105 protein-coding genes, 2 tRNA genes and 3 pseudogenes (2 of these 110 cut by a window edge) are annotated in these 114,759 nt (G+C 63.6%); 67 read left to right on the top strand and 43 right to left on the bottom strand.

Features of this window, described 5'->3' with window-relative positions; genetic code table 11:
* The 7 genes from H0194_RS03200 to clpX form a co-directional block, all read left to right on the top strand.
* Positions 1–567 carry the 3' portion of an ATP-dependent Clp protease proteolytic subunit gene (locus H0194_RS03200; protein ID WP_185176416.1) on the top strand. Its footprint begins 33 nt before the window's first position, so 567 of the gene's 600 nt are visible here — the last part of the coding sequence; the start codon falls outside the window, past its left edge; its stop codon occupies positions 565–567.
* 50 nt (positions 568–617) lie between these two features.
* Positions 618–1,238, top strand: coding sequence for an ATP-dependent Clp protease proteolytic subunit (locus H0194_RS03195; protein ID WP_185176851.1), 621 nt, complete (start codon positions 618–620; stop codon positions 1,236–1,238).
* A gap of 133 nt (positions 1,239–1,371) precedes the next feature.
* Positions 1,372–2,307: a carbohydrate ABC transporter permease gene (locus H0194_RS03190; protein ID WP_185176415.1), complete on the top strand. Its 936-nt coding sequence runs from the start codon at positions 1,372–1,374 to the stop codon at positions 2,305–2,307.
* 4 nt (positions 2,308–2,311) lie between these two features.
* A complete protein-coding gene (locus tag H0194_RS03185; RefSeq protein WP_185176414.1) occupies positions 2,312–3,157 on the top strand; it encodes a carbohydrate ABC transporter permease in 846 nt (281 codons plus the stop codon).
* Between the two features lie 55 nt (positions 3,158–3,212).
* Positions 3,213–4,526 carry an ABC transporter substrate-binding protein gene (locus tag H0194_RS03180; protein WP_185176413.1) on the top strand — a complete coding sequence of 438 codons (1,314 nt, stop codon included), beginning with the start codon at positions 3,213–3,215 and terminating at the stop codon, positions 4,524–4,526.
* Between the two features lie 46 nt (positions 4,527–4,572).
* Positions 4,573–5,667, top strand: a complete 1,095-nt coding sequence (locus H0194_RS03175; RefSeq protein ID WP_185176412.1) for an ABC transporter ATP-binding protein — start codon at positions 4,573–4,575, stop codon at positions 5,665–5,667.
* Between the two features lie 123 nt (positions 5,668–5,790).
* Entirely contained in the window at positions 5,791–7,092 is a 1,302-nt protein-coding gene (gene clpX / locus H0194_RS03170) for an ATP-dependent Clp protease ATP-binding subunit ClpX (protein ID WP_185176411.1), read from the top strand.
* Here clpX and H0194_RS03165 read toward each other — a convergent pair.
* Entirely contained in the window at positions 7,089–7,826 is a 738-nt protein-coding gene (locus H0194_RS03165; RefSeq protein ID WP_185176410.1) for a TetR/AcrR family transcriptional regulator, read from the bottom strand. The genes clpX and H0194_RS03165 overlap by 4 nt on opposite strands.
* Before the next feature lie 209 nt (positions 7,827–8,035).
* Between H0194_RS03165 and H0194_RS03160 the strand changes: the two genes are divergently transcribed.
* The 3 genes from H0194_RS03160 to H0194_RS03150 are packed head-to-tail and all read left to right on the top strand — an operon-like array spanning position 8,036 to position 12,755.
* Positions 8,036–10,738 carry a valine--tRNA ligase gene (locus H0194_RS03160; protein WP_185176409.1) on the top strand — a complete coding sequence of 901 codons (2,703 nt, stop codon included), beginning with the start codon at positions 8,036–8,038 and terminating at the stop codon, positions 10,736–10,738.
* Positions 10,738–12,288 (top strand): bifunctional tetrahydrofolate synthase/dihydrofolate synthase, encoded by a 1,551-nt coding sequence (gene folC, locus H0194_RS03155; protein ID WP_185176408.1) that lies wholly within the window; start codon positions 10,738–10,740, stop codon positions 12,286–12,288. The genes H0194_RS03160 and folC overlap by 1 nt, the downstream gene beginning before the upstream one ends.
* Positions 12,285–12,755 carry a DUF4233 domain-containing protein gene (locus tag H0194_RS03150; RefSeq protein WP_185176407.1) on the top strand — a complete coding sequence of 157 codons (471 nt, stop codon included), beginning with the start codon at positions 12,285–12,287 and terminating at the stop codon, positions 12,753–12,755. The genes folC and H0194_RS03150 overlap by 4 nt, the downstream gene beginning before the upstream one ends.
* Here H0194_RS03150 and H0194_RS03145 read toward each other — a convergent pair.
* Entirely contained in the window at positions 12,752–13,663 is a 912-nt protein-coding gene (locus H0194_RS03145; protein ID WP_185176406.1) for a cation diffusion facilitator family transporter, read from the bottom strand. The genes H0194_RS03150 and H0194_RS03145 overlap by 4 nt on opposite strands.
* Before the next feature lie 83 nt (positions 13,664–13,746).
* Between H0194_RS03145 and H0194_RS03140 the strand changes: the two genes are divergently transcribed.
* Together H0194_RS03140 and ndk (H0194_RS03135) are read left to right on the top strand one after the other, a co-directional pair.
* Positions 13,747–14,061 (top strand): hypothetical protein, encoded by a 315-nt coding sequence (locus tag H0194_RS03140; protein ID WP_185176405.1) that lies wholly within the window; start codon positions 13,747–13,749, stop codon positions 14,059–14,061.
* 14 nt (positions 14,062–14,075) lie between these two features.
* Positions 14,076–14,441: a nucleoside-diphosphate kinase gene (gene ndk / locus H0194_RS03135; RefSeq protein WP_185176404.1), complete on the top strand. Its 366-nt coding sequence runs from the start codon at positions 14,076–14,078 to the stop codon at positions 14,439–14,441.
* A 134-nt stretch (positions 14,442–14,575) separates the two neighbouring features.
* Here ndk (H0194_RS03135) and H0194_RS03130 read toward each other — a convergent pair whose 3' ends face one another.
* Both H0194_RS03130 and H0194_RS03125 read right to left on the bottom strand, forming a co-directional pair.
* The gene (locus H0194_RS03130) at positions 14,576–14,851 is read right to left on the bottom strand and encodes a hypothetical protein (RefSeq protein WP_185176403.1); all 276 of its coding nucleotides are present in this window, start codon (positions 14,849–14,851) and stop codon (positions 14,576–14,578) included.
* A gap of 55 nt (positions 14,852–14,906) precedes the next feature.
* Entirely contained in the window at positions 14,907–16,526 is a 1,620-nt protein-coding gene (locus H0194_RS03125; RefSeq protein ID WP_185176402.1) for a purple acid phosphatase family protein, read from the bottom strand.
* A 195-nt stretch (positions 16,527–16,721) separates the two neighbouring features.
* On the opposite strand from H0194_RS03125, the gene H0194_RS03120 reads away from it, so the two are divergent.
* Together H0194_RS03120 and ndk (H0194_RS03115) are read left to right on the top strand one after the other, a co-directional pair.
* The gene (locus H0194_RS03120) at positions 16,722–17,036 is read left to right on the top strand and encodes a hypothetical protein (protein WP_185176401.1); all 315 of its coding nucleotides are present in this window, start codon (positions 16,722–16,724) and stop codon (positions 17,034–17,036) included.
* Between the two features lie 14 nt (positions 17,037–17,050).
* On the top strand, positions 17,051–17,461 hold the full coding sequence (ndk, locus tag H0194_RS03115; RefSeq protein WP_185176400.1) for a nucleoside-diphosphate kinase: 411 nt from the start codon (positions 17,051–17,053) through the stop codon (positions 17,459–17,461).
* A 185-nt stretch (positions 17,462–17,646) separates the two neighbouring features.
* On the opposite strand, the gene H0194_RS03110 is transcribed toward ndk (H0194_RS03115), so the two are convergent.
* Positions 17,647–18,447, bottom strand: coding sequence for an MFS transporter (locus H0194_RS03110; RefSeq protein ID WP_185176399.1), 801 nt, complete (start codon positions 18,445–18,447; stop codon positions 17,647–17,649).
* 246 nt (positions 18,448–18,693) lie between these two features.
* Here H0194_RS03110 and H0194_RS03105 point away from each other — a divergent pair, with 246 nt between their 5' ends.
* From H0194_RS03105 to H0194_RS03025, 18 genes are all read left to right on the top strand, one after another.
* Positions 18,694–22,155, top strand: a complete 3,462-nt coding sequence (locus H0194_RS03105) for an Rne/Rng family ribonuclease (protein WP_185176398.1) — start codon at positions 18,694–18,696, stop codon at positions 22,153–22,155.
* A gap of 241 nt (positions 22,156–22,396) precedes the next feature.
* Positions 22,397–22,702 (top strand): 50S ribosomal protein L21, encoded by a 306-nt coding sequence (rplU, locus tag H0194_RS03100; protein ID WP_185176397.1) that lies wholly within the window; start codon positions 22,397–22,399, stop codon positions 22,700–22,702.
* Between the two features lie 44 nt (positions 22,703–22,746).
* Positions 22,747–23,040, top strand: a complete 294-nt coding sequence (rpmA, locus tag H0194_RS03095; protein WP_185176396.1) for a 50S ribosomal protein L27 — start codon at positions 22,747–22,749, stop codon at positions 23,038–23,040.
* 168 nt (positions 23,041–23,208) lie between these two features.
* Positions 23,209–24,741: a GTPase ObgE gene (gene obgE / locus H0194_RS03090; protein ID WP_185176395.1), complete on the top strand. Its 1,533-nt coding sequence runs from the start codon at positions 23,209–23,211 to the stop codon at positions 24,739–24,741.
* A gap of 2 nt (positions 24,742–24,743) precedes the next feature.
* Positions 24,744–25,871: a glutamate 5-kinase gene (gene proB, locus H0194_RS03085; protein WP_185176394.1), complete on the top strand. Its 1,128-nt coding sequence runs from the start codon at positions 24,744–24,746 to the stop codon at positions 25,869–25,871.
* A 23-nt stretch (positions 25,872–25,894) separates the two neighbouring features.
* Complete coding sequence (locus H0194_RS03080; protein WP_185176393.1) at positions 25,895–26,944, top strand: D-isomer specific 2-hydroxyacid dehydrogenase family protein; 1,050 nt, start codon at positions 25,895–25,897, stop codon at positions 26,942–26,944.
* Positions 26,945–27,016: 72 nt separating this feature from the next.
* The gene (locus H0194_RS03075) at positions 27,017–28,342 is read left to right on the top strand and encodes a glutamate-5-semialdehyde dehydrogenase (protein ID WP_185176392.1); all 1,326 of its coding nucleotides are present in this window, start codon (positions 27,017–27,019) and stop codon (positions 28,340–28,342) included.
* Positions 28,343–28,490: 148 nt separating this feature from the next.
* Complete coding sequence (locus H0194_RS03070) at positions 28,491–29,426, top strand: cutinase family protein (protein WP_185176391.1); 936 nt, start codon at positions 28,491–28,493, stop codon at positions 29,424–29,426.
* Positions 29,427–29,567: 141 nt separating this feature from the next.
* On the top strand, positions 29,568–30,188 hold the full coding sequence (gene nadD / locus H0194_RS03065) for a nicotinate-nucleotide adenylyltransferase (protein ID WP_185176850.1): 621 nt from the start codon (positions 29,568–29,570) through the stop codon (positions 30,186–30,188).
* A 102-nt stretch (positions 30,189–30,290) separates the two neighbouring features.
* The gene (gene rsfS, locus H0194_RS03060; RefSeq protein ID WP_185176849.1) at positions 30,291–30,740 is read left to right on the top strand and encodes a ribosome silencing factor; all 450 of its coding nucleotides are present in this window, start codon (positions 30,291–30,293) and stop codon (positions 30,738–30,740) included.
* Between the two features lie 8 nt (positions 30,741–30,748).
* A complete protein-coding gene (locus H0194_RS03055; RefSeq protein ID WP_185176390.1) occupies positions 30,749–31,456 on the top strand; it encodes a histidine phosphatase family protein in 708 nt (235 codons plus the stop codon).
* Positions 31,457–31,471: 15 nt separating this feature from the next.
* Positions 31,472–32,293, top strand: coding sequence for a DegV family protein (locus H0194_RS03050; protein ID WP_185176389.1), 822 nt, complete (start codon positions 31,472–31,474; stop codon positions 32,291–32,293).
* A gap of 184 nt (positions 32,294–32,477) precedes the next feature.
* The gene (locus H0194_RS10955) at positions 32,478–32,783 is read left to right on the top strand and encodes a hypothetical protein (protein ID WP_246389036.1); all 306 of its coding nucleotides are present in this window, start codon (positions 32,478–32,480) and stop codon (positions 32,781–32,783) included.
* Positions 32,784–32,811: 28 nt separating this feature from the next.
* Positions 32,812–33,228, top strand: coding sequence for a ComEA family DNA-binding protein (locus H0194_RS10950; protein ID WP_246389035.1), 417 nt, complete (start codon positions 32,812–32,814; stop codon positions 33,226–33,228).
* Positions 33,225–34,730 (top strand): ComEC/Rec2 family competence protein, encoded by a 1,506-nt coding sequence (locus H0194_RS03040; protein WP_185176388.1) that lies wholly within the window; start codon positions 33,225–33,227, stop codon positions 34,728–34,730. Before H0194_RS10950 ends, H0194_RS03040 begins: the two co-directional genes overlap by 4 nt.
* Positions 34,731–34,932: 202 nt before the next feature.
* Complete coding sequence (gene holA, locus H0194_RS03035) at positions 34,933–35,901, top strand: DNA polymerase III subunit delta (RefSeq protein WP_185176387.1); 969 nt, start codon at positions 34,933–34,935, stop codon at positions 35,899–35,901.
* A gap of 56 nt (positions 35,902–35,957) precedes the next feature.
* Positions 35,958–36,359 carry an ankyrin repeat domain-containing protein gene (locus tag H0194_RS03030; protein WP_185176386.1) on the top strand — a complete coding sequence of 134 codons (402 nt, stop codon included), beginning with the start codon at positions 35,958–35,960 and terminating at the stop codon, positions 36,357–36,359.
* Entirely contained in the window at positions 36,356–37,006 is a 651-nt protein-coding gene (locus H0194_RS03025; protein ID WP_185176385.1) for a LysE family translocator, read from the top strand. The genes H0194_RS03030 and H0194_RS03025 overlap by 4 nt, the downstream gene beginning before the upstream one ends.
* A gap of 6 nt (positions 37,007–37,012) precedes the next feature.
* Here H0194_RS03025 and H0194_RS03020 read toward each other — a convergent pair whose 3' ends face one another.
* The 9 genes and pseudogenes from H0194_RS03020 to H0194_RS02980 form a co-directional block, all read right to left on the bottom strand.
* Positions 37,013–38,419: a type II restriction enzyme gene (locus tag H0194_RS03020; RefSeq protein WP_246389034.1), complete on the bottom strand. Its 1,407-nt coding sequence runs from the start codon at positions 38,417–38,419 to the stop codon at positions 37,013–37,015.
* Between the two features lie 10 nt (positions 38,420–38,429).
* Positions 38,430–39,263, bottom strand: a complete 834-nt coding sequence (locus tag H0194_RS03015; protein WP_185176384.1) for a DNA adenine methylase — start codon at positions 39,261–39,263, stop codon at positions 38,430–38,432.
* Between the two features lie 79 nt (positions 39,264–39,342).
* Positions 39,343–42,210, bottom strand: a pseudogene (locus H0194_RS11145) (class I SAM-dependent DNA methyltransferase).
* Between the two features lie 137 nt (positions 42,211–42,347).
* Entirely contained in the window at positions 42,348–42,611 is a 264-nt protein-coding gene (rpsT, locus tag H0194_RS03005) for a 30S ribosomal protein S20 (RefSeq protein ID WP_185176383.1), read from the bottom strand.
* Positions 42,612–42,852: 241 nt separating this feature from the next.
* Positions 42,853–43,863, bottom strand: a complete 1,011-nt coding sequence (locus H0194_RS03000) for a poly-gamma-glutamate biosynthesis protein PgsC/CapC (protein WP_185176382.1) — start codon at positions 43,861–43,863, stop codon at positions 42,853–42,855.
* A 2-nt stretch (positions 43,864–43,865) separates the two neighbouring features.
* Positions 43,866–45,158 (bottom strand): poly-gamma-glutamate synthase PgsB, encoded by a 1,293-nt coding sequence (gene pgsB, locus H0194_RS02995; protein WP_185176381.1) that lies wholly within the window; start codon positions 45,156–45,158, stop codon positions 43,866–43,868.
* A 97-nt stretch (positions 45,159–45,255) separates the two neighbouring features.
* Positions 45,256–46,881, bottom strand: a complete 1,626-nt coding sequence (locus tag H0194_RS02990; protein WP_185176380.1) for a gamma-glutamyltransferase — start codon at positions 46,879–46,881, stop codon at positions 45,256–45,258.
* A 426-nt stretch (positions 46,882–47,307) separates the two neighbouring features.
* Entirely contained in the window at positions 47,308–47,817 is a 510-nt protein-coding gene (locus H0194_RS02985; protein ID WP_185176379.1) for a type II toxin-antitoxin system PemK/MazF family toxin, read from the bottom strand.
* Positions 47,818–47,938: 121 nt separating this feature from the next.
* Positions 47,939–49,654: an FUSC family protein gene (locus H0194_RS02980; protein WP_246389033.1), complete on the bottom strand. Its 1,716-nt coding sequence runs from the start codon at positions 49,652–49,654 to the stop codon at positions 47,939–47,941.
* 223 nt (positions 49,655–49,877) lie between these two features.
* On the opposite strand from H0194_RS02980, the gene lepA reads away from it, so the two are divergent.
* Together lepA and H0194_RS02970 are read left to right on the top strand one after the other, a co-directional pair.
* Positions 49,878–51,725 carry a translation elongation factor 4 gene (lepA, locus tag H0194_RS02975; RefSeq protein WP_185176378.1) on the top strand — a complete coding sequence of 616 codons (1,848 nt, stop codon included), beginning with the start codon at positions 49,878–49,880 and terminating at the stop codon, positions 51,723–51,725.
* A gap of 34 nt (positions 51,726–51,759) precedes the next feature.
* A complete protein-coding gene (locus tag H0194_RS02970) occupies positions 51,760–53,205 on the top strand; it encodes a M20 metallopeptidase family protein (protein ID WP_185176377.1) in 1,446 nt (481 codons plus the stop codon).
* A gap of 85 nt (positions 53,206–53,290) precedes the next feature.
* Here the strand turns inward: H0194_RS02970 and H0194_RS02965 are convergent, their stop codons facing one another.
* Positions 53,291–54,166, bottom strand: a complete 876-nt coding sequence (locus H0194_RS02965) for a CPBP family intramembrane glutamic endopeptidase (protein WP_185176376.1) — start codon at positions 54,164–54,166, stop codon at positions 53,291–53,293.
* Positions 54,167–54,300: 134 nt separating this feature from the next.
* On the opposite strand from H0194_RS02965, the gene H0194_RS11055 reads away from it, so the two are divergent.
* Entirely contained in the window at positions 54,301–55,515 is a 1,215-nt protein-coding gene (locus H0194_RS11055; protein WP_185176375.1) for a sensor histidine kinase, read from the top strand.
* Positions 55,515–56,222, top strand: coding sequence for a response regulator (locus H0194_RS02955; protein ID WP_185176374.1), 708 nt, complete (start codon positions 55,515–55,517; stop codon positions 56,220–56,222). The genes H0194_RS11055 and H0194_RS02955 overlap by 1 nt, the downstream gene beginning before the upstream one ends.
* A 4-nt stretch (positions 56,223–56,226) precedes the next feature.
* Here H0194_RS02955 and H0194_RS02950 read toward each other — a convergent pair whose 3' ends face one another.
* On the bottom strand, positions 56,227–58,086 hold the full coding sequence (locus H0194_RS02950; RefSeq protein WP_246389120.1) for a BCCT family transporter: 1,860 nt from the start codon (positions 58,084–58,086) through the stop codon (positions 56,227–56,229).
* A 133-nt stretch (positions 58,087–58,219) separates the two neighbouring features.
* Between H0194_RS02950 and H0194_RS02945 the strand changes: the two are divergent.
* Both H0194_RS02945 and H0194_RS11050 read left to right on the top strand, forming a co-directional pair.
* Positions 58,220–58,503: pseudogene (locus H0194_RS02945) on the top strand (sulfurtransferase TusA family protein); the annotation flags it as partial.
* A gap of 147 nt (positions 58,504–58,650) precedes the next feature.
* Positions 58,651–58,773, top strand: a complete 123-nt coding sequence (locus H0194_RS11050) for a hypothetical protein (protein ID WP_281382556.1) — start codon at positions 58,651–58,653, stop codon at positions 58,771–58,773.
* Here the strand turns inward: H0194_RS11050 and H0194_RS02940 are convergent.
* From H0194_RS02940 to H0194_RS02900, 9 genes are all read right to left on the bottom strand, one after another.
* Positions 58,761–60,272, bottom strand: coding sequence for an ATP-binding cassette domain-containing protein (locus H0194_RS02940; RefSeq protein WP_425486454.1), 1,512 nt, complete (start codon positions 60,270–60,272; stop codon positions 58,761–58,763). The genes H0194_RS11050 and H0194_RS02940 overlap by 13 nt on opposite strands.
* On the bottom strand, positions 60,269–61,102 hold the full coding sequence (locus H0194_RS02935) for an ABC transporter permease (RefSeq protein ID WP_185176371.1): 834 nt from the start codon (positions 61,100–61,102) through the stop codon (positions 60,269–60,271). The genes H0194_RS02940 and H0194_RS02935 overlap by 4 nt, the downstream gene beginning before the upstream one ends.
* Positions 61,103–61,105: 3 nt before the next feature.
* Entirely contained in the window at positions 61,106–62,086 is a 981-nt protein-coding gene (locus H0194_RS02930; protein ID WP_185176370.1) for an ABC transporter permease, read from the bottom strand.
* Complete coding sequence (locus H0194_RS02925) at positions 62,079–63,614, bottom strand: ABC transporter substrate-binding protein (protein ID WP_185176369.1); 1,536 nt, start codon at positions 63,612–63,614, stop codon at positions 62,079–62,081. The genes H0194_RS02930 and H0194_RS02925 overlap by 8 nt, the downstream gene beginning before the upstream one ends.
* Before the next feature lie 109 nt (positions 63,615–63,723).
* Positions 63,724–64,521, bottom strand: a complete 798-nt coding sequence (locus H0194_RS02920; RefSeq protein ID WP_246389032.1) for a GntR family transcriptional regulator — start codon at positions 64,519–64,521, stop codon at positions 63,724–63,726.
* A 412-nt stretch (positions 64,522–64,933) separates the two neighbouring features.
* Positions 64,934–65,971, bottom strand: a complete 1,038-nt coding sequence (locus H0194_RS02915; RefSeq protein ID WP_185176368.1) for an LLM class flavin-dependent oxidoreductase — start codon at positions 65,969–65,971, stop codon at positions 64,934–64,936.
* Between the two features lie 93 nt (positions 65,972–66,064).
* Positions 66,065–67,519 (bottom strand): branched-chain amino acid transport system II carrier protein, encoded by a 1,455-nt coding sequence (brnQ, locus tag H0194_RS02910; RefSeq protein ID WP_185176367.1) that lies wholly within the window; start codon positions 67,517–67,519, stop codon positions 66,065–66,067.
* Between the two features lie 133 nt (positions 67,520–67,652).
* The gene (locus H0194_RS02905) at positions 67,653–68,792 is read right to left on the bottom strand and encodes a MalY/PatB family protein (protein WP_185176366.1); all 1,140 of its coding nucleotides are present in this window, start codon (positions 68,790–68,792) and stop codon (positions 67,653–67,655) included.
* Between the two features lie 39 nt (positions 68,793–68,831).
* Positions 68,832–70,757 carry an ABC transporter ATP-binding protein gene (locus H0194_RS02900; protein WP_185176365.1) on the bottom strand — a complete coding sequence of 642 codons (1,926 nt, stop codon included), beginning with the start codon at positions 70,755–70,757 and terminating at the stop codon, positions 68,832–68,834.
* A gap of 144 nt (positions 70,758–70,901) precedes the next feature.
* Here H0194_RS02900 and H0194_RS02895 point away from each other — a divergent pair, with 144 nt between their 5' ends.
* Together H0194_RS02895 and idi are read left to right on the top strand one after the other, a co-directional pair.
* Positions 70,902–71,495 carry a hypothetical protein gene (locus tag H0194_RS02895; protein WP_246389031.1) on the top strand — a complete coding sequence of 198 codons (594 nt, stop codon included), beginning with the start codon at positions 70,902–70,904 and terminating at the stop codon, positions 71,493–71,495.
* Entirely contained in the window at positions 71,488–72,099 is a 612-nt protein-coding gene (idi, locus tag H0194_RS02890) for an isopentenyl-diphosphate Delta-isomerase (protein WP_185176843.1), read from the top strand. Before H0194_RS02895 ends, idi begins: the two co-directional genes overlap by 8 nt.
* 15 nt (positions 72,100–72,114) lie before the next feature.
* Here idi and H0194_RS02885 read toward each other — a convergent pair whose 3' ends face one another.
* Positions 72,115–73,455 (bottom strand): carboxylesterase family protein, encoded by a 1,341-nt coding sequence (locus H0194_RS02885; RefSeq protein ID WP_185176364.1) that lies wholly within the window; start codon positions 73,453–73,455, stop codon positions 72,115–72,117.
* Between the two features lie 34 nt (positions 73,456–73,489).
* On the opposite strand from H0194_RS02885, the gene H0194_RS02880 reads away from it, so the two are divergent.
* Positions 73,490–73,723: a hypothetical protein gene (locus H0194_RS02880; protein ID WP_185176363.1), complete on the top strand. Its 234-nt coding sequence runs from the start codon at positions 73,490–73,492 to the stop codon at positions 73,721–73,723.
* On the top strand, positions 73,716–73,919 hold the full coding sequence (locus H0194_RS02875) for a hypothetical protein (protein ID WP_185176362.1): 204 nt from the start codon (positions 73,716–73,718) through the stop codon (positions 73,917–73,919). The genes H0194_RS02880 and H0194_RS02875 overlap by 8 nt, the downstream gene beginning before the upstream one ends.
* A 23-nt stretch (positions 73,920–73,942) precedes the next feature.
* Here H0194_RS02875 and malQ read toward each other — a convergent pair whose 3' ends face one another.
* Positions 73,943–76,054 (bottom strand): 4-alpha-glucanotransferase, encoded by a 2,112-nt coding sequence (gene malQ / locus H0194_RS02870; protein WP_185176361.1) that lies wholly within the window; start codon positions 76,052–76,054, stop codon positions 73,943–73,945.
* Positions 76,055–76,178: 124 nt separating this feature from the next.
* Between malQ and H0194_RS02865 the strand changes: the two genes are divergently transcribed.
* Positions 76,179–78,017, top strand: coding sequence for an AMP-dependent synthetase/ligase (locus H0194_RS02865; protein ID WP_246389116.1), 1,839 nt, complete (start codon positions 76,179–76,181; stop codon positions 78,015–78,017).
* A 196-nt stretch (positions 78,018–78,213) separates the two neighbouring features.
* The gene (locus H0194_RS02860) at positions 78,214–78,906 is read left to right on the top strand and encodes a hypothetical protein (protein WP_185176360.1); all 693 of its coding nucleotides are present in this window, start codon (positions 78,214–78,216) and stop codon (positions 78,904–78,906) included.
* Positions 78,907–79,069: 163 nt separating this feature from the next.
* On the opposite strand, the gene H0194_RS02855 is transcribed toward H0194_RS02860, so the two are convergent.
* Positions 79,070–80,110: a CNNM domain-containing protein gene (locus H0194_RS02855; protein ID WP_185176359.1), complete on the bottom strand. Its 1,041-nt coding sequence runs from the start codon at positions 80,108–80,110 to the stop codon at positions 79,070–79,072.
* A gap of 2 nt (positions 80,111–80,112) precedes the next feature.
* Positions 80,113–81,492, bottom strand: a complete 1,380-nt coding sequence (locus tag H0194_RS02850) for a hemolysin family protein (RefSeq protein ID WP_185176358.1) — start codon at positions 81,490–81,492, stop codon at positions 80,113–80,115.
* A 181-nt stretch (positions 81,493–81,673) separates the two neighbouring features.
* Here H0194_RS02850 and hemW point away from each other — a divergent pair, with 181 nt between their 5' ends.
* From hemW to H0194_RS02795, 11 genes are all read left to right on the top strand, one after another.
* The gene (gene hemW, locus H0194_RS02845) at positions 81,674–82,915 is read left to right on the top strand and encodes a radical SAM family heme chaperone HemW (protein WP_185176357.1); all 1,242 of its coding nucleotides are present in this window, start codon (positions 81,674–81,676) and stop codon (positions 82,913–82,915) included.
* Between the two features lie 74 nt (positions 82,916–82,989).
* On the top strand, positions 82,990–84,012 hold the full coding sequence (gene hrcA, locus H0194_RS02840) for a heat-inducible transcriptional repressor HrcA (RefSeq protein ID WP_185176356.1): 1,023 nt from the start codon (positions 82,990–82,992) through the stop codon (positions 84,010–84,012).
* Between the two features lie 66 nt (positions 84,013–84,078).
* The gene (dnaJ, locus tag H0194_RS02835) at positions 84,079–85,224 is read left to right on the top strand and encodes a molecular chaperone DnaJ (protein ID WP_185176355.1); all 1,146 of its coding nucleotides are present in this window, start codon (positions 84,079–84,081) and stop codon (positions 85,222–85,224) included.
* Positions 85,225–85,272: 48 nt separating this feature from the next.
* Positions 85,273–86,013 (top strand): 16S rRNA (uracil(1498)-N(3))-methyltransferase, encoded by a 741-nt coding sequence (locus tag H0194_RS02830; RefSeq protein WP_185176354.1) that lies wholly within the window; start codon positions 85,273–85,275, stop codon positions 86,011–86,013.
* 9 nt (positions 86,014–86,022) lie between these two features.
* Entirely contained in the window at positions 86,023–87,018 is a 996-nt protein-coding gene (locus H0194_RS02825) for a PhoH family protein (RefSeq protein WP_185176353.1), read from the top strand.
* Positions 87,019–87,022: 4 nt separating this feature from the next.
* Entirely contained in the window at positions 87,023–87,631 is a 609-nt protein-coding gene (gene ybeY, locus H0194_RS02820) for an rRNA maturation RNase YbeY (protein WP_185176352.1), read from the top strand.
* 51 nt (positions 87,632–87,682) lie between these two features.
* Positions 87,683–88,534, top strand: a complete 852-nt coding sequence (gene pdxY, locus H0194_RS02815; RefSeq protein ID WP_185176351.1) for a pyridoxal kinase PdxY — start codon at positions 87,683–87,685, stop codon at positions 88,532–88,534.
* Between the two features lies 1 nt (position 88,535).
* Positions 88,536–89,468, top strand: coding sequence for a GTPase Era (gene era / locus H0194_RS02810; RefSeq protein WP_246389028.1), 933 nt, complete (start codon positions 88,536–88,538; stop codon positions 89,466–89,468).
* A 53-nt stretch (positions 89,469–89,521) separates the two neighbouring features.
* Entirely contained in the window at positions 89,522–90,310 is a 789-nt protein-coding gene (gene recO / locus H0194_RS02805; RefSeq protein ID WP_185176349.1) for a DNA repair protein RecO, read from the top strand.
* A 49-nt stretch (positions 90,311–90,359) separates the two neighbouring features.
* Positions 90,360–91,178 (top strand): isoprenyl transferase, encoded by an 819-nt coding sequence (locus tag H0194_RS02800; RefSeq protein WP_185176840.1) that lies wholly within the window; start codon positions 90,360–90,362, stop codon positions 91,176–91,178.
* A 17-nt stretch (positions 91,179–91,195) separates the two neighbouring features.
* Complete coding sequence (locus tag H0194_RS02795; RefSeq protein WP_185176841.1) at positions 91,196–92,296, top strand: VIT1/CCC1 transporter family protein; 1,101 nt, start codon at positions 91,196–91,198, stop codon at positions 92,294–92,296.
* Here H0194_RS02795 and H0194_RS02790 read toward each other — a convergent pair.
* Together H0194_RS02790 and H0194_RS02785 are read right to left on the bottom strand one after the other, a co-directional pair.
* A complete protein-coding gene (locus H0194_RS02790; protein ID WP_185176348.1) occupies positions 92,293–92,718 on the bottom strand; it encodes a Fur family transcriptional regulator in 426 nt (141 codons plus the stop codon). The genes H0194_RS02795 and H0194_RS02790 overlap by 4 nt on opposite strands.
* A gap of 48 nt (positions 92,719–92,766) precedes the next feature.
* On the bottom strand, positions 92,767–93,090 hold the full coding sequence (locus H0194_RS02785) for an ArsR/SmtB family transcription factor (RefSeq protein ID WP_185176347.1): 324 nt from the start codon (positions 93,088–93,090) through the stop codon (positions 92,767–92,769).
* A gap of 431 nt (positions 93,091–93,521) precedes the next feature.
* Here H0194_RS02785 and H0194_RS02780 point away from each other — a divergent pair, with 431 nt between their 5' ends.
* The 3 genes from H0194_RS02780 to H0194_RS02770 are packed head-to-tail and all read left to right on the top strand — an operon-like array spanning position 93,522 to position 95,907.
* Complete coding sequence (locus H0194_RS02780) at positions 93,522–94,901, top strand: glycine--tRNA ligase (RefSeq protein WP_185176346.1); 1,380 nt, start codon at positions 93,522–93,524, stop codon at positions 94,899–94,901.
* On the top strand, positions 94,901–95,413 hold the full coding sequence (locus H0194_RS02775) for a hypothetical protein (protein ID WP_185176345.1): 513 nt from the start codon (positions 94,901–94,903) through the stop codon (positions 95,411–95,413). Before H0194_RS02780 ends, H0194_RS02775 begins: the two co-directional genes overlap by 1 nt.
* A gap of 11 nt (positions 95,414–95,424) precedes the next feature.
* Entirely contained in the window at positions 95,425–95,907 is a 483-nt protein-coding gene (locus tag H0194_RS02770; RefSeq protein ID WP_185176344.1) for a hypothetical protein, read from the top strand.
* Positions 95,908–95,935: 28 nt separating this feature from the next.
* Here H0194_RS02770 and H0194_RS02765 read toward each other — a convergent pair whose 3' ends face one another.
* Positions 95,936–98,017 carry a TPM domain-containing protein gene (locus H0194_RS02765; RefSeq protein ID WP_185176343.1) on the bottom strand — a complete coding sequence of 694 codons (2,082 nt, stop codon included), beginning with the start codon at positions 98,015–98,017 and terminating at the stop codon, positions 95,936–95,938.
* A gap of 40 nt (positions 98,018–98,057) precedes the next feature.
* Between H0194_RS02765 and H0194_RS02760 the strand changes: the two genes are divergently transcribed.
* Together H0194_RS02760 and H0194_RS02755 are read left to right on the top strand one after the other, a co-directional pair.
* The gene (locus H0194_RS02760; protein ID WP_246389024.1) at positions 98,058–98,678 is read left to right on the top strand and encodes a YdcF family protein; all 621 of its coding nucleotides are present in this window, start codon (positions 98,058–98,060) and stop codon (positions 98,676–98,678) included.
* Between the two features lie 18 nt (positions 98,679–98,696).
* A complete protein-coding gene (locus tag H0194_RS02755) occupies positions 98,697–100,004 on the top strand; it encodes a deoxyguanosinetriphosphate triphosphohydrolase (RefSeq protein ID WP_185176342.1) in 1,308 nt (435 codons plus the stop codon).
* 132 nt (positions 100,005–100,136) lie between these two features.
* On the opposite strand, the gene H0194_RS02750 is transcribed toward H0194_RS02755, so the two are convergent.
* From H0194_RS02750 to H0194_RS02740, 3 genes are read right to left on the bottom strand one after another with little or no spacing between them, the layout of a single operon-like run.
* On the bottom strand, positions 100,137–100,346 hold the full coding sequence (locus H0194_RS02750; RefSeq protein WP_185176341.1) for a hypothetical protein: 210 nt from the start codon (positions 100,344–100,346) through the stop codon (positions 100,137–100,139).
* Between the two features lie 4 nt (positions 100,347–100,350).
* On the bottom strand, positions 100,351–100,848 hold the full coding sequence (locus H0194_RS02745) for a guanyl-specific ribonuclease (protein WP_185176340.1): 498 nt from the start codon (positions 100,846–100,848) through the stop codon (positions 100,351–100,353).
* Positions 100,849–100,886: 38 nt separating this feature from the next.
* A complete protein-coding gene (locus tag H0194_RS02740; protein WP_185176339.1) occupies positions 100,887–102,053 on the bottom strand; it encodes a hypothetical protein in 1,167 nt (388 codons plus the stop codon).
* An 89-nt stretch (positions 102,054–102,142) separates the two neighbouring features.
* On the opposite strand from H0194_RS02740, the gene dnaG reads away from it, so the two are divergent.
* On the top strand, positions 102,143–104,089 hold the full coding sequence (gene dnaG, locus H0194_RS02735) for a DNA primase (protein ID WP_185176338.1): 1,947 nt from the start codon (positions 102,143–102,145) through the stop codon (positions 104,087–104,089).
* Here dnaG and H0194_RS02730 read toward each other — a convergent pair.
* Entirely contained in the window at positions 104,086–104,370 is a 285-nt protein-coding gene (locus H0194_RS02730; RefSeq protein WP_185176337.1) for a hypothetical protein, read from the bottom strand. The genes dnaG and H0194_RS02730 overlap by 4 nt on opposite strands.
* A 181-nt stretch (positions 104,371–104,551) precedes the next feature.
* Here H0194_RS02730 and wecB point away from each other — a divergent pair, with 181 nt between their 5' ends.
* Positions 104,552–105,712 (top strand): non-hydrolyzing UDP-N-acetylglucosamine 2-epimerase, encoded by a 1,161-nt coding sequence (gene wecB, locus H0194_RS02725; protein ID WP_185176336.1) that lies wholly within the window; start codon positions 104,552–104,554, stop codon positions 105,710–105,712.
* 48 nt (positions 105,713–105,760) lie between these two features.
* Here the strand turns inward: wecB and H0194_RS11140 are convergent, their stop codons facing one another.
* From H0194_RS11140 to H0194_RS02715, 5 genes and pseudogenes are all read right to left on the bottom strand, one after another.
* Entirely contained in the window at positions 105,761–105,973 is a 213-nt protein-coding gene (locus H0194_RS11140) for an IS3 family transposase (protein WP_425486453.1), read from the bottom strand.
* A pseudogene (locus H0194_RS11135) lies at positions 105,971–106,183 on the bottom strand (DDE-type integrase/transposase/recombinase); the annotation flags it as partial. The gene H0194_RS11140 and the pseudogene H0194_RS11135, both read right to left, overlap by 3 nt.
* A gap of 110 nt (positions 106,184–106,293) precedes the next feature.
* Positions 106,294–106,776: an IS3 family transposase gene (locus tag H0194_RS10935; RefSeq protein WP_246389022.1), complete on the bottom strand. Its 483-nt coding sequence runs from the start codon at positions 106,774–106,776 to the stop codon at positions 106,294–106,296.
* Positions 106,682–107,140: a terminase gpP N-terminus-related DNA-binding protein gene (locus H0194_RS11130; RefSeq protein ID WP_425486444.1), complete on the bottom strand. Its 459-nt coding sequence runs from the start codon at positions 107,138–107,140 to the stop codon at positions 106,682–106,684. Before H0194_RS11130 ends, H0194_RS10935 begins: the two co-directional genes overlap by 95 nt.
* Positions 107,141–107,247: 107 nt before the next feature.
* Positions 107,248–107,320 (bottom strand) — tRNA-Asn (locus tag H0194_RS02715).
* Between the two features lie 215 nt (positions 107,321–107,535).
* On the opposite strand from H0194_RS02715, the gene wecC reads away from it, so the two are divergent.
* The 4 genes from wecC (at position 107,536) to H0194_RS02695 (ending at position 111,794) form a co-directional block, all read left to right on the top strand.
* Positions 107,536–108,801 (top strand): UDP-N-acetyl-D-mannosamine dehydrogenase, encoded by a 1,266-nt coding sequence (gene wecC, locus H0194_RS02710; RefSeq protein ID WP_425486443.1) that lies wholly within the window; start codon positions 107,536–107,538, stop codon positions 108,799–108,801.
* A gap of 76 nt (positions 108,802–108,877) precedes the next feature.
* Positions 108,878–108,954, top strand: a tRNA-Ile gene (locus H0194_RS02705).
* A gap of 48 nt (positions 108,955–109,002) precedes the next feature.
* Complete coding sequence (locus H0194_RS02700; protein WP_185176334.1) at positions 109,003–110,295, top strand: glycosyltransferase family 4 protein; 1,293 nt, start codon at positions 109,003–109,005, stop codon at positions 110,293–110,295.
* A 65-nt stretch (positions 110,296–110,360) separates the two neighbouring features.
* Positions 110,361–111,794 (top strand): glycosyltransferase family 4 protein, encoded by a 1,434-nt coding sequence (locus H0194_RS02695; RefSeq protein ID WP_185176333.1) that lies wholly within the window; start codon positions 110,361–110,363, stop codon positions 111,792–111,794.
* Positions 111,795–111,821: 27 nt separating this feature from the next.
* Here the strand turns inward: H0194_RS02695 and H0194_RS02690 are convergent, their stop codons facing one another.
* Complete coding sequence (locus tag H0194_RS02690; RefSeq protein WP_185176332.1) at positions 111,822–112,652, bottom strand: ABC transporter ATP-binding protein; 831 nt, start codon at positions 112,650–112,652, stop codon at positions 111,822–111,824.
* On the bottom strand, positions 112,642–113,367 hold the full coding sequence (locus H0194_RS02685; protein WP_281382555.1) for an ABC transporter permease: 726 nt from the start codon (positions 113,365–113,367) through the stop codon (positions 112,642–112,644). The genes H0194_RS02690 and H0194_RS02685 overlap by 11 nt, the downstream gene beginning before the upstream one ends.
* 390 nt (positions 113,368–113,757) lie before the next feature.
* Here H0194_RS02685 and H0194_RS02680 point away from each other — a divergent pair, with 390 nt between their 5' ends.
* Positions 113,758–114,759, top strand: the 5' portion of a protein-coding gene (locus H0194_RS02680; RefSeq protein ID WP_185176330.1) for a glycosyltransferase family 4 protein. Its footprint extends 180 nt past the window's final position; 1,002 of the gene's 1,182 nt are visible here — the first part of the coding sequence; the start codon lies at positions 113,758–113,760; its stop codon lies beyond the right edge, outside the window.

Genomic DNA, 114,759 nt, shown 5'->3' with positions numbered 1-114,759 from the left:
GCCGGCATGAACTTGGGCGACTCGGTGTACGAGCGCCTGCTGCGCGAGCGCATTATTTTCCTGGGCACCCAGGTGGACGATGAGATCGCGAACAAGCTGTGCGCGCAGATCCTCCTCCTGTCCGCTGAGGATCCCACCCGCGACATCTCGCTGTACATTAACTCGCCGGGTGGCTCCGTCACCGCGGGTATGGCTATCTACGACACCATGAAGTACTCGCCGTGCGACATCGCTACCTACGGCATGGGCCTGGCGGCGTCGATGGGCCAGTTCCTGCTCTCCGGCGGCACCAAGGGCAAGCGCTACGCCCTGCCGCACGCGCGCATCATGATGCACCAGCCTTCCGCTGGCGTGGGCGGTACCGCCGCGGACATCGCTATCCAGGCTGAGCAGTTCGCGCAGACTAAGCGCGAGATGGCGCAGCTCATCGCCGAGCACACCGGCCAGACCTTCGAGCAGATTACCAAGGACTCCGACCGTGACCGCTGGTTCACCGCGGAGCAGGCCAAGGAATACGGCCTAGTTGACCACGTCATTACCCTGGCTGAAGGCCCGCTGAGCAACTAAGACTTCCAAGGAGAACACGAATTATGTTTAACGCTTCGAACAACGCTCAGATGGCCGCACAGATGCCGCAGTCCCGCTACGTGTTGCCGTCCTTTATTGAGCAGTCCGCACAGGGCACCAAGGAAACCAACCCTTATTCCAAGCTCTTCGAGGAGCGCATCATCTTCCTGGGCACCCAGGTGGATGACACCTCCGCGAATGACGTGATGGCGCAGTTGCTGGTCCTCGAGGCGCAGGATCCGGACCGCGACATCACGATGTACATCAACTCCCCGGGCGGTTCCTTCACCGCGCTGATGGCTATCTATGACACGATGCGCTACGTCCGCCCGGACGTGCAGACCGTATGCCTGGGCCAGGCGGCCTCCGCCGCGGCGGTGCTGCTGGCTGCCGGTGCTCCGGGCAAGCGTGCGGCGTTGCCGAACGCCCGCGTGCTCATCCACCAGCCGGCCACCCAGGGCACCCAGGGCCAGGTTTCTGATTTGGAGATCCAGGCCGCTGAGATTGAGCGCATGCGTACCTTGATGGAGAACACGCTCGCCGAGCACACCGGTCGTTCCGCCGAGCAGATCCGCATCGACACCGACCGCGACAAGATTCTCACTGCCGAACAGGCGAAAGAGTACGGCATCATCGACCAGGTCTTTGATTACCGTAAGCTCAACGGCTAAAGCTTAGCTTTTAAACATAACGAGGGAAGCCCTGAACTGGGGCTTCCCTCGTTAGTTTTATGTCACCAAAATGTAACTCATTGTTTCATTTCCGTAATAACGCGGTTAAGATTGAACCTATATGTTCTCTTGAGTGGTTGTTCAAGAGCAAGTAAGTGCAACGGCGGAAAGTCCCGGCCGTCTGCGGAAAAGGGCCCAGGCGAAGCGTCGCCAAGAGTGGCTGCTGGCAGCGGCCCTGCTGGCGCCTAACCTCATCCTGCTGGGAGTGTTTACCTACCGGCCACTTCTGGATAACATCCGGTTGTCGTTTTTCCGGTGGAACATCTCGAGCCCGACGTCAACTTTCGTGGGCTTGGACAACTACATCGAGTGGTTTACCCGTGACGATACGAAGACCATCATCTTCAACACCGTGGTATTCAGCTTCTTTGCCGTGGTGGGCTCGATGGTTTTAGGCCTGGCCTTGGCGCTGTTGCTGAACCAGAAGCTGGTGGGCAAGAACTTCGCGCGCTCGGTAGTCTTTGCGCCGTTCGCTATTTCCGGCGCGGCAATTGGTGTGGCCTTCCAGTTCATTTTCGATCCCCGCTTCGGCCTCGTTCCGGAGATGCTGAGCTGGTTCGGCAACTCCTCCCCGGACTTCTACAACGTGCCGGGCTGGGCGCTGTTCATGGTGACGTTTACCTTCGTCTGGAAGAACCTGGGTTATACCTTCGTCATCTACTTGGGCGCACTGCAAGGCCTGTCCAAGGATCTCGACGAAGCCGCGGCCATCGATGGGGCCGGGTGGTGGACCCGCTTTAGCAAAGTGGTCATGCCGCAGCTGCGGCCGACCACCTTCTTCCTCTCCATTACCGTCACGCTCAACTCGGTGCAGGTCTTCGACATCATCAACGTCATGACTGCTGGCGGCCCGCAGGGCAACGGCACGACCACGCTGGTCTTCCAGATTTACCAGGAAACCTTCGTGAATTACCGGGCCGGCTACGGCGCCACCGCCGCCACCATCTTGTTCCTCTTCCTGCTCATCGTCACGATTGTGCAGGTCCGCGTCATGGATAAGCAGAGGTAGGACAATGAACCGATACGAAAAACCTGCCTCGAAGGCTGTGCGCCTGGGACTCGGCTACGTTGGCATTTTCCTTGTTTTGCTGTTCATTGGGCTCCCGTTGTTTTGGATCCTGATGACGTCGTTTAAGGCCAAGGGCGATATCTATACCGTTCCTGTCCACTGGCTCCCGCCCACGTGGGAGACCGCCAACTACGAGGATGCGACGTCGCGTGTCCCGTTCTGGAAGTATCTCCGAAACTCCATCATCATCACCTCCATCCTGTCCGCAGTGGAGATCGTGTTGGGGGTTATCTCGGCCTACGCGTTGGCCATCTTGCGCTTCCCGGGCAAAAACCTCGTGTTTTTGCTCATCATCTCTGCGCTCATGGTGCCCAGCGAGATCACCGTGATTTCCAACTACGCCCTGGTTAATTCCCTGGGGTGGCGCAACACGTTCGTGGGTATCATCGTGCCTTTGGCGGGCGTTGCGTTTGGCACATTCCTCATGCGCAACCACTTCCTTTCGCTCCCGTACGAGCTCATCGAAGCCGCCCGGATGGACGGCGCGGGGCCGGTCCGGTTGCTCACCAAGGTACTGCTTCCGATTTCGCTTCCCACCTTGGCGGCGTTCTCGGTCATCACCGTGGTCAACGAGTGGAACTCCTACCTGTGGCCGTTCCTCATCTCGGACACCGACAAGGTGGCTCCGCTGCAGGTGGGTCTCACCATGCTGCAGAACAACGACGGCGTCACCAACTGGGGACCCGTCATGGCGGCCACCATCCTCACCATCCTGCCCATGCTCATCATCTTCCTGGCTCTCCAGAAATGGATGATTCAGGGACTCACGTCGGGTGCCGTCAAGGGCTAACCCGCCAGTCAACTACAACTTCATCTCTCTACTTGTACTCATTTAAGGAGTTATCATGAAGCGTCGCGCTTTCCTGGCCATGCTTGGCCTGTCCGTTGCTACCACCACCCTGTCCGCTTGCGCCGGTACCGGCACCACCGCGAAGAAATCCGAAGGGGAGGGCGGCAAGGTCACCGAGCTTAACTGGTGGTCCAACCACCCAGGCTCGTCCAAAGACGTGGAGAAGGAACTCATCTCCCGCTTTGAGAAGGAGAACCCGGAGATCAAGATCAACCTCATCGATGCCGGTAAGGACTACGGCGAGGTTGCCCAGAAGTTCAACGCCGCGTTGACTGGATCCGATCTTCCCGACGTCGTGGTTATCGCCGACGTGACGTGGTACAACTTCGCCATCAACGGCCAGCTGGCCAACGTGGACGAGCTGGCCAAGGAGGCCGGCGTGGACCTGTCCAGCTACATCAAGCCGCTGTACGAGGACTACGCCTACGACGGCGGCCACTACGGCATGCCGTTCGCGCGTTCCACCCCGCTGTTCTACTACAACAAGGATGCCTGGAAGAAGGCTGGCCTGCCGGACCGTGGCCCGAAGGACTGGGAGGAGATGGAGGACTGGGCAGAGAAGCTTAAGAAGTCCGACTCCACGATGAAGCCTTTTGCGTGGGCTAATGGCGAGGGCTACCTGTCCTGGTACTTCCAGTCCGTCACCTGGTCCATGGGCGGCGCGTTCTCCGACGGCTGGGACTTCAAGTTCACCGATGACAAGACCGTTAAGGCCGTCGAATGGCTCAAGGAATTCACCGCGAAGGAGAAGGGCCTGTCCTACATGACCAAGGACCTGGCCATGGACTTCTCCTCCGGTTCCGTAGCGTCCATCGTGGAGTCCACCGGTTCGCTGGGTGGCGTGACCGAGAACGCCAAGTTCGAGGTGGGCACCGCGTTCCTGCCGAACCCGACGGGTGAGGGCGCCTGCCCGACCGGCGGCGCAGGCCTGGGCATCCCGGCGGGTATCCCGAAGGAACGCCAGCTGGCGGCAGTGAAGTTCATCGACTTCATCACCAACACCAAGAACACCGGCTACTGGTCCCGCAACGTTGGTTACATGCCGGTGCGTTCGGATGCTACCGAGGACGCGGAGCAGAAGAAGTTCATGGAGGAGAACCCGAACTTCGCCACCGCTATCGAGCAGCTGCCGGATACCCGTCCGCAGGACAACGCCCGCATCTTCCTGCCTAACGGCGACCAGGAGATCGGCGGCGCCTTGGAGACCATCGTGACCTCCCGCGCGGACGTGAAGAAGACCCTCGAGGATCTGCAGAAGAAGCTCGAGGGCGTGTACAACAACCAGGTTAAGCCGGTCGTTAAGGGCTAGTCCACGACTTTCGGCACGACACACAGTAGGGAAGTAAGGCATAACCATGGCAACTGTTCAATTCGACGCGGTATCTCGCATCTACACCAAGGGCGAAAAGCCGGCCGTCGATAAGCTCACCCTGGACATCGCGGACGGTGAGTTCCTGGTCCTCGTCGGCCCGTCCGGCTGCGGCAAATCCACCAGCTTGCGCATGCTGGCGGGGCTGGAGCCCACCGACGACGGCGCGATCCGCATCGGCGGCAAGGACGTCACCGGAGTGAACCCTTCGGATCGCGACGTTGCCATGGTCTTCCAGAACTACGCCCTGTACCCGAATATGACGGTGGCGGAGAACATGGGCTTCGCGCTGCGCAACCGCGGCGAGAAGAAGGATGTCATTGCGGCCAAGGTCCAGGAGGCGGCTGAGATTCTGCAGCTGGAAGATCTCCTGGACCGGAAACCCGCAAACCTCTCCGGCGGCCAGCGCCAGCGCGTGGCCATGGGGCGCGCGATCGTGCGTAACCCGGCCGTGTTCTGTATGGACGAGCCCTTGTCCAACCTGGACGCCAAGCTCCGCGTGTCCACGCGTGCGCAGATTTCCAACCTGCAGCGCCGTCTGGGAACCACCACGGTCTACGTCACCCACGACCAGACCGAGGCGATGACCATGGGTGACCGGGTCGCCGTCCTCAATGGTGGCGTGCTGCAGCAGGTTGCTACTCCGCGCGAGATCTACTCGCGCCCGGCCAACCTGTTCGTCGCGGGCTTTATTGGTTCTCCGGCCATGAATATCTACACCGTGCCGGTCCGTGACGGCGCCGTCGTCTTCGGCAACGTCACCGTTCCTGTCGCGGGCGTCGACCTGGCGGGGGCGGAGAAGGTCACCGTGGGCGTGCGGCCTGAGGATCTGCACCGCGCCACGGATGGCAAGGGCCTCGACGTCGTGGTGAGCCACGTGGAGGAACTCGGCTACGAGTCTTTCGCTTACTGCGAGCCGGTGGGCAACGCTGATATGACATCGAGCACCCACCTCACCGGTCTCACCGGAATCCGCCTCACGGATCGCGGTGGTGTGGACGTCGAGCAGCAGCTCACCGTGGCGCCAGACCCAGCGAAGCTGCATCTTTTCGACGCTGACACCGGAGATCGCTTGGTCTAAACAACTCCGCATCGCACCCCGCCACGCCAAGGAACAATTGGCCGGCGGGGTGCGTTGCGTTTACTAAGCTAGGCTGTAACTCCCAATATCTATCTGTGAAGAAAAGCGAGACTCGACACTTCTATGGCACACATGCAAGAAAGCGCCGACCTGCTCAAGTGTTCCTTCTGCGGGAAGAGCCAGAAGCAGGTGAAGAAGCTCATCGCCGGCGGCGGTGTTTATATCTGCGATGAATGCATTGAGCTGTGCAACGAAATCATCGAAGAGGAGCTCCTCAACACCAAGAACGAGGAGGAGGCCAAGCAGGAAACCCGCCTGCCGCGCCCCAAGGAAATCTCCGCGTTCCTCGACAAGTACGTCATCGGCCAAGACGACGCCAAGCGCATCCTGTCCGTGGCGGTATACAACCACTACAAGCGCATCAAGGCGGAAAGCCAGGCGTCGGTGAGCGATCGTCGCAAGGCGAAGGACCCGGACGACGCCGTGGAGATCGCTAAGTCCAACATCCTCATGCTGGGCCCCACTGGTTCAGGTAAGACCTACCTGGCGCAGACGCTGGCCCGCATGCTGGACGTGCCTTTCGCTATTGCCGACGCCACGAGCCTTACCGAGGCCGGCTACGTGGGCGAGGACGTGGAAAACATCCTGCTCAAGTTGCTGCAGGCCGCCGACTTCGATGTGGAGCGCGCGCAGCGCGGCATCATCTACGTGGACGAGGTGGACAAGATCACCCGCAAATCGGAGAACCCGTCGATTACCCGCGACGTCTCCGGCGAGGGCGTGCAGCAGGCGCTGTTGAAGATCCTGGAGGGCACCGTGGCGTCTATCCCGCCCCAGGGCGGGCGCAAGCACCCGAACCAGGAGTTCATCCAGCTGGACACCTCCAACGTGCTGTTCATCGTGGCCGGCGCCTTCGCGGGCTTGGAGAAGGTCATCTCTGAGCGCGTGGGCAAGAAGGGCCTGGGCTTCGGCGCGCAGCTGGAGTCCAAGAAGGAGCAGGAAGCCGAGAAGGATCTCTTCGCCGAGGTGCGCCCGGAGGACCTGGTGAAGTTCGGGCTCATCCCGGAGTTCATCGGCCGCCTCCCGGTGGTGGCCACTGTGGAGAACCTGGACCAGGAGTCCCTCGTGCGCGTGCTCACGGAACCACGCAACTCACTGGTGCGCCAGTATCAGGCGCTGTTTGAGATGGATGACGCGGATTTGCAGTTTGCCGACGGCGCGTTGGAGGCCATCGCGGACAAGGCCCTGGAGCGCAAGACGGGCGCCCGCGGTCTGCGCGCCATCATGGAAGAGGTGCTGGTGCCGGTCATGTACGACATCCCGGACGCCGAGACCCGCGCCACCGTGACCATCACCCCGGAGGTCATCACTGACGGCGCCGAGCCGGTCATCGAGTTCGCGGTCGCCGAGGAGCAGTCGGCTTAGGCGTAAGCGTCGTCGCTGTAGGCGTCGGTGGCGTAGATGTCCGCGGTCGCGTCCTCGTGGTCTGCCTCCGAGAGGTAGGACGAGTGCCCCGTGGCGGGCAGGTTTGAAGTGAGGAACGCGATGACCGCGTCGGTGGCCAGGCGATGGGCGCCGGCGCGATTGTCGTTGCTGTCCAGGGCGACGTCCCACACCCGGTCCATCATGCCGCGGTGCGAGATGTGCGCCATGGATAGCGTGGTCATGAGGTAGAAGATGTCCGCGGCGGAGATGCCGGGGCGGAAGGCACCCGCGTCCTGGCCGCGGATGAGCAATTTGTTCAGATACTTGGACAGCTCGGAGATCTGTTCCGCGGAGTCCTGCAGGGCCTCGCGGCCCGGCTTGTCGTGTTCCAGGCGCGCGAGCAGCTGGACCTCGGTGGGGTGTGCGGCCATGTGCTCGAAAGCGACGTCGATAAGCGCCCGCATGTCATCCACGGCGACGGGGGAGTGGGACTCCAAGGACGCGATGTCCGGGAGCACACGCTGCAGTGCCGTATCCACCGCGCGGTGGTAGAGCCCCGCTTTGTCCGTGAAGTGATAGTGGATCATACGCTTGGACATGCCGGACAGCGTGGAGAGCTTGTCCATCTTCGTCGCCGAGAAGCCCCGCTCGGCGAATTCGGCGATGGCAACACCGACCACCCGCTCCAAGGCGGCCTGGCCCTGGCGGGAGGAGCGGTGGGTCTGTGGCGTCATAGCGAAAGCCCCCTTTGTGATTGAGTCGCCGGTTATTACTGGTATTAGAGACGGGTCTACCTAGCAATCGTGCCCCAAAAGTGATTGCCGTGTTTGAATGTCTGCATTGTGTGGGTGAAAATGCCTGTTAGCGCGCCCAAATGGGGGTGAATCAGGCAAGGTGGCTGGTCGTGGGCGGGTGGTTTGCCTAAGCCGCTAAACTAGGACGGGTGACTGAGCAAAAAGTAGGCATCGACCGTTCCAACGAACTCCCCAAGTCCTGGAATCCGCAGGACCACGAGGAGGCGCTGTACGAAGGCTGGGTGAAGGCAGGTTATTTCACCCCTGACGCGGAGAGCGAGAAGCCCGCGTACTCCATTGTCCTGCCGCCGCCGAACGTGACCGGCCAGCTGCACATGGGCCACGCGTTAGACCACACGCTCATTGACTCCATTATCCGCCGCAAGCGCATGCAGGGCTTTGCTACCTTGTGGCTGCCGGGCGCGGACCACGCGGGCATCGCCACCCAGACCAAGGTGGAGGCCAAGCTCAAGGAGACCGAGGGCAAGTCCCGTTGGGACTACGAGCGCGAGGAATTCATCTCCAAAGTGTGGGAATGGAAGGAAGAATACGGCGGCACCATCCAGTCGCAGATGCGCGCCATTGGTGACTCCGTGGACTGGTCCCGCGAGCGCTTCACTTTGGACGAGGGTCTGTCGCGTGCGGTGCAGACCATCTTCAAGCAACTTTTTGATGCCGGGCTCATCTACCAGGCCAACCGTCTGGTCAACTGGTCCCCGGTGCTGGAGACGGCCGTCTCCGACATCGAGGTCGTCTACAAGGACGTCGAGGGCGAGCTCGTGTCCTTCCGCTACGGCTCCATGAACGACGACGAGCCGCACTTGGTGGTGGCCACCACGCGTGTGGAGACCATGCTTGGCGATGTCGCGATTGCCGTCCATCCCGAGGACGAGCGCTACCAGCACCTCGTGGGCACCGAGCTGCCGCACCCGTTCCGCGACGACCTCACGCTGAAAATCATCGCCGACGATTACGTGGATCCGGAATTCGGCACCGGCGCCGTGAAGATCACCCCGGCGCACGACCCCAACGACTACGCCATGGGCCTGCGCCATGACCTGGACATGCCGACGGTCATGGACACCACCGGGCACATCGCGGACACCGGCACCCGCTTCGACGGCATGACCCGCGAGGAAGCCCGCGTGGCCATCCGCGAGGCGCTGGCGGAGCAGGGGCGCATCGTCAAGGAAGTCCGACCCTACGTGCACTCGGTGGGCCACTCGGAGCGCTCGGGCGAAGCCATTGAGCCGCGCCTGTCGCTGCAGTGGTTCGTCAAGGTGGACGAGCTGGCGAAGATGTCCGGCGACGCCATCCGCGAGGGCGACACCACCGTCCACCCGCAGGCCCTGGAGCCGCGCTACTTCGAGTGGGTGGACGACATGCACGACTGGTGCATCTCGCGCCAGCTGTGGTGGGGCCACCGCATCCCGATCTGGTACGGGCCGGACGGCGACATCGTGTGCGTGGGCCCGGACGAGGAGCCCCCGGCGGGCTACGTCCAAGACGAGGACGTGCTGGATACCTGGTTCTCGTCCGCGCTGTGGCCGTTTTCCACGATGGGCTGGCCGGACAAGACCCCGGACCTGGAGAAGTTTTATCCCACTAACGTGCTGGTCACCGCCTACGACATCCTGTTCTTCTGGGTGGCGCGCATGATGATGTTCGGCACCTTCGCCGCCAAGCAGACCCCGGAGCTGCTCGGCGCGGGCAGTAACGGCCGCCCGCAGGTGCCGTTCACCGACCTGTACCTCCACGGCCTGGTGCGCGACGAACAGGGACGCAAGATGTCCAAGTCCCTGGGCAACGGCATCGATCCCATGGACTGGGTGCGCGACTACGGTGCGGATGCCTTGCGCTTTACCCTGGCGCGCGGCGCGAACCCGGGCGTGGATCTTCCAGTGGGCGACGACGCCGCCGCGGCCTCGCGCAACTTTGCCACCAAGCTGTTCAACGCCACCAAGTTCGCGCTCATGAACGGCGCAGGCCTGGCGGAGCTTCCCGCCCGCGAGGAACTCACGGACGCCGACCGCTGGATCCTGGACCGCGCGGAGGAAGTCCGCGTGAAGGTGGACGCCTACCTGGACGACTTCCAGTTCGCCAAGGCCAACGAGCTGCTCTACCACTTCGCGTGGGACGAGCTGTGCGACTGGTACGTGGAGATCGCCAAGACGCAGATCCCGCGCGACGAGGTCACGCTGCGCGGCACCAACACCCAGATCGTGCTGGGCCGCGTGCTCGACGTCGTGCTGCGCCTGCTGCACCCGACCATGCCGTTTATCACCGAGGTGCTGTGGAAGGCCCTGACCGGCGGCGAGTCCATCGTGGTCGCGCCGTGGCCGACGGCCGAGGACACCAACGGTGGCGTGGCGAAGGACGAGGCGGCCGCGCGCCGCATCGCGGATGCCGACAAGCTCATCACCGAGCTGCGCCGCTTCCGCGCAGATCAGGGCGTGAAGCCCTCACAGAAGGTGCCGGGCCGCCTGGACTTCGCTGCCGCGGATCTGGCCGGGCAGGAAGAGATGATCCGCAACCTGGCCAACACCACCGCGCCGGACGATGACTTCACTGCGTCCGCGACCATCGAGGTGCGCCTGTCGCAGGCCACCATCGAGGTCGCGCTGGATACCTCCGGGGCCGTGGACGTCGACGCCGAGCGTAAGCGCCTGGAGAAGGACCTGGCCAAGGCCAACAAGGAACTCGAGCAGACCGGCAAGAAGTTGGGCAACGAGGCCTTCCTGGCCAAGGCGCCGGACGAGGTGGTGGAGAAGATCCGCGAGCGTCGCCGCATCGCCGAGGAAGAGGTCACCCGCATCACTGCGCGACTCGACGGTCTGGGGGCGGCTCAGTAGTGGCTGACAACCAGCCGGACAATAATGGCGAGGAGCTCGAGATCGTCGACGCGCTCGCCGAAGGTACCGCCGACAGCCCGGTAGAGATCACCGAATCCGGACTCACGCTCAACCTCGGCGGCGGGCCGGAGGAGTACTCCGCGCCCGCGCCGCAGGAGGTCAGTGCGGAGGAGCTGCGCGCGCTCGCGGACGTCGACAAGCAACTCGATGCCCGCTGGCCCGAGACGCAGATCGAGCCCTCCCTGGACCGTATCCGGATGCTGATGGACTTGTTGGGCAACCCCCAGCACTCGTTCCAGACCATCCACGTGGCCGGGACCAACGGCAAGTCCTCGACGTCGCGGATGATCGAGTCCCTGCTGCGTTCTTTCCACCGCCGCACCGGGTTGTTCACCTCCCCGCACCTGCAGCGCGTGACCGAGCGCATCGGCATCGACGGCCAGCCCATCCACCCGCGCGATTACGTGCGCATCTGGGAGGAAATCAAGCCCTACGTGGAGATGGTGGACGCCCACTCGCAGGCCGAAGGCGGCCCCGCGATGAGCAAGTTCGAGGTGCTCGTGGCCATGGGTTACGCCGCGTTTGCCGACGCCCCCGTGGACGTCGCCGTCATCGAGGTCGGCCTCGGCGGCACATGGGACGCCACCAACGTCATTGACCCGGAGGTCGCGGTCATCACCCCAATCGGCCTCGACCACGTGGAGCTGCTCGGCGACACGTTGGAGGAGATCGCGGGCGAGAAGGCCGGCATCATCAAACCGCGCGCCGACCGCGACGAGGTGCTGACCCCGAACGAGAACATCGTGGTCATCTCCGAGCAGGAGCCTGCGGCCATGCAGGTGTTGCTCAACAAGGCGGTGGCCACGGATAACGCGGTGGCGCGCGCGGGCAGCGAGTTCGCCGCGCTGGAATCGCGCATCGCGGTCGGCGGCCAGCAGCTGACCATCCAGGGGCTCGGCGGCGAGTACGCCGACATCTTCCTGCCGCTGTCCGGTGAACACCAGGCGAAGAATGCCGCCGTGGCCTTGGCTGCCGTGGAGGCTTTCTTCGGCGCGAGCACCGGGCGCCCGCTGGACGTGGAGACGGTGCGTACCGGTTTCGCGGAGGCGGTCTCCCCGGGCCGGTTGGAGCGCGTGCGCACCAGCCCCACCACGTTCATCGACGCCGCCCACAACCCGCACGGCGCGAAGGCACTGGGCGCGGCGCTGGAGCGCGATTTCAACTTTGCGCGGCTCATCGGCGTCGTCGCTGTGCTGGGGGACAAGGACGCCGCGGGCATCCTCACCGCGCTGGAACCCTATCTTCACGAGGTGGTGATCACCCAGAACACCTCGCCGCGCGCCTTGGACGCCTACGAGCTGGCCGACGCCGCGCGCGACATCTTCGGCGAGGAGCGCGTCCACGTGACCGACACCCTGCCGGGCGCGTACGCCTTGGCGGTGGAGCTGGCCGAGGATGCGGAGATTCAGTCCGGCTCCGGTATCGTCATCACCGGTTCTGTGGTTACCGCGGGCGAGGCCCGCACGATGTTTGGAAAGGACCCCGCATGACCGACAACCTTCGCAAGGGTGCCCCGGGCTCCCACCCCGGTGCACCAAGGAACAACGAGTACGGCCCGCTCGGCCCCGGCAAGGACCCGGTCAAGGACCCGATGAAGGGGCTGCGCGGCATGCTCAACGGCGTGCTGATCATGGAGGGCATCTCCATCCTCTTGGCGCTGCTGGTGGTCCTGAAGGTGGAAGAAGGCGCGTACTGGACCACGTTTAACTGGGTCTTCATCACGGTCTTGGGCCTGGCGCACTTTGTGATGTGTGGTTTCCAGACCAAGCCCTGGGCGATGGCGGTTAACGTGGCTTTGCAAGTCATCGGTCTGTTCGGCTTCGCCATCCACTGGTCCGTGGGCGCGGTGGTGCTGATCTTCGCGCTGGTGTGGGCGTTCATGTTTCACCTGCGTTCTTCGCTGGTGGCCCGCATGGAGCGCGGTCTGCTCACCACGCAGCACCTGGGAACCGACTAGTCCCGGCAGTAGTCCTCGTGCGCCTGGTGCGTGGTCTCCTCGATTTGGATGGTGGAGTGCTCGATGCCGAAGTCGCGCAGTCGGGCCTGCGCGGCGTCGAGAAGCACCCCATTGTGCGACGCCGGGCAGGCGGAGACCAGGTGGCAGGTGGCCAGGGGAGTGCTACCGTCGATGCTCCACAGGTGCAGGTCGTGCACCGAATCCACGTGTTCTAAACCGTTGAGGGCGTCCTCGACCTCGCGGGCATCGATGCCCGCCGGGGAATTATTCAGCAGGACGCGCAGGGAATCGCGCACCAGCGCGAGCGCCCGCGGCAGCACGAGCCCCGCGATGATGAGCGACGCGATGGTGTCGGCCGGAACCCAGCCGGTGAAACGGATGATGAGGCCGGCGACAATGACCGCGACCGAGCCCAGCAAATCCGACAGCACGTGCAGGTACGCCCCGCGGAGGTTGAGGCTGTCGTGCTGGTGGCGGGTTAGGATGAGCGCGGAGACCGCGTTGGCCACCAAGCCCACTGTGGCGACCACGAGCATGATGCCGGTATCGATGTGCGGGGCGTCGCCACCCAGTCTGGTGAGCGCACGGACCGCGATCCACACCGCGATGCCGGTGACCACCACGCCGTTGACGGTGGCGGCGATGACCTCCACGCGTCGATAGCCAAACGTGGCCTTGTGGTCGGCGCGCCGCCGCCCCACTAACACCGCGATGAGCGCCAGCAGCAAGCCCGTGGAATCCGAGAGCATATGCATCGCGTCGGAGACCAGCGCGAGTGATCCGGACACCAGGCCGCCGATGACCTGCGCGATGAAGATGACCGCCGTGACTCCCAGGACCAGGAACAGCGCCCGCGTCGCGGACGGCGCGTGGCTGTGTGTACCGGGCTGGTGAGAGTGATCGTGCATACCCTCAGTGTAGGCCAGCGTCCACCTTATTGAAAACAAAATGAAAATCTGTGGCACGCTGCAGGGCCGCTACTATGGCAGGCATGCGCTCCGTTTCATTCGGAGTCTCCGCCCTCTTCTGCATCCTCGCCATCGTCCTCGTCCTCACCGGCCAGCCCCGCTGGATGGGGCTGATCGTCATCCTCTTGGCCGGCGTCTGCCTGTTCTACGGCCTATACCTGACCTATCAGAGCAAGGAAACCGGCCCTATTGAGCTTGACGATGACCAGCGCCGCACCATCCAGGATCTCCTCGCCGAAGGTAAGTTTGGTACGGCGGTTAACCAGGTGAAACTCTGGCACCGGCACGCAAGTACGGAGGAAGCGCAACGCATAGTGCGCGCACTTGATCAGCGTTAGGCACGATTGCGTACATGACTGAACGTACTCTCATCCTTATTAAGCCAGACGGCGTCAAGAACGGCCACGTGGGCGAGATCATTGCCCGCATCGAACGCAAGGGCCTCAAGCTCGTTGAGATGGATCTGCGCACCGCAGACCGCGAGACCGCTGAGAAACACTACGAGGAGCACAAGGACAAGCCTGTCTTCGGCGAGCTGGTGGACTTCATCACCTCCGCACCGCTGGTTGCAGGCATTGTCGAGGGCGAGCGCGCCATCGAGGCATGGCGTCAGCTGGCCGGCGGCACTGACCCAGTCTCCAAGGCCACCCCGGGCACTATCCGCGGTGACTTCGCACTGACCGTTGGCGAGAACGTCGTTCACGGCTCCGACTCCTAAGAGTCCGCCGAGCGCGAGATCGCTATCTGGTTTCCGAACCTCTAAACCGGCGCCACCAAAAAGTTCCTAGTCCGCACCCGAAGTTTGATGGGGTGGGACGAGGAACTTTTTGGTTTTTAGACGGGGTGCGGGGCTTAGAACGGGAGCTTGATGCCGTACTTCTTGGCCAGCTTCTTCAGATCGCCTACCGGCATGCCCTTGCCGAGCACCGCCATGCCGCCAGCCAGCGCGGCGATGATCGCCACCACGGCTGCGATGGCACCGCCTGCCGACGACCCGTTGGAGCTTCTGGCAGCGCTACCGTTGTTGCTGCCACCGTTCTTCTCGCCCTTGGACAGGGTGAATTCTTGGGCGTTCATGTTCCACCTGCGCTCGTCGCTGGTGGCGCGCATGGAGCGTGGCCTGCTCACTACCCAGCACCTCGGCACCGAGTAGTGAGCGCCGCCCCTGGCGGGGCGTGCCGGCTTAGAACTTGATGCCGTGCTGCTGGGCCAGCTTCTTCAAGTCCACGCCGGGGATCTTGAAGTTAGCGAACTGGCTAAGCGCCGCGCCGCCCAGGAAGGCAACCAGCATGAGCACCGGGGTCAGCCAGCCCGCGGAGCCGGTGGAGGATCCGCCCGAGGAGCCATCGGAAGAACCGTCCGAGGAACCACCGTCGGAGGCGCCCTTGGCCAGGGTGAACTCATCCACCAGGTCGCCGTTGAAGTCCTTGGTGGTCACCTTCAGCTCGTCGCCGGAGACCTCAATGTTGGTGTAGTCCGGCGAGAAGTTCTGATCCCACAGCGCGGTCCAGTAGCGCATGGAGCCGTCAGCCTTGGACTGCTCGTAGGTGTAGTCCTCCGGGCGGTCGCCCACGGCTGGGTCGTAGAAGTTGTAGAACTTCGAGCCGGACGCCGAGTTGAGGGTCAGGTACTGCACCTGGCCCTCCTCCGGGTGCAGGACCTCGCCGACCTTGTTCTCTGCCTCGGAGACAACCGGGCGGTTGCCGTCCATGAGGTGGGAACGGGTGTGGATGTGATCGTGGCCCGAGATGACCAGGTCCACGCCCATCTCCGAGTAGAAGCGGGTCATTTCGTCGCGCATCGCCATGACGTTGGTGTCCTCCTGGTGGTACGCCTGGGAGAACAGGGCGTGATGGAAGGTGACGATGATCCAGTCCTTGTCAGAACCAGCCTTCTCAATGGCGTCGCGCACGAACTGCTTGTCGTTTTCGTAGTCCCACCAGTGGTTGGAATCGAGGGAGACCACGAGAGAGTTGTTGTACTCATAGAAGTAATTGTGGCCATCAGCGCTCAGGTTCGGGCGGTTGTAGAAGGCGTTGTAGGAGGCCAAGTCGACGTCGTCGTGGTTACCGTTGTTCGGCGCTAAGCGGTACTGCTGCAGCTGCTCCGCGGAGGTGAATCCGTTGTGCTCCTGCTTGTTGGACTTGTTGGTCTGGTCGCCACCGGACAGGATGTAGGAAGTGTCCGGGAGTTCGGCGAACACCTGGTCCAGGTTGTTCGCCCACGCGGTGGCATCCGCCTCGGTACGCTCGTCTGGGGTGCCCTCGTAGCCAATGTTGCCGCCGGAGCCCAGCTGCGGGTCTCCGACAGCGAGGAAGTTCCACTCGTCACCGAAGGACTTGGTGGAGAACTCCTGCAACTCAGACCAGCCCGTGGCGTCCGAACCTACGCGGTAGACATAGGAGGTGTTTTCCTCCAGCCCGGTGATGACTGCCTTGTGCGAAGAGAACTTGCCGGTTTCGGTGCCGTCGTAGTCGTAGCTCACGGAAATGTCCGCGTTGGTGGAATCGGTCGCAACGGTGGTGCCCGCGGTGGCGATGTTGTCCGCTGTCACTTCGCCCGCAACGCCGAACTGCACGGACTGACCGGTGACATCCTTCTCGGTCAACCAGGACAGGTTGGCCTCGGTCTCGTCCGCGCCCACGCCGAAGACGATGTTCTGGATGCCGGTCTCATCGGTCACTCCGGGGATGTCCACGTAGGACACCGGATCCGATTCCTGCGCGAGGGCGGGAACGGAGGTGAAGGTGAGGGATACAGCCGTGATGCTGGCCGTGAGCGCGGTGACAAAGCGCTTCTGCATATGCTCTTGCTCCTTAGAGAGATGGATGGAGTTGTGGGGGGCCTTGTCCTAGGCAAGGCAGGCCGAAACTGATAATAAACTCAACACAGCCTTTTTGCAGTGCGTGCATAAATAGTGCTGTCTTCCGGGGAAAGTAGACTGCGTTGACTAGCAAGAGGCTAGGAAGCGTGCGGTGGGGTGGCTATTATCGAGCCCATGCGTCAAGGAATTTTTGTTCTCTCCGCCCTCTTCTGCATCCTCGCCATCGTCCTCGTCCTCACCGGCCAGCCCCGCTGGATGGGGCTCATCGTCTTGCTTCTCGCCGGAGCCTGCCTCGCGGCGGGCCTCTACCTGCAGTATCGGCAGGGGGCGAGCGAGTCGCCGGAACTCGATGAACGGCAGCGCGCGGTCATCTCGGACCTGTTGGCGGAAGGGAAGTACGGCACGGCGGTTAACCAGGTGAAACTGTGGAAGCGCAACGTTTCCCGAGAACAAGCGGAATCTATAGTGCGCGCACTTGATCAGCGTTAGGTACGATTGCGTACATGACTGAACGTACTCTCATCCTTATCAAGCCAGACGGCGTCAAGAACGGCCACGTGGGCGAGATTATCGCCCGCATCGAGCGCAAGGGCCTCAAGCTCGTTGAGATGGATCTGCGCACCGCAGACCGCGAGACCGCTGAGAAGCACTACGAGGAGCACAAGGACAAGCCTTTCTTCGGCGAGCTGGTGGACTTCATCACCTCCGCACCGCTGGTTGCAGGCATTGTCGAGGGCGAGCGCGCCATCGAGGCATGGCGTCAGCTGGCCGGCGGCACTGACCCAGTCTCCAAGGCCACCCCGGGCACCATCCGCGGTGACTTCGCACTGACCGTTGGCGAGAACGTCGTTCACGGCTCCGACTCCCCAGAGTCCGCCGAGCGCGAGATTGCTATCTGGTTCCCGAACCTCTAAAGCGGCGCTGAGCTAAGCGCAGCCCACCAGTTCCTAGTCCGCACCCGAAGTTTGATGGGGGCGGGGCTAGGAACTTTTGGTTTTCGCGTGCGGCGGGCACTTTTCTTCCAGGTTAGGGTGAAAAACGCGATCGATACCCCCGGAGTGGGAAGATTGTGGCTGTCTCGGCGGCTCGCGGAGCTCTTCTAGCGCCGATCCACGTGGTTGAGCACCCGCAGGCCAAACGGGGAGACCGACAGTTTCCACTTCTTGAGGGGTTTTTCTAGTGCGCTGCGGCGCACGTCAAGCAGTGATCGCTCATCCAGTTCCTCAATAGGTGCCTCGAGTTTGTCAAGGCTCGTGTCGAGGTGGCGCGCCAGTTGCTTGATATGCAGCCACTGGCCGTCTACCGCGCCCAGGGCTACTAGCGTCGCCAGTAGCTCCTTATTCGCAGCAGCCAGATCAAGGGCGTCGGCGGTGATGTCATCGATGCGGTGATCAGCATCCAAGAGCTGACGGGTGCGCCGCTTGCCGATGCGATAAGAAAAGGTCTCCAGTGACCGCCACGTCAAGCTCACACCCACAATCATGAGCAGCCACAAGGCTACAAACCCTAACGATCTAGTCACCGCCTCGGGAAGGTGGAAAAATGTCCCGTTGGCGTCGTCGAAAAGCCCTACTAAGGCGGGGCTTAGCGCGCTGCCGATCGTAGGGGCGAACATGGAAACGTAGTACAGCTGCGAATAGTCGCCTTCACGGTAGTCCTCTTTCCTCACCCAGTACTTGAGGCTGTTCCATGGCCGCAGCACCAGCAGCGCCAGTATCGTCGCGGGCAACGCCACCCAGGCGATGGGGAACAATTCCAGCGACAGCGCGGCGTACGCGGCCGTTCCCGGCACAGTGACCCCGAGGATGCGCTTGATGCCCGCCTCGTGGTGCGCACGTTTGTCCGCCACCACGAGCGGGAATCGCTTCCTGGGTTCGAGCTCTTTGCCGGGGTCTGCCATCGCCCTCATGGTAGCGCATTCGGGTGCCGCCACGCGCCGGACAGGCACTAGCTGTGACACAATGGGGAAGGCCTGTGAATGGCCCAGAATTAACAACTTCATATCACACCCGCGGGGATGGTCCCTGGGGAGATTTCATTTAACGTATGCCCGCCCGTGCGGCGGCGACGCGCCAGGTTTCCGTATCTTCATTGGCGCGTTTGCGCCCGGGACGTGGCCTTATAAGGCAAGTAGGAGTCGTGCACCATGGCTAAGGAACCACGCGCAGCGAAGTCGACCAAGAAGGCGGCGCGCAAAACCACCCGCAAAACCACCCGTAAAACCACGCGCAAAGCGCCCGCAGCAAAGAAAACAACCACGCCGAACGCGGCCGTGCCCGGCGTGAGCGACGACGATCTTCGCGCCGCGGCGTCGCTGGCGCAGCGCCTGGATCGCGATGCCGTGGGGGAGAAGACTCGCGTGCACGCCCTGGCGAAGCAGGTGGGACTGAAGTCCCGCGACGTCGTGGCCGTGTTCGGGGAGATGGGCAAGTCCAAGGTCGCGCAGTCGTCCCTGAGTCGCGACGAGGTGTTTGCTTTCCTCGAGCGCATCGCGCCTAGCGAAACTACCGACACCGAGCAGTCGGTACAGCAGCCGACCAAGAAATCCACCAAGCGCGCCGTGAAGAAGGCCGCGCCAGTCGAGGAGCCGACCCCGAGCGCGGTAGACGTCGCCGAGGAGCCAGTGAAGGCGCAGCTCGACGAGGAGGCCGCCGCGGTACCGGAGGCCGAGGATGAGAAGTTGCGCTACCGCGTACGCAAGAACGTGGACAACGAGATCCACCAGATCGTGGAGAAGGTGGACAAGGAGCTTGCCGACGCCGCGCCCGAGGAAGACGCCCCAGAGGCCGAGGAACCTGAAGCCACCGATCCGGAGAGCCCGGAGGTTGAGGAAGCCGTCGGGGATGAATCAGACGACGACTTCGGCGACTACGTCCCGGAGATCACCCCGAAACCGGAGAACCCGACCCTGACCATGCAGTACGCGCCGGTGTTTATCGCGCCGGGCGTGGGGGAGCACGCTGACGACGAGGACGGCTTCGACGTCGAGGAGCTCAGCAGCGAGGACGACAGCGAGAGCGACGCGGACCGCAAGGGCGACAAGGATGAGGGCCGAGGGGCGTCGCGCCGCCGCCGAGGCCGCCGCGGCGCATCCCGCGGCAAGGGCAAGCAACGTGAGGACTCCACCGAGGAGGCGGGCGCCGATTCCACCGACGAGGACTTCGCGCAGGTCGAGGAGCCGAAGGCCCTGCGCGGTTCGGCGCGCCTGGAGGCCCAGCGACGCCGCCGCGCGGAGATCCGTGAGGAGGGCCGCAAGCGTCGTCCCATCGTCAGCCAGGAGGAGTTTCTGGCCCGTCGCGAGTCCGTGGAGCGCACCATGGTGGTCCGCGAACGCGCGCGCCACGATGACCTGGGCAGCATCACGCAGGTGGGCGTGCTGGAGGACGACCTGCTGGTCGAGCACTTCGTCACCTCCGACGCACAGGCGTCAATCATCGGCAACATCTACCTCGGCCGTGTGCAAAACGTCCTGCCGTCCATGGAGGCCGCGTTCATTGACATCGGAACCGGCCGCAACGGTGTGCTGTACGCCGGCGAGGTGAACTGGAAGGCCGCAGGTCTGGGCGGGCGTGGTCGCCGCATCGAGAATGCGCTGCGTTCCGGGGACCAGGTGTTGGTCCAGGTGTCCAAGGACCCGGTGGGCCACAAGGGTGCGCGCCTGACCACCCAGATTTCCCTGGCAGGCCGCTACCTCGTGTACGTCCCTGGCGGCCGCAGCGCGGGCATTTCCCGCAAGCTGCCCGCCCCGGAGCGCAAGCGCCTCAAGCAGGTTCTCACCAACGTGGTGCCGGGCGACGGCGGCGCCATCATCCGCACCGCGGCGGAGAATGTGTCCGAGGAGGCCATCGGCCTTGACGTGCGCCGCCTGCATGACGCGTGGGAGGACATCCAGGCCCGCGCCGAGGAGGCCAAGGCGTCCAAGGGCGCCAAGCCGCAGACCCTGTACGAGGAGCCGCCACTGCTGGTCAAGGTGGTGCGCGATCTGTTCAACGAGGACTTCGATCAGCTCATCATTGACGGCGATAAGGCGTACAACATCATCGCCAATTACGTGCAGTCGGTGGCGCCGGATCTGTTCGGTCGCATCCTCAAGTACGACCGCGAGGGCCACGGCGGGCAAGACGCGTTCGAGCGTTACCGCGTGGACGAGCAGATTCAGAAGGCCCTGGCGCGCAAGGTGTGGCTGCCATCTGGTGGCACCTTGGTTATCGATCGCACTGAGGCGATGACCGTCGTCGATGTCAATACCGGCAAATTCACTGGCTCCGGCGGCAACCTGGAAGAGACCGTGACTAAGAACAACCTCGAGGCTGCCGAGGAGATTGTGCGCCAGATGCGTCTGCGCGATCTGGGCGGCATGATCGTGGTGGACTTCATCGACATGGTTCTGCCGGAAAACCGCGACCTGGTGCTGCGCCGCCTCAAGGAGGCGCTGGGTCGGGATCGCACCCGCCACCAGGTCTCCGAGGTGACGTCGCTGGGCCTGGTACAGATGACCCGCAAGCGTTTGGGTACTGGCCTTCTGGAAACCTTCTCCACGCCGTGTGAATGCTGTGGCGGCCGCGGCCTGATCCTGCACGACGATCCGGTGGAGGAGTCTCCGGAGGAGGAGCGCGATTCCAAGCAGAACCGCCGCGGGCGCGGCGGGCGTTCCGACGCCCCGGCGAAGGCTTCCGGCCGTGGCAACGTCGGCAATGCGCAGCGTGACGACGCCGCAGAGAAGGGTGCCGCGGAGAAGGACGGCGCGGAGGTGCGTTCCGAGGACAAAGACAAGGACAAGGGCAAGGGCCGCGGTCGTCGTTCGGGGGGTTCGCGCCGTCGCCGCCGGGAGACCCCGGACTACGAGGGCTTGGCGGCCAGCGTGGTGGTCACCGACGACACCGACAACACCGCGGATCGTGGGACGCAGTCCATTGAGGACATCGCCTACGCCGCGGTGAAGAAGGCGGAAGCGACCGACGACGTCGGGGAGTGGCCGTCGCCGCTGTCCCACGAGGAAGAGGAGCGCCTAGCGGCCAAGCAGGATGAGCCGGGCGCGGCCCCCGCGCAGCCGAGCTACGAGGAGGCCGTGGCGGAGTTTGAAGCCTCGCCGCGTCGCAAGCGTCGCACCCGCGGCAACTCCCGTTCGGATCACCGCCCGCGCCGCGAAGACTTCGCGGATGCTGCTGCTGAGCCGCAACAGGAGCCGCAACAGGAGCCGAAGCAGGAGCCGCAGCGCGGGGAACGCAACGAGAGCGCGAGCGCGCGCCGTCGCCGCCGTCGCGTGCGCAGGTCCAACGCGAAGGCTGCGGCGCCGCAGGCGGCTAAGCGGACAAAGACGCAGCCCGCGAAGCAGGATGCGCCAGCCGCAGAGTCTGCCGCCGAGGCGGGCGTGGAGAAGAAGGTCGTGGTCACCGGCCGCGGTCGTCGCCGTGCCGTGCGCCGCCGCGTGGCCGGGGGCGCTGCCTCCGAGCACGTGGCACAGGTCAAGCGTTCCGAACAGTCCGGCCGTGGCGGAGAGAGCAGCGGAGGCAACGCCGCGGATAAGGCGGACGGTGCGGGCCACGGGGCATCGTCAAGCGCGAAGCGCGGCCGGGGCCGTCGCCGGAGCACTCGCCGTCGGGGCTAACTGGAGAAGCGGACGGGTGCTGCTAAGCGGCGCCCACCCACGCGTTTTGCCTTTTGCAGGCCAAACGGGGTAGTCTTTGACAGTCGCTGTTTAGGGATCATTGCGCGCGCCGCGACGCTGCCTTAGCGGGCGCAGGTAACGCGCAACCTAAACGCAATAAATTTTGAAGTAACAGTCCATGTATCAGGGCTTCAGCTCACCCGCTGGCCCTGAGCCGAGTATAGATAAGGGGTAACCCTCTATGTACGCGATCGTCAAGACCGGCGGCAAGCAGTACAAGGTTGCCGAAGGCGACCTCGTCAAGGTCGAGAAGATCGAGGGTGAGCCAGGCAGCGCCGTGGCTCTCACCCCGGTTCTGCTCGTCGATGGTTCCAACATCAAGTCCAAGGCCGATGACCTGGCTAACGTCAAGGTCGACGCCGAGATCGTCGAGCACGGCAAGGGCCCGAAGATCGACATCCTGAAGTACAAGAACAAGACCGGCTACAAGAAGCGTATGGGCCACCGTCAGCCAGTCACTGTCCTGAAAATCAACGGCATCAAGTAAGCATTACGCTTCGCCTTTACACCCCTTAAAAGGAGGGAAATCCAATGGCACACAAGAAGGGTGCATCCAGCTCCAGCAACGGTCGTGACTCCGAGTCCAAGCGCCTCGGTGTGAAGCGCTTCGGTGGTCAGAAGGTCAACGCCGGCGAGATTCTGGTCCGTCAGCGTGGCACCAAGTTCCACCCAGGTGAGAACGTTGGCCGTGGCGGCGACGATACTCTGTTCGCTCTCGAGTCCGGCTCCGTGCAGTTCTCCATCAAGCGCGGTCGTCGCATGGTGAACATCGAGCCTATCGCTGAGTCCGCAGCTCCGGCTGAGGCCGCTGAGGCTACCGCCTAGAAACTTTCGTTTCCACATCCACCCTGTCTGCCAGTGTGCAGGCAGGGTTTTGTGTTCCCTGCGTCCCCCGTGCTTAGTACCGCGGGCAGCGAAGCCACTACAATCGCTAGAAATACCTATTCATCAACTTCGAGCACACCTCGACAACAGTGAAGGAAACAACGTTTCATGGCACGTTTTGTTGACCGCGTAGTACTGCACCTGCAGGCGGGCGATGGCGGGCACGGCTGCGTTTCCGTGCACCGCGAAAAATTCAAGCCCCTCGGCGGGCCGGATGGCGGCAACGGCGGCCACGGCGGTGACATCATCCTCGAGGTGTCCAACCAGGTCCATACGCTGATGGACTTCCACTTCCGCCCGCACATCAAGTCCGAGCGCGGCGGCAACGGCGCCGGTGATCACCGCAACGGCGCGCGCGGCAAGGACCTCATCCTGGAGGTGCCGGTGGGCACGGTCGTCCATACCGCGAAGGGGGAGACCCTGGCGGATCTGACGGTGCCAGGCACCCGGTTTATTGCGGCGCAGGGCGGCTTCGGCGGCCTGGGCAATGCGGCGCTCGCGTCCGCGCAGCGCAAGGCGCCGGGCTTCGCGCTGCAGGGCGAGCCGGGCGAGCAGAAAGAGCTCGTGCTCGAGCTGAAGTCCATGGCGGACGTCGGACTCGTGGGCTTCCCGTCCGCGGGCAAGTCCTCCTTGATCTCGGTGCTCTCGGCCGCAAAGCCGAAGATTGGTGACTACCCGTTTACCACGCTCGCCCCGAACCTCGGCGTCGTGAACATGGGGGACAAGTCCTTCACCATCGCCGACGTCCCGGGGCTTATCCCGGGCGCCGCCGAGGGCAAGGGCTTAGGCCTGGACTTCCTGCGCCACATCGAGCGCACCTCGGTGCTCGTGCACGTGGTGGACACCGCCAGCATTGAGCCGGGGCGCGATCCCATGTCGGATATCGACGCCCTAGAAGCTGAGCTGGCCAATTATCAGTCTGCGTTGGACGAGGACACTGGTCTGGGGGATCTGCGCGAGCGCCCGCGCGTTATCGTGCTCAACAAGTCTGATGTCCCGGAGGCGGAGGAACTCGCGGAATTCGTCAAGGCCGACCTGGAAGAAAAGTACGGCTGGCCCATCTTTATCATCTCCGCCGTGGCCCGCAAGGGGCTGGACCCGCTGAAGTACAAGCTGCTGGAGTTGGTGGAGAAGGGCCGCAAGGAGCGCCCGCGCGCCAAGGTGGACAAGGAGCACACCATCATCCGCCCGCGTTCGGTGGGCACCAAGGCACAGCCGAAGAAGGGCGCGGACTTCACCGTCGCGCCGGACCCGGAGGTTCCTGGCGGTTTCATCGTGACCGGCGAGAAGATCGAGCGCTGGATCGTGCAGACGGACTTCGAGAACGACGAGGCCGTGGGCTACCTCGCGGACCGACTGGCCAAGGCGGGTGTGGAGGATCAGTTGCGCCGCCAGGGCGCCCAGGAGGGCTGCCCGGTGACGATCGGCGACATCACCTTCGAGTGGGAGCCGATGACCGCCGGTGATCCGACCCTGGCAGGCCGCGGCAACGACGCCCGCCTGCTGGGCAGCGACCGTGTCTCCGCCGCCGAGCGCAAGCGTGCCTCCCAGGCCCGCCGCGGCTTGGTGGATGAGTTTGACTTTGGCCAGGATGAGGACGTCTCCCGCGAGGGTGCGAATAAGGAACGCTGGCAGGGTTAAACATGTCCACGCAGCAGACCCCGGACATGCGGGCCCGCATTGCCACTGCGAAGAAAATCGTGGTGAAGATTGGTTCCTCGTCCTTGACCGGTGAGGATCTGGCGGTGGCGCCGGAGAAGATCGATGCCATCGTGGACGCCGTGCAGGCCCGCATGGCCACCTCAGACGTCATTGTGGTGTCTTCCGGCGCGGTGGCGGCCGCGCTCAAGCCGCTGGGTCTGTCCAGCCGGCCGCAGGATCTGGCCACGAAGCAGGCCGCCGCGGCCGTCGGCCAGGTGCACCTGGCCCAGGAGTGGGCGCGTTCTTTCGCGCGTTACGGCCGCGCCACCGCGCAGGTGTTGCTCACCGCCGCGGACGCGGGGCACCGCGACCGTACACGCAATATCCAGCGCACCGTGGACCGGCTGCGCCAGCTGGGCGTGGTGCCGATTGTTAACGAGAACGACACCGTGGCCACCTCGGAGATGCACTTTGGTGACAATGATCGCCTCTCAGCCATCGTGGCCACTCTCACCAGCGCGGACGCACTCGTGCTGCTCTCCGACGTCGACGGGCTCTACGACCGCAACCCGGTCGACCCGGGTGCGCAGTTCATCCCGGAGGTCGTCACGGGCAAGGATTTAGACGGCGTTGCGGCGGGCGGCGGCGGCCGCGTGGGCACCGGCGGCATGGCGTCGAAGGTCTCCGCGGCGCGTTTGGCGGCGCGCTCGGGCGTCCCGGTGCTGCTGACCTCGGCCGCCAAGGTCGATGCCGCGCTTGCCGACGCCGCCGTGGGCACCGTCTTCCACCCGCGCCCAGACAAGCGCCTGTCCGCCTGGAAGTTTTGGGCACTCTACGCCGCGGATTCCGGCGGCACCCTGCACCTCGACGCCGGCGCCGTGGAGGCGGTGACCCAGCGTGGCAAGTCCCTGCTGGCTGTGGGCATCGTGGACGTGACCGGCGAGTTCCGCGCGGGCGAGATCGTGGACATTGTCGGCCCGGATTCCCACATCGTGGGCCGCGGCGAGGTGAAGTTCGATTCCTCCACCTTGCGCACCATCATCGGCCGCTCCACCGCGGAGCTGGACGAGCAACACCGCCGCCCGGTGGTGCACGCGGATTACTTGTCCAACTACGCCTCGCGCCTGTAGCGCTCTGGATACACTGGGGTGCCATGAAGTACTTCATGGGACCTTTTGAGTGGGAAGAGACCATCGCCGACATCACCGAGCTCGCCGAGCGTCACAAAGACAGCGGCCTGGAACTCGAGCGGGTCGATGCCCTCGAGGACGCCGAGGCCTTCGTCTACACCGGCGGCAATGCGGAGAATTTCCCCGCCGAGCTGCCCAGTTCCGTGAAGTGGGTGCAGCACTGCTTCACCGGCGTCGAAGCGCTCATCGAGGCTGGGGTGATGCCGGGCTACGCGGCGTCGGATAGCGCCGGCACCGCGCCTGCAGACGCCACACATACTCCCGCGCCTTCCGACGCCCCCGCGGTGCGGTGGGCCAACACCGCCGGGGCTTTCGCTCAACCAGTGGCGGAGATGGCGCTGGGCTTTATCTTGTCACAGGGGCATCGCCACGTGGAGATCGCGCGTACCCGGAAATTCTCAGAGCGCTGGGAGCAGGACGCCAAGCAGTTTTGGCTGTACCAGAACCGCCGCATCCTTATCCTCGGCGCTGGCGGCATCGGCCAGGAGCTCATGCGCATGCTCGACCCTTTCGGCGCCGAGGTCGTGGCCGTCAATAGGTCCGGTCGCCCGGTGCCTGGCGCGCTCGAGACCGTGACCATCGACGAGGCCATGGACTTCAGCTCAGCCGACGCCCGTGGCCGACAGCTGTGGTCGGAGGCTGATGTGGTGGTCAACGTCTTGCCCATTACCCCGGAGACTGAGAAGCTCATTGGCGCGGAGCAGTTTGCCGCCATGCCGGAGACGTCGCTGTTCGTCAACGTCGGACGCGGGCGGACCGTGGACACCGACGCTCTCGTCGAGGCGCTGCGTTCCGGTGCCATCGCGGGCGCCGGGCTGGAGGTCATGGACCCGGAGCCGCTGCCGGACGACCACCCGCTGTGGGACCTGGACAATTGCACCATGACGCCGCATATTGGCGCTTCGCACCGCGTGGCGCGCTTCCATGTGGGGCAGGTCTTCGTGGACAACGCAGTAGCCTATCTGCGCGGGGAGACCATGCCCACCGAGATCGCGCCGGGTGAGGGCTACTAGCGCACACCACCGGTGGGTGACCATACGTAAAACGCCCGCGGCTGCACGGCGCTCGCAGTAGTATGTCCTTTCATGACAGCCACTCACACCACCACCGACCAACCCGAGGCGAGCGCGGTCCGCGCTCAGGATCGCGCGCAGGAGCGCGAAGAGGTGTTGGCCAAGGCTCGCGCCGCCAAGGAGGCTGCGCCGACCTTCGCGCGGCTGCGCACCGATGCAAAGAACGCCATCCTGCGTGCCGCCGCCGACGCGGTGGAGGCCGCCGCGGACGATATCCTCGCCGCCAACGCGCGGGACATCGCCGCCGGGGAAGAGGCCGGGATGCAGGAGCATCTGGTCGACCGCCTGCGCTTGGACGCATCCCGCATCGCCGGCATCGCTGGTGGCTTGCGTCAGGTCGCTGGGCTGCAGGATCCCGTGGGGGAGGTGCTTACCGGTTCCACCATGCCCAACGGCATTGAGATGAAGCAGGTGCGCGTCCCGCTGGGTGTTATGGGCATGGTGTACGAGGCGCGCCCCAACGTCACGGTGGACGCCTTTGGGCTGGCTCTCAAAGCCGGTAACGTTGCGCTGTTGCGCGGTTCGAAGTCGGCGAAGCATTCCAACGCCGCGCTCGTGAAGGTCCTGCAGGGCGTGCTCGCGGAGCATGATCTGCCCCGCGAGGGCGTGCAGTTGCTGCCGTGTGCCACCCACGATTCGGTCACCGACCTCATCACCGCCCGCGGGCTGGTGGACGTGGTCATTCCGCGCGGCGGCGCGCGGCTCATTGCGGCCGTGGTGACGGGCGCGACGGTGCCCGCCATTGAGACCGGGACCGGCAACTGCCACCTCTACATCGACGCCAGCGCTGACCTGGACGCGGCCATCGCCATGACTATCAACGGCAAGACGCGGCGGCCGTCGGTGTGTAATGCCACCGAGTGCGTGCTTCTCGACGCCGCGTTGGACACGGCCGCCAAGGCTCGCGTCCTCCGGGCGTTGCAGGACGCTGGGGTGCGGGTGCACGGGGACGTCGACAAGCTTGTGCACCTCGGGGTGGACGGCATTGCGCACGCCACGCCGGAGTCCTGGGGTGAGGAGTTTTTGACCATGGACATCCGCGCCGCGGAGGTCGACGGCGTGGACGGGGCGATTGCGCACATTGCGCGCTGGAGCACCGGGCACACGGAGGCGATCGCGGCCCAGGACATCGCGGTGGCGCAGCGCTTTACCCAGGAGGTGGACGCGGCCGCGGTGATGGTGAACGCGTCGACGGCGTTTACGGACGGTGAGGTGTACGGCATGGGCGCGGAGATCGGCATCTCCACGCAGAAGCTCCATGCGCGCGGACCGATGGCGCTGCCGGAGCTGACCACCACCAAGTGGATCCTCCAGGGCAACGGGCACCTGCGGCCGTAAGGGGAGTGGGGTACACCCGAAATATGCCCCACTGAAAACAATAGTCACAGTAGTTTACAAAAATGCCGTTTGTGCTGCGGCGATGGCGGGAACGGGATAGATTGACTGGCGGCTTATAGAACACTCTCCGGGAAGGCCGTTGACCCTCATGCAGTTCCTGTCTTATCGCATTCGCCGCTCCGCCCTCGCGTTCGTCGCCGCCATCGTCGCAGCACTGACCGTAGCCACCATGCTCGTCGCCCCGCCGAAGGCCGCTGCCCAGCCCGGGCACTGCCCCGCGGTGGTGGCCGTCGTGGCCCGCGGCTCCGGCCAGAATTTTGGAATCTACCCCACCTGGTACTCCAATCAGGGCGGCCGGGCTTCCAACGGCTGGGAGTCCGTCACCTTCCGCGCCTTCTTCCGCCACGCGGAAAACCGCTACCAGGCCACCCACGGTGGCCGCTCGCTCATGAAGGACGTCTACGTCATGGGCCTGGCCCCGGAGTACTACCCGGCCTCCTTCCCGGAATACGACACCCCGCAGATTTCCGGCACCGTGGCCAAGCAGCAGGTCTCCGCGCTTATCTCTAAGGTCGTGGCCCCGCTCGCGCGCTCCGGTATCTCCGCCGCGCAGCAGTTCAACCGCAGCGTCCAGGCCGGCCGCTCCGGCACCATGCGCGCCATCGAGAACTACGAGCGTCGCACCGGCTGCAAGCCGGACTACATCCTCATGGGCTACTCCCAGGGCGCGATGGTCACCGCGGAACACGAGCAGGAGCTGGCCAACCGCGGTCAGCTGGCCGGTGCCGTGTACTTCGGCAACCCCATGACCCACCGCGACGACCCGGCTAACGTGGGCGCCCGCCGCACCGCTGGCGGCGGCGTGATTGGCATGCTGCCGAACAACTCCAAGTCCCTGGCCGCGACCCGCAACCGCGTCAACTACTGCCTGCCGCACGACTCCATCTGCAACATGACCGGCCAGACGGTAGAAAACGCCATCGAGACCCGCGGCGGCACCCACGGCCGCTACTTCATGCAGTCCTCCCCGTGGGACAACCACGTCTCCGACGCCTTCGGCCGCTTCGTCGACCGCTCCCGGTAATTCCCTCAAGGGAATTACCGTTTCCAAATCGAATTACCGCTTCCGCAAGGAATTACCGTTTCCAAATCGGATTACCGCTTCCGCAAGGAATTACCGTTTCCGTGAAGGCCCGGTGCCTTATACTGGCCGTTTGTGAGTGCAATGCGAATCGGAATTATGGGTGGCACGTTTGACCCCATCCACCACGGCCACTTGGTGGCGGCCAGCGAGGTCGCGGACAGGTTCAACCTGGACCAGGTCATCTTCGTGCCCACAGGACAGCCCTGGCAAAAGGCGGACCGTCAGGTCACTCCGGCCGAACACCGTTACCTCATGACCGTCATTGCCACCGCGTCCAACCCGCGGTTTACCACCTCCCGCGTGGATATTGACCGCGGCGGCCCCACCTACACCATCGACACCCTCAAAGACCTCCGCGCGCTCTACCCGGGCGCCGAGCTGTTCTTCATCACCGGCGCCGACGCCCTGGGCTCCATCCTGAGCTGGCACCAGTGGGAAGAAATGTTTGAGATGGCCAACTTCATCGGTGTCACCCGCCCCGGCTACGTGCTCACCGAAGACATGCTTCCCGAGGTGCATCAGGATAAAGTCGAGCTTCTCGACGTCCCGGCCATGGCCATCTCGTCCACCGACTGCCGCGAGCGCGCCCAGGAAGGTCGCCCGGTTTGGTACCTCGTCCCCGACGGCGTGGTCCAGTACATCACCAAGAATTCCCTGTACGCGCGCGAGAGCGTCGCCGATAACGAAACGGCTGCAAAGTAGCTAAAATAGGGGCGTTCGTGGAAGACTAGGGGAGTTAACTAGGAAAGTTACCCCGCAAAACAGGAAGAGACGATATTGTCCTACGCTGAACTCTCCGCCACCATGGCCACCACCGCGGCGCATGCCGCTGACGAAAAGGGCGCGACCAACATCGCGGTCTTCGACGTCTCTGATGTTTTGGCGATCTCCGAGCTCTTCGTCGTCGCCTCCGCGGATAACGAGCGTCAGGTGCGCGCCATCGTGGAAGAGATTGAAGACGAGCTCACCCAGGCAGGCCACGAACCCAAACGCCGCGAGGGTAACCGCGAAAACCGCTGGGTGCTGCTTGATTACGGCAACATTGTCATCCACGTCCAGCGCGACGACGAGCGCGAGTTCTACGGGCTGGACCGCCTGTACCGCGACTGCCCGCTCGTAGACATCGAGGGCATCGAGCCGCCCACCCGCCCGGGCAAGTGGGGCACCGACGCGGACGTGGACACCCACTCCGTGGAGTCCATCGACGACATCCCGCTGGCCGATGAGGCCCCCGGCGACGAGGACGAGATCTAATACCGCGCATGGCACGTCGGCTATTTCTGATCCGCCACGGGCAGACCACCTATAACGCGACTGGGCGCATGCAGGGTCACCTGGACACCGAGCTGTCCGCCGAGGGCCGCGCACAGGCAGCGGCCGTGGGCGAGCGCCTGGAGGACAAGGGCATCCGCAAGATCCTTTCCTCCGACCTCATCCGCGCCGTCGACACCGCTGAACTGGTCGGCCAGCACCTGGGCCTGGACGTCACCGTGGATGCTCGCCTGCGGGAGACCGATCTGGGGCAGTGGCAGGGCATGAGCAGCGCGGAAGTGGATGAGCAGTTCCCCGGGCTGCGCGCCATTTGGCGGCATGATCCCACCTGGGCGCCCCCGGCGGGCGAGTCCCGCGTGGACGTCGCCCAGCGCGCCCGGCCTGTCGTCGACGAGGCGATGCAGGATTTCGCTGAGTGGGAGGACGGTGCCGTGCTCATCGTCGCCCACGGCGGCGCCATCGCGGCGTTGACCTGCCACCTCCTGGGCCTGGAGTACTCGCAGTACGGGCTGCTGTCCGGGCTGAAGAACACCCACTGGGCGCAGCTGACCGCCCGGCCTTCCTTCAACCCTGACAAACCTGTGGCATCATTGGCCTTCGACGCCACCGACGCCGAGCAGATCGCTGCCGCGCAGTGGTACCTGGACGGCTGGAACATGGGCGCCAAGGTCACCGGCGGCGCCGGCGCTGACGTGTAAGGAAAGGGGGCAGAAATGAGCGTTAGGATCGTCACCGATTCCACGGCGGGCCTGCCCCGCAACATCATCGACGAGCTGGGTATCACCGTGGTGGACCTGCACGTCATGGAGGCGGACGCGAAGGGCAAGACCACCTCGGGCGTGACCGCTTTGGAGCTAGCCGCGGAATACGGCCGTCAATTGGAGCGCTCCAGCATTGACAGCAACACCGGCGGTGATGACGGCGTGCTGGCGCTGCACCTTTCCCGCGAACTGTCCTCCACCTGGTCCGCTGCCGTGAGTGCCTCCGGCGTGTTCCCCGGCACCGTGCGGGTCATTGACTCGGGCACGGTGGGCATGAACTTAGGCGCCGCCGCGATGGCGGCCGCGCGCCTGGCGCTCGACGGCGCGGATCTGGACGAGTGCTACGACACCGCAAAGGACACCCTGGAACGCGCGCTGACCTGGGTCTACCTGGACCACACGGACGCCATCCGCAAGTCGGGGCGCATGTCCTCGCCCTCGGACATGCTCTCCACCGCGCTGCTGGCCACCAAACCCATCATGCGCGTGGCCGGGGGCAAGCTGGAGCTGGTGGGCAAGACCCGCACCCAGACCAAGGCCTTTACCAAGCTGGTGGAGTTCATCGCCGAGCGTTGCGACGGCCAGCCGGTCTTCGTCGCGCTCCAGCACTGCGGCGCCGAGGCTGACGCCGTGCGCCTGCAGAAGCTGCTGAAGGGCGCACTGCCTCCCGGTTCGTCATTCATGATGGTGGAGATGGTGGACGTGCTCGCCGTCCACGCCGGCACCGGCGCCATTGGCGTGTCCGTAGTGTTCAGCTCCCTCGACGAGTCCTAGACCCCGCGCTCAAGGGCGCTAGGTCACCGCCACACAACGCCCTAGACCACTGCGGCGGGGGAGTCAAGGGCCATCCTGGAGTTTTCCACAGGCGTGCTACAAACCGGAGCCTGAACCCCGACTTCTCCACAGGCGCCTCACTTTGACCTCGGCTTTAACGCGGCCTGCTCCTAGTGTCAACGCCATGGGAGACAAAGTGATCGGTGTCGCGCGTGACCGCCTCCGCGCGCTGGCACAACCCACGGGTGAGGAGGAGCTGCTGGCCGTGCGCTACCCACGCCCGCGTCTGCACATCCCGATCCCGCAGGCGATCGCCGTGGCGGTCTGCGTGGCCGTCGCCCTCGGTGCCTGGGGATGGTGGGGCGCGCGTGACGACGCCGCGGGTGCCGGCCACCCCGCCGCCATCACGGCCCTCGGCAGCACGGACCAAGCCCTCCCACCCTGCGGCCGCGCCGGGCGATGCCAATACCGGTGCCCCCGAGCTCACTAGCGCCACCGCGGAAGTCGTCGTCGCGGTCGTGGGTGAGGTCCACCGCCCCGGGGTCTACACCCTGGCACCCAACTCGCGTGTGGCCGACGCCTTGGACATGGCCCAGCCGACCAAGAAGGCCGACACGCTCAGCCTCAACCTCGCCCAGAAGCTCAACGACGGTGAACAAATCCGCGTCTACGCCCGCGGCGAGGCGCCCGCGCCACCGCCGCGGGCGCCCAACGGCAGCGCCGCCAGCAGTGGCAGCACAGACGGCAAGGTCAACCTGAACAGCGCGACGCGTGAGGAACTCATGGCGCTGCCCGGCGTGGGGGAGGTGACCGCGGACGCCATCGTCGCCCACCGGGAGGAGAAAGGCGGGTTTAGTGCGGCCGACGAGTTGTTGGATATCTCTGGCATTGGCCCCGCAAAGTTCAAGAAACTCGAGGGCGAGGTCACCGTATGAGCGAGGCGCGACTGGTGGTTCCGGCGCTGGCAACGTGGGCGCTCGCGTGGTGCGCGCGTACCGGTCACCCGCTTGCCGGCATGGTCCTGCTCGTTGTCACCGTCCTGGCGCTCGCGGGCTTGCGTCACGGCGGGCAGGCGATCGTCGCGGCCGCGTGTGGGGTGGCCGGGCTTGTCAGCGCGGCAGCCCGCGCCCGGAGAGCCGAGGCGTTCGCCGACATTCGGCCGCCCGGCGGCGTGACCAGCCTCGTGGTCGCCGAAGCACCAACTGAGACGGTCACTGGCGGCTGGTTCCTCCGCGCCCGCGCGCCCGGCAATCCGGACACCCTCGGAGTGTTCATACGCGATGTGCCCGAGCCCTGCCCACCGGGCACCCGCCTCGCGGTGCGTCTCCACGAGCCTGCTGGCGCGGAGAGCGCCAGTAGCGCCAGCCCCATGAGCGGTGACGTAGTCGGTGCCTCGGGTCCGGAGGGGCTCGCCGCGTTCGCGGCGTGGGTAAGTCAGACCTTCAGCGAGCATGTGGCCGCCGCCACCGGGCCCGGCGCGGAGGGGCTTATTCCCGCGATGGTGCTGGGGGAAACCTCGCTCCAGACCCCGGCGGACAAACACATGTACGTGGACACGGGCCTGGCGCATCTGTCGGCTGTTTCCGGGGCTAACGTTTCCACGGTGACGGTGACCGTGGTGGTCATCTGCCGTCTGTGTGGGATGGGGCCGCGCATCACCTTTGCTGCCGCGCTCAGTGCGCTGGCAATCTACGTGTTCCTCGTAGGCCTGGAGCCGTCAGTAGCCCGCGCCGGCGTGATGGGCGCCGTGGGGTTGGTGGCGGTGGTCGGCTCACGCCGGGTACCACCATTGCATGCCCTCAGCCTGGCGATTATCGCGCTGGTGTTGTGGCGCAGTGAGCTGGCCACTGACTTTGCCTTCGCCCTCTCTGTCGTGGCGACGGCTGGGATTGTGGTCCTGTTCCCGCTGCTGCACCAGGCGCTGGGGCGGCTCGCCGCGCACGCCCCAACTCTGTGTGGTACTGCGAACGTACACATTCCGGACGTGATAGTCCGCGCGGCGGCGGTCACCATCGCGGCCGACATGGCCACGATGCCCATCGTGGCGTTGATGAGCGGAAAGGTTTCTCTCGTGGGCGTGGTGGCCAACCTTGCCGTGGCGCCGGTGGTTGCACCGATGACGGTGCTGGGCCTGGTCGCGGTGGTGTGTTGCGTCGTCGGGGCTGGGCTGCCCATCCCACTGCTCGCCCCAGCCGCCACGCTGGCGGCCAACGCGCTGCTGGCCGTCGTGGAGCCGCTCGCGCAATGGATCCACACCGTGGCCACCGTTTTGTCCAGCCTGCCGCTTGCCAGCGTTCCAGCGCACCCCATTACCGCGCTCCTCGCATATGCCTGGATGGTCGGCATTCTCTTTGCACTCACGCCGCATCCGCTTACTTTTGCGGTGAGGGCAACTGAATGTCAAACGCGTTCACAATCAACGAGGAAGTGGTACTAATTTTAGTACCACTGGTGCCGTGCGGAGTGACTGGCTGCGCGAGCAGAGGGGGTCTTGCTGAACGCCTACATCAACCAGAAGCTGGCTTCCGCATAGCGGTAGAGGATGCGTGGCCGTCCGCGGCACCGGCCCCGGCGGCTGGGAGCGCAGGTGCGCAAGGCCCGGGTGCGTGGGGGCGGGGTGAGGTTCTAAGATGAACAGCATGTCCGTACCTCCTGTGCACCTGATTGTTGGCGATGACGAGTTCCTCGCGGAGCGTGCGCGCCTGTCGGTCCAGAAGGCCGTCGCCGACGAAGCTGGGGCGGCACCGGAGGTGACGTTCCTGTCCACGGCACGCTGTACCGAGGGCGAAATCGTGGAGGCCACCAGCCCCTCGCTGTTCGGCGATAACCGGGTCATCGTCTTCCAGGAGGCAGAGAAAGCCGGCAAGGACGCCGTCGCGCAGCTGCTCAAAGCCTGCGTGGACCCGATGCCCGGCATGACCATGGTGGTGCTGTTCGCCACGTCGCAGCAAGCACTCAAGAAGCGCAAGAAGGCCCCGGAGCTGCTGGCCAAGCTGCAGAAGGTCGCCACCGTGCACGAGGTCTATGAACTGTGGCCCAACGAGCGCGGACCGTGGCTGACCCGGGAGTTCGCGTCCCACGGCGTGCGTCCCACCCCAGACGTGATCAATGCTTTGCTCGAGGGGGTCGGCTCCGATCTGCGGGAGCTGGCCTCCGCCGTGTCGCAGCTGGTGGCGGACACCAACGGCAACGTCACCGCGCAGGCCGTGCATACCTACTACGTCGGCACCGCCGAGGTCGAAGGTTGGGACATCGCGGACGCCGCCGTGGCGGGCAACGTCTCCGCCGCCGTGGCCTCCTGCCGTCGCGCCCTGCAACTTGGCGTGTCCCCGGTGGTGCTGTCCATGGCGCTCGCCTCCAAAGTCGGCGACATCGCCCGGCTGTACAACGTTTCCGGCGGCAACACGAATCAACTGGCCGGCCAGCTGGGCATGGCCCCCTTCCGCCTCAAAAAGGCGCTGCCGGTAGCCCGGCGCTGGTCCGCGGACAACGTGAGCAAGGCCGTCATCCTCATGGCCGAAACCGACGCGCAGGTCAAGGGCCGCGGCGGCGATCCCGAGTTCGCCATCGAAGACGCCGTGCGTACCATCGCCATGTTGGCCAAATAGAATCGCCGCCATCGTAGCGGCATGACGCAGGAGCACCAGGAAAACAAGGAGCAACCATGAGCGAGAGCCAGATCCCCGAGGACGTTCACGAGCTGGCAGGTCGGCTGTTCGATATGGCCCGCCAGGGCGACGCCACGCTGGTGGAATACCTTAGCCACGGCGTGGACCCGAACCTGGTGAACCACGAGGGCCAGTCCTTCGTCATGCTCGCCGCCTACAACGGCCACGCCGAGCTCGTGAGCCAGCTCGCGGAGGCAGGCGCGGACGTGAACCTGCTCAACGATCGCGCGCAGTCGCCACTCGCCGGCGCGGTGTTTAAAAAGAACGACGACGTCATCGAGGCCCTGCTCGCCGCCGGCGCGGACCCGCACGCTGGGCAGCCCAGCGCCATCGACTCCGCGCGCATGTTCGGCCGCGAGGACCTCGTCACGCGCTGGGACAAGGACGCCACCGCGTGACCTGGTCGCAGCTCGCGACGATCGTCGCCCTCAACATCGCCGGTGCAGTGACACCTGGCCCAGACATCGTCCTCATTACCCGCCTGGCCACGAAGTCCCGCCGCCACGCCCTCGCCGCCGTCGCTGGCATCACCCTGGGGGTGGCCTGGTGGTGCTCACTGACCGTCTTCGGTGCCGCGGCGGTCATCGCCGCCTTCCCCGACGCGCTCAACGCGGTGCAGGTCATCGGCGGTTTCGTCTTGGTTTACATGGGCATCGGCATGGTGCGCAGCGCCCGCGCCACGTTCGCCAACCCACCATCAACCGTGGATGAGGCCGCGGAGCGCCTCGGCAGCACCGGCAACGCTTTTCGCACCGGCTTAGCCACCAATCTGGCCAACGCCAAAGCCATCCTGTTCTTCCTCGCCATCATCGCCCCGCTTTTGCCTGCCGACGTCGGCTTGGGCACCGCCTTTGTTGTCATCCTCGCGGTGGTGGTGTGTTCGTTCATGGTGTTCGCCACCATCGCCACGGTGGTGTCTACTGAGCGGGTGCGCCGCACGTTGTTGCGCGCCGGGCCGTGGATCGATGTGGGCTCCGGCATCTTCTTCACCGTGGTGGCTATCGCGCTCATCGTCAACGGTGCGCGCCATTTCATCGGCGGATAGCGGGCACTAGAGCAGCGTCAGCGGCGGCTGAGCACACGCCTGCCATACCCAGCGGAGCCAGGCCACCATACTGTGCGCCCGGCGCCACATCGTCGACTCACTCAGCCCCAGCCCGGCCGCCGCCATGAAACCCGCGAGTTCGTCGGTGGTAGGGCAGCGTTCCTCGCGCACCATGAGCCCGAGGGCGTCGTGAAGAACGCTTCGCCGCGCGAGCAGCCCGAGAATCCCCGTGTGCCGCGCCGCGCGCGAACCGGCGGCCATTATCTGCTCCCCGGCAGCGCTCAGGTGCAGCTCCCCGTCGGCGTACTCGGCCAGACCAATGTATTCGAGCGCCGTCGCGTAGTAGTCGGCCTGGCGCCTGTCGAAGTCGAAGCTCGTGTAAATGTCCTCCTTGGTCAGCGGGGCGTCGAGAAGCCGCTCGGCCAAGTTTATGATGCGCGCGAAGCTATTGGCCTGCGGGAAAGGAATCCCTGCGGGCTCCGGTTCGGCCGGGGTGGCCGCCAGGATGGCGCGCACCGAGTCCAGGCTGAGCGCCTCGTCGGTGAGCGCGTACACGGCGGCGTCGACCAGCTCGATGGAGCTCATATCCGCCTGGTCCCTAAAACCGTAGCGGTACAGGTGAAACAGCCCGTCGGAGTAGACCACGTACACCGGCACCACCGGCTTGTTCAGTGCGTCCGCAAAGCGCCGGTAGGGGAAGTAGACCTGCCGGATGTTGAAGTCCCGCGAGAGGTGATTCTTGGCCTCCACGAGGCACAACAATTCCGCGGATTCGTAGCCACCGTCGATCTCCATTTGGGCATTGTTCACCGTAATCTCCGCCTCGCCGCAGCGGGCACTAAAAGAGAGCGTGGACATGCGCCCGGACACCGTCGGGGTCAGCGGCCCACAGCCCAGGAAATCCTCCACGATCCCCGCCGCGAACGCCGCGTTGAGCGCCGTCGCCTCACTGGAAATCGTGGAATAGTCCAACGACCGCAAGTGCGCCGGGAACGGCCGGTAGCGCACCGCCGCACCATGAGCGTCCGTGGGGCCAACCCCAGGGGAGTCCCCAGCAGGAAAATCCTCAAACACCGGGAACGGCCCCACCGCGTACTCGCTGCGGCTGACCGGCAGCACCGCCAGCCCCCGCTGGGCCAAAATCCACGGCTGCGCGGAGGAAAAGTCATGCTTGGCCATCAACCGCGGCTCGCGGCGGGAGAGCGCCTTCAACCGCTTCGCGGTAATCCGAAACGATCCCTCCCGCGCCAGTTGCTTATCGACGTCCCCGTCCGCCAACACCCGCATCCACCCCAGGTCGTTGACGCCTAAGGCCACCGAATCCGGGACGCCGAACCGCGCCCGCAGCTGCGCCTCGTCGTCGCCCACGCCGCCAGTCACGTCGTCCGTCACGTCGCCAGTCACGTCGCCCATCCCCACACTCTTAGCTGCGGTCGTAGTTCGTCACCAGGACCTCGTCGATCTTCCCGCGCCGCGAGGCCACCGAGTTAATCGCGCGGGTCGCCGACACAATGCCCACGTTGTAATCCGCATACAGCTCGCGGATGAAATCCGTGGCGGAATTAGACAACATGAACTTCACCCCGCGGGCGTCCAACTCGTCGCAGGCTTCCTTGAGACGCACCTGCTCGCCCCTGCCGAAACCGCCCGCGGCGTAGCCGACGAACGAACTGGTCACATTCACCGGGTCATACGGCGGGTCCAAAAACACAAAGGCTCGCCCCGTGGCTGCCCCCCGCACCGCTTCGTAGCTGCCGTTGTGAAACTCAATCTCTGCCCCCCGCAGATACTCCGACACCGCCCGCAGCGTCACCTCGTCACAGATCGTCGGATTCTTGTACCGCCCGTACGGCGCGTTGAACTGCCCCTGACTATTCACCCGGTACAGCCCGTTGTAGCAGGTCTTGTTCAAGTACACGGTGCGCGCGGCGCGCTCGACATCACTCAACGTTGCGAACACCTCCGCGTCCCGGTCCAGGGCCCGCATCTGCGCGAAGAATTCCGCGTCGTTGGGGTAGGTGCTCAGCAGCGCAATAAGACTCTCGACGTCCCCACGCACCACCTCGTACAAATTAATCAGCTCGGCGTTGAGGTCGTTAACGATGGCGCGCTCCGGCTGGAGACCGAACAGCACCGCACCGCCGCCGAGGAAGGGCTCAAAGTAGCGTTCATAGCCCTCCGGCGCCGCCGCGGTGATCTGGGGCAGGAGCTGGCGTTTGCCCCCGGCCCACTTGAGTATCGGTTTCACGTTCGTCATCGTGGACAAATCTTAGCCCACGCCCCGACACCGCCGGGCCTGGCCTCGAACGGCTGTTTGTCACTACGACCCGACCGACCTAACCGACCGCCTCGTTGTAGAGCTCAAACAAGTGCGCCACAATCCGCTGCTCCCTCTCCGCATCATCCGCCGAGTCCGAGAAGTCCACCCCGTACGCCGCCTCCACCGCAGCATCCAGCTCCGCATGCGCCTTCAACAGCTCCGGGTACAGGAAGTCATTGTCCGGGTCATACAAATCCGCCAACGTCGCGCCCTCATACAACTCACGCGCATCCAGCACCGCCTGCGCTAGTGAAGCGATACGTTCCTGCGTTGCATCATCTGCTTCCGGCCAGATGAAGTTGTTGTACACGACAGTGTTCGCATAGTTATAGTCCGCCTTTAGGCGCCCGGTAACTGTGCGCATCCATGCATTATGGAACTGCGACAGCAGCAATCCGAATACGTATCTATCCTCAGTAAGGACGTAATAAAGCTTGTTTCCAGGGATCATGCCTTCAGTTTCAAACGCAATAGGCAGGTACTTACGGCGCTGGGAAGACACTGCGGGGACACCGATATAAGACCCTTGTCCCGTATAACGAATTTCGTCGAAGAGCCACGGAGTGGCAGCCTTCTTCTGCGTTGCAGCTTTTGGTGAAGCCTCGCGCATTTCTTTGACCTTGCGAACTCTCTCCGAAAGCACCGGAATTTTCGGAATCTTGTGGCGTGGAAAATCAACCAACCAGAGGCAGTATCGGTCGGTGCCGTCAATGAACTCTTCTCCCATAGAATACTTGCGGACGTAGGGTTCTAGTTCTGGAGCTTCTTTGAGTAGGACTTCCCTTTCGGCAGGAGTCATGAGGAGATGGCCTCCCTCCGTTGGTTTGCCTCCGGCTTTCATCGGTGGAACGTCACTAATCGGCTTGTTTCGACGCTCGATGAAGGCAGTCGGCGCATCGGCCAAGTAGCCGTTGATGTTCGACACCTTTTTGAGCTCACCTATTTGCGTTGCGGCACCGTTCTTTCGTTCTTCAGGTGTCGAACGCCGGTAGTCCCACACAAACTTTTCCTTGCGTTCCTTGTATGAGAAGCCCACGATAATGCAGAAAACATGTGCTTGGTTTGCTGCTTCATTGGCCCAGACGAAGGTCCGGTGTGCGAAGTTGATTACGATGCCATCTCCGAAAAGCGGTTTCCAGAGCGGGGAGACTTGCTGGCCCTGGCAAATAGAGTTGGTGGACACCAGCGCGGCCTCGATGGCGGTGCCGCGCATGTAGTCGGCTGCGCGCTTATGCCAGCAGGCGACGTAATCCAAGGTCTTAACCTTGCCGAAATGGGCTTCGCGGTCTTCCTTTTGTTCAGCGGTTAGTCGTGAGTACCCCAAGAAAGGCGGGTTGCCGATGATGTAGTTGCACTTCTCCGCCGCGAGGACGTCGGCCCAGTCGGTGCGGAGGGCGTTGCCGTGGTGGATGTGGGCGGCGTCGTTAAGCGGCAGATCCTTGATGTCGGTGGTGATGATCATCTGCGCCTCGATGTTGGCCTGCAGCTGGGCGATCCAGAGGGCGGTGGAGGCGACGGAGACGGCGAAGTCGTTGATCTCAATGCCGTAGAACTGGTCGAGCGAAATCTTGAGCGGCGAGATGTTGTCGAAGCCGAGGGAGGTTTGGTTGTTGGCTTGGACGGACAGGATCTTGTTTTCCAGGCGGCGCAGGCTGATGTAGGTCTCAGTGAGGAAGTTGCCGGAGCCGCAGGCCGGGTCGAAGAAAGTGAGGGAGGCCAGCTTGTCGTGGAACTGGGTGAGCTGGCGATTGCGCTTGTTGGCGGTGATGCCGGGCTGGTTGATGATGTCCTCGAGCTCCTGGGTGAGGGCGTCGAGGAAAAGCGGGTCGATGACCTTGTGGATGTTCTCCGGGCTGGTGTAGTGCATGCCGCCCTTGGCGCGAGTCTCCGGGTTGAGTGTGGACTCGAAGACACCACCGAAGATGGTGGGGCTGATAGAGGACTAGTCGGTGTTGAGGGAAACCTCGTCGCGTAGGGTGGTGAGGATCTCGTCCGTGAAGGGCGGGATTTCCTCCTCTTGAGCAAACATGCCGCCGTTGACGTAGGGGAAGGCCTTGAGGTTGTCGTCCAGGTACGGGTCGCGAGCGTCGACAGGCGTATTGAGCGTGTGGAAGAGATCCTTGAGCATCGGACGCACGTTGCGCGCCGGGGTCTCAGATAGGTAGCGGTTCAGCGCGTCCTTGGGGAACAGGCCGGCGTCTTCCGCGAAGAGGCAGAACACGAGGCGGACACAGAGGACGTTGAGGGCGTGCTGGTTTTCCTCGGTGTCCGGATCGATGAACTGGGCGCGCAGCATGTCGTAGAGCTTGCCGATGAGCGTGCCGGCGTCCATTGAGACTTTCTCTTCCCGCTTGGCGCGGGCGCGCTGCGGGTCGATGAGGAAGTCGAGGAGGTGGAGCTGGTCGGGCAGATCCTGGAGCGTGAAGGAGATGTAGTTCGTGTCCGGATCGACTTTGTTGAGGTCGTGGATGCGGAACTCGTTGAAGTCGCAGACGATGATGTAGTTCGGGCGCTGGTTATTGGGCAACGTGTTGGCGTAATTGAACGCCTGCTGGAACGGCGTGACCAGCTCGCCCTGGCGGGTGTCGGGCTTATCCAGATCCACGCCGAGGGACTTTTGCTCAACGAAGGTTTTGGCATCGGGGATGTGGACGTCAATGAAGCCGCGCTTGGAGGTGCGCTCCTCAAAGCGGACGTTGGTGGTCACGTCCTTCATGCCGATAACATCGCGGGCCAGTTCCAGCCAGAAACTAGAGGTATCGCCCTTCTCGTAGCCGCGGCCTGCCCATTTGGCAGCGAAGTCTTGTGCGGCTTTCTTCCGTGCCGCGTGGCTGGCGGCGGGGGAGGGAGCGATTGTTGCAGGAGTCTGAGAGGTAGCTGGCATGCCTTAGAGGTTAGTGGAGTGGGTAGACATGTGGGGCGGTTGGGCTTGGCGGGGAAGTGGCGGCTGGGATCACAAAAGCCCGGCGCCGCTGCTCGTGGTGAGCGTGGGGCCGGGCTGGTGAAGCTTAGGCGTGGTGCTTAGGCCATCTTGTTGAAGGCGGAAGCCATGCCGGACTTCTTGTTGGCGGCGTTGTTGCGGTGCAGAACGCCCTTGGACACAGCCTTGTCCAGGGAGCGGGAAGCAACGCGCAGCTGGGTCTCAGCAGCAGCCTTGTCGCCGGCAGCAACAGCGGTGCGGAACTTACGGATCTCGGTGCGCACTGCGGAGCGAACAGCCTTGTTACGCTGGCGGGACTTCTCGTTGGTGAGAATGCGCTTCTTCTTGGACTTGATGTTTGCCATGATTAAAAATACCTCTTGGTAATCGACAATGATTTAGTGGAAACCGCTGCGCTAAGGACATGTCCCGCTCTCACTGTGTGCATGTGTGCTGGCAGTGAGTGCTCGGCGTGAGTGTTCGGAAGACGAACCCAAGGTCCTGATCGTCTCGACTCACGCGCCGCGTGCGCAGAAGCAACTCATACAAACTACCAAGTCCATGGTGGCTTTCCCAAATCCTGTGCTGGCTGTCGGGCGTTGGTGCTTAGCTCATGAGCAGGGCGGGGACGCCCACCACGGCGCTGCCGGCGGCGGACAGGGCCATGCCGGAGCCAGTGCGCTTGAAGCCGTACTGGTTGAGGTCGTTGACAATCACCGCGGGGAGCACGCCGAAGACCACGTTGTACATGCCGTTGAACGGCACGTTGAACATAAGAGCCAGCAGCAGCTCAATGGAGCTGACGGTGAAGAATGACAGGAAGCACAGGACGATGAAGCGGTCCTTGCCGAACAGCGGCACCTTGTGCTGGTACGGGAAGTAGATGGCCGCCACGATGAGCACCGCCAGGCCCACGATGGCCAGGTAGCGGGGGACAGGGGACAGCGCGATGAGCAGGCCCACGGTGACATAGCCGCCGGTGCGCAGCTTCGCGTTGTGGACGGTGGACTCCTGCACCAGCAGGGCCATGACCACCGAGGCTGCGCAGAGGGCGAACAGCAAGGTGCCGTTGAAGCTTTCGGAGTGGTCGAAGACGCGCGGGGCGAGCGACCAACCGAAGTAGGTGGAGGTGATGAAGGTCGTCGCAAAGCCCAGTGCCGCCGTCAGCGGCACCATCCACGCCAGCGGGATGAGGGTCTTGGCCACGCCCTGCTTGATGAGCGAGTTGCACAGCATGCCCGGGACGATAACGCCCACGAGCGAGAGACTGCTCTGCATTGCCGGGTCCTTGAAGAAGAAGTGGCCGGCCGTGAGCCACAGGGCGCCGCACAGTGCGCCGACGCCGAGGCCGATGGCGAAGATTTGGCGCGGGCGCGGCAGGAAGATCTTCAGGATGACGAACTTGATGAGCACGTAACCAACCAGGGAGATCAGGAAGGTCATGAGCACGTTGAGCGGGTTATTCAGGGATGCCGCGAGGTAGCCTGCGGCCAAGGTGCCGCCGATGGAAAGTTGGCGGCGGCGGAAGTAGAGGTAGCTAATGAGCACGCCGAAGAAGAAGGTGAGGTGCGTGTAGTCGATGAGGAAGTCGAGGCTTCCCAGCTGAGTATGGTGCATGGTTAGTTACCTCCCTGGTAAGCCGGCTCGACGACGGGCATCGGTGCGGTGTGGTCGGCGGCGGCGGTGGTGCGGGCGAGGTTGCCCTCGACCACGGCGTCGACGAAGCGGTTCATGGAGATGACGTGCTCGGTGTGGATGTTGACCATGCCGAAGATGGCCACCGGGTCGGTGCCGAAGCCGTCGCGGGCGCGGGCGATGAGGTCGTGGCCGGAGGCGTCCTCGTCCATGTCCAGGGTGCTCACCACGGCGTCCTCAGGAACGCCCTTGTTGATGAGCTTCTGGCGCACGGCCTCCTGGATGTCGCCGTACAAGATGACGCGGTCGAACTCATTCATGAGGTCCTCAGTGACCAGATCGATGAACATCTGCGCGCGGTCAGTGCGGTCCGAGCGGTTGTTCAGCGCGATGACACGCTTGCAGCCGTCTGGAAGTGCCTGCTCAGAAACGCTGCGGTAGACCTTGGTGGTGGACTCCCAGTCGTTGATGGCGAACATGGGCACCCAGTAGAACATGTCACCCTCAGACACCTGGACCGGGGTGATCTTGGTGGTGCCCGGGTCCGGCTCCGCGCGCAGCATGCCGCGGGCGGCGGTCTCGGCGTCGATACCCAGCTCCTCCGCCACGGACAGTGCCACCGCGACGTTTTCTTCGAACTGGTGGTAGCTGAACTTGTCTACCAGGGACTCCGAGAGCTCCGTGTGCGGGGCGACCACGAGCTTGGTGTTGCGGGCCTCGCAGTGCTCGCGGATGATCTTCACGATGTGTTCGTCGCGCTCGCCCGTGACCAGGGTGCCGCCCATAGGCACAGTGCTGCACAGCGACGCCGCGATCTCTTCGCGGGTGTCACCCATGTCCTCCTGGTGGTCCAGGCGCACGTTGGTGATGACAGAGAGAGGGGAGCGCAGGATGACGTCCTGGCACAGCACCTGGTACTTCGGCTTCACAGCCATGCACTCGACCACGAGCGCCTCGGTCTGAGGCTGGATCCACTCCTTGAGGAAGCGGTATTGCTCGTTGATGTTGGCCGGGCCGGTGCGCTTAATGGGGTGCTCGGAGGCGTCCGTGTCGATGACGCAGGCGTAGGTGCCGGTGGTTTTGGAAATGGTGTTGTAATTGGCCTCGCGCAGCACGCCGCCCACCATGCGGGTGATGGTGGACTTGCCGCGGATGCCGTTGATGTGCACGTTGATGTCTAATCCGGCCATTCGGGATCTATGCGCTTGTTCTTTGCTGTAGAAACCGGCCATGGATACGGCGGCGGCGCCACCAGCGAGGGTCATGAAGGCGAGCATGGTTACTCCTTATGGTCTTTACGTGGGGTATTTACGCAGGGGTTTCCTGAGTTCTTCCGGGTGCTTGCGGGAACGTGCCGGGTCGGCACGTAACGCTCTAAGGTGGAACCACCGGAATGGGCACGCCTTGGGCGATGCCGCCCCGGCGGTCGTCGGCGCCGGTCTGGTCGGCGGTGATGATGGATAGGCCACTGCGCGCGGTGGTGGTGTCTACGGGCTGGTCCCAACGCTCGAATAACTCGGACATCTTTTCCTGGCGATGTAGCGAGGACTTCTCCACGAACACGCTGTTGCGGTTGTCGGCGCCGAAGTTGGGCATGTTGACCACGGACTGCGTGGGCAATGCCCAGTCCTGCAGGCCGACGATGCCCTTGAGCACGAAGGCAGGGATCTTGCGGCCGCCGGGGGAGCCGAGGGCGGCAACGGGGGCATCATTGTGCATGAGCATGACCGGCGCCATCATGGTGCGTGGCTTGATGCCGGGTTCCCGGGAGTTTGGCTGGCCGGGTAGCGCGTCCTTGCTGAAGTTGTCCAGCGAGTTGTTGAGGAAGAAGCCATTGGTGGCGATGCCGCTGCCGAAGCTGCGCTGCAGCGTCGTGGTCACCGACGCCCAATTGCCTGCGGCGTCGCGGACACTGATCTGCGAGGTGCCCTCCTCGGTGCTGTCGAAGTACTGCGAGCTGTAGCCATTGAGCGGCAGGGGCTCCACGTCGTCTGTGGCGCTCTCTCGCTCGATGCTCTCCGCGGCCGCGCGGTGGTGGTCGGGGTTGGTGACGATGTCCTTGATATAGGACTCTGCGCGGGACTTGTTGGCTTCCGCGTCGGCCATCCAGGTGTTCGCGTTGGCGAAGGCGATGCGCTCTGCCTCCGTCATGAGGTGCGCGGCGGTGGCGCGCGCCACGGGGGTGTCCTCGTCCGTGCGGTAGGGATCCAGGGACGCGAGGTCGTGGTGGCCCAGGATGCCGAGCGTGTGCGCGACCACCATGAAACCGGTGCTGGGCGAGCTGGAACCGCAGGCAGTGATGTCGCGGTAGGGCACGCACAGGGCGTCGTCAGGCTTGATCTGGGAGCGGCGATCCTTGCGCCAGCTCTTGCGCAGCTGCTTCTCGACGTCCCCTTCGGCCAGCTGGGGCGTGAACTTCCGCTCGGCGAGGTCGGCGAGGTGCTGGGCGTAGTCGGGATTGCGCAGGACATCGCCTTCGGCGGGGATCTCCCCGGCGTCGTTGAGCAGGAAGGCACCGGCCGCGCCGGGCTGGAACAGCTCTTCGTGGTAGCCGATGGCCTTGATCAGGCTGTCGGTGGCCAGGAAACCGTCGGTGGCCAGGCGCTGTGCGGGGGCCGTGGTGTCCTCGAAGGGCAGCGCACCGTGGCGCTTGTGCAGGGTGCGCATGAGGCGATCGGTCTGCGGCACGCCCACGCTCGTGATGGGGCCGATGCCGGGGACGTCCTTGTCGGGGACGGGGACCGTGCCGTCGAAGGTGGACAGTTTGTCCTTGCGGGCGTCGAAGTACAGCGCGATGCCGCCGCCACCCGGGCCGGAGAATTGCGGTTCGGTCAAACCCAGGGCGTATTGCGCCGCGACGACCGCGTCCGCGGCGGTGCCGCCTTGGGCGAGGACCGCGCAGCCGGCCTCGGTGGCTTGGGCATTCGGGGTGGAGATAAACGACGTCGTCGGTGCTGATACCTCACCAGGGGTGCTGCACGGTGATGTCGCCTGTGGCAAACGGGGAGTGCGAGCTGTATCACAAAAGTACAACGTTAGGCCTACTAGGGAGATGGCAACCAGGAGCGCTGCCGCTCTGGGCCACCGTGTTCGGGAATCTCGTCTGTCTCTATTCATAGCGTCGTAGGCAAATGTCAAAAAGCCAGACGAAACATTAGGGCGCTTAGATTTATTTTAGATTACGTGGATATATCAACTTCCTTAGAGATCCTAACTTTAAGCTGGGTGAGGTATTGTCTTTCGCTTAATTTTTGGGTGACCTGCGTCTCGGCAATTGCGACTTTTTCCGGGTTAATGTCCGCCTTAAGCGGCATAAAGGGGGATTTTTGGTGTGCTGGAGGGGGTGCGGGCGTTAACTTTCGCGGGCTGAAGCTAAGGGCCGAGGCAGTAAAAGGAAGAAGCTCTTAAGGATGGGGCGGCGGGTGGTTATGCCCAGTTGTAATCGATACGCAGTTGGTTGGCGATGCGCTCAAAACGCCGCGGCGGGAACAGCGTGCCCTGGCGGCGGATCTGGGTCTCCGGCACCTCGAGCACCCGGTCCAGGCGGACCCAGCACTCTTTGCCGTCCTCGTCCCACTCGCCGGTGCCGATGCCTACCCAGTTGTCGGCATCCGCGTGCGTCGGGTTAGGGGAGATGAGCAGTCCCATGACCGTGGTCCGGGTGCGCGCGATGATGAGGATGGCGCGCTCGCGCGGCGAACAGGTCGGCGTATTACCCGGGGTGCACACCCACACGACCTCGCCAGAGTCGGCCTGGCCGTCCATGTCCGGGGCGAAGCAGACCGTGCGCGGATGATCCCTCGTGTTCTCCACGTGGATGCTGGCCACCCGGTTGGCGTGGTGCGCGGTGTGCTCGCCGTGCAGCCCCAGGCGGTCGTTGATGAGGGTGAGGCCGGTGTCCACCGGCTCTTCCGGCAGTGGCTTGAAAAGGGACATAAAGTCACGCCGCGCCTCACCCAGACGAGCACGGATCCTACTGCCGGTGGGGCGAGTGGTGCGTGACCTGCTGGGGAGTATGGCGGACATAGATCACACCATACTCCGCGGGCAGGTCTTTTTAAAGCGCTTTCTGGGCCTTCCTGACCGTGGCTGCCAGAGCCTCGATGTCCTGCAAACTCACTTCATCGTCGACGTGCGCGGTGCAGTAGTCCAACAGCGCGTAGCCGGTGCGCTGCAACACTAGGTGGTCATCCCATAGCGGCGCCGCGGCGTCAGGAAAGTCTGCGGCCAGGGACTGGATGGCGCGGCGCTCGCTGAGCAGCTCGTACTGCAGATCGCGGCGCTGCCGGATCGCCTCCGCGGGCGTGGCCGTGAGCAGCGCGCCCAACAGCGCGCCCATGGACAGCAGTGAGCGGCGCACCAGGCGGCGGTAGTGCCGCAGGCTGAACACCCGCGGCACCGCCCACAACGCGATGAGAGCGCAGACCACCGCGATGACCGTCTCCACGAACCGGGCCACCACCATCTCACCCAGCGGCTTGCTCACCGCGCCGCCTAGATACAGCGCCAGCGGGGTGGTCACGATGACCGTGAGCGCGTAGTTGCGGGTGACAAATATTTCCGCCAGAAACTGCACCGCGGCCAGTGCAATGAGCAGTGACCACTGCGCGATGCCCGCCGCATGCAGCGCCGCGAATAACCCAATTCCAATGATGGTGCCTCCGAAGCGCTGCGCGGCCCGGATGGTTCCCGGGATGCGGTCCGGGCCCCACTGCGCGATCAGCACCACGGAGACCACCGCCCAGTCCGGACGATCGAAGCCGAGCGCGATGCCCACCGCGGCGGCCACCACACTCGCCACGGCAACGCGAGCCGCGGACATTGTCGCGTGCGAATACGGGTGCATCGCCCGGAAGATGCGATACGCCACCGTCGGCCGCGTATGCGGGATGGCGGTGCGGTGGACGTCAAAAAGGCGGGTGGCGTCATCTAGTCCCTCCGCGGCATTCCCCGCGGGGCCGGCCGCCGCCAGCTTGAGGTGGGCCGCGCGCACATGTGTCACCAGGTGCGCGAACGCGGGCTTGCGTACCTTGCCGCCGCTGACGATGCCCGCGTCAGTCAGCGCCGCCCACGCATTCGCCAGTGCCGTCTGCGCCCGGTGCGTACGCGCGATCACGGAGGCCTCGTCGCTATCGCGCAGTGCTGCGGCCACAGCCACATCCAGCGCCGCCACCGCCTTAGCCTCCGGGTTGTGCGGGTGCACCAGCCACCCGAACATGCCGACCACCAGCGCGGAGAGCGCGCCCGCGGAAGTCCACGCGGCTACCTCCCACGGGCTAATGCCCAGCCGCGAGGACATCGTCGCCCCGCCGGAGGCCATGATGATGAAGAACACCCCGGGAGGCGGCAGCCGCAGCGCGTTTTGCACGAAGACACCCACCGTCGCCAGGGCGGTGGTATAGGCCCCGATGAGCAGGAACCACCACCGCGAGCCCCCGGCGTTCAGATGGGAAAACACCCCGTGGCCCAGCGTGGACCCCAACAGCGTGCCCAAGGTAAGCAGCGTGCCGACGATCGCGATGACCTGCCAGCGCTTGCGGTAGGGATAGCCCTCGCCGTAAATCACCGCGCAGGACCCCGCGGCCACCAACAACATCTCGTGCTCGTGGCCCGTCAGCAGACTCAGGGCGCCGGGGATGAACAACGCCAGAGCGGCGCGCAGCGCGCCCGGCCACCGAATATCCGTGGAGTGCATGGCGGTGAGCAGCTGCCACGGGTTGGGGCGCTGCGGCATGGGCTCCGGCGCGATTCGTGCACCAGTTGTCTCCGCCATGCCCGCTGCTGCCTCCTTTGTATCCCGTTAGTCGTCTGCTCTTCAAACTTGCGCCCACCCAGGTTAACCCACGGCCTGCGGGAGGGCTGAGGGGGCGTCGGCAAGCACATGCGGCAGAAAGAGCTGAGGGGAGAAACTAGGGCAGCGCGGGCGAGTGCGGTAGTGTGTTGATAGTTTCTAGCAGTGTTTTTAGAAGTTGATAGACAAGATGTAGGAGTGACCTTTGCCCAAGAACTTCGCGGCCACCACGTTCACGGAACCCACCCGGATCCGGAACTTCTGCATCATCGCGCACATTGACCACGGCAAGTCCACGCTGGCCGACCGCATCCTGCAGCTCAGCCAGGTCGTCGAGGCGCGCGACATGCGCGATCAATACCTGGACAACATGGACATTGAGCGCGAGCGCGGCATCACCATCAAAGCGCAGAACGTGCGCCTACCGTGGGTCCCGCGCTCCGGCGAGTTCGAGGGCCAGGAGATGGTCCTGCAGATGATCGACACCCCGGGCCACGTGGACTTCACCTACGAGGTCTCCCGCGCGCTGGACGCATGTGAGGGCGCTATCCTGCTTGTCGACGCCGCGCAGGGCATCGAGGCCCAAACCCTGGCCAACCTGTACCTGGCTATGGAAAACGACCTGGAAATTATTCCGGTCCTCAACAAGATCGACCTGCCCGCCGCGGACCCGGAGAAGTACGCCGCTGAGATCGCGAACATCATCGGCTGCGAGCCTGAGGACGTGCTGCGGGTCTCCGGCAAGACCGGCGAGGGCGTCGAAGAGCTCCTCGACCGCGTGGTGGAACTGGTGCCGCCGCCCAGCACCGACGCCCCCGACGACGCACCAGCGCGCGCCATGATCTTTGACTCCGTCTACGACACCTACCGCGGCGTGGTCACCTATATCCGTATGGTGGACGGCAAGCTGACTCCGCGGCAGAAGGTACGCATGATGGCCACCGGCGTGGACCACGAAATCTTGGAGATCGGCATCGTCTCGCCGACCCCGCAGAAGTGCGACGGGCTCGGCCCCGGCGAGGTGGGCTACCTCATCACCGGCGTGAAGGACGTCCGCGAAACCAAGGTGGGCGACACCGTCACCTGGGCCAACAAGGGCGCCACCGAGCAGCTCGAGGGCTACGCCGACCCGAAGCCCATGGTGTACTCGGGCCTGTTCCCGATCTCCCAGGCCGACTTCCCCGACCTGCGCGACGCCCTGGAGAAGCTGCAACTCAACGACGCTTCGCTGACGTTTGAGCCCGAGACTTCCGTGGCGCTCGGCTTCGGCTTCCGCTGCGGCTTCCTGGGCCTGCTGCACATGGAGATCACCCGCGACCGCCTGCAGCGCGAATTCGACCTGGATCTGATTTCCACCGCACCGTCGGTGACCTACCGCGTGGTCCGCGAGGACGGCACCGAACAGTACGTGCACAACCCGGCGGACTGGCCGGAAGGCAAGCTGCAAGAGGTCTACGAGCCGATCGTGAAGATGACCATCATCGTGCCCTCGGACTTCGTGGGCCCGACGATGGAACTGTGCCAGCAGAAGCGCGGCCAGATGGGTGGCATGGACTACCTGTCCGAGGACCGCGTGGAACTGCGCTACACCATGCCGCTGGGCGAGATCATCTTCGACTTCTTTGACATGCTCAAGTCCCGCACCAAGGGCTACGCCTCGCTGAACTACGAAGAGGCCGGCGAACAGCTCGCGGACCTGGTCAAGGTGGATATCCTGTTGCAGGGCGACCCAGTGGACGCCTTCTCCGCCATCGTGCACCGCGAGCACGCGCACACCTACGGCAACAAGATGACCAAGAAGCTCAAGGAGCTCATCCCGCGCCAGCAGTTCGAGGTGCCGGTGCAGGCGGCCATCGGCGCGAAGATTATCTCGCGTGAAAACATCCGCGCCATGCGCAAGGACGTGCTGGCCAAGTGCTACGGCGGCGATATCTCCCGTAAGCGCAAGCTGCTGGAAAAGCAGAAGGAAGGTAAGAAGCGCATGAAGACCCTGGGCTCGGTCAACGTGCCGCAGGAGGCATTCGTGGCTGCGCTGTCCACCGACGAGGAGTAGAACCCGTGACGGGTCACAAGGTAAGAATGTAACCATGACTACTCCCGTGAACCGACCTAATCCGACTTCTGGCCTGCGCACCGCGGGCCCGGGCAAGCTGGGCCAGGCGCCGCGCGCCGGGCAGCCCGCGCCGGTGGACAAGGCGCGCAAGCAGGTGCAACTGCCGCCGCTGCCGGTGGTGGGCGGCACGATCGGGGAGCGCCGCGCCGCCGAGGTCTTCGCGGAGGAGTCTGCGGATCTCCTCTTGGAGCTGCAGGAGCTGCGCCGGGACTTGCACCGCAACCCGGAGATCGGCCTGCACATGCCGCGCACCCAGCAGAAGGTACTGGAGGCCCTGGACGGCCTGCCGCTGGAAATTACCCTCGGCCAGGATCTGTCGTCCATCGTGGTGGTGCTGCGCGGCGGCAAGCGCGGGGACATGGCCCCGGCGGTGCTGTTGCGCGCGGACATGGATGCTTTGGAGATCCGCGAGCGCACCGGCGAGCCCTTCTCCTCCGTCAACGAGTACATGCACGCTTGCGGTCACGACCTGCACACTGCGGGATTGGTGGGCGCGGCGAAGCTGCTGTGCGAGCACCGTGCGGAACTGGCCGGCGACGTGATCTTCATGTTCCAGCCCGGCGAGGAGGGGCCTGGTGGCGCGCAGCCCATGATTGAGGAAGGCGTGCTGGATGCCGCGGGGCGCCGCCCGGTCGCCGCCTACGGCATTCACGTGGGCCCGCAGGATCGCGGGACCTTTCACTATATTTCCGGGCCGATGATGGCGTCCTCCTCCAACCTCACCATCACCGTCCAGGGCAAGGGCGGCCACGGCTCCCGCCCGCACGACGCCATCGATCCCGTCATGGCGCTCGCGGAGATCCAGCTGGCCCTGCAGACCGCCATCACCCGGCGCTTCGACGCCCTCGACCCCGTCGTCATTACCGTCACCAACCTGTGGGCCGGCGACGGCGCGTACAACGCCATCCCGGATCGCGCGGCGCTGGGCGCGACGGTGCGCATCCTGCGGGATGAACAGGTCAACGCCGTGCGCCAGATGATCACGGAGGTCGCCGGCCGCGTGGCAGCATCCCACCGTTGCGGTGTGGACATCGACTTTGACGTGCTGTACCCGACCACCAAGACCAATGCCCGCGAGACGCAGTTCGCGGTCGGCGTGTGGAGCCAGGCCTTCGGCGTGGATAACGTGGTGCCGTTTGATGCCCCGATGATGGCCTCGGAGGACTTCGGTTACGTCCTGGGGCAGATTCCGGGCACTTTTATCTGGTTGGGCACCGCCAACCCGGAGACGCCGCAGCACCAGCGCGAGTGGAACCACTCGCCGCTGGCGCGTTTTGATGACAACGTTCTGGATACTCACGCCGCGGCCCTGGCGACGATCGCCTTCGAGCGCTTAGCCACCGAGTGCCAGCACCCCTCCGCCGCCACTCAGGCCGCGAGCGACGCGGCCGTCGCCGCCCGGAAGGCCAGCAAGGACTAGTGTCGCGGCAAGAAGCGACCAAGATCTTCCTCGAGCGCCGAAAATCTGCAGAGATACCCCGGGTCGAGGAACTTTGTGGTTGGTTCTAGCGCTCGGGGAGTGGGGAGCGCGCGATGGCGTCTTTCACCCGGCGGTCGTAGAGCAACCAGGCGGTGAGCACCACGGTGCCGGTAATGGTCACCAGCACCGTGATCGGCGGGAAGGATTCGGCGTTGAGGTCGCTCAGACCTACCGCGCCCGTGCTGAGGGCCAGTAGGTTGTTGACGATATGCAATGCCATCGCCGCCTCCAGCCCGCCGGTGTAGTACGTGAGCAGGGAGGCGCACACCGCAAAGATAGCGATGTCGATGAGTCCCACGGCGTCGTAAGTATGGCCGATGACAAACAGCGGCACCGACGCCAGGTACGCCACGGCAGGGTGCTTGACCCACGCGCCGAGAAGTTGCGGGACGACCCCGCGGAACACCAGTTCCTCCGCCGTGGCCTGGAGGGGGACGAGCACTACAGTGAGAGCGAGCAGCACCAGGGCGCGGCGGTCAAGGGTGAATGCGGAGAAGTCCGCGACCAGCGCCGCGTTGAGAATGTAGGTGAGCAGCAAGACAATGAACGCCGGCAGCAGCGCCGTGCCAAGGACGCGCCACCGGATGCGCCCGGCCACCGACCACAGCAGGCCCGCCGGCCGCCGCCCGCCCCAGCGCGCCGCCAGCAACGCCGCTGGGAGCAAGATGATGAGGGTGAGCATGCTGCTGGTGAGCACCCAGGGGTCGTACATGTCCATCAACTCATCCATGGCTGACAGGTCCGCGCCCACTAGGTGGCCGACGAGGTAGACCCCGCCAAAAGCGAGCATCAGGAACACGACGCTGAGGAGGGTGAAGAGCAACAACTCGAGCAGTGGGCGCCACCAGCGGTAGTTGGGTTGGGCGTGGAACAGTCTGTGAAAGTGGGTATCAGTAACCATGTCTGTAACTCTGCTCGGTGCCATGAGCTGCGGGTATCGGCCGGAAGGGCGAAAAATCAAGAGTAGAGTCCGTGCGTGTCGCCCGAAAGGATGACAAAGCCAGCACGTTCGAGCGCCTAGACTGAGCAACCGTTATGAATAATTCTCCCGTTATGCCGGCGGCCCGCCTGGAGCCGCGGCCTGCGCCATGGATCAAGGTGGCCGTCACCGTGATCACCTGCGCCCTCGTCGGTGCGGTGGGGCTCGCCGCCGTGACGGCCCTGCTCATCGACGAGGTGGGGGAGCAGCGGTTCATGAATGACCCGGCCGTTGGGGCCTATATGCTCGTCCAGTTCGCCGTCGGCATCCTCAGCCTGGTGCTCGTGGCCTTCGCGGTGCGCCGCGGGCACACCGATTCTGCCGCGGTGCGCTGCGTGGAGGTCGCCCTGTGCTTTATGACCGTGTCCATCTGCGGGTTTGCTGCGATGTTCGTGGGGCTGACGGCTTTGGCGTCGCGACGCTCCTGGGGTTGGAACACCGCCGGTATTTTCGCTGTGGTCGCCGCTGTGTTCGTGGACAACCGGCTCTATCCCGGCATTGACACGTCGCTCGCCGACTGGGGCATGTGGGCGCTTATCGCCGCCATCGTCGCGGTGGTGATTGGCCTGGGCGTCGCACGGGGGCGTCGCCAAGCGCAGCATTGGAAACTCGTGGCCACCGCCACCATGAAAGACCAGGAGCTGCGGCTGCGCGAGGCCCAGGCGCGCCACGACGAGCGCACCGCGATCGCCCGCGACATGCACGACGCCATGTCGCACCGCCTCAGCCTCATCGCATTGCATGCCGGGGTGTTGTCCTACCGCGACAACCTGGATGCGGAGACTACCCGCCGGGAGACGGAGACGATCCGGCAGCAGGCCGAGGAGGCCGTCGAGGACCTGCGCGCCATCCTCCAGGTCTTGCGCACCCCGGACGATTCGGACGCGTCGGTGAGCGTGAGCCAGCTCGTGGACACCGCTCGCGCCACCGGCCAAGACGTCACCCTGGAGCTTCCCGCCGCCGCGGAGCAGGCGCTGGAGGGGCTGCCGACCATCGAGCGTCATGCCGTCGCCCGGCTCGTCCAGGAGGGGCTCACCAACGCCCGCAAGCACGTCCCCGGGGACACCGTCACCGTCGCGCTGGCGGTGGGCGAAGGCGCCCTGCTTGTCGACGTCCTGACCCCCGCACCTCGCACTCGTTCGGCCGGCGAGCCCGGGTTTGGGCTGACGGGGTTGGCGGAGCGGTTCCGCCTCGTCGGCGGCTCGCTGGACGTTGACCCCAGCGGACCGTTCCGCGTGCGCGGCCGTATCCCGCTGCAGGAGGGTATGTGATGGGCGGCTTGGTGCGGGTCGTGGTGGTGGACGACGAGGACCTCATGCGCGAGGGTATCGCCATGCTGTTGGAAGGCGATAATGACATCGAGGTGGTGGGCCAGGCCAGCAACGGCAAAGAGGCGGTGGCCCTGGTACAACACGCGCAGCCCGACGTAGTACTGATGGACATCCGCATGCCGGTCATGGACGGCATCGCGGCGGTGCGCCGCCTCGCGGAACTTTATGCCGGCCGCCCGCTCGTACCGATGGTGATGCTCACGGCCTTCGATACTCAAGAGTTCGTCATGGACGCCTTGAGCGCCGGGGCGGTGGGCTTCTTGCTCAAGACCACGCCACCGCCGAAGCTCGTGGCGGCGGTGAAGGCGGCGGCGCAGGGCCAGCCGCTGTTGAGCCCCGAGGTGCTCGCCCGCTTGCTGACCGCGGCGGAGCGGCCGCCCATCGCCGACGCTGCGCCGGATCGCACCGCAGTTCCGGGAGCGGGCGTCGATAAGCCGGGGGAGCGGGCCGCGGATCGGCTCAGCGTCCGGGAGAGGGAAATCGCCGAGCTCATCGCAGATGGGGCGAGCAACGCGGAGATCGCCGCGGCGCTTTTCGTGTCGCTGTCTACGGTGAAGACGCACGTCGCGCGCATTTTGGACAAGCTAGAGGTGAGCAACCGGGTGCATATCGCCCGGGTCGTGTACGAGGCGCGACTGCGCGGCTAGCTCGCTACTCGCCCTTCTCCTCCGGCTCCCAGCCGTCGGCCCAGGTATCCGACTCGAAGTCGTAGTCCACCTCGTGCCCCTCTTCGTCGGTGCGCTGGTACCACTCGGTGTAGCGCTCGGCGGTGGAATCGAAGTCCGAGCCCGCGCCGCGGCCGTCTTCGGCGTGGGTGACGGTGAGTTCGAAGTCATCGCCGTGCTGCTCCAGGCCGCGCACCACCGCGTTTTCCACGGCGGCGCGGGCGTAGGTGCGGCGAATGAACATCGGGTCAGCGTGCAGGTCCTTGATGAACGCCACCATCAGGGCCAGTAGCACCATGGAGAAGGGAAGCGCGGACAAGATGGTGAGGTTCTGGAGGCCGGAGAGGACTTCTTCGCCGCCGGTGAGCAGCATGACGATCGCGATGCCCATCATGCACAGGCCCCAGAAGGTGACCAGGAGCTTGTTCGGGGCGGGGTCGCCCTGCGAGGACATGGTGCCCATCACCACGGACGCGGAGTCGGCGGAGGTGATGAAGAAGACCGCGAGGACAAAGATGATGATGAACGGGGTGATCTCCGCCAGCGGCAGGTTATCGAACAGGCTGAAGAGCACGGCTTCGCTGGAGGCCTCGCCGTCGAGGCCCGGCACGCCCTGCTGGTGGAACGTGATCGCGGTGCCGCCGAAGACGGTGAACGCCAAAATCATGATGGCGGTCGGCGCCAGGACGGTGACGGTGACGAACTCGCGCAGGGTGCGGCCGCGGGAGATGCGCGCCAGGAAGAGGCCCACGAACGGGGTCCAGGCAATCCACCAGGCCCAGTAGAACGCGGTCCAGTAAGACTGGAACTCTACGGTCTCCTCGCCCCACGACAGGGACTTGGCCATCATCGGCAGCATCTGATCTAGGTAGGTGATGATGCCGGACGGGATGAGGTTGAGCAGCAACAGGGTGGGGCCGGTGATGAAGGCGAAGAGGATGAGGCCCAGCGTGATGGTGATGTTCGTGTTGGAGAGATAGCGGATGCCGCGGGAGACGCCCGAGACAGCAGAGACGATGAACCCGATGGACAGCAGCGCAATGATGATGATCAGCATCGTGTTGGTGGCTTGGTCGACCCCGGAGATGATCGTGATGCCTTCGCCGATCTGGATGGCGGATAGCCCCAGCGTTGCGGCGGTGCCGAACAGCGTGGCGATCAGCGCGAAGATATCAATGAGCTTGCCCACCGGGCCGTCGGTGTCTCGGGAGCCAAACAAAGACTTGAACACGGACGACACCAGCGGCACGCGGCCGCGGCGGTACGACGAATACGCAATCGCGCCGCCTACCAGCGCGTAGGCGGCCCAGGGGGCGATGCCCCAGTGGAAGTGTGCCTGCGCCATCGCGTAGTGCAGCGCCTCCACCGTGTTGCCGTCCACGGTGTGTGGCGGCGGGGAAAGGTAATAGGACAGCGGCTCGGACGGGCCGTAGAAGAAGATGCCCACGCCGATGCCCGCGCCGAACATCATGGCCACCCAGGAGAACCGGGAGAACTCCGGCTCTTCGTCGTCGCGGCCCAGCTTAATGCGGCCCAGCTTGGAGTAGCCGATGTACAGCATGACGAAGATGGAGAGCGTCATGACGAGGTTGAGCAGCCAGCCCCCGTTGGTCAGCGCCCAGGAGAAGGCGCTTGCCGACGCCGCAGACACGCTCGCCGGTGACACCACACCCCAGACGATGAACGCGATGATGAAGACACCGGTAATACCGGTGACCACTGGGTCGATGCGGAAGCGGTTGCGCTGGTCCTCTACGCCGATGCCGGGTACGAGGCCCGGGTGCATGTCGTGTGGGTACAGACCCACGCTGCCGGTCACCTCGGAGGAGGACATGTAGTTCGCCATCTCCTCGTGGGTGAGTGGTCGGTCGGATTCGGACGGGTTGTGAGGCCGTGAAGTCACGTTTTCCTTTGGCGGGCGCCGCCTCGGTGGGGTGCCCTTTCGTCGATTAACGACCAATTATGCCTCAGTCTGCATGGTTGCGGGAATCTGGGGCGGCGTGCTGATGGGCATCGGTGCCGCGTGGGCAGGCGGCTGCACCGTCGGCAACGGCATGGTGGAGACCTCCCTGTTTACCTTCCCGGGCTGGATCGCGCTGTTGTTCTTTGCTTTCGGCGTCTTCGCTGGCGCCAAGCTGTGGCTGAAGCCTGCACCCAGGCCACCGACTCCATCCCCGCCTGGGCCGCCGACGACGGCCACACCATCACCGACTTCCAGCGCAAGGACGACGCCGGCTGGCACGTCACGGTGGTGAAGGGCTAGGCCACGACCACAATCTCCCTGGAGAGCCCAAAATCTGCAGAGATACCCCGGGACGAGCAACATTTTGGTCGGCGTACGGCCTATTTGATCGGCGATGGCCTACTATGAAGGACATCCGGCTATCACCGAGGTTGAAAGTGGCAGGAAATGAGCATGCATTCGTCTGAATTTGATGTGGAGTACGACGTACTCGCGGCCCTCGAGGTGTTCGAGCGCCCCGAGGAACACCTCCTGGATTTCAGCCTCTTGCTGGAGCCCTACTCGGGGTAGGTGCTGGGCTCCAGCGTGTTCTTCTCCTCCGCCGCGATGAGCGCGGAGGTGTAGGCAGCGGCCGGGTTGACCCAGATTTCTTCCGTGAGCCCGGAGTCCACCAGGCGGCCCTGATTCATCACGGCCACTTCCGGGCACAGCCCGCGCACCACGGCGAGGTCGTGGGAGATAAACATCAAGGTGGCACCATGCTTATCGACGGCCCGTTTCAGCAGCTCCAGGACCTGATTGCGCACGGAGACGTCGAGGGCGGAGACGGCTTCGTCGGCAAGCACGATGTCCGGATCACCGATCAACGCCCGGGCGATGGAGATGCGCTGCCGCTGGCCGCCGGAGAACTCGTGTGGGTAGCGATCTGCGTCGGCGGCGCTGAGGCCGACCTCCTCTAGCGCGGCGCCCACCTTGGCGCGCACCGCGGCCTTGCCCAGCCGTTTGCGCTCGTGGGACAGCAGCCCCTCCGCGATGGAGTCGCCGACCTTCAGCCGCGGGTTGAGCGAGCCCTGCGGGTCTTGGAAGACCATTTGTACACGGCCGTTGACGGTGACCGTTCCCGAGGTGGGCTCGATGAGCCCGGCGATCATCTTGACCAGCGTGGTCTTGCCGGAACCGGAGCCGCCCACAACGCCGATGCGGTCGCCGCGCTGGATGGTCAGTGATACCTCGTCCACGGCCGCGACGTCGCGGTAACGCTTGCTCACTTTATCTAGCGCGATGAGCGTGTCGCCGGTGGCGGTGACCGTGGCGGGGGCCGCCGGGCGAGAGGCATTAATGAGTCTGCGGGTGTAGTCGTGCGCGGGGCTATCAAAAACTTGTCGCACGGTGCCGTGCTCGACGATGTGGCCGCGCTGCATGACCGCGACGTTGTCGCTCATCCGCCGCACGACGGCGAGGTCGTGGCTGATGAACAGCACGGCGGTGCCGAATTCCGCGGTGAGGTTCTCGATGACACCCAAGACCTCGTCCTCGGAGGTGGCGTCCAAGGCGGTGGTGGGCTCGTCGCAGATGAGAACGTCCGGCCGCGCGGCCATGGCCATGGCGATGAGCACGCGCTGGCGCTGGCCGCCGGACAGCTCGTGCGGGAAGCGCTGCGCAAAGGAGGCGGGGAGCCCGACCAGCTCGAGGAGCTCGGCCGCCGGGCGACCCGTGTAATCCAGCTGGCGGCCCACCCGCATGAGCGGATCCAGGGCGTTCATGGGCTCCTGGAAGACCATCGCGATGCGCTTGCCGCGCAGCGGGCGCAGCGCCTTTTCTGCCGCGCCGAGCAGTTCCGTACCGTCGAGGCGCGCGGAGCCGGAGGCCTCAAGAGTGTCGGGGAGCAGGCCCATGAGGGAGAGCGCGGTGAGCGACTTGCCGGAGCCAGACTCGCCGATAAGTCCCAGGCGCTCGCCCTTGTCAAGGCTGAAACTTACGCGCTCCACCAGGTTGGAGCGCGAGCGGGAGCGGGAGCGGGCGCGGGGGCGAGTGGTGACGGTGAGGTCGGAGACGTCGAGAAGCATCAGCGGCGTCCTTTCATGCGGGGATCGAAGATGTCGCGCAGGCCGTCGCCCAGCAGATTAAATCCTAGAACGGTGAGCGCGATGGCCACACCCGGGAATACCGCCAGCAAGGGGTCGGTGCCCAGCATGGTCTGGGAGTCTTGGAGCATGCGCCCCCACGACGGCGTCGGCGGCGGGGTGCCCAGGCCCAGGTAGGACAGGCCGGCCTCGGCCAGGATGGCCAGGGCGAAGGCCACGGAGGCCTGCACGATGATAAGGCCCAGGATATTCGGCAGGACGTGGCGCACCGCGATGATGAGGTGGGGCACGCGCGAGATCCGGGCGGCCGAAATATAGTCCTGGTTGATGACCTGCAGGGTGCCGGAGCGGGTCAGGCGCGCGAACGCCGGGATACCCGCGATACCGATGGCCGCCATCGCGGTGAGGGTGGAGGCGCCGAATACGGCGCCGGCCATGATGGCGGTGAGCAGCGCCGGGAACGCGAGCAGGAGATCGTTGGTGCGGCCCACCAGCGCGTCGACGAAGCCGCCGCGGCGCATGCCCGCGAGCATGCCCAAGGGCACGCCGACGAGCGCGGAGATGCCCACGGCCACCAGGCCCACGAAGACGGTGATCTGCGCGCCGGCCATGATGCGTGAGAGGGTATCCCGGCCGTAGCGGTCCGTGCCCAAAAGGTGTTCGGCGCCAGGGCCCTGCAGGCGGGCGGCGGCGTCGGCATAGGTGGGATCATAAGGAGTCCACACCAGCGACACCAGCGCGGTCAACAACGTGAGGGCGACGAGCACGAGCCCCACCCAACCGGTGGCGGGGAGACGGCGAAGAAGCGAAGTCATGGCTTAAGCCCCCTTCCGTGCGGGCGCCGCGCCGGGGCGCAGGCGCGGGTCGACGATGCGGTAGGCCACGTCCACGACCAGGTTCACCACCAGGGTGAAGGCCACGAGCATCATGACGAGGGTCTGGACGGTGGTGAGGTCACGGGTGCCCACGGCGTCGAGAAGCATGGAGCCGAGGCCGGGGATGACAAAGACATTCTCGATGACCACGGATCCCACCACCAGCGTGGTCAGCTGCACGCCGGCCACCGTGATGATGGGCAACGCCGCGTTGCGCAGGCCGTGGCGCAGGAGCGCCTCGCGGCGGGACTGGCCCAGCGCGCGGGCGGTGCGCAGGTAATCTTGGCCGAGCACGTCTAACACCGCGGAGCGAGTATAGCGGGTGAGAATGGCGGCCTGCACCATGGCCAAGGCGATGACGGGGAGAATAAGGCGCGCCACGAAACCACCGAAGTCTTGGTTCGGCGGCACCCAGCCGTTCGCGGGGACCCAGCCCGCGCCGATGGCGAAGAGGGCCACCAGCACGATGCCGACGAGGAAGCTAGGCACCGCGATGCCCACCTGCACCAGCGCGGAAACCACGCCTGCGGCCGGGGTGCCGTTGCGCGCGGCCAGCCACGTGCCCATCGGCAACGCGATGGCCAGGGCCAGCAGCAGCGACAGCCCAATAAGAATGAAGGAGACCTGGGCGCGGTCGAGCACCAGCGGGGTGATGTCGGTCTGTGAGGCCAGGGAGGTGCCGAAGTCCCCGCGGAGCAGCCCGCTGAGCCACTCCCAGTATTGGGTGAGCAGCGGCCGGTTGAGGCCGAGGGACTCGGTGAGCTCGGCGACGGCCTCGTCGGTGGCGTTAACGCCCAGGGCCACGCGCGCCGGGTTGCCCGGCACGGCGCGCATGAGCAGGAAGATGACCACGGAGGCCACGAACAAAGTAAGCAGGAAGCGGCCGATGAGGTCCGCGATCTTGGTCAGCATCGACTTAGCCATTGCTGTCCTCCTTGCGTGTGAGGTCGGAGAGGTCGATGTGATCGGAGACTTGGTCCGGGTGCACGCCCTGAAGACCGGGTTGGGTGAGCACGATATTCGGCATATTCGCCAGGGTGAGCGCGCCGGCGTCGGCCATAATCTGGTCGATGGCTTGGCGCATCAGCGCGGTGGACTGATCCTCGTCGGCGGTGGCGTCGGCCCGCGCCAGCAGGTCCCGGACCTTCGCGTTGTCGTAGTTGAGGTAGTAGTCCGGGTTGCCAAACAGCGCGGGGATGTCCCGGGGTTCTACGTGCGCGACGAGTGAGGCCTGGTAGTCCTTGGCGCCCATCACGGTGCCCAGCCACACGGCGGGGAACTCGGCGGATGTGAGCTCGACGTTGAAGCCCACCTGGGTCAGCTCGGAGTAGAGGAATTCGCTGAGCGCCTGGGTATAGGGCAGGGTCGGCGAGGTGATGGTGACCGTCGCGCCCTCCGCACCGGCCTCGCGCAGTAGCGCCCGCGCCTTGTCTTTGTCGTGCGGGAAGTAGTCCTTGTCGCTGGCCCAGGGATCCGTGGGCGGCACGGGCGCACCGCCGGTGTCGGTGGCCAGGCCGTCGAAGACGATGTCGTTGGCCGCCTGACGGTCGATGGCGTAGCCGACGGCCTGACGCACCCGCGGGTCGTCGAAAGGCGCGGCGTCGTTGTTCAGCGACAGCAGGACCTCACCGTTGGTGGTGCCCACGGTCACCGGGTAGGTGTCCGGGAGGTTGCCCAGCAGCTCGGGCGCCTGCATCGCCCAGACCAGGTCCACGTCGCCGGACTGCAGGGCGTTAATGGAGCCCATCGCGTCGGCGAAGTAGCGGATGGTTACATCGGAGGCCGCCTTCTCACCCCAGTAGTCCTCGCGCGCGGACAGCGCGATGAATTCGCCGGGGCTGAAGCCGGAGACGTCGAAAGGCCCGGTGCCCACGGGGTCGGTGGTCAGGGTTTTTACGGAGGCCGGGGACATCATGGCGCCGGTGGCCGTGGACATGGACCACAGCCAGGACTGGGAGGGGCGTTCCAGGGTGACCTTCAGCGTGTGCTTGTCTGCGACCTCGGCGTGCTTGACGACGTCCATCTGCGCCTTACGGCCGTTGGACCAGGCGTCCTTGACGTAGTTGATGGAGAAAGCGGCGGTGTCCGCGGTGAACTCGTCACCGTTGGAGAACTTCACGCCTTCGCGCAGGTGGAAGGTGTATTCGGTGCCGCGGTCATTGACGTCCCACGAGGTGGCCAGGTGGGGCGTGATGCCGCCGGTATCGGGATCGATGACCACCAGCGTTTCGTAGACGTTGCTGACGAGCGCCGCAGGGATGGCCGCGCCGCCGGTGGTGGTGAAGTCCAGGGAGGCGGCACTGGACGTGGACGCCACAGTCACTGCGTGGGACTCGGCGCCACTGGGAACGCTAACGGCGGTGTGCCCGGCGCTGCACCCGGACAACACCGACATCACGCCGAGAGCGGCGCCGAACCCTATTAGTTTGGCGGAGAGAGAGTGCTTGCGCATACCGGAATAATAGTGGACAAAACCCACCCCGCCACAACCGTGTCCAGGTGTGGGCGGGGTGGGTAAACGGTGCGAAGTATGCGAATCAGTGGACCGCGGCGGTGGCGGCCTAGTTGTCGCCTTCTTCCTCGATGAGAGCCAGGGGCTCCGGCGGGAGATCGACGGTGATCTCGATGGGGGAGAAGCCGCCGCGTACGTTGGAGGTGGCGAACTTCAGGTAGTCCGGGCGGTATAGAACCTCGGCGTATTCCATCGGGGTTCCCACGTGGTCGGAGGCTTCCAGGTACACCTTGATGAGCGGTGCGTTGGGCTCGACTTCGAGCAGCGGTGCGTCCTCAGCGGTGGCCTGGCTAAAGACCAAAGTGCGGCGAACGTTGTCGAATTCTACGCCCTCTTCGCGCAGGTGAGCATGAATAGAGCCGTTGTCGGCGTCGAAGTTGAGGATCTTCTGGCCAACTTCGAGCGGGAAGTAGAGGCGCTCGAGTGCGATGGCCTGGCCGTCAGCAAGGCGCTTGCGGTAGACGAAGATAATGGGGTCGCCCTCGTTGAGGGACAGGCCCTGAGCAACGTTGGCGGGAGCGGGGCGTCGCGCCATCCACTGGGTTTCCGCGCCGGGCTCGAGGCCGATCTCTTCCAACCAGGAAGTGGTGGAGAGGATGGCTTCGAAGCTTTCGGCCTTGTTTGCGGACAGGACGACGGAACGACGGCCACGGCCGGAGGAAATGGCTCCCTCGGCGCGCAACGCGGCGATCGCTTGGCGGACGGGACCGCGAGAGGTGTTGAACTCCGCGCACATCTCCGCCTCACTAGGCAGCTGATCGCCGGGCTTGAGCTCCCCGCTGTCGATCTGCGCACGAAGATGCTCCATGATCTTCAGGTGCTGCTGCGTAGATTTCTTTGGTGGCACAGTAATTCCCTTCAGAACCGTTTCTTAGCCGGTATAGACTCCCACATATTAGATGAAAGTGTTAGACAGTCAGAACTTTGAAACGGTGGGGGTAGGCCGAGTTGTCTAAGAATTTATGAAATATAACTTCCCTGCATAAAACCGTTTGTGGCCAGATATGAGGGTGTCTCACGTTTAAAACAGCTGTTTATGTGGGTTTCAATAGTTTACTACCGGAGTTTGTGCAGGTGCCGCACAGGGGTATAAGGCTTCATTGGTGGGAAAAGCTGAGAATCCTTCAGGTTATTAACACTGTGCATTGTTGACAATTTATTGATGAGTTGTGCACTGCATGTTATGCCCTCTACCCCCGGGAAGGGAGAGGGCCCCGCGAGGGGGAGCCAGTATCCCCCTCGCGCACGCCGGGGCACGCCTAGTCCGCGCCCAGGCCCCAGCCCTGCGCCAGAACGTCAAGACTAGTCATCGTTTCCTGGTGGTTGGTGGCTTGTAGGGACACCATAAGCTCGTCCGCGTTGGCAGTCTCCTTGAAATCGAGCAGCTCCTGGCGGATGGTCTCGGCGTCGCCGATGGCGGAGTAGCGCAGCATATCAATGGCCTGCTGTCCCTGGAAAGAGTTCAAGATCTGCTCCACCTGTTCGTCGGTGAGGTAGCGATCCCGGCCGAAGAAGGCCTTGACTTGTTTGCGCTTCACGCGCTCCCACAGCTCGTCCGCGGCTGCGGGTGTCTCCGCGCCCACCACGTTGACCGCCGCGATGACATAGGGCTCGTCCAAGTATTCGGACGGGGTGAAGTTGTCGCGGTAGTACGTGGTGGCGGCCTCCAGGTGCTGCGGAGCGAAGTGGGAGGCAAAGGAGTAGGGCAGCCCGAACTTCGCGGCCAGGGACGCGCCGTACATTGAGGAGCCGAGGATGTAGATGGGCACGTTCGTCCCGGTGCCCGGCACGGCCTGCACCCCAGGGATTGGTGAGGAGTTGGACAAGAACCCCTGCAGTTCTTTGATGTCCTCCGGGAAACGCTCGGCCGAGTGGGCGTCCCGCCGTAGGGCGCGGCCCAAGGTGTTCATGTCCGTGCCAGGAGCGCGACCGAGGCCAAGATCAATGCGGTTGGGGTACAGCGAGGCCAGCGTGCCAAACTGCTCCGCCACTACGTAGGGGGCGTGGTTGGGGAGCATCACACCGCCGGAACCTAGCCGGATAGTAGAGGTGTGTGCGCCGATATGGGAGATGAGCACCGCCGGGGAAGAAGAGGTAATGGTCTTCATGTTGTGGTGCTCGGAGTACCAGATGCGCTTGATGCCTAGCTTCTCCGCGTGCTGGGCGAGCTCCACCGAGTTGCGCATGGATTGGTGCGCGTCCTCGCCCTCGTACACGGTGCAAAAGTCCACGATGGACAGTGGGATATCGTTTGCGTTTGTGGGCGCTGGGGAAGTCTCGGAAGTTGCGGAAGTCATAAAATCCTCGTCTAAAAAGTTGTAGGGGACGGCCCCTTTTACATCAGGTACCGTCCCCTACAACAGGAGCGAAGGCATCACTATTCCGTGCAGTTAGCGCCTTACCGTGGCATTAACTTCTTCGTGTGCGTCAGCGTTGTCGTGCTCGCGCCGAGCGGCCTGTGCCGCGGCGCTGAGTTCGAGCGGACGGGAGTTGCGGGTGGCAAAGTCCAGCGCCAGGCCCACGAGAGCCGCGGCAATGGTGGGCAGAGCCCAGCCGACGTCGTTGGACTGACCCGGCGCCCACGCGACCACCGGGGCCAGCGCTTCCGCGCCGAGGGAGACCGTGACGGAGATAGCGGACCAGACCACCGCGACCCAGATGGCCACCCGGTAGGTCCAGTGGAAGGAGAACTGGCGGCGGAAGAGCGGCTCGATGATGGACAGAATCATCAGCGTGATGGCCGGAGGGTACAGGAAGGAAATCACCGGCGCGGCGATGGCCAGCACCTGGGACAGGCCCTGGGTGGCCATGGCGATAGAACCCACGGCGAAGATGGTGGCCCACGCGTGGTAGCTCACGGCCGGGACGAGCTCGTGGAAGAACTCGCTGGTGGCGGAGATGAGGCCCACGGCGGTGGTGAGGCAGGCCAGGATAACGATGGCGGCCAGGGCCAGCTGGCCCGGGGTGCCCAGGGCGCGATGAGCGGCTTCCGCCAACAGGGCCGCGCCGCCGTCGAAACGCCCGGCGTCCGGGATGGTCTGGCCAATGAGTGCCAGGCCCAGATAGATGGCCGCCAACAGCACGCCGGCGATGGTGCCGGTGATGATGGTCGAGCGGACCAGGGTGGGGCCCGGCTTGAAGCCCTTGGAGCGCAGCGAGGAGATGATCACGATGCCGAAGGCCAGGCCGGCCAGCGCATCCATGGTGAGGTAGCCGTTGAGCAGGCCGGTGACCGCGGGGGACTCGGCGTAGTCCTCGGCGGGGGCGGCGGGGACGCGCTCGAAGCGGAACATCGTCAGCGTAATGAGGATGGCCAGCAGTGCCACGAGCGCCGGGGTGAGGAACTTGCCCAGGGTATCCGGGATGGCGTTGGGCGCCCAGCACAGCGCCAGAGAGACGCCGAAGAACAGCAGGTTAAAGATGAAGCTGGCCAGGGTGGAGTCCAGCCCGGTCAGCGGGGTGATGGCGATTTCCATCGACACCGCGCCGGTGCGGGGCAGGGCGTAGAACACGCCGATGGACAGGTACACCAACGCGGAGAACACCACGCCGAACAGTGCGCCGCCGCGGTTGGCGAGGTCGCGCACGCCAAAGCCGGAGATGGCCACGGCGATGATGGCGATGACCGGCAGGGCCACGCCGGCGATAAGGAAGCCGACGATGCCTGGCCAGAAGTTGGTGCCGGCGCCCACGCCGACCTCGGGCGGGAAGATGAGGTTGCCCGCGCCGAAGAACATGGAAAAGACCATGAGGGAGGTAATAATGATGGCCTTGGTATCCAGGCCTCCCCGGCCGGTGGCGTTACTGGGGGAGCTTGTCGACGCCCCCTGTGGCGTTGCAGTCATGGTGGTCTCCGTTCCTTAAGCTATGCGCACACATCAGCAATTTTCATTGTGTGGGATGTTAGTTGCACGGAATGGGAATAGGAACTGCCGGGGTGCCACTTCACCCGAATGGGGGTGAAGTGGCGAGGAACTCCTAGGCGCGCTCGATGGCGGCGGCCATGCGAGTGATGGCCTTCTCCAGGATTTCCGGGGTGGTAGCGAAGTTGAGGCGCGCGTGATGCGCCCCGCCGGGGCCGAAGTCCGTGCCCTCGTTCAACGCCACGCGCGCGTGCTGACGCAACCACCGGGCCGGGTGCTCCTCATCGCCAATCGCGGTGCCGGAAAAATCCAGCCACATCAGGTATGTCGCGCTCGGGCGCGTGGCCACGATGCCGGGGATCTGCGCGGTCAGCAGATCATAGGCCTGGTCCCGCAGACGGCGCAGCTCCTCCACCTGCTCGTCCACGTGGCGCCGTGCCCGGGAATAGGCCGCCTCCGCCGCGACGATGCCCAGGGGGGACGTGCCGTCTTTGATGATGTGCGGCAGCTGCGCCCAGCGCGTGACGTCCTCGGGGTTGGAGAAGATCATCTGCGCGCACTTGAGTCCGGCCACATTCCACGCCTTGGACGTGGAGGTCACCGTGATACAGCGCCGCGCCGCCTTCTCTCCCAGGCTGGCTACCGGGATGTGCTGGCCGTCCAGAACGAGCGGGGCGTGGATCTCGTCCACGAGCACGCGGGCGTCGTAGCGCTCCGCCAGTTCCACCAAGTGGAACAGTGTGACTTCGTCGTGGTTGTAGCCCAGCGGGTTGTGCGGGGAGCACAACAAGATGCTGCCCGCGCCGCGGGCGAAGGCTTCCTCGATCTGTCCCAAGTCCAGACCTCCCTCGGCGGAGACGGTGATCATCTCCCGGCCCGTGGCCTCCGGCAGCGCCAGGAACGGCGGGTAGGCCGGGGCGGGGGCCACCACCGCGGAGTCCGGGCGGGTGAAATACGTAATGGCAAGGTTCAGCCCGCGGACCACGTCGCCGATCCACATGACGTTATCCGGGTTGGGGCGCCAGCCGTAGCGGACCTCGTAGAAATCAGCCACGGCCAGCCCAAAGTTGGTCGCCGCGGGCGCGGGCGGGTAGCCCACCGTGTCGGCCTCCACCGCCGCCGCCACCGCGGACTTGACCTCCGGGGCGATAGGGAAGTCCGATTCCGCGATCCACAACGGCAGGACGTCGTCCTCGAACACCGTCCACTTCGCGGTCTGGCGGGCGCGGAGTTGTTCTAAGCCAAGCTGCTTCATAGCCGCCAGCTTAGCGCGGTGGGCGGGGCACCTGAAAGGCTATTGCTCCGCAGCCTCCGCGCCGGGCTCGCTCTCCGCCGCATGCTCGTCCTGCTCCTCGTGCTCACTGATGCGGGCGTCGCCGATGAAGCCGTACTTCTTCAACCGCTGGCGGTCGGCTGCGGAGGTGGAGGCGGTGAGCTTGAGCAGCTCGGCGTAGATGCCGCCGGATTGTGCCAGCTCATCGGGCGAGCCGATCTCGGCAATCCGCCCGGCGTCGAGGGTGATGATGGTGTCGACGTTCGCGATCGTCGACAAGCGGTGGGCGATGATCAAGGTGGTGCGGTCCTTCATGAGCTCATCGAGGCCCGCCTGCACGGCGCGCTCGGACTTGGTGTCCAGGGCGGAGGTCGCCTCGTCGAGAAGTAGGACCGGGGCGTCCTTCAGCATGGCGCGCGCCACGGCCACACGCTGCTTCTGCCCGCCGGAAAGCTTGAGGCCGCGCTCGCCGATGACGGTCTGGTAGCCGTCCGGGAAGGCCTCGATGAAGTCGTGGGCGTTGGCGCGCTTGGCCACGGCCACGATCTCCTCGTGGGTGGCGCCCGGCTTGCCGTAGGCGATGTTGTTCTCGATGGTCCCAGAAAACAGCGCCGGCTCCTGGAAGACCACGCCTATCGACGCCCGCAGCCGCTCGGCCGTCAGATCCCTGACGTCGTGGCCCAGCACGGACAGGGAACCGGCGCCAGGGCGGTACAGGCCCAGCAGCAGGTTGACGATGGTGGACTTGCCGCCGCCGGACTCGCCAACGAGCGCGACCTTCTCGCCCTCGCGGGCGGTGAAGGTGATGTCCGCGATGACCGGCTTGTCCGCCTCGTAGGCGAAGTCCACGTTGTCGAAGGAGATGACCGGGGTGCCCGCGGTGGGTTCTAGCGGTGGGACCGGGGCGGTGTCGATCTGCGGGGTGTCCGAGGCGGTGGTGGCCGCCACGATGCCGGCGTTGGCCGTGGGCTCGAATTCCTCCTCCATGACCTTGAAGTAGTCCTTCGATCCGGCGATGGCGCGCTGTGAGATGTCCACCATCCAGCTCATCATGAACACCGGCTGCTTGGCCATGTTCACCAGCTGCAGCAGCATGACCATGTCACCGATGGTGAAGTGGCCGTGCAGCGTGCGCCAGAAGATGAGGCCATAGATGCCCAGGAAAATAGCCGCCAGCGCGAAGCCGCGCAGGGAGTCCATGAAGTGCCACCAGGAGGACTGGGGCTTGGTGATGTCCACGATCTTGCGGTAGTGGTTGCCAAACTTAGACAGCTCGCGGGATTCCGCCACGAAAGACTTGGTCACCTTGACCTGGCCGACGACCTCGGCGAAGCGGCCGTTGGCGATGTCCACCTGCTCGTTCTTCTCCGCCTCTAGCTTCTGCCAGCGCTTGGAGGTTAGCGTGGTCAACCACATATAGATGGGGAACAGCGACGCCAGCAGGATGGTCAGCGGCCAGTAGTAATAGGTGGTCACGGCCAGGATGCCGACGACCTGAATGATCATGGAGAAGAAGTTATTGGAAAACGACTGCACGAACTGGCTCACGCCCATAATCGAGCGGTCCAGGCGCGCGATGATGGTACCGGTGACCTGGTTATCAAAGTAGCCCTGTGGTAGCGCGAGGAGCTTGGCGAAGTAGCGGGTGGACAGAATCTGCCGTAGCCGGGCGACCATGACGTCGCCCAGGTAGCCGCCCACGTTATTGACCAAGGAGCGCACGCCGTCAGCGAGGAACAAGCCCACGACCAACCACAGCACGGTGCCCGCGACGTCCGCGGTGGTGGTCTCCCCAGAGACCGCTCCGACGATGGCATCGGTGGCGTGCTTCATGAGGAAGGGAGAAATCATGCTCAGCGCCGCGGTCACTGTCGCGGCGAGGATAATTCCCAGGTAGAACGGCCAGAGGGCGGAGGCGCTTTTAACGATGCGGAGCAGAGAGTTCACACCGGGCGATTATGCCACCTAGGTAGGTGAGATGACAGCTTTCGCAGCACATCACGGCGGTGGCGGTAACACCTCGTAACTCCAATAAGCTAAGCTTTGCCCATTGAGTACCCGTCAAACCACATGACTTGGGGAGAATTCGTAGTGAAAACCACCCGAAACGTGACCCGCCGCAGCACCACCCGCGCGGCCGTCGTCGCCGCGTGCTGCGCCACCGCGGTGCTGGCCAGCTCGTGCAGCCTGCTCAAGGGGGAGCAGGCCCCGGGTTCGGTGGCTGGCGGCAACGGTGCGGAGGACATCGAGGTCACCAGCTCCACCACGCCGGAGTTCGCGCCCAAGGAAGTCCCTTCGCAGGAGGTCACCGGGGATCTCACCGTCACCACCAAGGACGAGGGCCTGGGCGTGGAGTGGACGTTCCAGGGGGTCTACAACGAAAACGCCGGGGGCACCGTGGTCACCGTATTGATGAAGAACTTGGGCGATACCAAGATCCCGGCGGAGGCACTGGACCCGCCGACGCTGGAGGTCTCCGACGGTGCGGGCGGTTCCACTGAGGTCAAGCAGCTGGACTACAACCCGGAGGTCAACACCTCCATGCAGGCGCCTGGGCTGGACTTGCCGCTGGGCGCGAAGTCCTCGGCGAACCTGCAGTACCTGTTTGATACCCAGCCGGCGAACCTGTGGAACGCGCGCTTTACCATCGGCAACGTGACGTGGGTAGGCGATCTCAATATCTAACTCTTCAGCCTCCGAGCTCGTCGTGCTTGCCGACGCCGCGGGCAACCCCAGTGGCACCGCCGACAAGGCCGTGGTGCACACCGCGGACACCCCGCTGCACTTCGCGTTCTCCACGTGGCTGCTGCGCCCGGCCGACGCCGCCAAGGCCACGTCGGCCGACAGTGTCGACTCGGCGGGTGTAGAGGTACTCCTCACGCGCCGCGCGCTGAGCAAAAAGACCTGGCCCGGAGTGTGGACCAACGCGTTCTGCGGTCACCCCGGCCCGGGCGAGGACAACGCGGACGCTGTGCGCCGCCGCAGCGCTTTCGAACTCGGCCTCGACCCGGAGCACCTGCAAGACCTTCAGTGCGTGCTCCCAGACTTCGCTTACCGCGCGGTGGACTCTTCCGGCATCGTAGAAAACGAGATCTGCCCGGTGTTCGTGGCGCGCCTGCGCCGCGACGATAGCTTCACGCCCAACCCGGACGAGGTGGACTCCTATCGCTGGGTCGCCGCCGCGGGTCTCATCGCCGCCGCGGACGCCACGCCTTTCGCGTTCAGCCCGTGGCTCGTCGAAGAGCTCGCGGACCCGCGCCTGCGTGCCATTGTCGCCGGAAAGGCCTAGTTTTCCCGAGCGTTTTTAGCGCTCACCCAAACCCCGCCCCGCGGCATCGGCAGACGCGCGCAACGGCCGCATCGCGGCGGCCACGTGATCGAGGCTGCGTGGATTGATTTCCAGATCCCCTGTACTCACGTCGACGTCGGCGATGACGTGCTCCTCGCCGTACTCCGGCCAGGGCAGGGCCTGCCCGCGTGCGAAGCCCAGCAGCAGCCCCGAGATGGCGTGGACCGCCTGCTCGTCGGAAGAGCGCCCGAAGAGGAACGGCAGATCGTCGCAGTGTAGCGCCTCCTTGGTGCCCGCGCTGCGCACGAAGGTGGCCACGTGGGCCTGTGGCCGGGCGTTCGCGGTGTCCACCACGAAGCGGCGGCACACCGCGTCCGTGATGAGCTGGCCGGCCAGCTGTGGGCGGGAGGCGCGATCGCGCCAGAACCCGAAGCGGTCCTTGCCCATGCCCATGAAACGCGCCAGTGCTTTCAGGCGCAGTGTCGGCGGCGCGGGCTTGGCGTCCCAGGCGCGCGCGGTGGGCAGGTTGTGGAACTCCTCCCTCGTGGCGGTGACCACCAGCGGGACGTCGGCAAGCTCCTCCGGGTCGTAGGGCCAGGGGCCGAGGAACAAGTCGGTGCCGTAGATCTTCCGGGCGCGGTCATAGGCACGGCGCAGCTTCTCCGGCTTGGTGGCGTGCAGTGTGCCCAGCGACGCCCGGGTCACCGGCGCCGACAGCAGCGTGCGCAGCGTGGACTTGCGGCGGGCGATGTCGCCGCGCGGGAAACACGGCGAGGCCGCCCACACCCGCCGGAAACTGCCGCGGTAGTGGTCCTTGCGCGCCAGCCATAGGGCCGCGGCCGCGCCGGCGGACTGGCCCACCAGCGTCACGTTCGTGGGATCGCCACCGAAGGATTCGATGGTGCGCTGCACCCATTCCAGTCCCAGCTGCAGATCGTCGGTACCGCGGTAGGTGCCCGGGGTGTCTTTCTCAAAAGGTAAGAAGCCGGAAAGCCCCAGGCGGTAGCCCAGGTTGACCTGGATGAAACCGGCGCGCGCCGCGTGTTCGCCGGTGACCATCTCGTCGATGTGGCTGCCGTGCTCAAAGCGCCCGCCGTGGATGTACACCAGCACCGGCAGGTCCGCGCCGAAGCGCGTGCCTTCCGGGGCAGTGACGGTCAGTGCGACGTCGTCAGGGCGTGGCGACGTCGCGTCAATGTCCCGGTCGGGCGTCGCCTTCGGGCCCGCCGCGGCGGGCCCAAAGGGATCGGGAAACTCCGCAAAGGGGATGGAGTAGAAGGTGGCCACCCCGTCGGTGGCGGTGCCGGTGATGCGCCCCACAGGGGAGTCCACGGTGACGGTACGTGCAGGTGCCATGGTTTACAGACTACAATCTGCGAGGGTGAACGGGATGAGCCAGGCAATACAGGACGTGACCAACCAGGTCATTGAGTTCGTGGTCATGCTGCCGTCCTTCCTGCAAATGCTATTGGTGCTCCTCGTCGTGCTGCCGCTGGCCACCGCAGTGGCGTGGGGGCTGATGTGGGCCATTGACCGCATGTGGGCGGCGGTGAGTACGCGGCGGCGGGGGCGCCGAGGGGCCAGCCGCCGGGGACCCTGCAGTAGAATGATGAGCCATGACTGAAGAAGTAGACCCCCGCGAGGGCCTGTGGAACCCTGACGCCCCGGCGGCGTCGCGCGGTGCCACCGGGCGTGATTCCGCCGACGGCGGGCAACCCGTGCCCCGCAAGCGTGCGCTCCCGCGCTCGCGGGTCAGCCTCACCCTGTGGCTGCTCATCGCCCTGGTGATCGTCGCCGGGATCGTCGGCACGCTGCTGTAACGGCGGGAGTCTAGCGGGGGAGCCTAGCGGCGCGAGGCGTCTGCAACCGGGCGGAACAGTGGCTGGTCCGCCAGCTCCTCAATGAGTACCGGGCGGCCGTCGCCGTCGCACAGCGGCATGCACCAGTTGGGGTACATGTCGTGCGTGGTGCCCGGCTGGTTCTGGGCGCGGACGTCACCCACCAGATCCACTAGGGACGTGCACGTCAGCGCGGACGGTGTACCCGCAATAAACGCGTGTAGCGCGCTCATGAGATCGGTGAGGCTGCCGCGCTCCTCGCGCGCCATCGCAGCGTAGTCCGCTTCCGGGAGATAACCGGCTTCCGCGACGCGGCGCAGCACGCCCGCCTGCCACTGCAGATCCTCGGCGTTCTCGGATTCCGGGTCCTGGGCCAGTACGCCCAGGCGCTCGCGCAAGGTGATGTGATCGCCGCGCAGGTACGCGGCCGTCGGTGGTAGGTCATGGGTGCCCACCGAGGACAGCGCCAGCGGGCGGTAGCCGTTCTGCGGCATCGGGTTGCCGTCGTCGCCCTGCTCGAACCACAAGATCGACGTGCCCAGCACGCCGCGGGAGGCCAGCACGTCCTGCACCCACGGCTCCAGCGTGCCCAGGTCCTCGCCGATGAGGACCGCGCCGTGGCGCTGGGCCTCCAGCAGTGCGATGCCTAGCATGGCCTCAAAGTCATAGGCCACGTACGTGCCCTTGTCCGGGGCGGACATGCGGGGGATCCAGTACAGGCGGAACAGACCTAAAACGTGGTCGATGCGCAGGCCGCCCGAACCGTCCAGGATGGTGCCCAGCATCTCGCGCCACGGCTCGTACGCTGCTTCCGCCAGGAGGATCGGGTGCAGCGGCGGCTGCGACCAGTCTTGGCCCTGCTGGTTGTACTCGTCCGGCGGGGCGCCCACGGAGCACTGCGGCGCCAGGTAGTCCGCCATGATCTCCGCGTCCGCACCGCCCGGGTGCACACCCACGGCCAGATCCGTGATGATGCCAATCGGCATGCCCGCCTGGCGGGCGCGCTGCTGCGCGGCGGCCAGCTGCTCGTGGCACAGGAATTGCAGCCACATATAAAACTCGGACAGCTCCTCCTCAGTCGGCTCCAGCGCGTGGCGCTTGCCGGCGTAAGTCTTGAGTTCCTCGCGGGCGCACCAGCGCGCGAAGTCCACGAGTGCCTTGCCTTGGCTGCGGCAGTAATTGCGGAACGCGAACTCGCGGTCGCCCGCGGTATCGCGGGCCGTGAACATCGCGTGCAAAACCTGCAGCTTCAGGGCGTAGATGGGGTTGCGGTCAATCGCCTCCGCGGACGTGTTGAGCACCCGCAGCTCCTCGGAAAGCTCTGCGACGTCGGCGCGCGCCGCGGCGTCGAGACGCTCCAGCTCCGGCACGGACTCCACGTTGAGGTACAGCGGATTGATGAAGCGGCGCGACGTCGGCAAGTATGGCGATTCCTCCACCGGCGGTACCGGCTCCGCGGCATGCAACGGGTTGATGAGCAGGAAGCTGGCACCGGCCTCGCGGTGCAGGGTTTCCGCTAACAAGCCCAGATCGGCGAAGTCGCCCATGCCCCAGGAATGACGAGAACGCACGGAATACAGCTGTGCCATCACGCCCGCCTGCGGGCTGGCCAGCCACTCGTCCGACGTGGACAGGCGCGCCGGGGTAATGATCAGCGCGCACTCCGCCGCGGGTTCCTCCAACACTAGGCGGTGGTAGCCCAGCGGGAGGTCGCCCGGGATGTGGAAAGAAGCCTCGCCCCACATCTGGCCGTCCACCTCGACGTCCGGGGAGTGGTTGTCGTCCTGGTAGACTTCGCGCTCCTCGCCGGACTCCAAGACGATGCGCACTTCGGCGGGGGAGCCAGCTGGGACGTGGACCACGAAACCTGCCTCGCGGCCCTCCACGGACACCACCGCGGGCGGGAGCGGCCGGGAGGCGCGGTCCACGTAGTCCTTGTAGAGGGCGAACGTCAGCTCGTCTTCGTTCGGCTCCACGTCGATGTCCACGCCGAGGGCGCGGAGGGTGTAAATCAGGGTGTCGTCGGACACCGTCAGTAGTTCCCCGGCCTGGGTGCGGTAGGAGGTGGAGACCCCGTTGCGGGCGGACAGTTCTTCCAAAAGGCTTCTGATGCTCACACTGGCAAATTGTGCCACGTTAAACCTCGGGCCGCCCGTCATTCGTTGATAGGGTAGGTGCACACACAAAGTATGAGGGTTTCGTCATGTTTGGAACCGGTCATTGTAGGGTACTAAGGGAGAAATAGTCGTGCAGGAAGTCCACACACCAGCTGAGTACGAGATTGCCGAGGGCGAATCCTGCCTCACCGCGCTCATGGACCAGGCCAAGGCCCGGCCACACGGCGTGCTGTTTACCCGCCCCGCCAACTACGAGTGGGTGAATGTGACCGCCAAGGATTTTGTGGACGAGGTCTTTGAGGTCGCCGGTGGCCTCATCGCCTGCGGCGTGGAGCACGGCGATCGCGTGGCACTGATGTCCACCACCCGCTACGAGTGGACGTTGCTGGACTTCGCCATCTGGGCTGCCGGCGCGGTGAGCGTACCCATCTACCCGTCGTCCTCGCTGAGCCAGGTGCAGTGGATCATCGAGGACTCCGGCGCGGTGCTCGCGCTGTCAGAGACCCGCGAACAGTCCGAGCTGCTCGGCCACCTGGTGCTGGGTGACGACGGCCTGCCCGGCTTCCGCGACTCCACCTCCCAGCTGCGCCGCGTGCTGGAGTTCAACTCCTCCGCCGTGGACACCCTCAAGTTTGAAGGCCGCGGGGTGGCCAAGGACGAGGTCCGCGAGCGCATTACGGCGACGCGTACCGACGACCTGGCGTCCCTGGTCTACACCTCCGGCACCACCGGCCGGCCGAAGGGCTGCCGCCTGACCCACCGCAACTGGTTGGCCCAGACCCGCGGCCTGCTCACCAACCCGATCGGCGGCATCGCCGTGCCCGGCTCCCGGGTACTGACCTTCCTGCCGCTGGCGCACGTGCTCTCCCGCGCGGTGTCCCTGGCGGTGGCGATGTCCGGCGCGACGCAGAGCCACTGGTCTGACTTCTCCACCCTGCAGATGGAGTTCGCGCGCTCGCGCCCCAACCTTATCCTGGGCGTGCCGCGTGTCTTTGAGAAGGTGCGCAACGGCGCGGCCACGCAGGCGCAGTCCGGCTCCGGGATTCGCGGCGCGGTCTTCGCCCAGGCGGAGAAGACCGCCATCGATTATTCCAAGGCCCTGGATACCCCGGAAGGCCCCACCCGCATCCAGAAGGCGCGGCACAAGATGTTTGACCGCCTGGTGTACTCCAAGATCCGCGCCGGCATCGGCGGCGACGTGCGCTACGCCATCACCGGCGGTTCCGCGATGAGCCATGACCTGCTGCACTTCTTCCGCGGCATGGGCGTGACCGTGTATGAGGGCTACGGCCTGACCGAGGTGACCGCGTGTGCCACGGTGGACTTTGCCAACCAGCGCATCGGCACCGTGGGCCCGCCGCTGGGTGGCGTGTCCATCCGCATCAACGACGAGGGCGAGGTGTGCATCAAGGGCGACATCGTCTTTGACGGCTACTGGAACAACGACGAGGCCACCGCGGAGGCACTGCACGACGGCTGGTACAACACCGGCGACCTGGGCGAGATCCTGGAGACCGGCCACGTGGTGATTACCGGCCGGAAGAAGGATCTCATCGTCACCGCGGGCGGCAAGAACGTCTCCCCGGGACCGATGGAGGACATGCTGCGCGCGCACCCGCTGATTTCCCAGGCGATGGTGGTGGGCGACGGCAAACCATTCGTGGGCGCGCTGCTGGCGCTTGACGACGAAGCGCTGCGTCGCTGGAAGCTGGACCACAACATCCCGGAGGGGCGCACGATCTCCGAGATTGCCACCAACCCGACGCTGCGCGCGGAGCTCCAGGACGCCATCAACGAAGTCAACACCACTGTCTCGCACGCGGAGGCGATCAAGAAGTTCTACATCTTGGACCGCGACCTCACCGAGGAGGAAAACGAGCTCACGCCAACCATGAAGGTCAAGCGCAACGTGGTCTACGAACGCTACGGCGACGCCATCGCTCACATCTACAAGCGCAAGTAGCGCTCGTAGGCGAGCGCTACAAGAATCTGGCTTGACAACGTTGACTGTGAATCGCCCGGCGCGTCGCACAGAAGATTTTCAGATCGTGACATAGAGTTTTGAACCGTTAGCGTAACTCTCAACCTCAACTTGAGAACCGCGAATTATTGGGGGAGTCCCCGCCCGAGACCGAGCAAGCGCAGGAAGGAGCAGCCGAGTGGGTTTAAATAAGCTAGCCGCAGAGCTGCGCCACCGTGAGCTGACCCAGGAGATCTACAACATCGGCGACGAGGTTGCCGAGTACATCGAGCACCTCATTGAGGCGCTCGAGGACTGGGACGACGAGCTGGCTTATGACTGCCTGGCCGAACTGGCGGAAATCATCGCCGACGCGCGCGTGGACTCCGGCAAGGTCGTCGGCGAGCTCATCGGCCTGCGCCAGGCGCTCATCTCCGGGGTGCGCGCGGGCACCATCTCGGCCTCGGCCTCCGCGTCCACCAGCATCGAGCCCCCGGAGCGTGTCGACGCCCGGACCCTCGACGAAGATTTCCCCATCTCACGCCACCCGGTGGTGGTGCACGAGATGGTGCGCTCCCTGCAGGGACGCACCGCCCGCGTCATCGAGTACCTGCGCGAGCTGGTGGACTATACCCTCGACCAGACGGACGCCGTGGCCCGCAACTTGGACATGGTCTCGCTGCCGCACCTGTATAACTCGGTGGGCGCGAAGGTCTCTGACGCCTACAACGGCTGGAAGCACACCGTCGTGCTCGATCACCCCGCCTACGTGCGCACCATGCGCGGCCACAACCCACCCGCCTTCCTCGAGGAGCGCGCCCGCATCAACGCCGTGGTCGCCCGCGTCGCCGCCAAGCGCGCCGCCCAGAAGGCTGCCAACATCACCGCTTAGCGAATGTAGCGGCAAAGGAGCATTCTGCCTTTGTGTGGCCTCGCTGAGCGGTTTCTGTACGCTCTCGTACTTAATGTCGGGACACAAAGGTCGGGGAGGGCTCAATTAAGGGGCGTATCCGACCTTTGTGTCCCGACCTTTGGTTAATGCAGCCTGGCTGTGCCTAACTTGCGGCCTCCAGCTGGTCCTCGATCTGCGGCCAGAGCTGGTTCATGATGTCGTCCCAGGTGAGGATCCACACCGCGTTGTCCTTGTCGGCCTTGCCCACGACCACGAGCTGCTCGTTGCGGGCGCGCATGTGGTCCAGGGTGTGCTGCACCGTCGTGGAGCCGGCCACGGAGAGCGCGGGGCGGGAGAACTCCTGGACCGGGGCGTCGCGATCCGCCAACAGTGTGTCGCGCACGTGCACGATACGCGGCATGCGCGAGTTCTTGGCAAAGACCAGCGCGCGCATGATGTTCTTGCGCACCACGAGGTCCTGGAGGTCGCCGACGGTGGCATCCGCGGGCAGCGGCACGATCTCCGAGCCGTGCTCGCGCGCCAGGTCCGCCACGGAGGAGGACTCGAGCTCGATGACGCCGGTGAGTTGGTCCGCGTCGGCGTCGTCCATCGCGCCGGTGGCGCGGGAATGCTCAATGAGCGTGCGCAGCGTTTCCACGTCGTATCCCGCCGCGCCGGCACGGTCCACTGGCTCTTCGCCGGTCCAGCGCACCATCTTGTTAGCCATGTTGTTGATCCACGTCAGCAGCGGGCGGAACAGCCACGCGCAGCCGCGGGCCGGTAGCGCGATGGCCTTGAGCGCCTGCTCCGGGTGGGAGATCGCCCACGACTTCGGGGCCATCTCACCCACGACCAAGTGGATGAACGTCACGATGAACAGCGCGAGGACGAACGCCAGCACGTCCGCCACCGCGATCGGCAGGGAGAGCTTGACCAGCAGGGGAGTGAGCAGGTGGTGCACCCACGGCTTGGTGATCGCGCCGAGCGCGAAGGTGGCCGCGGTGATGCCCAGCTGCGCGGCCGCGAGCATGATGGTCAGCTCGTTGAGGCTGCGCACCCCGGCGCGTGCCGCGCGGGAGGTTTCTGCTTCTTCCTCCAGGCGGTGGCGCCGAGCGCCCATCACGCTAAACTCGATGACTACGAAGAACGCGGAGAGCACCAGGATGAGCAGCGTGAGCAAAAGTTTAGAAAGCCATTCGTCCATGGTTAGTTCTCCTCCTCGTCGTCCTGCTCGCGGTATTCCTCTACTAGCTCCACGGACAGGGAGCTGGGCACGTGGCGGTCTACCTCTTCCACCTTGATGTTGAGCTGGCGCACCGGCACCTCGTCTTCCACGTAGTCCTCGGGTTCGGCCTCGAGCACGATGGTGTGCTCCTCGCCTTCCTCGACCAAGTTGCCCACCTGGGACATGAGCAGGCCGGCGATGGTCTCGTAGTCGCCTTCGGGCAGCGGGTGTCCGATGGCGCGCTCCATCTCGTCGATGGGGGTGTCGCCGTCCACGATCCAGTGGGTCTCGTCCTGCTCGGTAATTTCCTCGGTCTCTTCCAGGTCGTGTTCGTCGGTGACGTCGCCGAGGATCTCCTCGGCCAGGTCCTCCATGGTCACCACGCCCACGAAGCCGCCGTATTCGTCGATGACGCACGCCATCTTGGAATCCACCTCGCGCAGCTCGCTCACCACGTCCGGCAGCGGCATGAACTCGGGGATGACCACCGGCTCACGCATGAGCGTGGCCACCGGGGTGTCCAGGGGCTCGTCGGATGCCAGGACGTCGATAAGCTGCACCACGCCCACCGGGTTGTGCTCGTCGTCGATGACGGGGTAGCGGGTGTGGTTGTGTGCCATGAGCTCGCGGACCTCGCCGATCGTGGTGGACGGCTCCACCACGTCTACGCGCGAGCGCGGGATCATGGCGTGGTCCACGGTGTGCTCGGGGAAGTCCAGCAAGCGGTCCAAGACCATGTAGGTCTCCGGGTCTAGATCGCCGGTCTCGCGGGAGGATTCCACGATGGATTCCAAGTCCTCGGTAGTGGCCGAGGAGTCCACGTCTTCCACTGGGTCAATGCGGAACATTCGCAGCAGCGCGTTGGAGGAGAACTCGAAGAAGTGGATGAGCGGGCCGAAGATCTTCAGGTAGATCTGCGTGGACCGGGCCAGCGCCAGCGAGGACTTCATGGGCACCGCGATGGTGTAGTTCTTCGGGAAGAGCTCGGCAAAGAGCATGGTGGCCACGGTGGACAGCGCCAGGGCGAGCACCGTGCCTATGCCGACGGCGACCGAGACGGGCACGCCGACGGCGCCGAGCAAATCACCCACGGAGACTCCGACCAGCGGCTCTGCCACGTAGCCGATGAGCAGGCCGGTGACGGTGATGCCCAGCTGGGCGCCGGAGAGCATGAAGGACGTGCGCTTGGTGATGTCCAGGGCGCGCTGCGAGGCTTGGTCGCCCGCGGCGGCTTGGATACGCAACTGGTTGCGGTCCACGGACATGTAGGCGAATTCTTGGGCCACGAAGTATCCGTTGGCCACGATGATGATGCCGATGACCACGAAACCTGCGATAAGCAGCAGGATTGAGGAGGCCATTAACTACCCCACCCCCAGGCTAGAAGGCGGGGCAATCGACTCGGAGGCTCCACTAGGGTCCTTTCTCATGTAGAAGCAAGTGATAAATGACGATTATTCTACAGTCATAACGTGCGGAGGGTTAAGTTTTGTTCCCGGGATTGTTCCCGGGATCGTTGCCGCGATTGCTAGGGTGGTTGAAATGGTAGGTACCCAGGCTGCACGCGCCCCCTTCGGGCTGTATATTCACGTCCCCTTCTGTTCCACGCGGTGTGGGTACTGCGACTTCAACACCTATACCCCGGGGGAGCTGGGCAATCCCAACTCGCAGGCGGCATACCTGGACGCGCTAGAGGTGGAGCTGGAGCTCGCCGCCGCGCGCTTGGCTCGCACCCACGGCGCGGCCCCGCAGGCGCAGACCGTGTTCGTGGGCGGCGGTACGCCGTCGCTGCTCGGCGCGGACGGGCTGGGCCGTGTGCTTAACGCCGCGCGCAATACTTTCGGTCTGGCGCCGGACGCGGAGGTAACCACGGAGTCCAACCCGGAGTCCACGTCGCCGGAGTTCTTCGCCGGGCTTCTCGACGCCGGTTTTAACCGCGTTTCCTTAGGTATGCAGTCGGCCTCCGCCGGCGTGCTGCGCATCTTGGAGCGCGCGCACACCCCGGGCCGCGCCTTTGACGCCGCCCGCGAGGCCCGCGCCGCCGGGTTCGAGCACGTCAACCTGGACATGATTTATGGCACGCCCACCGAGCAGGACGAGGACGTCCTAGAGACCGTGCGCCGCGCCGTGGACACCGGCATCGATCACCTCTCGGCGTACTCGCTCATCATCGAGGATGGCACGCGCATGGCGCGCAAGGTGCGCAGCGGCGAATTCCAGGAGACCGAGGACGACGTGCTGGCGCGCCGCTACGAGCTCATCGCCGCGGAGCTTGAGGCCGCGGGTATGGGGTGGTACGAGGTGTCCAACTGGGCGCGCCCGGGCGGGGAGTGCCAGCACAACACCATCTACTGGGTGGACGGCAACTGGTGGGGCGCGGGCCCCGGAGCGCACAGCCACCTCGACGGCGAACGCTTCTATAACGTCAAACATCCCGCGCGCTACTCCGCGGCGCTTCTCGACGCCGCGCCGTCCCTCCCCATCGCGGACACCGAGGCACTCAGCAGCTCCGAGCGCCATACGGAAGCGCTCATGCTCGGGCTGCGCCTGCGCGACGGCGTGCCGCTGGCGTGGCTGAACCCGGCGGCCCGGCCGGTGGTGGATGGCTTTGTCAGCCGCGGCCTGGTGGAAGTGGGCGAGCTGGACGCGGCGGCGGTCGCGTCGTCGACCGCCCTGGTGCCCGGGCGCGACGTCTCGGGCCCGCGCGTGCGCGTTACTGATGCCGGTCGCCTGTTGGCGGACGGCATCATCACGGACATCCTCGTCGCGGAAGAACGCGAGTAACACACAGGCGGTATAGTGGCGAATTAGCAATCGGAACAACCGAGTGCCAGAATGGCTTAGCGCGGAGGTGAACCATGAGTACTCAGGAGCGGCGGCGGCAGGTGCTGCGCGCCATTGTGGCGGACTATATCGCGTCCCAGGAGCCCGTGGGTTCCAAGGCGCTGCTGGAGCGCCACCAGCTCAACGTCTCCAGCGCCACCATCCGCAACGACATGGCGGTGCTCGAGTCCGAGGGGCTCATCGCGCAGACCCACGCTTCCTCGGGACGCATCCCGACGCAGAAGGGCTACCGGCAGTTCGTGGACACCCTCCACGAGGTCAAGCCGCTGAGCGCCGCGGAAAAGCGCGCCATCGTCGGCTTCCTCGAAGAGGGCGTGGACCTCGAGGACGTACTGCGGCGTTCCGTGCAGCTGCTCGCGCAGCTCACCAAGCAGGCGGCCATCATCCAGATGCCCACCCTGGAGGCCAGCCGCGTGAAGCACTGCGAGGTCGTGGCGCTCACCCCGGCGCGACTGTTGCTGGTGCTCATCACGGACACCGGGCGCGTGGATCAACGCAATGTAGAGTTGCATGCCGTCATCGAGCCGGACGACGTCCCGCGCCTGCGCGATCTCCTCAACCGGGCGCTGGTGGGAAAGACGATGGCCGCGGCGTCGGAAAGCCTGGGTGCCTTGCTCACCGACGCCCCGGTGGACATCCGTCATCACGTCCTCCCGGCCGCCACCACCTTGCTGGAGACCCTGGTGGAGCAGCCGAGTGAGCGGTTGATGATGGCGGGCACCTCCAACCTCACCCGCGCGGCGGGGCAGTTCCCCTCGGGTCTGCCTGCGCTCATCGAGGCCCTGGAGGAACAAGTCGTGGTGCTCAAGCTGTTGGGCAACGTGCCGGATTATGGCAACGTTTCCGTGGTCATCGGCGAGGAAAACACGGAAGCCGAGCTGCGCAGTGCCTCGGTGGTCACCACCTCGTACGGCGGTAGCCAGACCCCGCTGGGCGGCATGGGCGTGGTGGGGCCGACGTACATGGATTACCCGGGAACAATTTCCAAGGTGTCCGCTGTTTCTACCTATGTCAGCCGGATTTTGGCTGGCGAATAAAACCGATGACACAAACCTCAAACCGCAAGAACGAAAAATAACGAGCAAGGAACTGATTAAGAAGATATGGCACGTGACTACTACGGCATCCTCGGTGTGGATCGAGACGCGACGGACGGTGAGATTAAGAAGGCCTATCGCAAGCTGGCGCGCAAGTATCACCCGGACGTGAACCCGTCCGAGGAAGCGGCGGAGAAGTTCCGTGAGGCCGCGCTGGCCCAGGAGGTCTTGTTAGATCCGCAGAAGCGTCAGATCGTGGATCAGGGCGGCGACCCTATGGAGCAGGGCCCCGGCATGGGTGGTGGCGGCTACGGTGGCTATGGTGGCGGTGGCTTGGGCGATATCTTCGCGGAGTTCTTCGGTGGCGGCGCGGCCGGTTCCCGCGGCCCGCGCTCGCGCGTGCAACCGGGCAACGACGCCTTGTTGCGCACCCGCATTTCGCTGGAGGACGCATATAAGGGTATGAAGAAGACGGTCACCGTAGACACCGCGGTGCTGTGCGAGACCTGCCAGGGCAAGGGTTCTGCCAACGGCGAGAAGCCCACCACCTGTGGGCACTGCCATGGCATGGGCGAGGTGCAGGAAGTCCAGCAGTCCTTCCTGGGCAACGTGATGACCACGCGTCCGTGCCCGGTGTGTGAGGGCTACGGTGAGGTCATTAAGAACCCCTGCGCCGACTGCGGCGGCGACGGCCGCATGAAGAAGCGCCGCGATCTCACCGTGAACATCCCGCAGGGCATCGCCGACGGCATGCGCATCCGCATGGCGGGCCAGGGCGAGGTGGGCCACGGCGGCGGACCGGCCGGCGATCTGTACGTGGAAGTCCGCGTGGAGCCGCACCCGGTATTCGAGCGCGAAGCCGACGACCTGCACTTTACCGTGCGGGTGCCCATGGTAGACGCCGCCTTGGGCACCACGTTCGAGGTCCAAGATTTGGCAGGCGAGACCATCGGCATCGACATCGAGCCGGGCACTCAGCCGGGGCAGGAGGTGCGCCTGCAGGGCAAGGGCATGCCGCGCCTGCGCACGGACGGCTACGGCTCCTTGTACGCCCACGTGGACGTCACCGTGCCCACGGAGCTGGACAACCGCACCCGCCAGCTGCTCACTGAGCTGCGCGATCACCGCTCCGATGCCACCAAGGTCCGTGAGGACGGCGACGGCGAGGGCGAGTCCTTCTTCCACAAGCTGCGCGACCGCTTCCGCCGCTAGCGCCACACATCCGGACTCAGGACAAAGCCGTACATAGGGGGACTGGACATGTCTTTGCCAACGTTTATCGCCGAGGAGCTGGCCGACGCCGCGGTAGGCCACCAGGTCACCCTCAGTGGCGCGGAGGGGCGTCATGCGGTGACGGTCAAGCGCATCCAGGCCGGCGAGCAGGTCATGCTTGCCGACGGCGCGGGGCGCTTCGTCACCGTCACCGTCACGGCCACGGAGGGCAAGGACACCCTCCACGCGCACGTGGACGAGGTTGGTGAGCACCCGCAGCCCGAACCCCGCGTGGTGGTGGTCCAGGCGATCCCCAAGTCCGAGCGCGCGGAGCTGGCCGTGGACCTGGCCACCCAGGCCGGGGCCGACGAGATCATCGCCTGGCAGGCTGAGCGCTGCGTGGCCAAGTGGGACGCGAAGAAGGCACCCAAAGCCCTGGCCAAGTGGCAGCAGGCCGCCCGCGCCGCCGCGAAGCAGTCCCGCCGCGCCCGCATCCCGCAGGTGCGCGGCCCCCTCACCACCGCGGAACTCGCAAGCGAGCTCCGCAGCCATAACGAAGCGCACGCGTACGTCCTGCACGAGGACGCCACGACGTCGATACGCGACGCCGAACTCACCGGCACGGTCTACCTCATTGTCGGCCCCGAGGGCGGCATCGGCGCCTCTGAGCTCGCGCAGCTGGAGGCCACAGGCGCGCGCGCCGTGACGCTGGGCCCGGAGGTCTACCGGACGGCGTCGGCAGCCATGGTGGGCCTGAGCGCCATCGGCGTGCTCACCTCCCGCTGGTAGGGTTTAAGCGTGGCTATAACGACAGGGAAATTCGAGCTGGACACCGCCTACGTGTCCACCGTGCTCGGCACGGCGGACGAGAATCTGCGCGTGCTCACCAACCTCGTGGACGTGGACATCTTCGCCCGCGGGCACCAGGTCACCGTCACCGGGCCCGCCCACGAGGTCGCGCGCGCGAAGAAGGTACTCGAGGAGCTCGAGGCCATCGCGCGCCGGGGCCACCCCGTGAGCCCGGACACCGTCAAGCACACCCTGGATCTGGTCGCTGTGGACGCACCCAAAGCGGTGAGCGAGGTCATCGCGGAGGAAATCGTGTCCCGCCGCGGCAAGGCCGTGCGGCCGAAGACCGTGGGCCAGGCGGACTACGTGCGCGCGATCAATGACAACACCATCGTCTTCGGCATCGGCCCCGCCGGTTCCGGCAAGACCTACCTCGCGGTGGCCAAAGCCGTGCAGGCCCTGCAGTCCAAGCAGGTCCAGCGCATCATCCTCACCCGCCCCGCCGTGGAAGCAGGGGAGAAGCTGGGCTTTCTGCCCGGCACGCTCAACGACAAGATTGACCCATACCTACGCCCGCTCTATGACGCCCTGCGGGACATGATGGACCCGGAGATGATCCCGAAACTCATGGAGGCCGGCATCATCGAGGTGGCGCCGCTGGCGTACATGCGCGGCCGCACGCTCAACGACGCCTTCGTCATTCTCGATGAGGCGCAAAACACCACCGCGGCGCAAATGAAAATGTTCCTCACCCGCCTGGGCTTCGGCGCGAAAATGGTGGTCACCGGCGATATCAGCCAGGTGGACCTCCCCCGCGGGGAGACCTCCGGCCTGCGCCTGGTGCGCCGCATTTTGGACGGCGTCCCGGATGTGCACTTCGCGCAGCTGGGCAGCGCGGACGTGGTGCGCCACCAGCTGGTGGGCCGCATCGTGGACGCCTACGATGCCTATGACGCGCGCGCCGCTCACAGCAACCCGGCCGCGGATAAGAAGAAGGAGAGCTAGGCCAATGAGTATCGAGTTCCTCAACGAATCCGGCTACGAGGGCGTCAACGAGGAGATGCTTATCGATGTCGCGTCGTTCGCCTTCGGCCAAATGGACGTCAACCCGGACGCCGAGTGCACGATCACCTGTGTGGACCTGGACACCATCGCGGACCTCCACGTGCGCTGGATGGATCTGGAGGGCCCGACGGACGTCATGAGCTTCCCCATGGACGAGCTCACCCCCGGCCACCAGGGTGGGCGCCCGGATGCACCCGCGCCGGAGCTGCCGGGCATGTTGGGTGATATCGTGCTGTGCCCGGAGTTCGCGCAGCGCCAGGCGGACGCGGCCGGCCACTCCATCGGCCACGAGCTCGCTTTGCTCACCGTGCATGGCTGCCTGCACCTTTTGGGCTATGACCACGGCACCCCGGCGGAGGAGAAGGAAATGTTCGCCCTGCAGAACGAGCTGCTGGCGGACTGGTACGACGACATTAAAAAGCGCGGCGTGACCTTCCACCCCAAGCCGACTGGCCCGAAGGCCTTTCCTTCGGCAGCGGAGCGCGAGGCGCTCGACCGCGAGGTCCCAGGCGGCGGTATCCCCGCCATCGGGGAGCCGGCTCCGGAGAACTAGAGCCGGGTCGGTGTTGTCAGGCGGGCCTGTCAGGGAGCACAATGGAAGACTATGAACATTTTGTCGATCCAGTCCCACGTCACTTATGGCCACGTGGGAAATTCCGCCGCCGTCTTCCCCCTGCAGCGCGCGGGGTTTGAGGTGTGGCCAGTCCACACCGTGAACTTCTCCAACCACACCGGTTACGGGGACTGGGGCGGCCCGCTCATCCCGGCGGACCAGGTCACCGACATCATCGACGGCATCGAGCGCCGCGAGGCGTTCGGCCAGGTGGACGCTATCTTGTCCGGCTACCAGGGCGGCCCCGACATCGCGGGCGCCATCGTGGACGCCGTGCACCGCATCAAGCGCGTGAACCCGCAGGCCCTCTACGCCTGCGACCCGGTGATGGGCAATGAGAAGTCCGGTTGCTTCGTCTCCGACGAGATCCCGCCACTGCTGCGGGACAAGGTCGTTCCGGTCGCGGACATCATCGTGCCCAACCAGTTCGAGCTGGGCTACCTCACCGGCATGGAGACCGGCACCCTGGAACAGACGATGGCCGCGGTGCGCGCCGCCCAGGACATCGGCCCGCGCGTGGTGTTGGTGACCTCGGTGCGCCGCCCGGAGACCCCGGCGGACACCATCGAGATGCTCGCCGTGGACGGCGACAAGGCTTACTTGGTGTCCACCCCGTACCTGCCGTTCAAGCGCAACGGCTCCGGCGACGTGACCGCCGCACTGTTCACCGGCCACTACACCGCGACCCACGACGCCAAGGACGCCCTCGAGCGCACCGCGTCCAGCGTGTACGATGTGTTGCACAACACTTATGAGGCGGAGACTCACGAGCTGCAGCTCATCCAGTCCCAGGATGCGTTCGCCCAGCCGCGCATGCAGTTTACCGCCGAGGAGATTGCTTAACGTGGATTCTTTGTTTGGTGACGTACCCGAGGGTTTTCGTTCCGGTTTCGTGAGCTTCGTGGGCCGGCCCAATACGGGCAAGTCCACGCTGACGAATGCGCTGGTGGGACAGAAGATTGCCATCACTGCCAACCAGCCGGAGACGACCCGCCACCCCATTCGCGGCCTGGTGCACCGCCCGGACGCGCAGATCGTCGTGGTGGACACCCCGGGTCTGCACCGCCCGCGCACCCTGCTGGGCGAGCGGCTCAACGAGGTGGTGAAGGAGACCTACTCGGACGTCGACGTCATCGGATTGACCATCCCCGCGGACGAGAAGATCGGCCCCGGCGATCGCTGGATCTTGGACAACGTGCGTTCGGTGGCGCCGAATACCCGCATCATCGGCATCGTCACCAAGCTGGACAAGGCCTCCAAGGATCAGGTCGGCGCGCAGCTGCTGGCCCTGCACGAGATGCTCGCGGAGCACGACAAGGACGCCGTGGTCATTCCCGTCTCTGCCAAGGACGGTGTGCAGCTGGAGGAGCTCGTGGGTGTTATCCGTGATCACCTGCCGGAGGGCCCGAAGTTCTACCCGGACGATCACATCACCGACGATGACACCAACAAGCGCATCTCCGAGCTCATCCGCGAGGCCGCGCTGGCGGGCCTCAAGGACGAGCTACCGCACTCCGTGGCCGTGGAGGTGGACGAGATTCTGCCCAACGAGCACCGCGAGGGCGTCCTCGACGTGCACGCCATCATTTACGTGGAGCGCCCAGGCCAGAAGCTCATCATCGAGGGCAAGGAAGGTCGCCGCCTCACCCGCATCATGGGCACGGCACGCAAAGACATCATTGCCTTGCTGGGCCAGAACATCTACCTGGACCTGCGTATCAAGGTGCTAAAAAACTGGCAGTCCGATCCGAAGTCCTTGTCGCGCCTCGGTTTTTAGTTCGTTGATTCCGCCTCCAAAGTCAGTGTCTAACGAAAGGTCACGCACCCGCTGTGCCTAGGGAGTCATACCGCGATAGGGCGGTGGTGGTTCGCACCTACGATTTCGGCGAGGCCGATCGCGTCATCGTGCTGCTGACCCGCCACCACGGCCTGGTGCGTGGCGTGGCCAAGGGCGTGCGCCGTGCGAAGTCTCGCTTCGGTTCCCGGCTGCAACAGTTCGTGGCTTTAGACGTCCAGATTTACCCGGGCCGGGGCTTATCGACGATCACGTCTGCCGACACCGTTGCCTTCTACGGTTCCGGCATCATCGACGACTACGAGACGTACACCGCCGGGTGCGCGGTGCTGGAGACCGCGCAGCGCCTCGCTTATGAGGACACCGCAGTGGGCGAGAACGAGACGTACCTGTACGACGCGGTGGTGGCCACCTTCGCGCAGCTGCAGAGTGGGTCGCTGGCCGCGCAGAAGAACCCGGACGGCCCGGCGTTCCAGCCCACGGCGGAGCTGGACATGTTCTGCTTACAGGCGATGGCGCACGCCGGGTGGGCGCCGAGCCTTTTCAACTGCGCGGCGTGCGGGGAGCCCGGCCCGCACCACGCGTTCCACCCGGCGGTGGGCGGGGCGTCGTGTGTGCACTGCCGCCCGCAGGGCGCGGCCGAGGTGGATCCGGAGACGCTGCACCTGATGTGGCTGTGGGCCGGTGGGCACCGCGCCGCGGCCGCGCAGGTGCTCAGCAGCGCCCCGCACCTGGCCGCCGAGGCCCACCGCCTCACCACCGCCCACCTGCAGTGGCACCTGGAGCGCAAGGTCACCGCACTTAACGTGCGCGGCCACGCTTAAGCGTGTGTTCCTCATGCGCGCAGCGGCCGGTAAGGTAGGCGGGGTGACTATGCCCCACAACAATTCTGCTTCAGTTCAAGACTCCGCCGCGGCCGCTGTGTCGGCCGAACCTGGCATTACGCCGGAGGCGGGCCGAGTGCTGACTCCGCCGGAGATCCCGGCGGAGTTCTTGCCCAAACACATCGCCATCGTGATGGACGGCAATGGCCGCTGGGCGCAGAACCGTGGGCTGAAGCGCACGGAGGGCCACAAGCGCGGCGAGGCAGTGCTTCTCGACGTCGTAGACGCCTGCCTGGCTATGGGCATTCCGTACTTGTCCGCCTACGCGTTTTCCACGGAGAATTGGCGCCGCAGCCCCGAGGAGGTCCGCTTCCTCATGGGCTTTAACCGCGACGTGCTGCGCCGTCAGCGCGAGTGGCTCAATGAGCGCGGTGTGCGCGTGGTGTGGGTAGGCCGACGCCCGCGCCTGTGGCGCGCGGTCATCAAGGAATTGGAGGCGGCCGAGGAGCTGACCAAGAACAACACCACGATGACCCTGGCGATGTGTGTGAACTACGGCGGCCGTGCTGAAATCACCGACGGCGTGAAGGCGATCGCCAAAAAGATCGAGCGCGGCGAGCTCAAGCCGAGCCACATCACCGAGGACCTCATCACCTCGCACATGTATGACCCGACGATGCCGGACGTGGACTTGTTCCTGCGCCCGTCGGGAGAGAAGCGCACCTCCAACTTCATGCTGTGGCAGTCCGCCTACGCGGAGATGGTCTACCAGGACAAGCTGTTTCCGGACTACACACCGCAGGACCTCTTTGACGCGGTGGAAGAATACGCCAAGCGCGACCGGCGCTTCGGAGGAGTGAAGAAGTAGTGCCTACGAGCGAGGCCGTGCCTGAGTACCAGCCCACCCGCGCGCAAATTAACCGTTGGCGAAAGTACTTGGCCAACGAGCGTGCGGAGGCCGCGGTGTACCGCGAGCTTGCCGCGAAGAAGTCCGGCGAGGAGCGCGATATCCTCATGCGTCTGGCGGACTCGGAGTCGCGCCACGAGCAGTACTGGCGCGAGAAATTAGGCCCCTACGTGGGCATGCCACGGAAACCGGATCTGAACACGCAGTTCATGGGCTTTTTGGCCAAGCACTTCGGGTCGGTGTTCACGCTGGCGTTGATGCAGTCCGCGGAGGCGCGGACCCCGTACGTGCAAGACGCGGACGCCTCCGAGCAGATTGCTGCCGACGAGCGCGTGCACTCCGAGGTCGTGCGCGGATTGGCCACCCGCGGTCGCGAGAAGATGTCGGGCAACTTCCGCGCGGCGGTCTTCGGCGCCAATGACGGCCTCGTGTCCAACCTCGCGTTGGTGATCGGCGTGATGGGCTCCGGCATGGAAGCCCATTTGATCTTGCTCACGGGCATCTCCGGCCTGCTGGCCGGCGCGCTGTCCATGGCGGCGGGCGAGTATATCTCCGTGAAATCCCAGAACGAGCTGCTCGAAGCCTCCACTCCGGACGAGAGCGCGGGCGAGCTCGTGCATGCCCTCGACATGGACGCCAACGAGCTAGCGCTGGTCTACCGCGCCCGCGGCCTGTCGCAGGAGGACGCGGAGAACAAGGCGCGCGAAGTGTTCCAGAAGCTGCGTTCCGCCGATGAGGCAGACGAAGCAGTCAAGGATGCGCCGGTGGGCGCCGCGCCGTCGGCCGGCGAGCACGGCGTCATTGGTGAAGCGTGGTCCGCAGCCTTGTCCAGTTTCTGTTTCTTTGGTACCGGCGCGCTGATCCCTATCCTGCCGTATATCTTTGGCATGGAGACGCTGCCCGGCGCCATCGTGGCTATCATTCTGGTGTCGCTGGCCTTGATGTTTACCGGCGGCATCGTCGGCGTGCTCTCCGGCAAGCCACCGTTCGTGCGAGCTCTGCGCCAGTTGGCCATCGGTTTGGTTGCCGCGGGAGTGACCTACGTGTTGGGTCTGGCCTTCGGCGTGGCCGTGGGCTAGTTCTTCTTGGCGGCGCAGTCCGCGCAGGTGCCAAAGACTTCGGCGTCGTGGCCGGTCATCGTGAAGCCGTATTCATCGGCCACCTGCTGGGCCCAACGTTCGACGGGGCCGCCGTCAATTTCCTCGGTGCGGCCACACTCGGTGCACACCAAGTGGTGGTGATGGCCCTCGGAATCGCAGTGGCGGTACAGGGTTTCGCCGCCGGGCATGTGGAGCGCGTCCACCGCATCAATATCAACGAGGGACTGCAGCGTGCGGTACACCGTGGTGAGGCCGACCGAAAGGTCGCGGTCCTGGAGCTCCCGGTAGATGACTTTCGCGGAGGCGAAGTTGTCGAGTTCGCGCAGCACCTCAATGATTGCGGTGCGTTGCTTCGTGTTGCGCGTGCCTAGCTTGGGGATGCTCGAACTAATTGTGGACATAACCAAAATAGTATCAAGGAAGCCTCGCCACGGGCCTGCGTGGCGAAGCTAGAGGATCTGGTGGGCGAGCTCGCGGGCGTCGCCAATCAGCTTGAGGATCTCAGGGTGCTCGAGGTGGTACGTTACCTGGCGGCCGCGGCGTTCGAACGAGACGATCTGCGACTTCTTGAGCACGCGGAGGTGCTGGCTGATAAGCGGCTGCGATTTCTGCAGTTCCTGTACGAGCTCGTGGACGTAGTAGTCGCGCTCGGACAGCAGCGAGATGATGCGGAGGCGAAGCGGAGAGTCCAGGGCGCCGAGGAGTGTGGTCAGCGCTTCGCTGTCATCTTCCGGGCTGTCAGCCGCGGAAGAGGAGGGGTCATGCAACAACATTAAGGCTACCTTGAGAGTGAGAGAGTGAATCGATGAGAAAAGCTCTATGAAAGTTTAGCCAACAATTGTATAAATGCGTTAACCAATCGCCTTAAAATGGGGCGAAGATCTCGATTTTTCCCATCCTTCCCCGGCGTCCAAAGAGCGTGTATTGACGGTGAAAATATAAAGGTTTATTGGGGTAGACTCAATTAATTCCGCATGTCGTTGCGCCGACTGGGGTTTTGTGTTAATCCTCAATCTGAGGGGTCTCTTACTTTCTCCACCCATACATGGGGGTAGAGTGCAACGGGGTGCAAAGATGTATATATCTTTAGATTAATTATGTATATTAGATATCGGGGGTGGGCATCGGCTCGGGTGCCGGGCTTGCAGGCTAAAATGGGCACTCACACCGTAAAAGTTTTCAAGGGCTCAAGGAGTAATGCATCGTGGCGTCCGTCATTGATACCGTGGTTAACCTGTGCAAGCGTCGTGGTTTGGTTTACCAGGCAGGTGAGATCTACGGCGGTTCGCGCTCCGCGTGGGATTACGGTCCGCTGGGCGTTGAGCTCAAGGAAAACATCAAGCGCCAGTGGTGGCGCCACATGGTGCAGTCGCGTGACGACGTCGTGGGTATCGATTCCTCCATCATCCTTCCTCCGCAGGTGTGGGTGACCTCCGGCCACGTCGAGGTGTTCTCCGATCCTCTGGTGGAGTCTCTGTATACCCACAAGCGTTACCGGGCGGATCACCTGCTGGAGGCCTACGAAGAAAAACACGGCCACCCGCCGGCAAACGGCCTGGCGGATATCAACGATCCGGAGACCGGTCAGCCAGGTAACTGGACTGAGCCCAAGGCCTTCTCCGGTTTGATGAAGACCTACCTGGGTCCGGTCGATGACAAGGAAGGCATGCACTACCTGCGTCCGGAAACCGCGCAGGGCATCTTCGTGAACTTCAAGAACGTCATGACCTCCTCGCGCATGAAGCCGCCGTTCGGCATCGCCAACATCGGCAAGTCCTTCCGTAATGAGATCACCCCGGGCAACTTCATCTTCCGTACCCGCGAGTTCGAGCAGATGGAGATGGAGTTTTTCGTCAAGCCGGGCGAGGACGAGCAGTGGCACCAGTACTGGATCGATGATCGTTTCAACTGGTACGTGGACCTTGGCATCAAGAAGGAAAACTTGCGTCTGTACGAGCACCCCAAAGAGAAGCTGTCACACTACTCCAAGCGCACCGTGGACGTGGAGTACGCCTTCGGCTTCACCGGCTCCAAGTGGGGCGAGCTGGAAGGCGTGGCCAACCGCACTGATTACGACCTCCGGGTACACGCCGAGGGCTCCGGCGAGGATCTGTCTTTCTACGATCAGACCACCGAAGAGCGTTGGATTCCGTATACCATCGAGCCGGCTGCGGGTCTCGGCCGCTCCATGATGGCCTTCCTGGTAGACGCGTACCACGAGGAGGAGGTGCCCAATGCCAAGGGCGGCACCGACAAGCGCGTGGTGCTCAAGCTGGACCGTCGTCTGGCTCCGGTCAAGGTGGCCGTCCTGCCGCTGTCCAAGAAGGAAGAGCTGTCCACTCCGGCCAAGGAGTTGGCCGCCAAGCTGCGTCAGCACTGGAACGTGGACTTCGACGTCTCCGGCGCGATCGGTCGTCGCTACCGCCGCCAGGATGAAATCGGCACCCCGTTCTGCGTGACGGTGGACTTTGACACCCTGGAAGACAACGCGGTCACCGTGCGTGAACGCGACACCATGGAGCAGGAGCGCATCAAGCTCGACGAGCTGGAAGCATACCTGGCCGCCCGACTGATTGGTTGCTAATGTCTTTCACCTCCTGGGATCGCACGAAGCGCACCGTCCCCATCCTTCTGGAAGGCGACGGCCCGACGCAGCTGGGCATCTTCACGGACAAGACCGCGGAGGTCGCCGGGCAGACGTGGAAGCTGGATGTCAACCCTAAGTTGGGGGCTTCCGCCACGCTTGCCGACGATCGGGTCTTCCGCGCCGCCGGCAATCTCTCCCGCGACGACCGGATCGAAGTCTCACTGGACGGTCGCACCTTCGCGCTCATCAATGAAAACGCGGGCGACTGGATTATCGAGGACGCCGAGGAGAACAAGGTAGCGCAGTTTTCCTCCCGCAACTCCGGCGTGCGTAAGGCCATCGTCGAGTTCTCCGACGGCGCCATGGAGGAACTCGGCCAGGAAAACGTGGCGGCGCTGAGCTGGTTCGCCCGACTCGTGTTGGAATCCAAGCTGGGCGGGTCCTCCACCGCCATTATCGCGACATTGGTTTTTCTCTCTGCGGTCGCGGTCTTAGCGGTCCTGTTTTAAGCTTGCCTGTTGTGTCGAATACAGCAGGAATTTTCTCCGCGTCCCACCGCAACTTCCGCGGCGGGACGTGGCAGTGGCGCGAGAATGAATTCCTCGACGCCAACGGCGTCTCCGTGGCGCATGTCCGCTCAGATGTGATGAACGCGGGCAAGGAAAGCCTGCTGCTAGAAAACTCGCTGGCGCCCAACCGCATTCGCCTGCGTGGCACGACGAGCAAGGGCGAACTCTTTTCGCTCACGAACACTGGTTTCGGGGTGTCCCGGCTGGAGATCGTCTGCGCGAACCGGGCCTATACCGCCACACGGGTGAGCCCGTTCCGCAAGGAGCGCGTCATCTATTCCGCCGACGGCACCGTGGCCCGCACTCGCCCCAACGGGCGCGAACTGGACGTCATCGACGAGCCCGAGTACGCCGACGCGCCCACCCTCGACGTAGCGTTCACCACGTGGGGCTGCCTGCTTCTCGACGTCCCGTGGCGCACCACCAAAGCGTAGGCGCTCGAGCGTAGGCGTTCGAGCGCGGTTAGTAGGAACCGCCGCTGAAGCCACCGCCGCCACCGGAGAAGCCGCCTCCGCCGCCGAAGCCACCCCCACCAAAGCCGCCGCCGAAGCCGCCGGAATTGCCGCCGAGCATCTGGCCGATGACCATGCCGGTAAGGATATTGCCCGCGCTGTTGGAGAACTGCTGCGACTGCTGGCGGCGGCGGTAGCTATCAATGTCGTCCTGTGCACGTTGCAGGGCAGTAGCGGCCGCCGCGGAGGCGTTGCGCGCCGCGTCGAGCGCGCCCTGCGGCTGGGACTCGCGCAACTGTAGTGCCTGGGCGTGGTAGCGCTGGGCGTCGGCAAGCGCGGTGCGGGCGCCGGATCCGATGATGCGACGCCGGGAAGAAATGAGGTCCTCGGCCGCCTGGATTTGGGAGGCGGCGGAGTTCATTTGCTGCGCGAACAACGCGAGGATGCGGCCGTGCTCCCGGGTGGTCTCCCGTACGGGGTCGAGATGCTCGTCCACCTCGGCGTCCATGGCCACCAGCGCGTTGTACTGGCCCAACGGATCCTCGTTGGCGCTGGCCTGCGCGGTACGCAGCGCCTCCTGTGCCTTGGTGATGACCGCGCGCAAGGACTCCCAGTCCGCCTGAGTGCCCTGCTTGGCGCCCTGGTTTTCCAAGGTGCGTGCTTCCCGGATTTCCTCTTCGATTTCGGCGATGATGTCGCCGAGCCCGGCCTTGGCTTCCGCGATATTGGCCTCGGCGTTCTCCACGCCGCGCATGAGCTTATCGGCTAGCTGTGTGGCTTCCTCGGCGTTGCGGATGGCGGCGACCAACCCGCCCTGCTCGCCGGCCGGCTTCGCCTCGAGTTCGCGGGCGGTGGCCAGGTGCTTCTCGGCCTCGTCGAGAGCGACGACGGCCATCTCCGGATTGTCGGCGATGGTAGCCAGCGTCTTCTCCGGGTACTGGGAGCCCAACTGCTGCGCCTTGGCCTCCACCTGGGGCAGGCGGGTGCGCAGGTCCACGGTCTGCTGTGTGATCTCGGCGATCTTGGAGTCAGCGTTGATGAGCAGGCTGCGCATCTCCGCAAACTTCTCCGCTTCCTTATCCAGGGCCTCGTCGGCGGTGCCGCAGGAGGCGATGATGTCCAGCAACATGTGGCGGCGCTGCGGCTCGGTCTCCGGCACGGCGTCGTTGAGCTGCTGCTGGATGCGGAACGCGCGCTGCAGGGTGGTGGTCGAGTGGTTCATGGCCTTGGTGAACGGGCGGGTGCGTTCGGGGCCGAACTCCGCGGTGGTCAGGTCCAGTTCTTCCTTGCCGCGGCGGATGGATTCGTCCGTGGACACCAGCTCCTCGCTCGCGAGCTTCTCCAACGTTTCGGTATCTAGGCGGTTGAGACGATTAACGTCGCCGGGCGCGATCTCGCGCGCGGACTCCAAAGTGGCCGCCTGCTGCTTCTTGCGGCCGCGGCGTGAGGCCATCCACAGGCCACCGCCGGTCACAGCTACCGCGCCCAGGCCACCGGCGACCCACAGGCCGCCGTCCTCGCTGCCCGAACCGCCGGAGCTGCCCGAGCCGCCGCCGTTGAGCGCGACGTCGAGGGCCGCCAGTGCCGCACCGCCGCGCGCCTCGCTGGCCAGCTCGCTCTGCGCCGCGGAATCCATCTCCTCGCGCAGACCGCGTGGCCACTGATCACCGGTCTGGATGCCGTATTTGCGATCCTCCACCGTCACCAGCATGACGCCGGTGTTCGGGCCGCGGGAATCCACCACTTCGGAGGTGAACTCCTCGGCGCTCATACCGGGCAGCTCGTCCAGCACGACCACGTAGAAGATGACTTGGCGTTCTTGCTGCAGCTGCTTGATCTTCTGCTCAATCTGGGACTTCTCGCTGGCTGAGAGCACCCCGGCCTCGTCGGTCACCTTATCCGTAACCTGCGACGGATCCATCGCCTGCTTCGTACCCTGTGCCAGCACGGTAGCGGGCTTCACCGCCCCGGCTTCAACGCCCAGGGCGCAAGCGAGCGGGGCTCCGCTCAGGCTCAAGGCGGTGGCGGCGAAGGCGCCGGCCAGCAGCTGGTGACGGAGGCGTACACGAGACGTGGCGGAGAAGCGTTTCATATCATCTAAGACTACCGCGCAACCTGGCAGACTGGGGGAGGTGTACATCATCGTCTTAGGCACCGCGCAGTACGACGGCCGCCCGTCTCGCATCTTCGCCGCCCGCATCCGGCACGCGGCGGTGGTGCGCGAGCGCACCACCGCCAACCAATGGAGCGCCACCGCCGAGCAGGCGAGCACCACCGTCATCACCGTTGGCGGTAACCTGCCCGGAGATCGGTTTACGGAGGCGGGCGTCGCCAAGCGGGAGCTCGAGGCGCTCGGGGTGCGGAACGTGCACGCGGTGGCCGAGGGCAATGACACGCGAACCTCGCTGGAGGCGGCGCTGCGCGAGCATCCGGAACTTCTCGGCGCGCGCGTGGTCATCGTCACCGACCCGCTGCACCGCCCGCGCACGTGGCTCATCGCGCGGTCCCTGGGACTGCACGCACAGGTAACCGGCGCCCCGGAATGCCCCACGCGCTTTCCCACAGCAGCCTGGTGGCGCATGCTCGCCCACGAGGCCGGCGGGCTTCTCGTGTGGGCCGCGGAACAGGTAGTGGGCCGCGACCGTGCCACCGCGCTGCGCGAGCGCCTTCACGTCATCGAGGCATACATCCGCCCCTCGCGCCGCGCCCGCCACGAGGAGTTGGCGCGCCAGCGCCGGTCACAGCCCAGGTAGGGCCTAGAATAGGCGGCGATGAACCTATATTCGTATTCCTCTGCTGACGCCGCTCGTCTGCACTCCGAGGCACCGAAGGGCAGCAACTTCGCCGACGCTGACGCCGATCACCGCGGCGCCTTCTCCCGCGATCGTGCCCGCGTGCTCCACTCGGCCGCGCTGCGTCGGCTTGCGGACAAGACCCAGGTCGTCGGCCCGCGCGACGGCGATACCCCGCGCACCCGGCTCACACACTCGCTGGAGGTGGCGCAGATCGCCCGCGGTATCGGCTCCGGGCTGGGCCTCGACGCTGATCTGTGCGAGATGGCCGGGCTCACCCACGACATTGGCCACCCGCCGTACGGCCACAACGGCGAGAACGCGCTCAACGACGTCGCGGAGGAGTGCGGCGGCTTCGAGGGCAATGCGCAGACCCTGCGCATCCTCACGCGCCTGGAGCCGAAAGTGCTTGTCGACGACCCCGCACACCCCGGCCGCGACATTTCTTACGGTCTGAACTTGACGCGCGCCGCGTTGGACGCCGCGTGCAAGTACCCGCGCGTCAAGACCAACCCGGACGGCAGCATCAATCGCAAGTACGGCTGCTACGACGAGGACGCGCACTTGCTGGAGTGGATCCGCGACGGCCACGACGATGAGCGCCCCGCCATGGAGGCGCAGGCCATGGACTGGTCGGATGACATCGCGTATTCGGTGCACGACGTGGAGGACGGGATCGTCTCCGGCCGCGTGAACCTGGGCGTGCTGTGGGATTTGGTGGAGCTGGCGCAGCTGGCGGAGAAGGGCGCGAAGGCCTTTGGCGGCGACGCCGAGGCGCTGCTTGACGCCGCCGACTCCCTGCGGCAGCTGCCCGTGGTGGCCCGCGCGGCGGATTTTAACAACACCTTGCGCGGCTTCGTGGACTTAAAGCGCATGACCTCGGAGTTGGTGGGCCGCTACGTGGGCGCCACGGTCACCGCGACGCTGGAGGCGCATTCATCCTCCTCCGGCCAACCGCTGGGCCGCCAGCATGGCGATCTGGTGGTCCCGGAGCAGGCACTGGCGGAGGTGACGCTGCTCAAGGCCATCGCGGTGCTGTACGTCATGGACCTGCCCACGCACTTGGCCCGCCAGGATCGTCAGCGCGAGCGCATTTACCGCGTGTTTGATTACCTGACTGCGGGCGCGCCGGGCGCGCTGGACCCAATGTTTCGCATGTGGTGGCATCAGGCGGAAAGCGATGCCCAGCGGCAGCGCGTCATCATCGACCAGATCGCGTCCATGACCGAGTCGCGCCTCGAGCGCCTGGCCAAGCAGTCCGCGGAGCTCTCCGGATACTTCGGCTAGCAGCCCGGCCCTTCGGGCTTAATGATCCATTTCGCTACTAATACCGCGCTTTCTTACACGAAAACCTGTAAGCAAAACGGATCATTAGTAACACAATGCGTCATTAAGTATCCAGCCTCAACGCACCCAGCCTTAAGCGCACAAGCGCACGCCCACGTCAGCGAACACCTCGCGCAGCGCCGCGTCGTCGGCGGCAGGCAGGTGCCAGTCCGTAAACGTCACGCACTCCACGCCCAGCTCGCGCAGCCTGTCCGCCAGCGCGTCTAAGTTGCGCACCGCCTGCTCACCTGACAGCGTCGCGAACACGTCCGCGCGCCCGGCCACATGTTCCGTCACCAACATGACGTTATCCTTCCGCATCTGGGATCTCACAGAAGCTCTCGTAGTGGTCGTTGGTGTAGTACCAGACCTCCGGGTCGGTCTCCGTGCCGCCGCCGGTGACAATCCGTCGTGCCCCGCGGTGGTTCAGGCCCGGCGTATCCACCGTGTATTCGCGGTAGTAGTTCTTGGACTCCTTGGGCAGCACGCCTTCGTAGTTGCCAAAGCGCTTGTTGTCGTTGTCCGGGTGGTCGTATGGCCCGCCCGCGAGGATGTCGTCGGCTGTGTCCTCCGCCTCGTCGGGCAGGGTGTCCAGGGCGCATTTGTCAAGCCCGCTTGCCGACGCCGCGCTACTCGCCGCCACCTGCTTCGTCGCCGTCGCAGCGTCGCCGCCGGAGCTCCCGCCCGTGCCCGAGCCGCCCAGCCCGTCAATGCCGAGGTAGGAGCCTATCGCCGCCAGCGCCAGAACGCCCAGCGTGGCCAGCACGCCTGTGGAGCGTCCACCGTTGTTGTTGCCTTGTCCCATGCTTATTCATCCTGCCATGAGGGCAGAAGTGTTACGGACTAGCCTAGGAACTGCGCGCCCATACCCAGCGCGGCCAGCAGCGCGACGATGACCGCCACGATGATGCCGATGCCGCCGCCGGAGGAGCCGCTCGGCGGGTTGACCACGGAGGTCTCGGACTGGACGGCGCGGGTGGAATCCGCGGTGACCACGCCGCCGCGGATGAAGCGCGGGGTGAACGTCAGCGTGGTGGAGCCGACTTTCCGTCCGATGAAGTGCGTGGAGGTGGCTTCTACGATCTCCGCGTCTGCGCTGGTCAGTTCGCCGGAGACGCGTACGTGCCCCGCGTACATCCGGGAATCGGCGTAGGGGGAGCGCATCTCTTGCATGCGCATGGCGTTGCCCACCGTGATCGTGCCGGGCACGCTCAGCGGCTGGGTGTCCAGCCAGCTTTCAGGTACCGCGACGGCCACGGCGACCTCGCCGTTGCGCTTGCCCAGCTCGCTGGTGCCGCTGGCTTCTTGAGAGGAGCCGGACCACTGGTACATGGTGTTGGGATCAGCAGCGTGCTGTGCGGTGGCGGCGGCGAAGCTCTTGATGCTTGGGTGGAGCAGCCAGTACATGTGTCCGCCGGCGGCGTAGTTGCCGCGCGCCGCCATGAGTGGGGCGTACTCGTCGTCAAAGGAGCGCGCGCCGCGCATGCCGAGATTCTCTGCGGTCCAAGAGTCGTAGTCGCCGCGGAAGGTGTCAAAGGCCGTGTTGCTTTCCTCGCCGGTGGGGCGCTCGTGGGCGAAGTGTACGCCTGCCTCGGTGGCGCGCTGTACGGCGCCGGCCTCGAGGGCGGGGTTCCATTCGACGGCCAGGTAGTCGTCGAGTGAGCTGATGCCGTGCGTCGCCGCGAACTCGCGCAGCGGCACTCCGTCGAGGTAGGCGTTCGGGTCGTTCCACGCTTTGGTGCGCAGCGCGCGCATGTGGTCCTCGGTCTCGCGACGCGCGGAGTCTTGGTCGATGCGGACGGTGCGGATGGTGGCCAGCCCGTCGGGGAGATTCTCTGCCACGTCCGCGCCCAGCGCCGCGGCGTCCACCGTGCTGCCAGCAAGCGGGGTGGCGTCAGTGACGCCCACGGGGAAGGTGAAGTTGGTGTCCACGTCCTGCGCCTGGGCGACGCTCGCGCCTCCCAGAGTCAGTGCGGTGGTCAGCAGGGCAGCGGTGAAGCGTCGCATCATGTCCAGGTCCTTGTCAGTTAAAAATCAGTGCCAGTACAGTTTATCCTGCCGTCGAGCCGATTTCACCCGGGGTAGTAGAATGACACAGCATGGCACGAGGCAGAATTCCGGACAGCGATATCCATGCGATTCGCGATCGTGCACCCATCGAGGAGATCGTCGGCGAGTACGTTCAGCTCAAGCCCGCGGGGCACGACTCACTCAAGGGGCTCTCCCCGTTCAAAGACGAGAAGACTCCCTCCTTCCACGTCCGCCCACAGCGCGGCTACTACCACTGTTTCTCCACCGGCAAGGGCGGGGACGTGTTCAGCTTCCTCATGGAGATGGAGCAGCTGTCCTTTCCGGAGGCCGTGGAGGCCGTGGCGCAGAAGATCGGCTACAACATCACCTACCAGGGTGGCAGCACCGGCGCCCGGGATGAAAAGCCCGGCACCCGCCGCCGGCTCATCGAGGTCAACAAGGCCGTCCACGAGTTCTACCGCCAGCAGCTGGAGACCCCGCAGGCGCAGAAGGCCCGCGAGTTCCTCTTAGACCGCGGTTTCAGCCGCGATCTCATCTACGAGTTTGAGTGCGGCTACGCCCCCGACGGCTGGGATACCGCCACCAAGCACCTGTTGCGCAAGGGCTTCAGCTTTGAGGAGTTGGATGCCGCGGGCATTTCCAAGATGGGCAAGCGCGGGCCCATTGATCGCTTCCACCGCCGCCTGCTGTGGCCCATTAAGGACCTGTCCGGCAACGTCATTGGTTTCGGCGCCCGCAAACTCTTCGATGACGACAAAATGGGCAAGTACATGAACACCTCGGACACCATGCTGTACAACAAGTCCAAGGTGCTCTTCGGCCTCGACTTGGCCAAGAAGAACATCGCGGAGCAGCGGCAGGCCGTCATCGTGGAGGGCTACACGGACGTCATGGCTATGCACGCCGCGGGCGTGAAAACCGCCGTGGCCAGCTGCGGCACCGCCTTCGGCGGGGATCACCTCCAGATGGTGCGCCGCCTCATGCTCGATGACAGCTACTTTAACGGCGAGCTCATTTACACCTTCGATGGCGACGAGGCCGGGCAGAAGGCCGCCATGCGCGCCTTCGAGGGTGAGCAGAAGTTCACCGGCCAGTCCTTCGTGTCGGTCGCCCCGGACGGCATGGACCCCTGCGACTTGCGCTTGGAGCGTGGCGACGCCGCGGTCCGCGACCTGGTGGCCGATCGCATCCCGATGTTCGAGTTCGTCATCCAGTCCCTGCTCAGCGAGCACCGCCTGGACACCGCGGAGGGACGCCTGCAGGCTTTACGACGCACCGTGCCCATCGTCGCCGACATTCGCGATCGCCCACTCCAGTCCGAATACGCCCGCCGCCTGGCCGGCTGGGTCGGCTGGCCGGACACAGACGAAGTGCTACAGCAGGTGCGCGCCGCTGCCCGGCGCCCTAAGAAGCCTTCCAAGCAGGACCAAATGCGGGCCCGGCGGGCGCAGCTGGACGTCGATAAGCAACAGGCAGCGGATGCCTATGTGCCGGCGCTGATTCCGCCGAGCCCGAACGAGACGCACCTGTGGCCGCAGCGCGAGTCGCTGAAGCTGGCGCTGCAGATGCCCGCGATTGCTGGCAGCTACTTTGACGGTATTGGCCCAGAGTCCTATTCCAACGATGCCTATCGGACGGTGCGCCAGGCGATTGCGGACATCGGCGGCGTCTCCGCGGGCGCCAGCATGCCGACGGTCGATTGGATCGCCGCCGTCGCGGGGGAGATGCGGGACCTTTCGGCCCGCAACTTCGTCTCGGAGCTGGCCGTGGAACCCATCCTGCCCGGCACCCGCGAGGAGGAGGCCAACGATCGTTCCTACTGGGAGAAGTACTGCGACGTGGTGCTCTCGCGCCTGCAGGAAACCCTGGTCAGCGACCAGATTGCGCAGCTAAAATCCCAGCTGCAGCGCATGCGCCCGTCCGACGACCAGCAGGCCTACAACGCCCTGTTTGCGGACATCCTCGCCCTGGAGAAGAACCGCCAGGAGCTGCTGGCGCGGGCGTTTCGGAACTAGTCCTCGTCTGGCTCGTAAATGCGGTCCTGGCCCTCGACCTGATTGTTCTTGCCCACAAAGCGGCCGACGCCGCGTCCGCTGCGGTGATCCTTGATCTCGCGCATGCGCGGCTGCGGGTCGAGCTTATTAGCCAGTGCGCGGCGGGACGCGTCCAGGGCAGACTTGGTGACGGGGGAGTTGATGGTCTTCTCATAAGCGCCCTTGATCTGGTGGAAGCGCTTGCGCCCCGCCTTCGTGCCCATGACGTAGCCCGCGGCCGCACCGATGATGAATTGGTACATGAAAGATTGACTCCCTTTGACGTGTGCTGGGTCCCGTAACGGTTATCCAGCCTACCTGTTGGCATCGGGCGAGAGTTCACACTGACTACCTGAATAGATTCTCACTTTTCGTACACTGTAAAACCGCAGCTACTCGGCTAAACTGTTCACGACCCATTCTCTATCATTCTCAAGGAGATCAATGACTTCCGCGAACAAGCCAAAGATCATGACGGTCTATGGCACGCGCCCCGAAGCGATCAAGGTCGCCCCGGTAATCAAGGCTTTGGATGCCGACGAGCGCTTCGAGTCAGTGGCTGTGTCCACCGGCCAGCACAAGGAGATGCTGGAGCAGGTGAACACCATGTTTGGCATCACCCCGGCCCACGACCTTGGCTTGATGAAGCCAGGCCAGTCGCTGAACGAGATCGTGTCCCGCGCCATCTCAGGGCTGGACGCAGTCATTGAGCAGGAGAACCCGGACGTCATTATTTCCCAGGGCGATACCTCCACCGCTATGGCCGCCGCGCTGGCGGGTTTCCACCGTGGCGTGAAGATCGTCCACCTGGAGGCTGGCCTGCGCACCGGCGACATCCTGTCTCCGTTCCCGGAAGAGGCCAATCGACGCATCATCGGCCAGGTGGCCGCGCTGCACTTGGCACCAACTTCCGGTTCTATGGAGAACCTCCGCAAGGAGAACTTCCGCTCCAAGGACATCGTCGTCACCGGCAACACCGTCATTGACGCCCTTCTGGAGGCGGCGTCGTGGGACACCACCTTCGCGGATCCGAAGCTGGAAGAAGCCGCTGCGACCGACAAGCGTATCGTGCTGGTCACCACCCACCGCCGTGAGAACCTCCACGCGATGAAAGAGATCGGCGGCGCTGTGCAGGACCTGGCGAATGAATACGCCGACCACATCTTCGTGCTCCCGCTGCACCTGAACCCCAAGGTCCGTGAGACAGTGATGCCGATGATTGAGGAGCTGCCTAACGTCATCATCACCGACCCGCTGCCTTATGACCAGTTCACCAAGCTCATGAACCGCGCAACGCTGGTGCTCACTGACTCCGGCGGAGTCCAGGAGGAGGCCCCGTCCCTGGGCAAGCCTGTCCTCGTCATGCGCGAGAACACCGAGCGCCCGGAGGCGGTTGTGGCCGGCACCGTCAAGCTGGTGGGTACTAACCGCCGTCTCATCGTGGCCGAGTCCAAGCTGCTCCTCGACGACGAGGTTGCCTACAAGGCCATGGCCAACGCCGTGAACCCCTACGGCGACGGCAAGGGTGCCGCCCGCTCCGTCGCGGCTATTGCAGAGCTGCTCGGGGTAGGAGAGCGCATCGAGGATTTTGACCCCGAAGCCTAATCGGGGTTAAGTAAAGAAAAAGGGGATGCGGACATTTTTGAGGAATGTTCAGAGTAGCAGTTCGCGCCTGCGTTGATTGATGCTTAATCCATCGAACTCAAGCTTGATTCTATGTTCGTTATAGAAGCCAACATATTCATGAATTGCTTGCTCCAATTCATCACAATGGGGCCACTTACGTCCATAGAACATCTCATTTTTCATTCTGCCGAACAATCCCTCGCACGCTGAATTGTCGGGTGAACATCCCTTCTTCGACATCAAACGCGTAAAGCCGATGTCCTGTGAGGCTTGAATCCAACTGTTGCCCCGAAAATGGCAACCTCGATCGGAATGGATTACTAATTTTGCGGGGTCTGGCGGTGCATTATTTTCAAGCGCCTGCTTCAGACAGTCGTCGGCAAGCTGCTGATTAGGGTGTCGGCGCGTTGTTGCCCCGACAATCTTTCCATCGAAACAGTCCACTAACGCCGAGAAGTATTTTTCCCGTCATCAGCAGGAAACTCGGAAATATCCGTCAACCACAGTAAACCCGGCGCTTCGGCATGAAAATTTCGTTTAACCAGATTCGGTGGGGCATCCTAAATCTCACCACGATAGGACAAATAGCGACGCCTTTTCTTCACGTAGCGCACCGTGAGTCCTTTGGTAGAGATGATTCGACGCACGACTTTCTCCCTGACCTTGATACCCAGTTTCTTCAGCTGGATCCATACGCGACGATATCCATAGCTGAATCCAGAATGCTCGACGATTTTGGTTACCACCTCTGTCAGTTCTGCATATTTTGACGGGCCATTTAGGGCTTTGAGCTGGTAATAGAAGCTGGATGAAGAAAGACCAACAATGTCGAGCAACAACGACATTGGAAAAGAAGACCGTAACGCATCGACCACAATGGCTTTGAACTTGTTACTGAGGTTGGCAGGGGCGATGCTGTCGTCTTTTTTAATGCTTCCAGTTCTTTCTCTAACATGGTCTTTCCGCTGATAGGCGTGCTGCCAGCTTCTTGAGTTCAGCCGCATCATCTGGAAGCGATTTCTCAAAGGCTTTACGAGTGACAATGCCGGCAGACTGTTTGCGTTCAGTTGCGCTCATCAAGCCCCACCTTTCTTCTTCGCGGAATCGTTGGGCCCAAGCGTAGACGCTCTTTTTCGAGTTCAGCGAAAGCTCAGATGCGATGGCGTCAGGAGACATACCGGCGGTGAAGAGCTCAACGGCTTTGAGCTTTGTCGCAAGTGGGTAGCGCTTTAAGGTCGTACGCCGAATGGGGGCAGCTGGGGGTTCATCACGCTCTCTGATCCATCGATGGAGTGTCCAACGGCCTGGGTAGCCCAACTCACGAACGGTCTTGGTAGCAGATTGTGTTCTATCGAATACTTCTAATGCCTTGAGCCGCTGGGCATCTGTGTATCGCACGTTAGTCATACGGGAAATCCTCCAAGATTTCGTCCGAATGCCCTTCTTGCTACTTAACCCGAGATTTACGGCAATGAAAACGAGAAACCCCCGCTGTGAACGGCGGGGGTTTGTTGCTCCTCCAACTGGGCTCGAACCAGTGACCCTTCGATTAACAGTCGAATGCTCTGCCAACTGAGCTATGGAGGAATATTTTGGGGCAGTTTTCCTTATTGTACTTTCTGTTCCGCAACGAGAACTAACTATATATCCCATCTCTGTAGGTTTACAAATCGCCTGGTACAAGCCATTTCTGTTAGTTGTAGATAATGGGATGTTTGATGGTGGAATTAGAGGGCCCAGCGTCGGGAGGGGGGCACCCCAGTGTAATATGAATGCACAGAACAATTCTGAGAAAGGAATTCGTGGTTTCAGTGACAGGTGCAACGGCTGAGTTTGAAAAAGTTTGTGTAGTCGGCTTGGGTTATATCGGTTTGCCGACTGCCGCTTTCATTGCGTCAAAGGGCGTGCCGGTGGTTGGTGTAGATGTCAACCCTAGAACGGTGGAGTTGATTAATGACGGCCAAGTGCCCTTTTTTGAGCCGGGCTTTGACGTGCTCATGGAAAAAGTGGTCAAAGAAGGTCTTTTGACTGCCCAGTCCACTCAAATATCGGCGGATGCGTACATCATCTGTGTACCTACTCCTTTTATGGGAGGCTACGCCGTAGATACCAAGTACATCGATTCCGCTGTTGAAGCCATTGCCCCTTTCTTGGAACCGGGAGCTCTAGTGGTATTGGAATCTACGGTTCCGCCGAAAACTACCGAATCGATGGCTTCCAAGATCATTGAGCTGCGGCCAGATCTGACTTTGGATGATAGCCAGGAGAACGCTATTTTTGTCGCACACTGTCCCGAAAGGGTTCTTCCTGGGCGGATCATGGAAGAGATGGAAAGCAACGATAGGGTAATTGGTGGGCTGACTGATAAAGCTACTGAGCTTGCTGTTGCTTTGTATTCTACGTTCTGTTCTGCGGAGCTGCTCAAGACCGATGCAACCACTGCTGAAATGGCCAAGCTAACGGAAAATTCTTTCCGAGATGTGAACATTGCATTCGCTAATGAACTGTCCATTATCAGTGACAAACTCGGCATTGACGTATGGGAATTGATCGATCTTGCGAATCATCATCCACGTGTTAACATCCTTCAACCCGGCCCAGGTGTAGGAGGGCATTGCATCGCGGTTGATCCTTGGTTCATCGTGTCTGCTGTGCCCGAAGAAGCTCGCATAATCAAGACTTCACGACTGATTAACGACGAGAAGCCTAATTGGGTCATAAGGAAAGTTCTTGAAGCTGTAAACGGGGAGACCTCGCCAGTGATTGCAGCACTTGGTATTGCATTCAAGAACGATATTGATGACCTGAGGGAGTCCCCGTCTCTGGAAATTGTACGGAGCCTGGCGGAGGATAACCCCAAGTTCGATATTCGAGTCGTGGAACCCAACATTAGTGAGCTTCCCGCGAAGCTAGAAGCTCAAGACAATGTTTCCCTTCAGTCAATGGATCGCGCTATTGAAGCTGCGGACTTGGTAGTTCTTTTGGTTAATCATAAGCAGTTTGTAGCCTTGGATAAGAGTAAACTCGCTGGTAAAAAGGTTATCGATACCAAGGGCGTTTGGGCTTAAGCGATATGGATGAGGGGTGTGGAGCATTTTTGTTTTTGCTTCACTCTCCGTATACTTACCCGTTGAGGAATCCAAAGGGGCTATAGCTCAGTCGGTTAGAGCTACGGACTCATAATCCGTTGGTCCCGGGTTCGAGCCCCGGTGGCCCCACCAACTTGTATTCTCTATAGTCTATCATCGACAAGAATTGGGCGAGTGATAGTGAAAATCTTAGTAGTCTCGCAGTACTGGTCACCTGAGAACGGTATTCCCCAGCGACGTTGGAACTGGCTCAGTGACCTTTTGATCAGTGCGGGGCACGAATTAGTTGTATTGGCTCCTCCGCCCCATTACGAGCGCAAAGTTACCTGGAGGCGCTGGGCGAAGCAAGTGTTCCGCAGCGGAAAACGTCGGGAGCCGCTCAAGAGCCGCGAAACTATCTACCGTGTAGGGTTTGTACCTGATACACGGTCCTTAACGAGCCGAATCCTCAATCAAGCAATCGTGGCATTGACGACTCTTTACGTTGGATGCAGCCTTAAGCGGACTCAAGACTTTTCACCCGATGTGGTGGTTGGTACGGTGCCAGCTTTACCCACTGCTATCGTTGCCCAGATACTTGGCCGAGCATTCAACAGGCCATACGTGATCGACCTTCGAGATGCGTGGCCTGAACTTTTGGAAGAGTCGCGGCATTGGAATAAAAGCCTCGGCCACAAGTCCTTGCGGGAAAAAGTCCTTTCAAAGGGGCCGTTGCAGCTTTTGCTTTGGACAACAAAACGCGCGCTCGATTGGTCTTTGCGAAGAGCATCCGGAGTTATTTTGACCTCCAGCGAACTTCTCAAAGAGCTTGAAGAGAAGCATAAGGGAAACGGAAAGCAGCAGCTTCTTTTAGTCAGAAACGTATTTCCTTCTGAGACCTCACATGAGCAGAAAGGTACGAGACAGCAGCACGATTCACTAAGCCAGCTAAACGTATTGTATGCAGGAACCCTGGGGCGTGCCCAAAATTTGACCAATGCTATCGACGCACTACGCGAATGTCGCGCTAACGGGTACAACGTCCATTTACGCTTCGTTGGAACCGGCGCCGCGCGAGACCAATTGGTCCGGAGCTCAGTAGATCTGAAGGATTTTATCGAATTCTTCCCTCGGGCTGAGGCCGATTCTTTAGAAGAGCATTACCTCTGGGCAGACACAGCACTTGTGCACTTGACCGATTGGCCGGCGTTACGCAAGGCTGTTCCTTCCAAACTTTATGAGTTAATGGAACATAACATACACATAACTGCTGTAGTTGGTGGAGAAGCCGCCCAACTCGTTTCTGCAGCCGACGCAGGAACGGTAGTCGAGCCTGAGAACCCATCACAACTCTCACGGCGCTGGGCACAGTTGATTGAGGAACCTGGCCTGCTTAACGTCTCCGAAACCGGGAAAGAATGGGTTACTAAACAACGGACAAACGTTACAGCGGAGCTATTGGAACGTTTTTTCGCTCAAATACGCAACGGTTGATCGCCATGTTCTCGATACAAGACAACCTTCAAAAGTGGTTTAGATTAGGCCTTACGCTGTTGGCATTGATCAGCAGAGAACCATTTCTGACTGTAGAAAAAGCTTCTGAACGTTTAAGCCAATCGAGTTTTAGGGTTGGTTTAGTTCTTAGGAAGCTTGTTGAATCAAAGCCTTGGCGTAAGGTTTCGTCTGGTGCTGAGGAAAGAATGCTTAATACAGATGCTCGACTTCTGTGTCGGCCCTTTCCTTCGGCGGGGAAAAGGAAGCCTCTATCCACCGGCGCGCCTCATGTCCTAATGCTTTTGACGAATAGCTATCCATATTCACAGTCTGGTTATGCAGAGCGCTCTCACAAAATTCTTGAAGCTATGGAAGCGGGAGGTCTTTCAGTGCTCCCAGTAACAAGATTCCAGTATCCGTATGTTGTCGGAAAGATTCCTTCTAGTTATGCGGATCGCTGGGGGACTGTTACATACATTCGTCTAACTTCGTGGTTCTTGCCGCCTAAAAAGGCTGCGGAAGATATGAAGATGGTGCGATTCCTCGTTCACCGTGCGCGGGAGTCTAAGGCTGACGTCATTCATACTACAACCGGGGACAGAAATGCTTGGATAGCAGCTCAAGCGGCCGCTATATTAGGGATTCCTTGGACATACGAGGTTAGGGGCGAGCCACACAATACGTGGCTCTCTAAGTTTCCCGTAAACCAACAGCATTTAATGCGGGAGTCTCGCTACTACAAGGCCGCTGCAGAGTACGAATTGTCAGCGATGAGGGCAGCAGATTCCGTTTTTGTACTGAGCCAAGTATCGAAAGAAGAAATTGAGGCACAGGGAATACCGCGCGAAAAGATTGTAGTAGTACCTAATTCAGTGACTAAGTCCGAAGTCGAAATCGGACTGGATCGCCTACGAACAGCTGACCCTCGACCATTTCAAGCCAAAGAGTCGGTGGTTGTTGGAACAGTTTCTTCGTTGGTTGACTACGAAGGACTCGAAGTGCTTTTGCAAGCCATTCCGTACCTCCCCCCGAGAGTCTCGTGCCTAATTGTAGGTGATGGGCGAATTCTTCCGGATCTCAAGAAGCTTGTCCGCGAGTTAGGAATTCAAGATCGAGTACAGTTTCCAGGTCGAGTGCCGGTTGAAGAGGCCGAACATTGGTATAAGAAGCTCGATGTCTTCGTGATACCGAGGAGGGATACGGAGGTCTGTCGAAACGTCACTCCTTTGAAAGGACTTCGCGCACTTGCCTACGGCATACCAGTTGTTGCAACAGATCTGCCAGCATTACGAGAAGTGACGGGAAACTTGGGTCAGTATTGCACGCCCGATGACGCGGTGGCGTTGGCGCAAGGTATAAAACAAGTCTTGAACTTAGACGGCCAGGAACTCTCGATGCTGCGGCGGGCCAGTATTGAGTGGGCGTCTAGCCGGACATGGGAATCCGCAGCGGAGGCTTTTAATAAGCGATTCAAACAAGTGTCCAACTCTGTTGTATAAGAAAACTAATATTAACTCGGCCGGACATCACCAGTCTAAATAGCTGACGGCCTCGGATTCGAACACTATTTGAGGTTTAACGTAGACGTTGCGGCAATCCTCCAAAAGGGAATTGGCTGATTTGTCCATATTCTTTGAACGATACTGTGCCCACCGTACGTACGTTTTGGAAGTTTCTGTTGCATCGTCGTCCATAATGATTTCGCCATTGTGAATCCACAGCGCTCTGTCGCAGTAGTCCTTGATTGTCCCCGCTCCGTGCGAAACTAAGAAAACGGTTCCAGAGGAATCTAGGAAAGAGTCCATTCTTTCGGTTGCCCTATCCTTGAAGGCTTTGTCTCCAGTAGAGAGAGCTTCGTCGATGAGAAGTAGCTCGCGGCGAACCTCTGTTGAAATTGCAAAGACTAGGCGAGCCCGCATTCCCGAAGAGTAAGTCGTCAGTGGCCGGTCAATCGCATCTCCGATTTCTGCCCACTCGGACACTGAGGCCTCTCGGCTTTCTACTTCTGCAGGAGAAAGGCCCATCGCAAGGAGCCCTAAACGAATATTAACTCGCCCGGAAAGCTGCGATTGGAGCGCAGAAGAAACTCCAAGGAGTGTGGGTTGAGAAGAAACGTAAATTTGCCCGGTAGTAGGCGACTCACCTCCCGAAATTAGGCGGAATAGCGTTGATTTGCCAGCCCCGTTATGTCCTACAACACCTATTGACTCGCCAGCACGGGCGACAAAAGACACATCCTTTAGTGCTTCCACCGTAATCCGATTCTTTTTTCCAAAAAGGCTAACTTCAGAGCCACTTTTTGAGAGGGTATAAGTTTTGGAAAGATTACGTGCGACAACCGTGTTCTTATTTAACATTTGAGTACCGATCTTCCGCAGCCCAGAAAAATAGAAAACCGCCAATGAAAGTGCCGAAGCTCCAACACGACAGGTAAAACCATGAGCTTGAGGGCGGGACTGTGCCCGAAAGAACACATTCGCGGACCGAGGACAAAAATCCGTAAAACGGGTTAGCTAGCATAATTTCTCGCAGCACTGGTTGGTCTGCGAATCGACTTACATCGTAAAAGACTCCGGAGAAAAAGAAGAGACCGCGTTGTAACGTCGAAATAATTCCCTTTAGATCAGGAACGAAGGCAGTAAGCCGACTGGTGATTAGAGTCATTCCAGCACTCATCACATGAATCAATATAAAGAGCGGAATTGTAAGCAAAATAGTCCAGTTGATTCCGGATGAAATTTGCAAAAGTGCGGCGGCAGCTATTGCTACGATTGCTGGGGCGATGTCGTCGATCGCCCCTTTCAAACTGGCTGAAAGAGGCACAATGGCTCTTGGAAATGAAAATGCGGAGAGCATGGCCCGTGACGACTTTATTAGCCCGTTGCCTTGGGTCAGGCCTCGCCCTAGCATTCCGAAAAAGATAACTCCTATCGTCAGAAAGCCGATGTAGTTGTCCATTCCGCGACTGACTTTAAGAATGACGCCAAACACTACCGCAAAAACCGCCACTTGGAGGAGGGGGTTCAGTATTTCCCACAGCTTTCCAAGATACATTCCCCTTCCTGCTTGCATGGCCCGACTTCGAGAGTAAGCGATTAGGAAATGCCTTTTGTCCCATATTCCGCGAAGATAGTCCCGAAGGCTCGGGCGTGCATTAAGGCTCCGCAACCCTTCGTCTTCGACGAGGATCAACGCGCTACTTAAGCTAGCGGACGACTGACTCGACCGATCGTTCATCGGCAGCAACCTTCCATAATCATTACATCAAACCGGGCTTCGCCTCGATGGTGTATTTCCCAAACGGCCTAGGCTGTAATACTAGCCTAGCGGGTTGGAATGGTGCGATAAGCAATCGTACTCAAGCTCCGCACGTTTGAGGATTTGGAAGCCCGGCGTGCTTCGGAGTGAGTCTGGGACCGAAGCCGGTAAGCTAGGTCTGTACCGAAGATTCGGAGGATTTCCTTGAAAACCATTAAGCGTAGTGCACGCGCTCTAGTTGTAACCAACGCCTATCCCAGCAAAGCAAATCTGTATCGAAACGGGTTTGTTCACAGTAGGGTGAGAGGTTATTTAGAAGAGGGGCTCGAAGTTGAGGTTTTTTACAACCACCAACCGATCGAGAATCCGTACAATTACGAGTTTGGGGGCGTGAAGGTTCGCGTTGGAAACGACCAAGAACTTGAGCGCTTAGTCGCTGCGCGCTCGTATGATGTTATTCTCGTGCATTTCGCGGAGCCCTCTCGCATTGAGCCTTTACGTCGTGCAAAGGTGTCCGTGCCTATCATCGTTTGGATTCATGGTTTTGAAGCCGAAGGATGGTATCGAAGGTGGTTTAACTTCATAGGCTCCCCCGAGTTAATCGGCGAAGCCTTAGATAAAAGAGAGTGGTACTACGAGCCTCAGAACGCGTTTTTTCGTGAACTAGTTACCGATCCAGAACTGGATGTGTCTTTCGTCAACGTATCCGATTGGTTCCAGAAGATGGTCGTAGAGCCGGATATCGGTACTGAAATCGAACGCTCGGTTACTATTCCAAATTTCGTTGATGGACAACAGTTTCCGTACTCGCCGAAACGTGAAGAGCATCGGCTTAAGATTCTAACTATTAGGCCCTTCGCCTCTTATAAGTATGCCAATGATTTGACTGTCGAGGCTATATCAGAATTGAGTAGTCGCCCTTATTTTAAAGAGCTTGATTTCACGATCTGTGGTGAAGGACGTCTATTTGACAGCCTGACGAATAGGCTCCGGAAATTCAAGAATGTAAATCTTGTTCCTAGGTTTCTCAAGCAGACAGAAATATCCCAATTTCACGAGAAGAATGGGGTATTTCTCGCCCCTACTCGTTTTGATTCCCAAGGGGTATCGACTTGTGAGGCAATGAGCTCCGGATTGGTTCCTGTATCAACGGATATCGCCGCGATTCCGGAATTTATTAATCATGGTTCCTCCGGCTTGCTCGCT

Origin of the sequence: Corynebacterium incognita (assembly GCF_014217255.1) — a bacterium.
GTDB classification, from domain to species: Bacteria; Actinomycetota; Actinomycetes; order Mycobacteriales; family Mycobacteriaceae; genus Corynebacterium; species Corynebacterium incognitum.
This window is presented reverse-complemented; position numbering and strand designations above follow the sequence as displayed.

What these genes read in the sequence shown, in the direction of transcription:
- H0194_RS03195 (WP_185176851.1), top strand. Translation starts at nt 618, where the DNA reads ATGGCCGCACAGATGCCGCAGTCCCGCTACGTGTTGCCGTCCTTTATT.
- H0194_RS03185 (WP_185176414.1), top strand. Translation starts at nt 2,312, where the DNA reads ATGAACCGATACGAAAAACCTGCCTCGAAGGCTGTGCGCCTGGGACTC.
- H0194_RS03180 (WP_185176413.1), top strand. Translation starts at nt 3,213, where the DNA reads ATGAAGCGTCGCGCTTTCCTGGCCATGCTTGGCCTGTCCGTTGCTACC.
- H0194_RS03175 (WP_185176412.1), top strand. Translation starts at nt 4,573, where the DNA reads ATGGCAACTGTTCAATTCGACGCGGTATCTCGCATCTACACCAAGGGC.
- clpX (WP_185176411.1), top strand. Translation starts at nt 5,791, where the DNA reads ATGGCACACATGCAAGAAAGCGCCGACCTGCTCAAGTGTTCCTTCTGC.
- H0194_RS03165 (WP_185176410.1), bottom strand. Translation starts at nt 7,826, where the DNA reads ATGACGCCACAGACCCACCGCTCCTCCCGCCAGGGCCAGGCCGCCTTG.
- H0194_RS03150 (WP_185176407.1), top strand. Translation starts at nt 12,285, where the DNA reads ATGACCGACAACCTTCGCAAGGGTGCCCCGGGCTCCCACCCCGGTGCA.
- H0194_RS03145 (WP_185176406.1), bottom strand. Translation starts at nt 13,663, where the DNA reads ATGCACGATCACTCTCACCAGCCCGGTACACACAGCCACGCGCCGTCC.
- H0194_RS03140 (WP_185176405.1), top strand. Translation starts at nt 13,747, where the DNA reads ATGCGCTCCGTTTCATTCGGAGTCTCCGCCCTCTTCTGCATCCTCGCC.
- ndk (WP_185176404.1), top strand. Translation starts at nt 14,076, where the DNA reads ATGACTGAACGTACTCTCATCCTTATTAAGCCAGACGGCGTCAAGAAC.
- H0194_RS03125 (WP_185176402.1), bottom strand. Translation starts at nt 16,526, where the DNA reads ATGCAGAAGCGCTTTGTCACCGCGCTCACGGCCAGCATCACGGCTGTA.
- H0194_RS03120 (WP_185176401.1), top strand. Translation starts at nt 16,722, where the DNA reads ATGCGTCAAGGAATTTTTGTTCTCTCCGCCCTCTTCTGCATCCTCGCC.
- ndk (WP_185176400.1), top strand. Translation starts at nt 17,051, where the DNA reads ATGACTGAACGTACTCTCATCCTTATCAAGCCAGACGGCGTCAAGAAC.
- H0194_RS03110 (WP_185176399.1), bottom strand. Translation starts at nt 18,447, where the DNA reads ATGGCAGACCCCGGCAAAGAGCTCGAACCCAGGAAGCGATTCCCGCTC.
- H0194_RS03105 (WP_185176398.1), top strand. Translation starts at nt 18,694, where the DNA reads ATGGCTAAGGAACCACGCGCAGCGAAGTCGACCAAGAAGGCGGCGCGC.
- rplU (WP_185176397.1), top strand. Translation starts at nt 22,397, where the DNA reads ATGTACGCGATCGTCAAGACCGGCGGCAAGCAGTACAAGGTTGCCGAA.
- rpmA (WP_185176396.1), top strand. Translation starts at nt 22,747, where the DNA reads ATGGCACACAAGAAGGGTGCATCCAGCTCCAGCAACGGTCGTGACTCC.
- obgE (WP_185176395.1), top strand. Translation starts at nt 23,209, where the DNA reads ATGGCACGTTTTGTTGACCGCGTAGTACTGCACCTGCAGGCGGGCGAT.
- proB (WP_185176394.1), top strand. Translation starts at nt 24,744, where the DNA reads ATGTCCACGCAGCAGACCCCGGACATGCGGGCCCGCATTGCCACTGCG.
- H0194_RS03080 (WP_185176393.1), top strand. Translation starts at nt 25,895, where the DNA reads ATGAAGTACTTCATGGGACCTTTTGAGTGGGAAGAGACCATCGCCGAC.
- H0194_RS03075 (WP_185176392.1), top strand. Translation starts at nt 27,017, where the DNA reads ATGACAGCCACTCACACCACCACCGACCAACCCGAGGCGAGCGCGGTC.
- H0194_RS03070 (WP_185176391.1), top strand. Translation starts at nt 28,491, where the DNA reads ATGCAGTTCCTGTCTTATCGCATTCGCCGCTCCGCCCTCGCGTTCGTC.
- nadD (WP_185176850.1), top strand. Translation starts at nt 29,568, where the DNA reads ATGCGAATCGGAATTATGGGTGGCACGTTTGACCCCATCCACCACGGC.
- rsfS (WP_185176849.1), top strand. Translation starts at nt 30,291, where the DNA reads ATGGCCACCACCGCGGCGCATGCCGCTGACGAAAAGGGCGCGACCAAC.
- H0194_RS03055 (WP_185176390.1), top strand. Translation starts at nt 30,749, where the DNA reads ATGGCACGTCGGCTATTTCTGATCCGCCACGGGCAGACCACCTATAAC.
- H0194_RS03050 (WP_185176389.1), top strand. Translation starts at nt 31,472, where the DNA reads ATGAGCGTTAGGATCGTCACCGATTCCACGGCGGGCCTGCCCCGCAAC.
- H0194_RS10955 (WP_246389036.1), top strand. Translation starts at nt 32,478, where the DNA reads ATGGGAGACAAAGTGATCGGTGTCGCGCGTGACCGCCTCCGCGCGCTG.
- H0194_RS03040 (WP_185176388.1), top strand. Translation starts at nt 33,225, where the DNA reads ATGAGCGAGGCGCGACTGGTGGTTCCGGCGCTGGCAACGTGGGCGCTC.
- holA (WP_185176387.1), top strand. Translation starts at nt 34,933, where the DNA reads ATGTCCGTACCTCCTGTGCACCTGATTGTTGGCGATGACGAGTTCCTC.
- H0194_RS03030 (WP_185176386.1), top strand. Translation starts at nt 35,958, where the DNA reads ATGAGCGAGAGCCAGATCCCCGAGGACGTTCACGAGCTGGCAGGTCGG.
- H0194_RS03020 (WP_246389034.1), bottom strand. Translation starts at nt 38,419, where the DNA reads ATGGGCGACGTGACTGGCGACGTGACGGACGACGTGACTGGCGGCGTG.
- H0194_RS03015 (WP_185176384.1), bottom strand. Translation starts at nt 39,263, where the DNA reads ATGACGAACGTGAAACCGATACTCAAGTGGGCCGGGGGCAAACGCCAG.
- rpsT (WP_185176383.1), bottom strand. Translation starts at nt 42,611, where the DNA reads ATGGCAAACATCAAGTCCAAGAAGAAGCGCATTCTCACCAACGAGAAG.
- H0194_RS03000 (WP_185176382.1), bottom strand. Translation starts at nt 43,863, where the DNA reads ATGCACCATACTCAGCTGGGAAGCCTCGACTTCCTCATCGACTACACG.
- pgsB (WP_185176381.1), bottom strand. Translation starts at nt 45,158, where the DNA reads ATGCTCGCCTTCATGACCCTCGCTGGTGGCGCCGCCGCCGTATCCATG.
- H0194_RS02985 (WP_185176379.1), bottom strand. Translation starts at nt 47,817, where the DNA reads ATGTCCCTTTTCAAGCCACTGCCGGAAGAGCCGGTGGACACCGGCCTC.
- H0194_RS02980 (WP_246389033.1), bottom strand. Translation starts at nt 49,654, where the DNA reads ATGGCGGAGACAACTGGTGCACGAATCGCGCCGGAGCCCATGCCGCAG.
- H0194_RS02970 (WP_185176377.1), top strand. Translation starts at nt 51,760, where the DNA reads ATGACTACTCCCGTGAACCGACCTAATCCGACTTCTGGCCTGCGCACC.
- H0194_RS02965 (WP_185176376.1), bottom strand. Translation starts at nt 54,166, where the DNA reads ATGGTTACTGATACCCACTTTCACAGACTGTTCCACGCCCAACCCAAC.
- H0194_RS11055 (WP_185176375.1), top strand. Translation starts at nt 54,301, where the DNA reads ATGAATAATTCTCCCGTTATGCCGGCGGCCCGCCTGGAGCCGCGGCCT.
- H0194_RS02955 (WP_185176374.1), top strand. Translation starts at nt 55,515, where the DNA reads ATGGGCGGCTTGGTGCGGGTCGTGGTGGTGGACGACGAGGACCTCATG.
- H0194_RS02950 (WP_246389120.1), bottom strand. Translation starts at nt 58,086, where the DNA reads ATGGCGAACTACATGTCCTCCTCCGAGGTGACCGGCAGCGTGGGTCTG.
- H0194_RS11050 (WP_281382556.1), top strand. Translation starts at nt 58,651, where the DNA reads ATGAGCATGCATTCGTCTGAATTTGATGTGGAGTACGACGTACTCGCG.
- H0194_RS02935 (WP_185176371.1), bottom strand. Translation starts at nt 61,102, where the DNA reads ATGACTTCGCTTCTTCGCCGTCTCCCCGCCACCGGTTGGGTGGGGCTC.
- H0194_RS02930 (WP_185176370.1), bottom strand. Translation starts at nt 62,086, where the DNA reads ATGGCTAAGTCGATGCTGACCAAGATCGCGGACCTCATCGGCCGCTTC.
- H0194_RS02925 (WP_185176369.1), bottom strand. Translation starts at nt 63,614, where the DNA reads ATGCGCAAGCACTCTCTCTCCGCCAAACTAATAGGGTTCGGCGCCGCT.
- H0194_RS02915 (WP_185176368.1), bottom strand. Translation starts at nt 65,971, where the DNA reads ATGACTTCCGCAACTTCCGAGACTTCCCCAGCGCCCACAAACGCAAAC.
- brnQ (WP_185176367.1), bottom strand. Translation starts at nt 67,519, where the DNA reads ATGACTGCAACGCCACAGGGGGCGTCGACAAGCTCCCCCAGTAACGCC.
- H0194_RS02905 (WP_185176366.1), bottom strand. Translation starts at nt 68,792, where the DNA reads ATGAAGCAGCTTGGCTTAGAACAACTCCGCGCCCGCCAGACCGCGAAG.
- H0194_RS02885 (WP_185176364.1), bottom strand. Translation starts at nt 73,455, where the DNA reads ATGGCACCTGCACGTACCGTCACCGTGGACTCCCCTGTGGGGCGCATC.
- H0194_RS02880 (WP_185176363.1), top strand. Translation starts at nt 73,490, where the DNA reads ATGAGCCAGGCAATACAGGACGTGACCAACCAGGTCATTGAGTTCGTG.
- H0194_RS02875 (WP_185176362.1), top strand. Translation starts at nt 73,716, where the DNA reads ATGACTGAAGAAGTAGACCCCCGCGAGGGCCTGTGGAACCCTGACGCC.
- H0194_RS02855 (WP_185176359.1), bottom strand. Translation starts at nt 80,110, where the DNA reads ATGGACGAATGGCTTTCTAAACTTTTGCTCACGCTGCTCATCCTGGTG.
- H0194_RS02850 (WP_185176358.1), bottom strand. Translation starts at nt 81,492, where the DNA reads ATGGCCTCCTCAATCCTGCTGCTTATCGCAGGTTTCGTGGTCATCGGC.
- hemW (WP_185176357.1), top strand. Translation starts at nt 81,674, where the DNA reads ATGGTAGGTACCCAGGCTGCACGCGCCCCCTTCGGGCTGTATATTCAC.
- hrcA (WP_185176356.1), top strand. Translation starts at nt 82,990, where the DNA reads ATGAGTACTCAGGAGCGGCGGCGGCAGGTGCTGCGCGCCATTGTGGCG.
- dnaJ (WP_185176355.1), top strand. Translation starts at nt 84,079, where the DNA reads ATGGCACGTGACTACTACGGCATCCTCGGTGTGGATCGAGACGCGACG.
- H0194_RS02830 (WP_185176354.1), top strand. Translation starts at nt 85,273, where the DNA reads ATGTCTTTGCCAACGTTTATCGCCGAGGAGCTGGCCGACGCCGCGGTA.
- ybeY (WP_185176352.1), top strand. Translation starts at nt 87,023, where the DNA reads ATGAGTATCGAGTTCCTCAACGAATCCGGCTACGAGGGCGTCAACGAG.
- pdxY (WP_185176351.1), top strand. Translation starts at nt 87,683, where the DNA reads ATGAACATTTTGTCGATCCAGTCCCACGTCACTTATGGCCACGTGGGA.
- H0194_RS02800 (WP_185176840.1), top strand. Translation starts at nt 90,360, where the DNA reads ATGCCCCACAACAATTCTGCTTCAGTTCAAGACTCCGCCGCGGCCGCT.
- H0194_RS02790 (WP_185176348.1), bottom strand. Translation starts at nt 92,718, where the DNA reads ATGTCCACAATTAGTTCGAGCATCCCCAAGCTAGGCACGCGCAACACG.
- H0194_RS02785 (WP_185176347.1), bottom strand. Translation starts at nt 93,090, where the DNA reads ATGTTGTTGCATGACCCCTCCTCTTCCGCGGCTGACAGCCCGGAAGAT.
- H0194_RS02775 (WP_185176345.1), top strand. Translation starts at nt 94,901, where the DNA reads ATGTCTTTCACCTCCTGGGATCGCACGAAGCGCACCGTCCCCATCCTT.
- H0194_RS02765 (WP_185176343.1), bottom strand. Translation starts at nt 98,017, where the DNA reads ATGAAACGCTTCTCCGCCACGTCTCGTGTACGCCTCCGTCACCAGCTG.
- H0194_RS02755 (WP_185176342.1), top strand. Translation starts at nt 98,697, where the DNA reads ATGAACCTATATTCGTATTCCTCTGCTGACGCCGCTCGTCTGCACTCC.
- H0194_RS02750 (WP_185176341.1), bottom strand. Translation starts at nt 100,346, where the DNA reads ATGTTGGTGACGGAACATGTGGCCGGGCGCGCGGACGTGTTCGCGACG.
- H0194_RS02745 (WP_185176340.1), bottom strand. Translation starts at nt 100,848, where the DNA reads ATGGGACAAGGCAACAACAACGGTGGACGCTCCACAGGCGTGCTGGCC.
- H0194_RS02740 (WP_185176339.1), bottom strand. Translation starts at nt 102,053, where the DNA reads ATGATGCGACGCTTCACCGCTGCCCTGCTGACCACCGCACTGACTCTG.
- dnaG (WP_185176338.1), top strand. Translation starts at nt 102,143, where the DNA reads ATGGCACGAGGCAGAATTCCGGACAGCGATATCCATGCGATTCGCGAT.
- H0194_RS02730 (WP_185176337.1), bottom strand. Translation starts at nt 104,370, where the DNA reads ATGTACCAATTCATCATCGGTGCGGCCGCGGGCTACGTCATGGGCACG.
- wecB (WP_185176336.1), top strand. Translation starts at nt 104,552, where the DNA reads ATGACTTCCGCGAACAAGCCAAAGATCATGACGGTCTATGGCACGCGC.
- H0194_RS11140 (WP_425486453.1), bottom strand. Translation starts at nt 105,973, where the DNA reads ATGTCGAAGAAGGGATGTTCACCCGACAATTCAGCGTGCGAGGGATTG.
- H0194_RS11130 (WP_425486444.1), bottom strand. Translation starts at nt 107,140, where the DNA reads ATGACTAACGTGCGATACACAGATGCCCAGCGGCTCAAGGCATTAGAA.
- H0194_RS02690 (WP_185176332.1), bottom strand. Translation starts at nt 112,652, where the DNA reads ATGTTAAATAAGAACACGGTTGTCGCACGTAATCTTTCCAAAACTTAT.
- H0194_RS02685 (WP_281382555.1), bottom strand. Translation starts at nt 113,367, where the DNA reads ATGCAAGCAGGAAGGGGAATGTATCTTGGAAAGCTGTGGGAAATACTG.